This window comes from Cytobacillus sp. Hm23 (assembly GCF_051842895.1).
In the GTDB taxonomy this organism is placed as follows: Bacteria; Bacillota; Bacilli; order Bacillales; family SM2101; genus Nanhaiella.
The window spans coordinates 57,672-173,014 of record NZ_JBPXRQ010000001.1 but is presented as its reverse complement, the minus strand read 5'-3'; the positions used below and the strand labels follow the sequence as shown (position 1 = coordinate 173,014).

Annotated in this window: 102 protein-coding genes (2 of these 102 cut by a window edge); 42 read left to right on the top strand and 60 right to left on the bottom strand. The window is 32.4% G+C overall.

All coding sequences use genetic code 11. From position 1 onward, the window contains the following. Both ACSVDA_RS00790 and ACSVDA_RS00785 read left to right on the top strand, forming a co-directional pair. On the top strand, window positions 1-293 hold the end of the coding sequence (locus ACSVDA_RS00790; RefSeq protein ID WP_485880022.1) for an ABC transporter ATP-binding protein. It extends 676 nt beyond the left edge of the window; the window shows 293 of its 969 coding nt (coding positions 677-969); its start codon lies beyond the left edge, outside the window; the stop codon is at window positions 291-293. Between the two features lie 409 nt (window positions 294-702). Further along, on the top strand, window positions 703-915 hold the full coding sequence (locus ACSVDA_RS00785; protein WP_485880020.1) for a hypothetical protein: 213 nt from the start codon (window positions 703-705) through the stop codon (window positions 913-915). 317 nt (window positions 916-1,232) lie between these two features. Here ACSVDA_RS00785 and ACSVDA_RS00780 read toward each other — a convergent pair whose 3' ends face one another. Further along, window positions 1,233-2,609 carry an MATE family efflux transporter gene (locus ACSVDA_RS00780; RefSeq protein ID WP_485880018.1) on the bottom strand — a complete coding sequence of 459 codons (1,377 nt, stop codon included), beginning with the start codon at window positions 2,607-2,609 and terminating at the stop codon, window positions 1,233-1,235. Between the two features lie 15 nt (window positions 2,610-2,624). Then, entirely contained in the window at window positions 2,625-2,894 is a 270-nt protein-coding gene (locus ACSVDA_RS00775) for a metal-sensing transcriptional repressor (RefSeq protein WP_485880016.1), read from the bottom strand. Between the two features lie 261 nt (window positions 2,895-3,155). On the opposite strand from ACSVDA_RS00775, the gene ACSVDA_RS00770 reads away from it, so the two are divergent. Genes ACSVDA_RS00770 through ACSVDA_RS00760 form a run of 3 tightly spaced genes read left to right on the top strand, consistent with a single transcriptional unit; the run spans window position 3,156 to window position 5,090 of the window. Continuing rightward, complete coding sequence (locus tag ACSVDA_RS00770; RefSeq protein ID WP_485880014.1) at window positions 3,156-3,521, top strand: GntR family transcriptional regulator; 366 nt, start codon at window positions 3,156-3,158, stop codon at window positions 3,519-3,521. Then, window positions 3,521-4,396: an ATP-binding cassette domain-containing protein gene (locus ACSVDA_RS00765; protein WP_485880012.1), complete on the top strand. Its 876-nt coding sequence runs from the start codon at window positions 3,521-3,523 to the stop codon at window positions 4,394-4,396. The genes ACSVDA_RS00770 and ACSVDA_RS00765 overlap by 1 nt, the downstream gene beginning before the upstream one ends. After that, window positions 4,389-5,090, top strand: coding sequence for a hypothetical protein (locus tag ACSVDA_RS00760; protein ID WP_485880011.1), 702 nt, complete (start codon window positions 4,389-4,391; stop codon window positions 5,088-5,090). The genes ACSVDA_RS00765 and ACSVDA_RS00760 overlap by 8 nt, the downstream gene beginning before the upstream one ends. Window positions 5,091-5,703: 613 nt before the next feature. On the opposite strand, the gene ACSVDA_RS00755 is transcribed toward ACSVDA_RS00760, so the two are convergent. The 3 genes from ACSVDA_RS00755 to ACSVDA_RS00745 are packed head-to-tail and all read right to left on the bottom strand — an operon-like array spanning window position 5,704 to window position 7,657. Next, window positions 5,704-6,402: a hypothetical protein gene (locus ACSVDA_RS00755; RefSeq protein ID WP_485880009.1), complete on the bottom strand. Its 699-nt coding sequence runs from the start codon at window positions 6,400-6,402 to the stop codon at window positions 5,704-5,706. Further along, window positions 6,399-7,274 (bottom strand): ATP-binding cassette domain-containing protein, encoded by an 876-nt coding sequence (locus ACSVDA_RS00750; protein ID WP_485880007.1) that lies wholly within the window; start codon window positions 7,272-7,274, stop codon window positions 6,399-6,401. Before ACSVDA_RS00750 ends, ACSVDA_RS00755 begins: the two co-directional genes overlap by 4 nt. Then, window positions 7,271-7,657, bottom strand: coding sequence for a GntR family transcriptional regulator (locus ACSVDA_RS00745; protein WP_485880005.1), 387 nt, complete (start codon window positions 7,655-7,657; stop codon window positions 7,271-7,273). The genes ACSVDA_RS00750 and ACSVDA_RS00745 overlap by 4 nt, the downstream gene beginning before the upstream one ends. A 526-nt stretch (window positions 7,658-8,183) precedes the next feature. Between ACSVDA_RS00745 and ACSVDA_RS00740 the strand changes: the two genes are divergently transcribed. Continuing rightward, complete coding sequence (locus tag ACSVDA_RS00740) at window positions 8,184-9,191, top strand: phosphotransferase enzyme family protein (RefSeq protein WP_485880003.1); 1,008 nt, start codon at window positions 8,184-8,186, stop codon at window positions 9,189-9,191. A 436-nt stretch (window positions 9,192-9,627) separates the two neighbouring features. Here the strand turns inward: ACSVDA_RS00740 and ACSVDA_RS00735 are convergent, their stop codons facing one another. After that, window positions 9,628-10,815: an alanyl-tRNA editing protein gene (locus ACSVDA_RS00735; RefSeq protein ID WP_485880001.1), complete on the bottom strand. Its 1,188-nt coding sequence runs from the start codon at window positions 10,813-10,815 to the stop codon at window positions 9,628-9,630. A gap of 104 nt (window positions 10,816-10,919) precedes the next feature. Here ACSVDA_RS00735 and ACSVDA_RS00730 point away from each other — a divergent pair, with 104 nt between their 5' ends. Then, complete coding sequence (locus tag ACSVDA_RS00730) at window positions 10,920-13,487, top strand: AAA domain-containing protein (protein ID WP_485880000.1); 2,568 nt, start codon at window positions 10,920-10,922, stop codon at window positions 13,485-13,487. Window positions 13,488-13,789: 302 nt separating this feature from the next. After that, complete coding sequence (locus tag ACSVDA_RS00725) at window positions 13,790-14,875, top strand: AI-2E family transporter (protein ID WP_320209944.1); 1,086 nt, start codon at window positions 13,790-13,792, stop codon at window positions 14,873-14,875. A gap of 121 nt (window positions 14,876-14,996) precedes the next feature. On the opposite strand, the gene ACSVDA_RS00720 is transcribed toward ACSVDA_RS00725, so the two are convergent. Both ACSVDA_RS00720 and ACSVDA_RS00715 read right to left on the bottom strand, forming a co-directional pair. Beyond that, window positions 14,997-15,602, bottom strand: coding sequence for a biotin transporter BioY (locus ACSVDA_RS00720; protein WP_485879998.1), 606 nt, complete (start codon window positions 15,600-15,602; stop codon window positions 14,997-14,999). Window positions 15,603-15,935: 333 nt separating this feature from the next. Further along, the gene (locus ACSVDA_RS00715) at window positions 15,936-17,303 is read right to left on the bottom strand and encodes an MATE family efflux transporter (RefSeq protein ID WP_485879996.1); all 1,368 of its coding nucleotides are present in this window, start codon (window positions 17,301-17,303) and stop codon (window positions 15,936-15,938) included. A gap of 125 nt (window positions 17,304-17,428) precedes the next feature. Here ACSVDA_RS00715 and ACSVDA_RS00710 point away from each other — a divergent pair, with 125 nt between their 5' ends. The 9 genes from ACSVDA_RS00710 to cydS all read left to right on the top strand — a co-directional run bounded on the left by ACSVDA_RS00710 (window position 17,429) and on the right by cydS (window position 25,565). Continuing rightward, window positions 17,429-18,304 carry an AraC family transcriptional regulator gene (locus tag ACSVDA_RS00710; protein ID WP_485879994.1) on the top strand — a complete coding sequence of 292 codons (876 nt, stop codon included), beginning with the start codon at window positions 17,429-17,431 and terminating at the stop codon, window positions 18,302-18,304. A gap of 143 nt (window positions 18,305-18,447) precedes the next feature. After that, on the top strand, window positions 18,448-18,972 hold the full coding sequence (locus ACSVDA_RS00705; protein WP_485879992.1) for a P-loop nucleotide/nucleoside kinase family protein: 525 nt from the start codon (window positions 18,448-18,450) through the stop codon (window positions 18,970-18,972). A 123-nt stretch (window positions 18,973-19,095) separates the two neighbouring features. Continuing rightward, window positions 19,096-20,235: a sensor histidine kinase gene (locus tag ACSVDA_RS00700; RefSeq protein WP_485879990.1), complete on the top strand. Its 1,140-nt coding sequence runs from the start codon at window positions 19,096-19,098 to the stop codon at window positions 20,233-20,235. After that, on the top strand, window positions 20,232-20,831 hold the full coding sequence (locus ACSVDA_RS00695) for a response regulator (RefSeq protein WP_485879988.1): 600 nt from the start codon (window positions 20,232-20,234) through the stop codon (window positions 20,829-20,831). Before ACSVDA_RS00700 ends, ACSVDA_RS00695 begins: the two co-directional genes overlap by 4 nt. Window positions 20,832-21,239: 408 nt before the next feature. Further along, entirely contained in the window at window positions 21,240-22,232 is a 993-nt protein-coding gene (locus ACSVDA_RS00690; protein ID WP_485879986.1) for an arsenic resistance protein, read from the top strand. Between the two features lie 25 nt (window positions 22,233-22,257). After that, window positions 22,258-22,698: an OsmC family protein gene (locus ACSVDA_RS00685; protein WP_485879984.1), complete on the top strand. Its 441-nt coding sequence runs from the start codon at window positions 22,258-22,260 to the stop codon at window positions 22,696-22,698. Between the two features lie 384 nt (window positions 22,699-23,082). Beyond that, window positions 23,083-24,429 carry a cytochrome ubiquinol oxidase subunit I gene (locus ACSVDA_RS00680; protein ID WP_485879982.1) on the top strand — a complete coding sequence of 449 codons (1,347 nt, stop codon included), beginning with the start codon at window positions 23,083-23,085 and terminating at the stop codon, window positions 24,427-24,429. Beyond that, window positions 24,426-25,451, top strand: coding sequence for a cytochrome d ubiquinol oxidase subunit II (locus ACSVDA_RS00675; protein WP_485879979.1), 1,026 nt, complete (start codon window positions 24,426-24,428; stop codon window positions 25,449-25,451). Before ACSVDA_RS00680 ends, ACSVDA_RS00675 begins: the two co-directional genes overlap by 4 nt. A gap of 12 nt (window positions 25,452-25,463) precedes the next feature. Next, on the top strand, window positions 25,464-25,565 hold the full coding sequence (cydS, locus tag ACSVDA_RS00670) for a cytochrome bd oxidase small subunit CydS family protein (protein ID WP_485879977.1): 102 nt from the start codon (window positions 25,464-25,466) through the stop codon (window positions 25,563-25,565). 77 nt (window positions 25,566-25,642) lie between these two features. Here the strand turns inward: cydS and ACSVDA_RS00665 are convergent, their stop codons facing one another. Then, entirely contained in the window at window positions 25,643-25,966 is a 324-nt protein-coding gene (locus tag ACSVDA_RS00665; RefSeq protein WP_485879975.1) for a hypothetical protein, read from the bottom strand. Window positions 25,967-26,437: 471 nt separating this feature from the next. Here ACSVDA_RS00665 and ACSVDA_RS00660 point away from each other — a divergent pair, with 471 nt between their 5' ends. The 8 genes from ACSVDA_RS00660 (at window position 26,438) to ACSVDA_RS00625 (ending at window position 33,676) form a co-directional block, all read left to right on the top strand. Beyond that, window positions 26,438-26,527 (top strand): putative holin-like toxin, encoded by a 90-nt coding sequence (locus tag ACSVDA_RS00660; protein WP_352223147.1) that lies wholly within the window; start codon window positions 26,438-26,440, stop codon window positions 26,525-26,527. 658 nt (window positions 26,528-27,185) lie between these two features. After that, window positions 27,186-28,133 (top strand): helix-turn-helix transcriptional regulator, encoded by a 948-nt coding sequence (locus ACSVDA_RS00655; protein WP_485879972.1) that lies wholly within the window; start codon window positions 27,186-27,188, stop codon window positions 28,131-28,133. An 80-nt stretch (window positions 28,134-28,213) separates the two neighbouring features. Continuing rightward, window positions 28,214-29,053 carry a DUF2785 domain-containing protein gene (locus ACSVDA_RS00650; protein WP_485879970.1) on the top strand — a complete coding sequence of 280 codons (840 nt, stop codon included), beginning with the start codon at window positions 28,214-28,216 and terminating at the stop codon, window positions 29,051-29,053. A gap of 281 nt (window positions 29,054-29,334) precedes the next feature. Continuing rightward, on the top strand, window positions 29,335-30,120 hold the full coding sequence (locus ACSVDA_RS00645; protein WP_485879968.1) for a serine hydrolase: 786 nt from the start codon (window positions 29,335-29,337) through the stop codon (window positions 30,118-30,120). Window positions 30,121-30,597: 477 nt separating this feature from the next. Continuing rightward, window positions 30,598-30,915 carry a metalloregulator ArsR/SmtB family transcription factor gene (locus tag ACSVDA_RS00640; protein ID WP_485880249.1) on the top strand — a complete coding sequence of 106 codons (318 nt, stop codon included), beginning with the start codon at window positions 30,598-30,600 and terminating at the stop codon, window positions 30,913-30,915. Next, window positions 30,908-31,630, top strand: a complete 723-nt coding sequence (locus ACSVDA_RS00635) for an SRPBCC family protein (protein ID WP_485879966.1) — start codon at window positions 30,908-30,910, stop codon at window positions 31,628-31,630. Before ACSVDA_RS00640 ends, ACSVDA_RS00635 begins: the two co-directional genes overlap by 8 nt. A gap of 522 nt (window positions 31,631-32,152) precedes the next feature. Then, window positions 32,153-32,854, top strand: a complete 702-nt coding sequence (locus tag ACSVDA_RS00630) for a class I SAM-dependent methyltransferase (RefSeq protein ID WP_485879964.1) — start codon at window positions 32,153-32,155, stop codon at window positions 32,852-32,854. A gap of 525 nt (window positions 32,855-33,379) precedes the next feature. Continuing rightward, window positions 33,380-33,676 carry a putative quinol monooxygenase gene (locus tag ACSVDA_RS00625; protein ID WP_485879962.1) on the top strand — a complete coding sequence of 99 codons (297 nt, stop codon included), beginning with the start codon at window positions 33,380-33,382 and terminating at the stop codon, window positions 33,674-33,676. 305 nt (window positions 33,677-33,981) lie between these two features. On the opposite strand, the gene ACSVDA_RS00620 is transcribed toward ACSVDA_RS00625, so the two are convergent. The 11 genes from ACSVDA_RS00620 to ACSVDA_RS00570 all read right to left on the bottom strand — a co-directional run bounded on the left by ACSVDA_RS00620 (window position 33,982) and on the right by ACSVDA_RS00570 (window position 48,789). Beyond that, window positions 33,982-35,109 carry an ABC transporter permease gene (locus tag ACSVDA_RS00620; RefSeq protein WP_485879960.1) on the bottom strand — a complete coding sequence of 376 codons (1,128 nt, stop codon included), beginning with the start codon at window positions 35,107-35,109 and terminating at the stop codon, window positions 33,982-33,984. Next, window positions 35,106-35,987, bottom strand: a complete 882-nt coding sequence (locus ACSVDA_RS00615) for an ABC transporter ATP-binding protein (protein ID WP_485880248.1) — start codon at window positions 35,985-35,987, stop codon at window positions 35,106-35,108. Before ACSVDA_RS00615 ends, ACSVDA_RS00620 begins: the two co-directional genes overlap by 4 nt. Before the next feature lie 1,644 nt (window positions 35,988-37,631). After that, window positions 37,632-38,945 (bottom strand): LLM class flavin-dependent oxidoreductase, encoded by a 1,314-nt coding sequence (locus tag ACSVDA_RS00610; RefSeq protein WP_485879958.1) that lies wholly within the window; start codon window positions 38,943-38,945, stop codon window positions 37,632-37,634. Window positions 38,946-39,032: 87 nt separating this feature from the next. After that, window positions 39,033-40,433, bottom strand: a complete 1,401-nt coding sequence (locus ACSVDA_RS00605; RefSeq protein WP_485879956.1) for an MATE family efflux transporter — start codon at window positions 40,431-40,433, stop codon at window positions 39,033-39,035. Window positions 40,434-40,445: 12 nt separating this feature from the next. Beyond that, complete coding sequence (locus ACSVDA_RS00600) at window positions 40,446-41,528, bottom strand: hypothetical protein (protein WP_485879954.1); 1,083 nt, start codon at window positions 41,526-41,528, stop codon at window positions 40,446-40,448. A 14-nt stretch (window positions 41,529-41,542) separates the two neighbouring features. Further along, window positions 41,543-43,159 (bottom strand): YcaO-like family protein, encoded by a 1,617-nt coding sequence (locus tag ACSVDA_RS00595; RefSeq protein WP_485879952.1) that lies wholly within the window; start codon window positions 43,157-43,159, stop codon window positions 41,543-41,545. Then, a complete protein-coding gene (locus ACSVDA_RS00590; RefSeq protein WP_485879950.1) occupies window positions 43,113-44,228 on the bottom strand; it encodes a hypothetical protein in 1,116 nt (371 codons plus the stop codon). The genes ACSVDA_RS00595 and ACSVDA_RS00590 overlap by 47 nt, the downstream gene beginning before the upstream one ends. Beyond that, the gene (locus ACSVDA_RS00585; protein ID WP_485879948.1) at window positions 44,229-45,218 is read right to left on the bottom strand and encodes a hypothetical protein; all 990 of its coding nucleotides are present in this window, start codon (window positions 45,216-45,218) and stop codon (window positions 44,229-44,231) included. It lies immediately after the preceding gene. After that, window positions 45,205-48,168 (bottom strand): lantibiotic dehydratase, encoded by a 2,964-nt coding sequence (locus ACSVDA_RS00580; RefSeq protein ID WP_485879946.1) that lies wholly within the window; start codon window positions 48,166-48,168, stop codon window positions 45,205-45,207. The genes ACSVDA_RS00585 and ACSVDA_RS00580 overlap by 14 nt, the downstream gene beginning before the upstream one ends. A 151-nt stretch (window positions 48,169-48,319) precedes the next feature. Beyond that, complete coding sequence (locus ACSVDA_RS00575) at window positions 48,320-48,463, bottom strand: thiopeptide-type bacteriocin (RefSeq protein ID WP_485879944.1); 144 nt, start codon at window positions 48,461-48,463, stop codon at window positions 48,320-48,322. 182 nt (window positions 48,464-48,645) lie between these two features. Then, the gene (locus tag ACSVDA_RS00570; RefSeq protein WP_485879942.1) at window positions 48,646-48,789 is read right to left on the bottom strand and encodes a thiopeptide-type bacteriocin; all 144 of its coding nucleotides are present in this window, start codon (window positions 48,787-48,789) and stop codon (window positions 48,646-48,648) included. Between the two features lie 336 nt (window positions 48,790-49,125). Here ACSVDA_RS00570 and ACSVDA_RS00565 point away from each other — a divergent pair, with 336 nt between their 5' ends. Next, window positions 49,126-50,385: a helix-turn-helix domain-containing protein gene (locus tag ACSVDA_RS00565; RefSeq protein WP_485879940.1), complete on the top strand. Its 1,260-nt coding sequence runs from the start codon at window positions 49,126-49,128 to the stop codon at window positions 50,383-50,385. A 138-nt stretch (window positions 50,386-50,523) separates the two neighbouring features. Then, window positions 50,524-50,682: a hypothetical protein gene (locus ACSVDA_RS00560; RefSeq protein WP_485879938.1), complete on the top strand. Its 159-nt coding sequence runs from the start codon at window positions 50,524-50,526 to the stop codon at window positions 50,680-50,682. A gap of 454 nt (window positions 50,683-51,136) precedes the next feature. On the opposite strand, the gene ACSVDA_RS00555 is transcribed toward ACSVDA_RS00560, so the two are convergent. Continuing rightward, entirely contained in the window at window positions 51,137-51,793 is a 657-nt protein-coding gene (locus tag ACSVDA_RS00555; RefSeq protein ID WP_485879936.1) for a hypothetical protein, read from the bottom strand. Window positions 51,794-52,375: 582 nt separating this feature from the next. Between ACSVDA_RS00555 and ACSVDA_RS00550 the strand changes: the two genes are divergently transcribed. The 3 genes from ACSVDA_RS00550 (at window position 52,376) to ACSVDA_RS00540 (ending at window position 57,345) form a co-directional block, all read left to right on the top strand. After that, on the top strand, window positions 52,376-52,711 hold the full coding sequence (locus tag ACSVDA_RS00550; protein ID WP_485879934.1) for a hypothetical protein: 336 nt from the start codon (window positions 52,376-52,378) through the stop codon (window positions 52,709-52,711). Window positions 52,712-53,025: 314 nt separating this feature from the next. Further along, entirely contained in the window at window positions 53,026-54,882 is a 1,857-nt protein-coding gene (locus ACSVDA_RS00545; protein ID WP_485879932.1) for an ABC transporter permease subunit, read from the top strand. A gap of 600 nt (window positions 54,883-55,482) precedes the next feature. Then, the gene (locus ACSVDA_RS00540) at window positions 55,483-57,345 is read left to right on the top strand and encodes an ABC transporter permease subunit (RefSeq protein ID WP_485879930.1); all 1,863 of its coding nucleotides are present in this window, start codon (window positions 55,483-55,485) and stop codon (window positions 57,343-57,345) included. Between the two features lie 155 nt (window positions 57,346-57,500). Here the strand turns inward: ACSVDA_RS00540 and ACSVDA_RS00535 are convergent, their stop codons facing one another. Then, the gene (locus ACSVDA_RS00535; RefSeq protein WP_485879928.1) at window positions 57,501-57,950 is read right to left on the bottom strand and encodes a hypothetical protein; all 450 of its coding nucleotides are present in this window, start codon (window positions 57,948-57,950) and stop codon (window positions 57,501-57,503) included. Between the two features lie 457 nt (window positions 57,951-58,407). On the opposite strand from ACSVDA_RS00535, the gene ACSVDA_RS00530 reads away from it, so the two are divergent. The 3 genes from ACSVDA_RS00530 (at window position 58,408) to ACSVDA_RS00520 (ending at window position 61,292) form a co-directional block, all read left to right on the top strand. Continuing rightward, a complete protein-coding gene (locus ACSVDA_RS00530) occupies window positions 58,408-58,950 on the top strand; it encodes a YncE family protein (protein WP_485879926.1) in 543 nt (180 codons plus the stop codon). Window positions 58,951-59,622: 672 nt separating this feature from the next. Further along, entirely contained in the window at window positions 59,623-60,585 is a 963-nt protein-coding gene (locus ACSVDA_RS00525) for a helix-turn-helix transcriptional regulator (RefSeq protein ID WP_485879924.1), read from the top strand. Window positions 60,586-60,659: 74 nt separating this feature from the next. Further along, complete coding sequence (locus ACSVDA_RS00520; protein WP_485879922.1) at window positions 60,660-61,292, top strand: type 1 glutamine amidotransferase family protein; 633 nt, start codon at window positions 60,660-60,662, stop codon at window positions 61,290-61,292. 585 nt (window positions 61,293-61,877) lie between these two features. On the opposite strand, the gene ACSVDA_RS00515 is transcribed toward ACSVDA_RS00520, so the two are convergent. After that, window positions 61,878-62,462 (bottom strand): hypothetical protein, encoded by a 585-nt coding sequence (locus ACSVDA_RS00515; RefSeq protein WP_485879920.1) that lies wholly within the window; start codon window positions 62,460-62,462, stop codon window positions 61,878-61,880. A gap of 241 nt (window positions 62,463-62,703) precedes the next feature. Here ACSVDA_RS00515 and ACSVDA_RS00510 point away from each other — a divergent pair, with 241 nt between their 5' ends. Then, window positions 62,704-63,039: a hypothetical protein gene (locus ACSVDA_RS00510; protein ID WP_485879918.1), complete on the top strand. Its 336-nt coding sequence runs from the start codon at window positions 62,704-62,706 to the stop codon at window positions 63,037-63,039. A 208-nt stretch (window positions 63,040-63,247) separates the two neighbouring features. Then, window positions 63,248-63,634, top strand: coding sequence for a DUF350 domain-containing protein (locus tag ACSVDA_RS00505; protein WP_485879916.1), 387 nt, complete (start codon window positions 63,248-63,250; stop codon window positions 63,632-63,634). Between the two features lie 159 nt (window positions 63,635-63,793). Here ACSVDA_RS00505 and ACSVDA_RS00500 read toward each other — a convergent pair whose 3' ends face one another. The 3 genes from ACSVDA_RS00500 to ACSVDA_RS00490 all read right to left on the bottom strand — a co-directional run bounded on the left by ACSVDA_RS00500 (window position 63,794) and on the right by ACSVDA_RS00490 (window position 65,563). Continuing rightward, window positions 63,794-64,429, bottom strand: coding sequence for a hypothetical protein (locus ACSVDA_RS00500; RefSeq protein ID WP_485879914.1), 636 nt, complete (start codon window positions 64,427-64,429; stop codon window positions 63,794-63,796). A 64-nt stretch (window positions 64,430-64,493) separates the two neighbouring features. Then, window positions 64,494-65,009 (bottom strand): GNAT family N-acetyltransferase, encoded by a 516-nt coding sequence (locus ACSVDA_RS00495; protein ID WP_485879912.1) that lies wholly within the window; start codon window positions 65,007-65,009, stop codon window positions 64,494-64,496. A 59-nt stretch (window positions 65,010-65,068) separates the two neighbouring features. Then, a complete protein-coding gene (locus tag ACSVDA_RS00490) occupies window positions 65,069-65,563 on the bottom strand; it encodes a hypothetical protein (protein ID WP_485879910.1) in 495 nt (164 codons plus the stop codon). Window positions 65,564-66,168: 605 nt separating this feature from the next. On the opposite strand from ACSVDA_RS00490, the gene ACSVDA_RS00485 reads away from it, so the two are divergent. Beyond that, window positions 66,169-66,609, top strand: a complete 441-nt coding sequence (locus ACSVDA_RS00485; RefSeq protein ID WP_485879908.1) for a DUF6892 domain-containing protein — start codon at window positions 66,169-66,171, stop codon at window positions 66,607-66,609. A 634-nt stretch (window positions 66,610-67,243) separates the two neighbouring features. Then, entirely contained in the window at window positions 67,244-68,212 is a 969-nt protein-coding gene (locus ACSVDA_RS00480; protein ID WP_485879906.1) for an alpha/beta hydrolase, read from the top strand. A 514-nt stretch (window positions 68,213-68,726) separates the two neighbouring features. On the opposite strand, the gene ACSVDA_RS00475 is transcribed toward ACSVDA_RS00480, so the two are convergent. The 11 genes from ACSVDA_RS00475 to ACSVDA_RS00425 all read right to left on the bottom strand — a co-directional run bounded on the left by ACSVDA_RS00475 (window position 68,727) and on the right by ACSVDA_RS00425 (window position 80,207). Further along, window positions 68,727-69,230: a DUF4275 family protein gene (locus ACSVDA_RS00475; RefSeq protein WP_485879904.1), complete on the bottom strand. Its 504-nt coding sequence runs from the start codon at window positions 69,228-69,230 to the stop codon at window positions 68,727-68,729. A gap of 198 nt (window positions 69,231-69,428) precedes the next feature. Next, a complete protein-coding gene (locus tag ACSVDA_RS00470) occupies window positions 69,429-70,121 on the bottom strand; it encodes a DNA alkylation repair protein (protein ID WP_485879902.1) in 693 nt (230 codons plus the stop codon). A gap of 533 nt (window positions 70,122-70,654) precedes the next feature. Then, window positions 70,655-71,539, bottom strand: a complete 885-nt coding sequence (gene sigJ, locus ACSVDA_RS00465; RefSeq protein WP_485879900.1) for an RNA polymerase sigma factor SigJ — start codon at window positions 71,537-71,539, stop codon at window positions 70,655-70,657. A 12-nt stretch (window positions 71,540-71,551) separates the two neighbouring features. Then, the gene (locus ACSVDA_RS00460) at window positions 71,552-72,742 is read right to left on the bottom strand and encodes an NAD(P)/FAD-dependent oxidoreductase (RefSeq protein WP_485879898.1); all 1,191 of its coding nucleotides are present in this window, start codon (window positions 72,740-72,742) and stop codon (window positions 71,552-71,554) included. 106 nt (window positions 72,743-72,848) lie between these two features. After that, a complete protein-coding gene (locus ACSVDA_RS00455) occupies window positions 72,849-74,210 on the bottom strand; it encodes a sensor histidine kinase (RefSeq protein WP_485879896.1) in 1,362 nt (453 codons plus the stop codon). Continuing rightward, window positions 74,207-74,884: a response regulator transcription factor gene (locus tag ACSVDA_RS00450; protein ID WP_485879894.1), complete on the bottom strand. Its 678-nt coding sequence runs from the start codon at window positions 74,882-74,884 to the stop codon at window positions 74,207-74,209. Before ACSVDA_RS00450 ends, ACSVDA_RS00455 begins: the two co-directional genes overlap by 4 nt. Before the next feature lie 64 nt (window positions 74,885-74,948). Next, window positions 74,949-75,938, bottom strand: a complete 990-nt coding sequence (galE, locus tag ACSVDA_RS00445) for a UDP-glucose 4-epimerase GalE (RefSeq protein WP_485879892.1) — start codon at window positions 75,936-75,938, stop codon at window positions 74,949-74,951. After that, window positions 75,935-76,828, bottom strand: coding sequence for a UTP--glucose-1-phosphate uridylyltransferase GalU (gene galU / locus ACSVDA_RS00440; protein ID WP_485879890.1), 894 nt, complete (start codon window positions 76,826-76,828; stop codon window positions 75,935-75,937). The genes galE and galU overlap by 4 nt, the downstream gene beginning before the upstream one ends. Next, a complete protein-coding gene (locus ACSVDA_RS00435) occupies window positions 76,825-77,229 on the bottom strand; it encodes a GtrA family protein (protein ID WP_485879888.1) in 405 nt (134 codons plus the stop codon). Before ACSVDA_RS00435 ends, galU begins: the two co-directional genes overlap by 4 nt. Next, window positions 77,222-78,199 carry a glycosyltransferase family 2 protein gene (locus ACSVDA_RS00430; RefSeq protein WP_485879886.1) on the bottom strand — a complete coding sequence of 326 codons (978 nt, stop codon included), beginning with the start codon at window positions 78,197-78,199 and terminating at the stop codon, window positions 77,222-77,224. The genes ACSVDA_RS00435 and ACSVDA_RS00430 overlap by 8 nt, the downstream gene beginning before the upstream one ends. A 4-nt stretch (window positions 78,200-78,203) precedes the next feature. Continuing rightward, a complete protein-coding gene (locus ACSVDA_RS00425) occupies window positions 78,204-80,207 on the bottom strand; it encodes a glycosyltransferase family 39 protein (RefSeq protein ID WP_485879884.1) in 2,004 nt (667 codons plus the stop codon). 542 nt (window positions 80,208-80,749) lie between these two features. Here ACSVDA_RS00425 and ACSVDA_RS00420 point away from each other — a divergent pair. Further along, entirely contained in the window at window positions 80,750-81,121 is a 372-nt protein-coding gene (locus tag ACSVDA_RS00420) for a PadR family transcriptional regulator (protein ID WP_485879883.1), read from the top strand. 211 nt (window positions 81,122-81,332) lie between these two features. Here the strand turns inward: ACSVDA_RS00420 and ACSVDA_RS00415 are convergent, their stop codons facing one another. Both ACSVDA_RS00415 and ACSVDA_RS00410 read right to left on the bottom strand, forming a co-directional pair. Next, window positions 81,333-81,797: a hypothetical protein gene (locus ACSVDA_RS00415; protein ID WP_485879881.1), complete on the bottom strand. Its 465-nt coding sequence runs from the start codon at window positions 81,795-81,797 to the stop codon at window positions 81,333-81,335. Between the two features lie 559 nt (window positions 81,798-82,356). Next, window positions 82,357-83,490, bottom strand: a complete 1,134-nt coding sequence (locus ACSVDA_RS00410; protein WP_485879879.1) for a histidine kinase N-terminal domain-containing protein — start codon at window positions 83,488-83,490, stop codon at window positions 82,357-82,359. A gap of 535 nt (window positions 83,491-84,025) precedes the next feature. Here ACSVDA_RS00410 and ACSVDA_RS00405 point away from each other — a divergent pair. Together ACSVDA_RS00405 and ACSVDA_RS00400 are read left to right on the top strand one after the other, a co-directional pair. Further along, complete coding sequence (locus ACSVDA_RS00405) at window positions 84,026-84,322, top strand: alpha-helical endospore appendage domain-containing protein (protein ID WP_485879877.1); 297 nt, start codon at window positions 84,026-84,028, stop codon at window positions 84,320-84,322. Between the two features lie 198 nt (window positions 84,323-84,520). Further along, window positions 84,521-84,811, top strand: a complete 291-nt coding sequence (locus tag ACSVDA_RS00400; RefSeq protein ID WP_485879875.1) for an alpha-helical endospore appendage domain-containing protein — start codon at window positions 84,521-84,523, stop codon at window positions 84,809-84,811. A gap of 129 nt (window positions 84,812-84,940) precedes the next feature. Here ACSVDA_RS00400 and trxA read toward each other — a convergent pair whose 3' ends face one another. The 4 genes from trxA to ACSVDA_RS00380 form a co-directional block, all read right to left on the bottom strand. Further along, window positions 84,941-85,255, bottom strand: a complete 315-nt coding sequence (trxA, locus tag ACSVDA_RS00395) for a thioredoxin (protein WP_485879873.1) — start codon at window positions 85,253-85,255, stop codon at window positions 84,941-84,943. A gap of 230 nt (window positions 85,256-85,485) precedes the next feature. Then, a complete protein-coding gene (locus ACSVDA_RS00390; RefSeq protein WP_485879871.1) occupies window positions 85,486-85,863 on the bottom strand; it encodes a MerR family transcriptional regulator in 378 nt (125 codons plus the stop codon). 335 nt (window positions 85,864-86,198) lie between these two features. After that, entirely contained in the window at window positions 86,199-87,554 is a 1,356-nt protein-coding gene (locus ACSVDA_RS00385) for a TrkH family potassium uptake protein (RefSeq protein ID WP_485879868.1), read from the bottom strand. Window positions 87,555-87,783: 229 nt separating this feature from the next. After that, window positions 87,784-87,939: a hypothetical protein gene (locus tag ACSVDA_RS00380; protein ID WP_485879867.1), complete on the bottom strand. Its 156-nt coding sequence runs from the start codon at window positions 87,937-87,939 to the stop codon at window positions 87,784-87,786. 186 nt (window positions 87,940-88,125) lie between these two features. On the opposite strand from ACSVDA_RS00380, the gene ACSVDA_RS00375 reads away from it, so the two are divergent. Continuing rightward, window positions 88,126-89,283, top strand: coding sequence for an amidohydrolase (locus tag ACSVDA_RS00375; protein ID WP_485879865.1), 1,158 nt, complete (start codon window positions 88,126-88,128; stop codon window positions 89,281-89,283). A 363-nt stretch (window positions 89,284-89,646) separates the two neighbouring features. Here ACSVDA_RS00375 and ACSVDA_RS00370 read toward each other — a convergent pair whose 3' ends face one another. From ACSVDA_RS00370 to ACSVDA_RS00340, 7 genes are all read right to left on the bottom strand, one after another. After that, window positions 89,647-90,627 (bottom strand): sodium:calcium antiporter, encoded by a 981-nt coding sequence (locus ACSVDA_RS00370; RefSeq protein ID WP_485879862.1) that lies wholly within the window; start codon window positions 90,625-90,627, stop codon window positions 89,647-89,649. Window positions 90,628-90,745: 118 nt separating this feature from the next. Further along, the gene (locus tag ACSVDA_RS00365) at window positions 90,746-91,501 is read right to left on the bottom strand and encodes an exodeoxyribonuclease III (RefSeq protein ID WP_485879860.1); all 756 of its coding nucleotides are present in this window, start codon (window positions 91,499-91,501) and stop codon (window positions 90,746-90,748) included. 145 nt (window positions 91,502-91,646) lie between these two features. Further along, window positions 91,647-93,041: a DEAD/DEAH box helicase gene (locus ACSVDA_RS00360; RefSeq protein ID WP_485879858.1), complete on the bottom strand. Its 1,395-nt coding sequence runs from the start codon at window positions 93,039-93,041 to the stop codon at window positions 91,647-91,649. Window positions 93,042-93,185: 144 nt separating this feature from the next. Then, window positions 93,186-93,467: a DUF6509 family protein gene (locus tag ACSVDA_RS00355; RefSeq protein WP_485879856.1), complete on the bottom strand. Its 282-nt coding sequence runs from the start codon at window positions 93,465-93,467 to the stop codon at window positions 93,186-93,188. A gap of 282 nt (window positions 93,468-93,749) precedes the next feature. Continuing rightward, window positions 93,750-94,520: a divergent polysaccharide deacetylase family protein gene (locus ACSVDA_RS00350; RefSeq protein WP_485879854.1), complete on the bottom strand. Its 771-nt coding sequence runs from the start codon at window positions 94,518-94,520 to the stop codon at window positions 93,750-93,752. Window positions 94,521-94,733: 213 nt separating this feature from the next. After that, the gene (locus tag ACSVDA_RS00345; RefSeq protein ID WP_485879852.1) at window positions 94,734-95,603 is read right to left on the bottom strand and encodes a cation diffusion facilitator family transporter; all 870 of its coding nucleotides are present in this window, start codon (window positions 95,601-95,603) and stop codon (window positions 94,734-94,736) included. Between the two features lie 124 nt (window positions 95,604-95,727). After that, entirely contained in the window at window positions 95,728-97,107 is a 1,380-nt protein-coding gene (locus tag ACSVDA_RS00340) for an MFS transporter (RefSeq protein ID WP_485879850.1), read from the bottom strand. A gap of 1,000 nt (window positions 97,108-98,107) precedes the next feature. Between ACSVDA_RS00340 and ACSVDA_RS00335 the strand changes: the two genes are divergently transcribed. After that, window positions 98,108-98,434 carry a GNAT family N-acetyltransferase gene (locus tag ACSVDA_RS00335; protein WP_485879848.1) on the top strand — a complete coding sequence of 109 codons (327 nt, stop codon included), beginning with the start codon at window positions 98,108-98,110 and terminating at the stop codon, window positions 98,432-98,434. Window positions 98,435-98,552: 118 nt separating this feature from the next. Here ACSVDA_RS00335 and ACSVDA_RS00330 read toward each other — a convergent pair whose 3' ends face one another. The 10 genes from ACSVDA_RS00330 to ACSVDA_RS00285 all read right to left on the bottom strand — a co-directional run. After that, window positions 98,553-102,107, bottom strand: coding sequence for a PKD domain-containing protein (locus tag ACSVDA_RS00330; RefSeq protein ID WP_485879846.1), 3,555 nt, complete (start codon window positions 102,105-102,107; stop codon window positions 98,553-98,555). Between the two features lie 824 nt (window positions 102,108-102,931). Beyond that, the gene (locus ACSVDA_RS00325; protein ID WP_485879844.1) at window positions 102,932-104,023 is read right to left on the bottom strand and encodes a hypothetical protein; all 1,092 of its coding nucleotides are present in this window, start codon (window positions 104,021-104,023) and stop codon (window positions 102,932-102,934) included. 189 nt (window positions 104,024-104,212) lie between these two features. Continuing rightward, the gene (locus tag ACSVDA_RS00320) at window positions 104,213-107,467 is read right to left on the bottom strand and encodes a collagenase (RefSeq protein ID WP_485879842.1); all 3,255 of its coding nucleotides are present in this window, start codon (window positions 107,465-107,467) and stop codon (window positions 104,213-104,215) included. A 779-nt stretch (window positions 107,468-108,246) separates the two neighbouring features. Further along, window positions 108,247-110,490, bottom strand: coding sequence for an immune inhibitor A domain-containing protein (locus ACSVDA_RS00315; RefSeq protein WP_485879840.1), 2,244 nt, complete (start codon window positions 110,488-110,490; stop codon window positions 108,247-108,249). Between the two features lie 1,037 nt (window positions 110,491-111,527). Next, complete coding sequence (locus ACSVDA_RS00310) at window positions 111,528-111,932, bottom strand: MaoC/PaaZ C-terminal domain-containing protein (protein ID WP_485879839.1); 405 nt, start codon at window positions 111,930-111,932, stop codon at window positions 111,528-111,530. Continuing rightward, window positions 111,929-112,378 (bottom strand): MaoC family dehydratase N-terminal domain-containing protein, encoded by a 450-nt coding sequence (locus ACSVDA_RS00305; RefSeq protein ID WP_485879838.1) that lies wholly within the window; start codon window positions 112,376-112,378, stop codon window positions 111,929-111,931. The genes ACSVDA_RS00310 and ACSVDA_RS00305 overlap by 4 nt, the downstream gene beginning before the upstream one ends. A 24-nt stretch (window positions 112,379-112,402) precedes the next feature. Continuing rightward, window positions 112,403-113,167, bottom strand: a complete 765-nt coding sequence (gene fabG, locus ACSVDA_RS00300; RefSeq protein ID WP_485879837.1) for a 3-oxoacyl-ACP reductase FabG — start codon at window positions 113,165-113,167, stop codon at window positions 112,403-112,405. Between the two features lie 29 nt (window positions 113,168-113,196). Then, on the bottom strand, window positions 113,197-114,372 hold the full coding sequence (locus ACSVDA_RS00295; protein ID WP_485879836.1) for an acyl-CoA dehydrogenase family protein: 1,176 nt from the start codon (window positions 114,370-114,372) through the stop codon (window positions 113,197-113,199). A 516-nt stretch (window positions 114,373-114,888) separates the two neighbouring features. Beyond that, window positions 114,889-115,170 (bottom strand): hypothetical protein, encoded by a 282-nt coding sequence (locus ACSVDA_RS00290; protein WP_485879834.1) that lies wholly within the window; start codon window positions 115,168-115,170, stop codon window positions 114,889-114,891. Window positions 115,171-115,282: 112 nt separating this feature from the next. After that, on the bottom strand, window positions 115,283-115,343 hold the final stretch of the coding sequence (locus ACSVDA_RS00285) for an FbpB family small basic protein (protein WP_485879832.1). 65 nt of this gene lie beyond the right edge of the window; the window shows 61 of its 126 coding nt (coding positions 66-126); its start codon lies beyond the right edge, outside the window; it ends in the stop codon at window positions 115,283-115,285.

Genomic DNA, 115,343 nt, shown 5'->3' with positions numbered 1-115,343 from the left:
TCATGTACCTCGGTAAGCTAGTTGAAGTAGCAGAAAGTGTAGAATTGTATGAGGACCCACTTCATCCGTATACACAGGCTCTACTTTCAGCTATACCTATCCCAGATCCAGATATTGAACAAAGTAGGGAACGTATCGTCTTGAAGGGAGACGTGCCAAGTCCAATGAATCCTCCTAGTGGTTGTCATTTTCGCACAAGATGTCCTTATGTCAAAAAAGAATGCGAAGAAAAAAAGCCTGAGCTTGTTGAGGTCAAGAAAGGTCATTTTGTTGCTTGTCATATATATGAATAGCTTGCCAAAATAACTGTATTTCGAACAACTAAATCTTTAATACCTATATTTTAAAGAGAACTCTTGTTGACATTTAATAGTTATGTTATTTAATGTAGCAAAACGAGATTTTATACAAATTAAATACAACTATACGCAAGCTCTATATGTGTTTAATAACAACAACCTATGCAGATATATCATAACTCATTGTAAGAAAGGAAAGATTTTTGTGTATTCTTACAAACATACAAAATACATCTTAAGTATTGTTATATTACTGTTATGTATTGTGTTAAGTTTCTTATTTGGCAATGATAAAGATTTTATATTTACTCTAACAAACTACACATTTATATTTGGATTACTTATGTTAACACTTTGCACGATTTTTTATTTATTGGAGCGTTGGTTCACTCCTGTTTTTTTGATGAGTTCGGGTAAAGATTTTCGATCGAAAGAAAAACATGCTAACAGCTTAGTAGATTACAAGGTTGATCCTGATACGATAAAAGAGCAAGAACAGCAACAAATGCAAAAAAATATTCTTAAAAAAGAAATAGTCAACATTCAGTTAACAATCGCAGTTACCTTGCTTACTGTAGCGGTTGTGCTAAACCTTATTTACTATATGATTCAATAAGGGATAGGTTATAATGTGGTTGGACTTTCAATGATTTTTCCATATTCTAAATTATTAGTTTCATCCTTGTTAATTTATAAAAACTTACACACGTAGATATATAAATGAGCATAATAAAAGGGAGTCTTATAGATTAAATTCGAAATCTTATAACTCCCTTTTAATTTATGTCTGAATGAAGTACTTTTTCCCCATTTATTGTAGTTATCATACTAAGCACAAAACATGTATACTCCAACATTTCGTGGCATCTTTTCTTCTATATAGCGATGACTTTTGAGTGAAAAACGTATATATAATCTAGTATATTAACAAAGTTATGCTTCCAACTTCGTTATATTATTTATCCAATTATTATTTTTATATCGTTTCCACAAAAAGATTGCTCTAAATAAGTTATCTAAACCAATTGCAATCCATATCCCCGCAATTCCAAAACCCAAGTATAATCCTAGTAGATAAACACCTAGTGTTCTAATTAACCAGATCCCGATTGCAGTTGTATACATCGGAAATTTAGTATTTTCGCCGCCTTGATAAATGCCTGTTAAGATGAGAACAAATGCAAGAACCGGCTGAATAAATGCATCTATTTTCAATGCAAGAGTGATTTGTTGAATAACACTAATATCTGTTGTGAAAAATGATGCTGCCCATTCTCCAAAGAAGAAGAGTAGTAGACCAAAAATAGTCATAGCAATCGTGCCAATTAGAATCGAATAATTCCCATACCTTTGCGCTCCTGCAAAATCCTTTTCTCCAAGCTTTTGACTGACTAATGTGGTTGCTGCTGTTGCAAATCCATACCCAATCATATAAGAAAATATTTCAATATTTCCTGCAATTTGGTGGGCTGCAAATGTGTTTGTTCCTAGAGCAACAATCATCCCAAAGTAAAGCACTTGACCGACTCTCATAACAAGTCTTTCTCCAGCAGCTGGGGCACCTAAAGTAATTAATTGTAGCTGGGACTTTTTATTAATCTTCCAATCTTTTTTCTTAAATGCAAGAATGTTCGATTTTGCTAAGTAGATTGTTAAGCCAATTACGCCAATAAACCTAGAAATGACAGTAGCAAAGGCAGCACCCGCAAGTCCGAAAGAAGGGATGAAGAAAAAACCAAAAATGAGAATATAATCTAATAATATATTTAATAGGTTGATCGTAACACTTATTTTCATTGGTGTTTTAGTATCACCAGTTCCTCGCATAATGCTACTAAGAACAAACATTAGTGATATTAAAATAGAAGGGATGGCTACAATTTGAAAATATGTAACTGCAGCGCTTAACACATCTTGTTCTACACCCATTAAGAGTAATAGAAATTCAGCAAAAAATATCGAAATAACACCAAAGAAGATACCAAATAATGCCGCCAAAATAATGGCCTGTTGCCCAATTTGACTCGCTTTTTCCTTGTTATTTGCTCCTATATTTTTTGCTACGTAAACATTTGTCGCAACCCCTAACGACATAAATACTGCAAAATAAATAGCCAAAATAGCGTTCGTTACACCAACAGCAGACACTTCAATTAAACCAAGCTTTGAAACAAATAACGTATCTACAAATCCAAGTATTGTTTGAAAAAAATTCTCAATAACTGCTGGTAATGCTAGAGCTAAAATCGTGATGATCAAATGTTTAGTTGTTTCAGGTGAATTCTTTTGTTGTTCAATTTGATGCTCCATTTAATATACCTTCCTCTAACGTATAAATTTGTCAATGGCATCGTTTAATTTATCCAATACTTCATCATCACCTTCTTTTACAGCCTCGACTACACAGCCCTCAAGGTGGTCCTTTAGTATCAATTTCCCACAATTGTCAAGTGCTGAACGAATAGCAGCTATTTGAATAAGTAGATCACCGCAATCTCTATCTGATGCAGCCATATCTTTCACAGAACGAACATGTCCTTCAATCCTGGCTAACCGATTCACTATACTTTTGCGATGTTTATGATGGTCTGACATATATTATCACCTCACTGAACACTATATCCCCTAGGGGGGGTTATTTGCAAGCCCAAAAATTCGATTATAATCAAATATCTTAGTAGCACAAGATACTTATTGTTTGCTATAAGTTTACTAATTGAAGTGCCCATCATAGAGAAAGGGTGCATAGTCCACAAAACAGGTAAAATAATTTTTTATATAGAAAGTATTGACATTTTATTCAAAAACATTTAAGTTAGTTACATAAATAGCTAACCAATGAAGGAAGGAACCATTATGGATCAAAAATTAAACAGTGAAAAACCCATTTTTTCTCAAATCGCTGAAAATATTGAATCAAGTATCTTAGATGGGTCTATTAAGGAAGGAGAAAAAGTGCCTTCTACAAATGAGTTTGGCAAATATTATCAAATTAACCCTGCTACAGCATCAAAAGGGATTAATCAGCTTGTGGATCAGAAGATATTATTTAAAAAAAGGGGAATAGGTATGTTTGTCGCAGATGGTGCTAAAGAAATGATTTTCGAAAAGCGGAAAAAAGATTTTTACAATGATTACATCATTCCATTAAAAGCTGAAGCAAATAAGCTTGGTTTATCTAAGGAAGAACTTTCTATTTTGATTAACAAGGAGGAAGAATGATGAAAATATATACACAAAACCTTAGTCAGAAGTATGGTTCCAAAACAGCATTACACAACCTTAACATAACGCTTGAGGAGGATAAGATTTATGGGCTATTAGGTAGAAATGGGGCAGGGAAGACGACATTTATGCAAATACTTGCAGGTCATATATTACAAAGCAAAGGTAAAATATTTATAAATAACGAACAACCTTTCAATAATCGAAATGTGTTAAAAAATGTTTGCTTAATTAATGAAAGCAACAATTTTAAAAGAAAATTAAAGGTTAAACATGTACTACTTGTAGCATCTAAATTTTATCCAACTTGGTCAAAGCAAACAGCCGATCATTTATTACATGTGTTCAATTTAGACCCGAATATGAGTGCTAGATCATTGTCTAAAGGGATGGAATCTGCATTAGGTATCATCATAGGACTTTCAAGCGGAGCAAAAATTACTATTTTTGATGAACCGTATATCGGTTTAGATGCATCAGCACGATATAAGTTTTATGATCTTATACTAGACGAGTATAAGAGGAATCCTCGAACGTTTATTTTATCAACCCATCTAATTGATGAGGCGAGTAATTTATTTGAAGAAATTTTGTTAATCCAGGATGGGGAATTGCTACTACACAAAACGGCAGATGAATTACAAGAAATGAGTCTTCAAATAAGTGGGAATACACAAGCAGTTAATGAGTATTGCCATGAAAAAAATGTTATTTTTGAGAATGAGATGATTGGAAGAAAAACAGCTATGTTATTTGGTGAAAAATTAAACATACAAGAGGCAAAATTAAAAGGCTTAGATGTAGGGCGGTGCAATATTCAGGAATTAATGGTTCACTTGACAGAAAAAGAAGGGGGACGCTTATATGCATAATGATATTCGAGCAACCTTAAATTATTTCATTTATGATTTTCGCTTCACGATAAGTATCTTTTGGGTTGTGTTGTGTTCAAGTTTAGTAGTACTTTCTATAGCTTCATTATCTCTTGACTCAATTGTGAGAATAAATACTAGTTTAGCGGTATACATTTATGCTGCTATTGCTGGATTTTCAATTACTAAAGAAATTTTTCCTAATTGTATAAAAATGGGAGCGACACGGAATAACTATATTATAGCAGCTAGTTTTTTCGCTATTCTTTTTGCCATTTTTATGTCTGCAATGAATTTACTCGTATCTTTTATTTTTCAATTAATAACTACTGCGCCGGAACTATCAAATTTAGCGATATTTTACACTTTAGATGCTACAACATTATCATTTACATGGTTCAATCACTTTTTCATTGACTTTGTCATTTGTCTTTTCATCATATCAGTGGGTTTCTTCTCTAGTGCTATATTCTACAGATTCGGTCTAATTGGTGGATTCGTCAACCTAGCTTTGCTAGGTATATTCATTTTAATACCTAACGTCCGTGATTTATTTATAGATTTTGTTATGAGTATAGAGGAGCGCACGATAGAATTAAATTTTGGCGCAGTCACGATAGTTGTAATCACATTTATTTTCCTAACATGGTTAGTATTAAGAAGAGCTTCTTTAGTACAAAGTGTATCAAGATAGATAGTTATGGAACGGAAGGATATTTTACTATAGATATACTCTTAGACTTTGTTCCTATTGATATCAAACTAGAACAATAATATGTATTATTATACGTTTTTCGTTGTATTACTTAAGGTTAGCTGATACGAATTATGTTAACTTGTATACTTTCTTAAGAAGAAAAACAACAATTCATACGAAAACAGCAATAATTTAAGTGATAAATGAATTTTCATACCACTTCAACAAGGTTGCATAATGGGAACACCTTGAGGGAATAAGAATTTGTTTTAAAGCACTAATAATAAAACGATACGATCTATTTTAAAATGATCGTATCGTTGGTAGTTATGAAGGGGTATTTTTCAGGATCTAATTAACCGTCGTAATATGGAAATTGGTTTAAGGACTTCCTAATATAAGTAATAGTTCAATCGTACATTCTAGCTTTAGGATCACACTTTTTGATTGAGAATATGTCTATAGCTGAGTAAATAGTAGGCAATGTCAGTCTAATACACTATAAATGCGGCTAATCTGCATATATATCTACATAATATTGTCGTGCTAATTACAATATGAGAAAAAGAGTTAAAACATATCATACAAATTCTATGAGAAGTTTGGTCAATTAAGCGTTTCTTGCTTTCATTACAAGTGGCGCATGTTTCATCATTGGGAAAGTGCATATTAACAAACAAAATCCTATAAAACCTACAATTGTAAATGTATAAATAACATTTAATTCAAAAACCCACTCCAATAAAGAAGTAATGTTAATAATATTTATTAATATTGTAATAAGAAGGTTAAATGCGAAAAAAATGATTAAGAAATTTCGGGATCCCAGTCTTTTCCAACTGACGGTAAGAAAGGCACTTAGTCCAAGTAATAAAAAACCAACCATCAAATCAATCCACACATATACTAGTATATGATAATTCATTGAATAGAACATGCCTGGATGAAAGAAGGATAACTTGTGAACACCAAATTGATTCAATGTGTTCATAAAAAAATAGATAACATTTAAAACGGTAATAAAGCAAATAACCATAATGGAAGCGATAAAGTAGTATGACTTTAAAAACTGTTTTCGAGTACTGCCTAGGCCTATTAAAACTGGGAAGGAATAAACAATTCCAATAGCTGCTATTGTACAAATTGCTCCATATATCGGCCCGAAAAGGGTAGCAGTAAAACTGACTTCAAAAATAACCCCAATTGCTATAAAAATAACAGCTAGCCCTAATGTTATTGCTGAAAATAACAATAACCACCAACGCATATCTTCGTATAACAGCCTGTATGTTCCTTTTACAGCATTCATACATTAACCACCTTCTTAGTCGTAGTCATGTTAATTAAATAGCCTTGTAAAGTAGCTTTTTCAATCAACAGATTTTGTTCAGAAGCCATTCTTTTCCATTCGTTAGAGTATGGAGCATCAATCATAATTTTAGTTGTAGAGCCTATTTTTGAAGATTCTATGATTTTTGCATGCTTCATCACTTTATGAATATCTTCTTCAGCACCTGATAGGAGAATGCCACGCTCACGCATTTCTTCCATTTGATGATAGAACAATACTTTTCCTTCATGTACGACAACTAGCGATTCACATAAAGGCTGGATTTCTTCAATATGATGAGTGGAGAGTAAAATCAATCGAGGTTTGTCTTCATAGCTTTTTAATAATACATCATAAAATTGCTTGCGCTTTACAGCATCTAAACCATTCGTTGGCTCATCTAGAATTGTCACTGTAGCGTTGCTTGCCAAGCCCAGTAAGATTTGTGCCGCGGTTTTCATTCCTTTGGAGAATTTAGTAATTTTCTTTTTTACTGGTAATTCGAATAGATCACACAAAGATTCTGCTAGCTCCTGATCCCAATTTGGATGAAAATATTGCCCGTATTTTAATACATCCTGTACTGTCCAATTCTTACCGAAGGGATGATTTTCTTGAATATAACATATATGTTGTTGTGCAGATAAATTGTTGTATGGATTTTGATCCATAATGGTAATTTCCCCATTATCTGGTCGGTCATGTCCTGCTAACAAACTCATAAGTGTTGTTTTTCCAGCTCCATTTTTCCCCCATATACCGCAAATAATCGGTGCATCCTCCTTAAATGAAAAATGATTCAACACAGGTGTCTGATGGTATCCGTAACTGACATTTTGTACATTAATCATGTTCCACTCTCCTCATTTTTTTTCTGTTGTCCTCTTATTAAGTCAATTATCATTTCTTCATCAATGTGAATGCGGCGTGCTTCTTCCAGTAAAGGCATGATGTATTCTTCATAAAAATGTTGCTTTCTTTCTATAAGCAATTTTTCTCTCGCTCCTTTTGCAACAAACATTCCAACACCTCGTTGCTTGTAAATGATTCCTTTATCAACAAGGGACTGCAAACCCTTTCGTGCGGTTGCGGGATTAATATTGTAGAACCGTGAAAGCTCATTTGTTGATGGAACTTGCTCTTCAACTTTTAACCTGCCGTCAACGATGTCATCCATTATCATCACAGCAATTTGTTGGAAAATAGGCTGAGATTCATCAAGAGTTGATTTCATTTATGCCACCTCACTTTAAGTAAAAATACAGCTTAGTTGTATAGTTGGTCACTCATGTAACCAACTATACAGGAAGTTTTTCTTTCTGTAAAGATGATTCTAATTAATAGGTGAATACACAAATACTCTGGATGCCACATTTTTTATGCGTTAAGCTGGTACTAAACCTACAAACTCTAACTAGTAATTTTAACTAAGTAGTAATAACTAAATCGTGCAAAGGAAATGAACTTTTTAGTAATGGGTCTGCTGAAAAATGAAGTAGTGCAATTTTGTAAGAATTCCGTTAGCTGAACTATATTTCCTCTCACTAGATACTGTAAAAAAAATCGTTTATACAAAAAATAAATAAAGAAGATTAAAACTGATCATCCCACTCAATTGATGATCAGTTTTTTATGGCAAGTTTGATTACAAATGATTCTTGCTATTTCTAAATACTTATACATCAATTAGAGTTGACATTAGGAAACAAACTAAATAGATTATTTCAATCTTTATTTATAGTAGAAGGGAAGTTATATTTATGGAACAAGAACAAAGTGGTGTAATAACAAAAGATAAAGCATTATATAAGGTAGCAGAACTTGCGACAGAGAAATATGATCTGCAATTTGAGGAGTTAGTTTTTCTTAGTGAAGAGACTAACATCTTATATAAACTTAAAGATCATTTAGGTTATACATATGTCATGAAAATCTTTCAAGAGGAATCTAGTTCTTTAGAGGATAATCTTACTGAAATATTCTTTATGGACATTGTAAATGAAGCTAATCACATCTCTGCTCCGAGAATGATCTCAGGGAAAGATGGGGAAAAATTACAAGTTATTAAATCAAAATATACTTCTACACCTAAACGTGTTGCTTTATATAGTTGGTTGGAAGGTGATGATTTAGAGGGGAATGAAAGTGAGAAGCGCTTTATACAATTAGGTGAGTTAACTGCTCGTCTGCATAAAACAACTTATGGGATACAGATTCCTTCAAAAATTACTCCAAAAACATGGGATAAAGTATTTTATTATCATGGAGAAGAAGCAATCTATAAACATGAAAAATTCCAGAAGTTTTTGTCAAAAGAATACCATCAAATAATGGATGGGATCATTCCTTTTTTAAATGAGCAATTATCGACTTACTATAAAAATAATAGTGAAAACCTTCAATTAATACATGGTGATCTAAACCCATCGAATATTAAAGTTAACGGGGAACAAATGCATTTGATAGATTTTGAGGATTCAATGTTTGGGTTGCCAATACACGACATATCCATTATGTTGTATTACTACAAGTATGAGGAGACACAAAATTTTGATGAAGTAAAACGTTTTTATATACAAGGTTATAGAAAGGTCCGTAATTTACCTAATATAACTGACTACGAGCTTGAGCTATTTATGACCGCTAGAAGAGTGAACTTCTTGAATTATATATTGGAAGTTAGTAATGATCCTGTAGATTTTATTGAAACTAGTTTACCTAGAGTTAAAGAATTTGTCGAAAAGTATAACATTAACTTAAAGAAGTGAGCTCGTTAAAGTTTGGCTCTTTTCGTAAACTTTGTTGCTATTTTTATTAGAGCTTAATAATTGCCTGATCACTAAATGTATACGTGTTTATACCTTAGAGCGTTTAGCAACAATCAATGCGAAGAAAGCCTAAAGTATTTACATCGGCGAAGTATAAAACCTAATATGCTTCATTTGTCTAATGTAAGCTAAGGAGGTGGTGAACTATAAGCATATGAATGACTGTTTGCAAAAGCTGGTTCTTAATTCAACTAAAATAGATTGTAAGTACAAATATCATGTAGCTTATTTTAACATCGTTGAAAATAATGGTACGTTAAAACACTTTCAATGAGAGGTAGCCAAAAATAATTACCCCACTTGCTAATACCCCCAAATCATATGATTTGGGGGTATATATGGTACTGACTTTAACTTTTTGTTCGGAGTACGATATCTATTCACTAACCTTAATATTCTTAGTATACTCTTTTGCAAAAGTCAAAAATTTTGTAGCATCACTTGTTGATGTAAATGATACTTGTGCTTGTTTGTCGTTTCCTCCGCCTTTACCTTCATACTCTTTCGCATGCTCTTTTACCATTGCCCCGATATGTATATCGAATCCACCGCCTTGTGCTATTAATAGCCGATTTTCGATAGTTGATAATAATAACACGATAGCCTGCTGACTTGCTAAAATTTGTTTTGACATAAGTTGTAAGTCTCTACTACTATAATCATTTGATATATAGTGTATAACATGGTCATTTGCTTCGCGAATTAATTCCTCTGCCACATATGAAAATAATTGACTTTTTACCTCGCTTATATCTTTTTGTAATTGTTTTCTCTCTAGGTCCATTTTGTCTAGATTATTTACGAAATTATCCCTACTCGTACTTAGCTTTAAACCGATATTTGTTATGACTGAGTGTGCTGATCCATAATCAGCTAAAGCTCTAAAGCCACATACAAAATATAGTCGTGTTTTGCCCCGATGTTTTTCGGTTATAAGTACCTTTAGCATACCTATTTGTCCTGTAGATCCCACATGTGTACCGCAACAAGCTGACACATCAATGCCAGTAATTTCAACGATCCTAATATTTTCTGATACTTTCGGAAGTTTAAGTAATGGTAATGAAGGTAATTCATCACTACACACATAATAAGTTTTTATTTTCCTATTTTCAAATATATATTTGTTCACCTGTTGTTCTACTTGGAACAATTGATCATCAGATATGCTAGGTGTATCTAAGTCAATGGATACAGTATCTGATCCAAGGTGAAAGCTTAAAGTCTCCATCTCAAACAATTCAATACATACAGCTGATAATAAATGTTGTCCAGTATGATGTTGTGTATGATCTATACGTCGTTGTTTGTCAATTTGACAATCCGCCTCACCAATGTTTAATGGCGCTGTCACTTGATGAACGATACTTGTACCATCTTCTTGCACATCAATAACTTCTACACCATTAATTGTTCCATGATCTGCTGGTTGTCCTCCACCTTCTGGATAAAATGCAGTTTCTTCAAGAATAACGAAGTATTTACCATCCTTTTCATATTTATGTGTAATGACAGTTTGCCAAGTAGTCATAGTTGGTTCTGAATAATAGAGGTTCGTTTTCATTATTTTACACCTTTCCCACGTTGGATTTAATTGATATAATTATGATTTTCGTATATTATACTATTTTTTGCAATTATTAAAGGGTAATTAGAAGGGAAACTGAGATGAAATTAACTATTCATGAGATTTTTGAGCAATGGCAAAAGGCACTTCAAGCAGAAATATCTACGTTGAAAGACAAAGGTGGCTCTAGTGTTCATATTCGACATGGAAAGATGATTTCTTCTCATCAAGATGAATATATTTATGTTTTTTATACAAGTTCAGATGTTTATTTGGTAGAAGGTGCAGGAATAAGAATTAAGTATAATGAAGTAGATTATCATGGAGAGATTATATCTGTTGAAGGTAACCAACTTATACTCACACTAGCGACATATATAGGGAAAACAGTCAGCGATTTAGAATTGAGTACGGAACCTTGGCGTTTAATTGAAGCTTTATTAACAAGACTTGATGAAACTACAAACGATCAACAAAAACTTAGGCAAGTGTCAAAGTTGTTAAGAGGTAATGCGGCTGTTAATCATCATCAACAACATGCTGAAACTCCTTTGAAAGAGGTTGTTAATCGAAGTTTATATAACGATACAACTTATGTTTGGGGACCACCTGGTACAGGAAAAACATTCACGCTTTCCAGACTTATCGTGCAAAATTATGTAAAAGGACAAAAAATCCTCGTCTTAACACATAGCAATGCTGCACTTGATGTAGTAATGCTTGCTGTTACGAATTTCTTGTCTGAACATGGACGTTGGAAAACAGGTGATATTATTAGATACGGTTTGAGTCGAGACGAACAGGTAATTGCCCACGATAGTCTACTGTCTTCAACAATTGCTGAACAGATCCATCATCAAATACGTGACCGAAAAATGGTTATTACTGAACAAAAGGATTATGTTAAAGAGAAAATAGAAACTAAGCAACACGTTCCGATACAATCAGTTACATCATTACAGACTGAACTAGAAGGGTATCGTTCTGATTTATCTGAGGCAGAGAAAGAAGTTATTCAGCGAGCACGAGTAATAGGGGTAACTCTAACAAAAGCGGCAGTAGATAAGCAAATTTTTGATAGAAAATATGATCTTATCGTGATTGATGAAGCAAGTATGGCATATGTCCCACAAATAGCCTTTGCAGCTACTCTTGGTAAGAGAATTGTTGTTTGTGGTGATTTTCAACAGTTACCACCTATTGCTCTTTCAGACAATTTATATGTAAACAGATGGCTTAAAGAAGATATATTCCGGAAGACAAACATTGTGACGACTTTGGAAAAACGAGGAAAACACCCGAATTTGTATATGCTAACCAAACAGAGAAGGATGCATCCTGATATTTCCGCATTTTCTAATGTAGAAATGTATCAATCCTATGTAAGTGATCACAAAACAGTTAAAAAGAGAGCAATCATTGCTAGAAAAAAGCCTTATCCAGGTGATGCAATGATTTTCATTGATAGCTCCTATTTTCAAGCTATCGCGATGAAGGATGAAATCTATGAATCAAGGTTTAACATAATCTCAGCCTGTCTTGCACTGCACAATATATTTGTTGCCTATCGAAATGGGCATAAATCTATAGGGTACGTGACGCCATATCGTGCCCAAGCTCGAATCATATCCACTTGGCTAAATGAAAGAATGCCATTATCAAAATTAGCAGAAGGTACGACAATTACAGCTGCAACTATTCACAAATTTCAAGGATCTGAACGAGATTTCATCATATTTGATATTGTGGACAGTAATGGCCAACTTACTGCTGGACAATTGTTAACTAATAAACAATCATCACGACTAGTAAATGTAGCTGTCACAAGAGCAAAAGGCAAGTTATTAACTATTGCTGATCAACCTTTTATTAAGAGCAAGGTAGGTAAAGATAAAGCGATTAGTAAACTGTTAAATCATATGCAAAATCACAAACAGAGCTACGACAGCATTGTAGCATCATTAACAGATGACCGAGGTAGTAAACAATTAACTTGGTATCGGAATAATGAAGCGAACGATATATTATTAAAAGATATATTAAACGCAAACAAAAGAATTATAATCTCTGCACCACAATTACACAACTATCATAATCAACTTTGGCCATTGTTAAAAGGTTTATCTAATAAAATGGTCATCACAATAATTACTGAAGAACCTGAACAAATTCCACTACAAAGCTACCATTTAGTACAAAAAAGGGTTTTACAGCCATTTGTCATTATAGATGAAAGAATCATATGGGCGATCGCTCATACAGATACACAGGTTGCAGCAAAAATGAATGCACCACAAACAGTTCGGCTGCTATTAAAATACTTAAATATCCCATTGGCAAAACGTAATCAAATGCAAGTTAGAGAAACAATACTTCTACATCATCCAACGATTTCACTGAAGAAGTATATTGCAACTTGGCACTACTGTTACGTATGTAATCACCAGCAGAGCAGCTTTATAAATGACGAAGGAAAAATTTCACTTGAGTGTAAGCATTGCTATAGTAAACGGATATTGTCTGACAAAATATTAGCTAAATATTTACAATATATTGATGCAAGATGTAAGCAATGTCATTCAAAATTAAATGAGGAAATGAAAAATGGACAGACAGCCATCTATTGCTCAACATGTAAAGTCTATTACGATACAAAACAATTGTGGTAAACAGTAATGGTAGCTTTGAGCAAATTTGTGACACATGGATTATTATTTTACAGGCATATTGGTTTTACTTACAATCTTATTCACGATTCATTTCACGAATTTTAGGCAATTATGTTAAAATATATGTCATAGAATTTTATATTCCATAAGCGGTTACCACAGTTAAATCTGTTGAACTAAAAATTTCATAATATACATGAGACTAACAATAATGTAATTGTGACAGTTTATGATTAGTTATAATGGTAAAGCTTATTAATAGGAATATGAAATAAGTGATTCTATGGAATGAGAGTGAAAAAATGAGTTTAAGTGAAAAGCGTTGGTTTAGAACAATGGTAGGAATCATCTTGATTCTATTAATTGCATTTCTCCTTGAGAAAACGTTATTTGTGTTTACCCCAGTTTTCGTACTAATTAAAACAATTTTTTTACCATTTGTTATATCTGGGGTGTTATTTTATTTATGTAGGCCACTTATTAAGTGGTTAGAAAAAAGAAGAATTCCAAATTGGTTAGCGATTATAATCGTTTATTTGGTAATCATTTTATTCTTTTATATCTTCTACAAATTAGTAACTCCTGTTATTAATGATCAGCTAGAGCGACTAATGAATAACTTACCATCAATGATAAATGTTATGTTTGAGGGGATCGAGTATGTACAAAAAAACATGGATTTATTCCCTGATTTTCAAGAAGCTGCTTTATCCTTCAGCGGAGACTTCGAACAAAAACTAACTGAAAATATCGGAAATATATCTAGTGGGATCATTAGCTTTGTTGGTGGATTCGTTAATACGATCTTTTATCTGTTCCTCGTTCCTTTTATATTGTTATATATGTTAAAGGATGGGGATCGTTTTCAACCTAGCGTCGCTAAATTCTTTCCTGAAAATAAGCGTGGTAATATTCTTGCAGTGTTGAAAGATATGGATAAAACAATTTCTTCCTATGTACAAGGTCAAGTAATGGTCAGTGTCTCTGTTGGGTTGATGCTATTTATAGGCTATCTCATTATTGGTCTTGATTATTCGATTATCTTAGCTATTTTCGGTATGTTTACGAACGTGATACCGTTTCTAGGACCTTATCTAGCTGTTATTCCTGCATTTCTTGTTGCGCTTTTCCAGGAGCCTATAATGGCAATTTATGTTGCTATAATTATGCTCATTGCACAACAAGTCGAGGGTAATGTGATATCGCCACAAGTAATGGGAAAGACATTGAATATACACCCGTTAACTATTATCATTTTAATACTAACTGCCGGGAATTTAGTCGGGATACTAGGTATTATTTTTGCCATCCCTACTTATGCTGTTGCAAAAGTTGTTATCTCCCATGCTGTTAAGCTTTATAAAATCAGTATACAGGAATCACGTTAATAGTCATTTGAACGACATCACTGTACATTACATATAAATATCGTGAAAATGGGGAAACCCTTGATCTAAAGGTTGTGTTCATTCCTTCGATTAAGGGTTTCAATTTGCAAAATTTCAAAGATTACATTGCTTTATTATAAGTAGATGCCGATTTAGTATTATTAACTATATGATAAATTCTTGGTGCAATCATAGCTGCAATAATCGTAAATACAAAATCCTTTATCGCAAAAAAGATCATAGTTTTCCATGCAGCTGAGTATCCTATTTCCGAACCAGTCCAAGTGTTTATAGAAAGATACATATAATTAGTACCAATCATATAAACGAGGAAAATACCAACAAATGATGCAATCATAAATGTTGACAAAGTTGGCTGTTCTTTGCGCTCGACAATTTTACCAGCAAAATAAGCTACAAAAATATATGAAATAATAAATCCACCTGTAGGTAACATGATAATTGGTAATCCACTTTTAAATTCGGCAAAGACAGGTAAACCAGCGATACCAACAAGAGCATAAACTACCATTGATAAAGAGCCAACTCTACTTCCTAACAGCAACCCTGCTAAAATAGCAAAAAATGGTTGCATTGAGAGCGGTACATTCCCAACTTTTAAGAAAGGTAGCCAAGAAATAATATTAGCCCCAATTGCCATTAATGCAACAAACATAGCTCCATATGTTACGTCAACCACCCTGAACTTCCTTGAATTCTTTCCCATGATGTATTCTCCCTTCTCCATTAAATCTATACAAAACAATTGTTAACTTATAAATCTATAGCGTTAACATATTGAAGTGTACTTGTAAAAAGGTCGTTTTGTCAATGACCTATACTCATCCCAATGTTTGAAATTTGGTGCTATTGTGCTGAAGCACAATATAAAGGTGTAACATTACGCTAAAGTCATCGTTTTTTTGAAGAATAGGTGCCTCGAAATCTAGTTGTATACGCGTTTATTTTTTAGGATGAGAAAATACGAAAACTGCCTAAGAAAAAAGCGCCTTAGACTATAAACTAAAGCGCTTGTAGAGGATAAAAATATCAAATTAATTTATGATGTTGACTGAGCATTAGCTTCACTTACAAAGCTTTTTTGAACCCATACTTTAGAACGCCAGCGAATTAACATAAGTATACCACGGAACCATTCATCAACGATAAATGCGATCCAAATACCAACTAAGCCCATATCCATTTGTATTCCTAACATATATGCCAAAGGTACGCTTATGCCCCACATAGATAAAATACCCATATATACAGGAAATTTTACATCTCCAGCTGCTCTTAACGAATTAATGACAACTAAGTTAAATGCACGTCCAGGTTCAAGTATAATTGTTAACAACAGTAACTGACTACCTAATGATATAATACCTTCATTATCTGTAAATAACTGCAACAAGTTTTTTCCTGAGAAGAAAAAGATTAAAGCGGCAGACAAGGAAATAGCGACCGCTAATCTTAAACTCTTCAAGCATCGGTGATACGCTTTGTTGAGTTCATTAGCCCCTACATGATGTCCTATCATTATTTGAGTTCCTTGACCTATTGCGAGTGCGAATAAAAAGATGAACATCATTAAGTTTTGGGTGTATACCTTAGTTGTTATCGCATCAGTACCAATCATAGCTATAAAGTAAGTAATTAGCATTTGAGAGGTGTTATATGATAAATGTTCACCTGCAGTTGGGATACCAATTTTAAGTAATTGACGAATCGGCTGTTTTGGGAACTTAAAGAAAATACCAAAAGGTAATGAACCATTTGTTCGCTTTAATAAAACATAAATAATGATAAGTAGACCAATAAATCTACTTAATATTGTTGAGATAGCAACTCCCTTAACACCTAATACAGGTACACCGAACGCACCAAAAATAAAAAGATAATTCCCAATTACATTTATAAGATTTACTCCCATTGTGATATACATCGTGTCTTTTGTAAAACCGTGGCTGCGTAATATAGCTCCTATCGTCATTAGTAGCCCTTCAAGAAACATAAAACCACCAACGATTTGTAAATAACTTAATGCTTCACCCATTAGTTCAACTGGTAGCCCCATTAATAATAAAATGTCTTTCTTAAATATAAATAGGATGGCACTTAATGAGATACTAAAAAATAAGTTTACAGAAATCGCTACAACAGCAGTTTCGTTTGCACGCTTCAGATCTTTTGATCCGAGTTGTTGGGCAATAATAATGGCAGTACCTGTTGCGATAAAGTTAAACATGACAATGACGATTGATATTATTTGATTAGATACACCAACTGCGGCTACTGACAGATCTGAATATTGACTAAGCATCAGCGTATCAGCGCTTCCCATTAACATTCGGAGTAACAGTTCAATAAAAATCGGCCATGTAAGTGCAAATAATGTTAAATTTTGTTGTATGTTTGATTTTTTCACGACTTAATGCAGACTCCTTTTGATAGCTTTTGAAAAACTATACCTAGTGTATCTATTTTCTGTATAATAATGAATAGACTGAGCCGATTTGTTTTGGAGTATTACGACTTTTAAGGAGAGCTTAAATGAGTATAATAACAATACCTGCCCCACCTTTTCCTACATATATTAAAGGTGGGAGGGCTATATTTCATAAAGGACAAAGGCATTTTAAAAGAACATTTATCGTTTTTGATTTAATCTACGTTTGCAAAGGTGTTGTGTATATAACTGAAGATGACATTCCATACGAGATAAAAGAAGGGCAGTATATTATTTTAGTTCCAGGAATTGAACATTATGGACATCGAGGGTGTACAGAGAAAAGTGAATACATATGGATGCATTTTCAAACAGAGCAAACTTATCAGTTAGAGAAGAGCCGATCCTTAAACTGGTCTCATATCATTCAGAGACAACCTACTTTTGTCACACCAGCTCATTTTCATCTACAGATTCCAAGGCTTGGGGCTGTCAGAAGACAGGGTTATATGGAAAATGTAATGGAAAAAGTCATTTCATTAAACGAATTGCAAAATCCCGAAGTTCATATACAACAACAGCTCTATTTTCAAGATTTTATTTTTCATCTTCAAAAAGAAGCCCTTAGTATTCCTGATGCTTCTGAGAAATTAGCAGAGCAAGTAGTTATCTATTTAAAAGAGCGTTATAAGGAGAATTTTTTGTTAGAGGATGTAGCACGTGACCTTCATTTTCATGCCGATTACATAACAAGGTGTATGCAGCGCTCACTTGGGATGACTCCTCTACAATTTCTTACCCAATATAGATTGTTTCAAGCGAAAAAATTGCTAACGACGACAGATAAAAGGGTTATGGACATTGGTAAGGAAGTTGGAATTCAGGATTACACGTACTTTTCAAAGCTCTTTAAGCAGCATGAAGGAATGAGTCCTGTCATGTATCGTAAAGAAGTGAGCCGCTCAAATGATATGAACTAGCGTCTATATTAGCGATAACAAGCATCATCGCTACTGGTCATTTGATCTAGAGCGACAGGAAATGATTGCAACTTGTCTTTCACAAACATATGTTACTGATAAATAAGAATATAAGATATTAGTTTTAAAGGAGGTGGAACATCTTGTTTTTTCTTCAAATGTCCGGATTTCCAGGCTCAGGGAAATCTTCTCTTGCAAAGGTAATAGCAAAACGAACAGGTGCTATTGTAGTAGATCATGACATTGTGAAGACTGCATTAATAGAGTCTCTTGAATCTGCAATAGATCCAAAAGTTGCAGGCAAGATTTCATACAATATTGATTGGTCATTAGTAGAATATTATTTATCTCAACAAAATAGTGTGATACTTGATAGCCCATGTTTATATACTGAAATGATTGAAAAAGGACAGCGCCTATGTACAAAGTATGGTACAAACTACAAATACGTAGAGTGTTATCTCAATGATTTAACAGAAATAAATCGCAGATTAAAGCAACGAAAACGCATGCAAAGTCAAATAAGAGAAGCTACTGAAGAAAATTTCAGATTAACTATTAATAGTAGCAAAAAGCCGTCTGACTCTTACGGTTTAATTGTGGATTCATCCAAACCATTACATAGCTATGTAAATGAAGTCATAGAATATATAAATAGTAAAGACTAAAGTTATACTTGAAGAAGTTATTTAATAATTCATTAAGGAATTGAAAGTGAAAATAGTAAAAATGAATGGAAAATCATGATAAAATAAACAAATAAGACCAACTTATTGAAGAGGTTTATAATAATGATAAAAAAGTTATGGATATTTCAAAAAAGTGAGGGCATTTCACCATACATATGGAGCGTATTTAGTATTTTACCGTTCTATTTTGTTTTTCAATCTTCTTCAAAGCTTGAAGTTGTAATAGGAATTATATTAACTGTGTTATTTCTTGTTTCATATAGATTTGCATTCATCTCAAAAGGATGGATCATGTATTTATTAACGTTATTATTATTAGCAGTATCTGTAACAATGACCATCTTATTTCAATTTATTTATTTTGCATTTTATATCGCTTATTTTAATGGTCATATAAGAAGTCGCATTACCTTTATGACGTTTTATATTATACATTTAATCATAACAACTGGTTTAATTAATTTTAGTGTCATTCTTCAAGAACAGCTATTTCTAAAACAAATTCCTTTTATTATCATTGTGTGGATTAGCGTTATCCTTCTACCATTCAATATTTATAATCGCAAAAAACAAGGTAGACTTGAAGAACAGCTAGAAGATGCGAATAAAAGGATTTCTGAACTCGTTAAACAAGAGGAACGACAACGAATTGCCCGTGACTTACACGACACGTTAGGTCAAAAACTTTCTTTAATTGGCTTAAAAAGTGATTTAGCGAGAAAGCTAATTGCTAAAGACCCTGAAAAAGCTAAAAGCGAATTGAAGGATGTTCAGCAAACTGCACGCACAGCTTTAAATGAAGTAAGAAATATGGTATCACAAATGCGTGGTATAAGGTTGAAAGAGGAATTTGTGCGAGTAAAAGAAATATTAAAAGCTGCTCAACTTGAATTTATTATAGATGAGAATGTCAAATTGAACAATGTTTCATTGTTTCTAGAAAATATACTAAGTATGTGTGTCAAAGAAGCTGTAACAAATGTTGTGAAACATAGTAACGCTACTTTATGTGAGATATCTATAGAACAATCATGGAATGAAATTTCTATTACCGTTCGTGATAACGGTATTGGTATCGTCATGGATCACGATTTAGGGAAAGGTAGTGGGCTTTTAGGTATGAAAGAAAGACTTGAGTTTGTAAATGGTAGACTAGATATCGTTTCAAATGAAGGAACCGCTATCATCATGAAAGTCCCCAATAACATCGTTAAGCAGGGAAATGAGGAGGAACTGAAATGATTCGAATAGTTATTGCAGAAGACCAACGAATGATGTTGGGTGCATTAGGGTCACTTCTCAATTTAGAAGAGGATATGGAAGTGGTAGGTAAAGCTAACAATGGGGCTGAAGCAATTTCACTTGTTCAAAGACACAAGCCAGATGTGTGTATAATGGATATTGAAATGCCGGAAAAAAGTGGACTAGAAGCCGCCGAGGAACTTAAAGAAATGGAATGTAAAGTTATCATTTTAACGACCTTTGCACGAAGTGGTTATTTCCAAAGAGCATTAAAGGCAGGTGTTAAAGGGTATCTATTAAAGGACAGCCCAAGCGAGGAGTTGGCAAACTCAATTAGAAGTATCATGGCTGGAAAGCGAATTTATGCACCTGAACTGATGGACGACATGTATAATGAAGGTCATCCTCTGACTCATCGTGAAAAAGAAGTGTTAGAACTCGTTGCTGATGGTAGAGATACGAAAGAAATTGCAGATGAGCTTCAAATAAAAACGAGTACGGTAAGAAATTACATTTCAACGATACTTGATAAGCTTGAAGTTAAAAATCGAATTGAAGCCATCACTCACTTTAAAGAAAAAGGATGGTTTAAGTAAATAATTGTTTAAGCAAAACCAGCTAATTTTAAGATATTAGCTGGTTTTATTTGTGTAAATATGAAATTATCACATGTATTAGGCATTATGCTATTTGCTTCTTCTTAATTGCTTTAAAGCAGACCAATTAATATAAAGCTTACAAAAGAAATGCAAGGATACGTTACAAATGGATCTAATTACGACAAAACGTTAAGGGAATTAGAAATTGAATAATTTTTACATGGTGGGAAAGGGGATGTATTTCTCATAATATTTGTCGGTTATACTTAGTTATTCTACATATTTAAACTATATTTATTTTCAATAGTAGTATGATTTTCTCTAATAAATTGACAAATTCAAATATACCCCTTATAGTATTTCGTATACCTTGTAGGGTATATTAATGATTGGAGGTGAGTTGTAATGAGAATGATATATACTTTTCCACAAAGGTTTCTACATTTAAGTATTCCATTAACTTTGGTACTAGGTTTTATCATAGGAATTTCTATTAATACGAGCTTTTTAAAACCAACAATATTATATGCAACAATTTTGATGATTTATACATCGTTGGTTGGTTTAAAGTTGAAAGAATTATCCTCATTTAAAGGGTCGAAAATTTTATTGTATTCTATGATTATCAACTTTATTTTGATTCCAGCAATTGCACTATTAATAGGGAAAACGTTATTAAATGAATATCCTAATATGTTTGCTGGTTTAGTGTTATTAGCACTATTACCGACGAGTGGTATGACTATTTCATGGACATCCATGCAAAAAGGGAACGTTCATGCTGCGATAAAATTAACAGTCTTCAGCTTAATATTAGGATCGTTGTTAACGCCGTTATATTTACTAATAATGGTTGGCGAATTTATTAATATTAATATGTTTGATATTTTCAGCACCATAATATTGGTTGTTTTTTTACCTATGATATTGGGACATATTACGTTCAAAGTAATATTAAAAAAATATACTATGGATCAATTTCAGCAGAAAATTAAACCTAATATAACACCATTAAGTATATGGTCAATGCTGTATGTGGTATTTGTAAGTATCAGTATGAAGGCCGAAATGATTGTTACCAAGCCACAGCTAATCATAATTGCACTTATCGTTTTAGTGTTATTTTATCTAGTAAACTATTTTATTAGCACAATAATTGCAAAGAGGCTTTTAAATCGTTCAGATGGGATTGCTTTAGTGAACGGGGTAGCGCTAAGAAACCTTTCAATTGCAGTAGGTTTAGCAGCGACATCTTTCGGTGCTGATGCAGCACTAATCGTTACGATAGCTTTTATTGTTCAGCAACAAGGTCATGTTTATTATGTTAAATATGCAAAGAAGTATTGGTTTAATCAACAACAGCAAAACACACTAACACAAAGAACAACAATTGGATAGTACATCTAGAGAGGAAGATTATAAAATGTCAAACAAATTAAACATTATTGTAAACTCACGTTCAGAGGGTCTGACAATTAAGAACAAAGCTGGTAAGCACGAATTTATCATAGATGAAGGTAAACAAATGGGTGGGAGAGATTTAGGGCCAAACCCACTTCAAGCAGTGTTAGGTGCACTAGCAGCTTGCGAAAATGTTACAGCACGTGTAGTAGCACGAGAAATGAACTTTGATTTTAAAGACATGGAACTGAAAATCAGTGGGAAATTTGATCCACGAGGATTTATGGGTAGTCCACATATCCGTCCATATTTTGAAGCTGTTAAGGTAGATGTGAGAATCATGACAACTGAACCCGAAGGAAGGATAAATGAGCTTCAACATAAAGTAGAATCTCGGTGTCCTGTATACACGATGCTCAAGGCTGCACAAGTAGAAATGATTGACTCGTGGCAAAAAGCATAGATTTTTTAACAATTTGTATACAATGATATAACATTGCTAATAAAAGGATTTACTTCGCCAAACTATATTTTTCATTAAGAAGATTTTCAAGAATTGATAATGGAAAAGAGTCGTGAGGTTTATCCTTTTTTATATTTTCTCCACCAAAAACTAGATCCTATCCAGTTCTTAATAAAGGATCATACTTCATAATTACAACACAAAAATGACGCTTAACTGTCACCGTTAAAGATGTTTAATTTGTGATATTCTGAACTTGAAGGGGCGGTGTTATGTATAAAAAACAGGAGAAAGCATTGGTTTTAATAACATTTCTAGTAGCACTTATCTTAGGTTTATCCTTTTTAGGACGCGTTTTTTCAGGGTAAGGAGGGAGGCTTTTCCATGGTAAATGAAGAGGCAGTCTTTTTTAGTCGTATATTGACGGAGTTAACACTATCCGTACATATTATTTTTGCAACAATAGGTGTTGGTGTTCCACTTATGATTATGATCGCACAGTGGGTAGGAATAAAGAAACAAGATGAACACTACATTCTTTTAGCAAGAAGGTGGACACGTGGCTTTGTTATTACAGTTGCAGTTGGTGTAGTTACAGGGACTGCAATTGGCTTACAACTATCACTTTTATGGCCAAACTTTATGGAGCTTGCAGGTAATGTCATTGCGTTACCATTATTTTTAGAAACATTCGCCTTTTTCTTTGAAGCGATATTTCTGGGAATCTATTTATACACATGGGATCGTTTTGAAAATCAGCGAAAGCATTTGTTATTGTTATTACCTGTTGCAATTGGGGCTTCCTTTTCCGCTATTTTTATTACGATTGTAAATGCATTTATGAATGCTCCACAAGGGTTTGATATTGTAGAAGGAGAACTTGTCAACATTCAACCTTTTTTAGCAATGTTTAACCCAGCAATGCCTACGAAGGTTGCACATGTGTTGACAACAGCCTACATGACATCAGCATTTGCCTTAGCATCTATTGCTGCCTTTCGGATGCTTAAAGGATCAAATCATGAATATCATAAAAAGTCGTTGTTTTTAACTATGAAACTTGGTCTAGTGTTTTCACTTGCTTCGGCTATAATTGGTGACTTCTCAGGAAAGTATCTAGCAGAATATCAACCTGAAAAGCTAGCTGCAGCTGAATGGCATTTTGACACAAAAAGTGAAGCTCCACTCGTTTTATACGGAGTTTTAAATGATGAGGAAGTGAAGTATAGCTTAAACATACCTTTTGCACTTAGTATATTAGCTTTTGGTTTCCCAAGTGCTGAAGTAATTGGGCTAGATCAAATTCCCGAAGATGAAATACCACCACTGTATATTCATTATTTATTCGATTTAATGATTACCATAGGGATTTTATTAACAATTTTATCAAGCGTTTACTTAATAGCCATTTGGAAGAAATGGAATTTTATTTTGACGAAATGGTTCCGGTGGATGGTGGTACTTGGTGGACCTTTAGCAATGATTGCTATAGAAGTAGGTTGGTGGTTTACAGAAGTCGGCCGACAGCCGTGGATACTATATCAACTTATGAGAACAAATGATGCTGCAACTACAACTGAACATGTTGATAAAATGCTATATGCATTTTCAGGATTATATGTAGTTTTAACAATAAGTAGTATCATCGTTCTTTCACAAATGTTCAAAAAAAATACAGTTGAACAAGAATTGTCAGATCGAGCACTAGAGAAAGCAGGTGGCTCAGTATGACTCTTCAAGTAATTGGTATTTCAGTGTTATGGCTCTTTCTCTTTGGCTATGTAATTGTTGCTTCTATTGATTTTGGTGCTGGATTTTTTAATGCGTATAGCACAATTACACGTAAGCAGCATATTTTAACGAAGCTCATCCAACGTTATTTGTCACCAGTTTGGGAAGTTACAAACGTTTTTCTCGTTTTTTTCTTCGTAGGTATAATTGGGTTTTTTCCAAAAACCGCATTTTATTATGGTACAACATTACTAATTCCAGCTAGCTTAGCGATTATACTTATAGCCATAAGAGGATCTTATTATGCTTTTGCAACTTATGGTAAGGCCCAAAAAAATACGTATACGATGTTGTACGGTCTTACAGGTCTGTTTATACCTGCATCATTGTCTATTGTTTTAACCATTTCAGAAGGAGGCTTTGTGACAATGAAGTCATCCGCTCCAATACTTAATTATGTGGATTTGTTCACAAGCCCCTTAACGTGGAGTATTGTCATTCTTAGTTTGTCCGCTGTTCTATATATATCTGCTGTATTTTTAACATGGTATGCTTATTATGCACAAGATCACAAAGCAACAGAATTATTAAGAAAATATGCTCTCGTTTCGGCATTTCCAACCATTGTTACAGCCTCAGGGATTATTATCGAATTACGTTCACATAACTCAGTTCACTATGAGCGTTTACTAGATTTATGGTGGATGTTTGGTTTGTCATTCTTCTTATTTATAGGTACTGTGTTTTTACTATGGAAACGAAAAGCATTTGGAATAGCATTTGGATTGTTAGTAGGTCAATTTTTTCTAGCTTTCTTTGGGTATGGCGCATCACATTATCCGTATTTAATGTATCCATATCTTACAATGTACGATAGCTTTACAAATGATACAATGGCAATTGCGTTAATTATTGCGTTTATTGCTGGACTAGGATTACTCATTCCTTCTCTCTACCTTTTGTTGAAGATTTTTCTATTTGATAAGGAGTACGTTCAAGGTAAAGGTAACAATCATGCGTAAGGAGGATGAGGAATGAATACCTTTATTATTTTCTATGCACCTATATTAATCGTTATAGGATCATTAATTTTCGCGTTTTGGCTGGCACCTAAAGATGATGTGATTAAAAAATAATCTAGTTTATTTAAATGATAAGAGCCCATCTATTAATGATTAGATTGGCTCTTTAACATTCAATACTTTAAGTGGAACTATGCTGGTTTACTTGAAAAGATTTTTTTAGATGTGAAAGTTATGGGTCCAATTATTGACCCTATCGAGTTAATATCAATATTTTCTACGGTTAATATATACTTCACCTTACCTAAAGTTGGTTTCAAATCAACGTGTGTAAAGCTATCAATGCTAAAATCGTTTACTTCATTTTCCAATTCCGTTTTCGCACTAAAAATTAGATTGGCTGAGCTTACTGAATTCCAATATATTTTATAAATTGATTCAGATACATTTGCTAATGCTTCTGTGCCAACAGTTGCCTCTAATAAAACATAATCGTGTAGCATGATGTTATCCAATGATAGTTCCGCTAACGTCAAGAAATTTGGTGATAATGGTATATCTTCAGTAATGTATTTGGCTGTAATACAAATTGATTCATATCAACAAGGGTTTGCCCAACAACTTGATTACACCCACATAATGTTTTACACACATCCTCAACTCCTAAACTAAGTGGTAAGTTATTATATTGATGTCTTTATTTTATGTATAGAGATGTATCCTAAAGAGGGTTTAAATAGGGTTATATATAAAACTGAAACATTTTGTTGTGGGTGATCTTAGACGGTTCTTTGCACATTTTTTTTGTGCTTGTACATCACTCTATACGTATTTTTACATGATCACATATAATATGGTAGGGGTTGGATTAATTGGAGGTTGTACTAAATTAGGGGATTATTAGGTAATCGTGATATAATAGGCATACAATAGCGATTTTCTAAAGGGTGGTCGGCTTCATTCCCATTGAAAGGGGGGTGAAGCATATGACGGTATTTGAAGCGTTGATGTTCGCTGTAGCGTTTGCTGCTCTCGTCATTTCAATGCTGTCTTTTAACAAAAACGACAAAAAATAGACCACCCTTAATGCTTTAGTGGAGCAGTGGGTGGTCTACTTTGACTATAAGCCGATCCTCTAGGAATCGTCTATTGTTCAATACCGTGAGTGGTGACGACACTCGCGGTCTTTTTTATTGTATGCAAGAACAGCTTGTCTATGATTAGAATATCACAATTGTTTAAAAATGTACAATAGACCATGTATCACATATAAGCTTATCGCATAACATCTACATATAATAAGGCTTTTTTCGTATAGGTTCGTGGTACCACTTTTTCATAAAATCATATCAGAGTTCGTATTGATGGTAGTAATTTAGAAAAAAAGCAGCAAATAAACTCCGAAAAGAGTCTTTAAAACCGATGTAGGAAGGTGTGAGGATCATGAATGCGTTAATCAAGTTATTAGCTTTTATTTGGGAAACATAATAAGTCTCTCTAACCATTACGAAGGTTCTGGTTTAAAACCGGAACCTATATATTTTAATTGTATAGTCAGTTCTTATTTTATAACTACATATATGAAACTCTGATATAATCAGATTACAATAACGATATTTGAAGGAGATGAAGTATAATCAAATCCTTTGCTTTGTTACTCCTTGAATATCTTTTGCTATAACAACTTTAGTAAAATATTTTAACAAAAAACTCGTAAACTATAGGAGATTATACATGAAAAAGATGGAGCGGTTGGTCGGAATTATTTATGCATTAAAAGAACACGAACAGCTCACAGCTAACCAAATTTCAGATATATTTGAAGTAAGTGAAAGAACGATCTATAGGGATATTGAGGCACTAAGTCAATTAAACATACCTATCATATCCTTAGAAGGATTTGGTGGAGGTTATCAAATAGATGATAATTATTTCATACCAAGTGTTGCTTTTAACGAAAAAGAAATCTTATATTTATTAATGAGCTTGCGGTTAGGAGAAATCATTAAAGTTCCGAATATGCAAGAAGACTACGTATCATTAAAGTATAAGCTACTTAACATTCTAGATAATAATAAGAAGGAAAAATATCTTACTTTATTAGATAAAATAACTTTTTTTATTAATGATATTTTCCCAGGTTCTTATAAGAATGATGTAACGCAAATTATTATTGATAGCTTTCTCGAATACAAAAATATTGTAATACAATACTACTCACCTAAAACAAATGAACTGATTGAAAGGGAAGTAACTCCATATCAACTATTCTTTGATAGCGGTGGTTGGTATATTAATAGTTTTTGTCACCTAAGAAAGCAGGATAGATGCTTTAGATTAGACAGAATAAAGCAAATAAGAATTTCAGAAAATACATATTCTTCAACGTCGCTAGATGAATTAATGCAAAACAAGAAGCAAGGGCAAGACGATAAAATAAATGTTACGTTATCAATGGATAAGAACTTATATGAAACAGTTAAGCATGATTATATGTTTCTAGATTCTGTAGTAAAAGAATGTGGAGATTTAGTTAAGTTACAGCTTTGGTCGAATGTTGATGATGTTATAAGATTATCTATAACGAATATAGATGAAGTGAAAATAATTGAACCACCTATTCTAATAACTCACCTAACTGAAAAGTGTCAACAAATCATGAAAAAATATAAACAACACTGACAAGTATATGTCAGTGTTGTTTTGTTATGATGAATGGGTGTTTGATTTATAGTTACAAAATAATAAGGAGCTGCATTTACATGAATGAAGTTAAACAACTTAAACCTTTACTACAAAAAATTAAGTCCAATAACTGGAATGTACCAACAGATGTAAATTTAGACGAATTAACAACTGCAATGATGAAACATCTGGGATCAACAGATTCAGAATTAAGAGATGAACTAATTTTTTCTCTTTTTCAAGAGTTGATAAGAGGAAAAAACTTATCAGATCATCAATTAAAAGCTTTATTGCAGCTGTCATTGTCTGATCAACATTTGTTTTATAACGTAGGGGCGAAAGAAGATGATACAGTTTTTAATAGGGCATTTGCTATTTTAATAGTCAGTTCAGTTGTTATGTATCATAATCAAAATGGAGAAAATTTGCTGACAGAAGAAGAAATTCTTCACATACATAAAAATGTTTTATGCTATGCAAAACTTGAAAATGATGTGCGAGGATTTGTGGAAAATAAGGGATGGGCTCATTCTACTGCACATTTAGCAGATGCACTTAATGAACTAGCAGTTTGTAAAGTTATGCAAAAAATTCAGCTAGTTGATATTCTAGAAGCTGTGAAAGAAAAAGTATGTATTAAAAACTATACATATATTAACGAAGAGGATGAGCGTTTAATTACTGCAGTATCAAGTATTATAGAGAGGAATATATTGAGTGATGAAGATATTACAACTTGGATAAAGCAATTTGATAATATTGAACAAGTAAAAGACTCTCAGCAACAGCATTGTCTGTTAGTTAATCGTAAAAACTTTTTACGTAGTTTATATTTCAGGTTCAAGCAAAATGAGGTTTGTCAACCGTTTACCGCACCAATTGAAACTGTTTTAAACAATATTTGTTTTGTTTATTAACTACATTTTTTCTCACTTGGAAAAAATAAAGCACCAAATCGTAGTCGTGTCGTCTTTTCTTCGATAAAAAAGGCTTTTTTGGTAAACTATGTTGCTATGATTACAAATAAACGGATAGTATGAAGAGTTTTATGAAGGGTCATGAATATTAAAAATAGAAAAGATGACACGACCACTAGGTATAGATGTACTTATATCTAAGTACGAAAACAACAATCAATGCGAAAACAACCATGCGAAAAGATTGATAAGAAGTTCTATCTTTTAAGGAGGATTTATTTATGATTAATGTGAAAGCTATTCTTGAAGAATATAAAGGGGAATATGGGGCTGTTGTTTATTGTACTAAAACGAATGCTCTTATTTGTTCTTATCATGCTGATTTTATTATACCTTTAGCTTCAGTAGGTAAAGTTTTAGTTGGGTATGCTGTTGCAAAGTTGATCGAAGAGGGGCTTTTATCGTGGAATTCAATGATTAATGATGTAAGCTTTGACCCTAAAGAAGACAGCCATATTATTTACCCCCACCTTCAAAAAAGAACTACTTTAACGTTAAGTACTATGGTTGAAGTCATGATTGCTTGTCACGATAACGTCTTAGCAAACCATATCGTTACATACATCGGTGGTTGGGAGAAAGTAAACGCGAAATTAAAGGATGAGAACTTCAATAGTTTCAATCTTACTAAAAATCCACAAGATGCTCAAAACTGCGGGTCAATAAATGACTTACTTTCTATTTTAATAAAGATTTACGATGGTTATCTAACACAACCAGAATTATTTACACCACTTATCACAGGTATGGTTAGGCAGCAGGAGGCTCATCGTCAAATACCTAAACAATGCCTTGCCCATATGACTGGTGGTTTACATGACTTAATCTTGGATATAGGCATCTTAGGTCATTTCTCAAAAGAGCCTTATTTATACGTAATTGCAGGTAATAACGTTCCAAACCGCTTGAAAAGTAGCGAGTCTGACGATAAAGTAGCAAACGTTTTGTTAGATGTGTACAGAGATTGGAAAAAGAACCTGGTCCAACATAACGCCATTATTAAGTGACCCATGTTGTTACAGGATAGTTATCTAACAATTATTTTTGGATTGTTTATCAACATCTACTAATTATGTGAAGTGAGTCTTCACCTGATCTATCTTAGCATAAGGTTGCATAACGAGTTCATTGATCGCATCAGTATTCTGAAGGTATCCACAAAGCTAATCTACTAACTTTCCTGAATCATTATTCAGATCACTGTTCTATTTAAACTTATTTTGTAAACTATTTCATTAATAGGAGTTAATGGGATTATATGATTCTTATGAATGATTCCTTTCCTCAATAATTTTCTTACCTTATTCTTTTGTTATATGAAATTTCAATCTGTTTATTATAGAAGTTATGGTTATACAATCAGTTTACAACATGTTTTAATATTAATTTTTCAAAGTGTATTTTCTGAATTTTTAATAATAACGCTTGTAAATGAAGAAAATTATGGTAATATTAACATATAACCAAAAGGTTATATGTTGGAGGTGAGGATAACAGATTTTTATCGTGCAATTGCAGACCCCATTAGGAGAACCATTTTATCGATGCTATCACATAATGAAAAAACCCAATCTGAGATAGTAAATAGGTTCAATATTTCTCAACCAGCTATAAAAAAACACTTAAAGATTTTAAAAGAAGAGGAGTTGATTTATGAAAGACGAGAGGGAAGATACTGTTTGTACGGTTTGAAAATGGAGATATTTCAAAAACAATATGGGATGTTGAAACAAGAGCTAGAGGCAGTATTAGATCATAAGCTTGCGAGCTTAAAAAATTATTTAGAGGAGGATGATGATTAAAGTGACAACATATCATTCTGTGAAAAGAGAGATATTTATTAATGCTAAACCAGAAAAAGTATGGAAGGCTTTAACAATTGGTGAGGAACGCAATAAGTGGGAAACAAAAAGTTGTAAAATCGAGCTGAAAGTCGGTGGAAAATTTACTGCAGATTACGGATGGGGTGTAGCTCATAGTGCTACAATAGTTGAAATTGTAGAAGACAAGCGACTCATTATGGAAGATGAAAATAATGGCAAAACAATTTGGACAGTAACCCCTCAAAATAACGGCAGCTTAGTTACGCTAGAGTTCAATGGATTATGGACTGGAGACTTAGGAATGATGGAAATGGAAAATAGCTCTTTCGGTCAATACCAATTCATGAGAAATATGAAAAGTGTTATTGAAAACAAAGAGGATATTCGCCATTTGTTTTGGAACAGCTGGATAGGTATGCAGCACAAAACAATAGAACATGATGGCTTTAAAGCGAGAGAAATCGTTAAGATTTTCCCAAACACTCCAGCTGATGGAGTACTTCGAATCGGAGATGTCATTACTTCAGTAAATGAACAAACCGTAATAACATATGATGATCTAGAAAGAGTGATTACTGAAACGGCTCCACAGCAAGAAATAAAGTTAACTTTAAAACGAGATGATAAAACAAAGGATGTGTATTTGTTAACAGTACCATATGGAAGCACAAAGTCACCTACGCCAACAAAGTAAGTATTTATGGTCACTAACTTCCCTAAAGTAAATTTCATCCTATAAACATAATTTTTTTGTGGTAATTAAAGATTGAAGCTTAAAAGCTAAACTTTATTCATTAAAGATTGTAACAATGATGCTTTTTTTCCACTAAAAGACGGAGAAATTTCGTAGCAACTATCTTCTTTGTACCCACTATAATCATATAAAACCTAATCTAGTCCAGCTTACTTAGTGCTACTTACTACAAAGTAAACGAAAAACTTCATAAATATTAATTAAAACCGAGGAGCTGTGCTTTTAATAAAGTGTAAACCCTCGGTTATTTTAGTCAATTGGTACAGATTGAACGCGGGAAGAAATTCATCTATTATATAATGATTAAGAGTGAACTGATGCGACAATGAGGATGTAATACTAATAAAGAGATTTAATGAATTTTAAAAAGCTTTACCGTAGTTAAAAATATCAACAATAACGAGCATGATAGACCATAATGTGTTAGTATAAATCTAATTCTTGTTATATGAGGTGAGTTAGTTGAGCATAGTTGAGCAAAGTACAAAATTGGATTTAGAAAGAATTATATTTATCGGGAGAACATTCAAAGAATACATGGATATGTTCTCATTCTCTGAAGATGATTTAAGTAGTAAAAAAATACTAGATTGTCCTGCTGGCGCATGCTCTTTTGCAGCAATAGGGGAAAAGGTAGGTTTGAATATTACTGCTTGTGATATTGTCTATGACCATTCAGTTGAATTCCTAAAAGGGAAAGGTTCGAGAGACATAGCACACACAATGAAGCATATGGAACAAGCTAAAGGTAATTATATTTGGAATTATTTCGGTAATATAGAAGGTTTAAGAAAGCATCGGGAAAATGCTTTAAATGAATGTATAAACCACATGAAACAATCAAGTGATCGATACATTTCAGCTATATTACCAACATTACCATTTGCAGATGAACAGTTCGATATAACGTTATCTGCACATTTTCTGTTTATGTATGCAGATAGATTAGATTACGATTTTCATATAGCGACTATAAATGAACTATTGCGAGTAACAAAAGATGAAGTTCGAATCTTTCCGTTAGTAGATTTAGAAGGTAACAGGTTTGGACAGTTAGATAGGATTATCAACTATCTTACAGCGCAAGGTTATAAGGTTGATGAACTCAGCAGTAAGTATGAATTCCAAAAAAATGCTAATTCAATGCTGAAAATAATAAAATAGGAACAAGGGGTAGCGTTCAACGTTACCCTTTTGCTATGTAAATATATATAGAAGATACCCGTTAAATTGTTAATCAAGTAAAAACCTCATTTATTATAAACTATTTTTTAGTTATAATGTTTATATATTCCATATTAAAATATGTTGTTAGTAGATATAGCTTGGAACTGTCTTTCTGTCTCATTCGCGAGAAGCAATAAAGGATTTTGTCTCAGATGTGCAAAAAGCAGTCTTGAATAGCATGGCCATAATCATTGTGAATTTGATCAGGTTCGTTGTAGCAATTAAATCAGCACATACACAACAGGATAAAGAGCAATCCCCCTTGCGGAATGTATAAAAAGATAAGAAGTGTATAAATTAATGATTGTTGTTTAACTACACTGATAATTAAATTATGTAAGTTTGTCATCCATTAATTTGAACTGATTACATACAGGAAGTTATGTTCCTATCATTCAAAACAAATAATAATAAACATTGCACTATGAAGAAGAAAAGCAATTAATGAAAGGACGATAATTTATGATTATTATTCATGCTGTGACACATGTAAACCATGCGAAGGAAGAAGCATTTCTTAAAGATATTCGTTCATTAATTACTGCCTCTAGGGCTGAAGGTGGAAATATTTCCTATGACCTAATGAAAGATACTGAAAAGGAAAGTGTGTATACAATGGTAGAAGCTTGGAAAGATTTAGATGCTGTTAACAGTCACAACGCAAGTGAACACTTTACATATTTTACGAACAAGGCAACAGAATATCTCATTGCACCACTGGATGTGAAGATTTACGATGCTAAACAATTAGAAATGTAACACATAGTTGTACATCATTGAATCAGCGACATCTTCCCTTTAGGGAAGGTGTCTTATTTTATTCATAGTTAAACGAAAAAAAGATTCATATCGTGATGAATGATGGATTAATTACATTGGAATTCTGTAAATATTATACTTATTCAAAGGAGAGATCGTGAGGTTCAGTCAAATTCTTTATAAGATAAAAAAATTTAGATGGAAAAAGAGCTATGGTGTTTATATCAAAATAAACAAAACCAGCTAATATGGGCAATAGTAGCTGGTTTTGAAATAAAGAATGAAGCTCCTCATTATCAAACTTGTTATGCTATTTGCTTCCTCTTAATCGTTCTATATATAGCAATCAATAAAATGATGCTAAGTAGAAAAATCACAGGGTAATGTACAAATGGGTCTAAGACTGGAATGCCAAACAAATTAATTGTATGGAACGAATTAACAAAATCAGGTGCAGTTATGAAGTTCGCAAAACTATACTTCATCACATAATCCCATAACGGAATGCTAAATGAAATTGTTGGTAAGATAAAGATCGATGCACTAATAATGAATGACATTAATGTATTTTTTGAAAGTGCAGATACTACTAAAACTAATGTCATAAAAGCAATAGCAACTAGAATATGAATGCCGGTTTGAATGAGGAAAAACTCCAACATAGTCAAATTATATGGTGTATGCTGTGAGATCATTTGGACAGGAGCATCCCATCCGCCATTCCCATAAACATACATGTTCATTAAAACATCAAATGTTAACCAAGACAAAATCACAAACAATACGTAAATGATGGAAGCGAGAATTTTTGCTGTGATACTCTTACGACGACCATGTGTACTGCTATATATTAACTGATCCATCCCCGTATTCGTTTCATTCACAAATATTGTAGCTAAACCGATTAAGATCATTATACTTGTAAAAAAGCGAGAATAATATGCGAAGCCAATTGTTTCTTGTGGACCTTTACTATAGATGAATGTTTCAAAATTCAAATCTTCTAACATATTTTTTTCTAACAAAGCTTCCTTGTATGAAAAATCACTCGCGCTTAATTTACTCATATTATTTTGAAGTTCAGATAATCTATTAGGAATTACTAAACTATTCATCGTTTCATTATCAAATAGAGACATTATTACAAAATGTTCGGCAACTTCTTTTTCTGATAATGTACCTTCAATACTTTTCGGTATAAGCAATTCTTGTATATTTGACGCATTATCTAATTTCTTCTCAGTAATAGCTCCTTCCCAATTTTCCGCCGCTAACTGTAAATCACTCTTTAACTCCAAAGCCTTATATGGGGAGGTTGATATATGTGCACTTAAACTAATCATACTAAAGAGGATAAACATGAGTCCCATAGTAATGTAAATGCCTTTTTGACGAAATAATTTATATAGCTCAAACTTTACTAGCTGCTTCATATGGCTACCTCCTGATCAAAGTAATATAAATAGAGATCTTCTAGGTTAGGAGTTGCTTTAATAGCTCTTTCGTCAGGTTTCATTTCAGAAATGACTCTAAGTCCAATTTCATTTTGCTGACGAATAATATTTCCTACCTTATATTTTGCTTGAAATGCTTGTACCTCATGCTCTTGTACATTTATTGTCCATACATAGTCTTTAATTTGTTCTAGTAACTCTTCTGGCTTTTCTTTATGAATGAGTTGACCTGCTTTTAAGACAAGTATTTCTTTTGCGATGAATTCAATATCAGAAACGATATGTGTTGACAATAAAACAATTCGATCCTTTGAAATGGAAGATAGTAGATTTCGGAATCTAATGCGTTCCTCAGGATCTAGACCCGCTGTAGGTTCATCCACAATTAATACTTTCGGGTCATTTAATAGTGCTTGGGCAATGCCAACTCTTTGCTTCATTCCACCTGAAAATTTACCAACTTTTCTATTACGGTGCTCTGTTAAATTGACGACCTCTAATAGCTCAGCAACTTTTCTTACTGCTACCTTTTTCTCAATACCTTTAAGAGCAGCAATGTACATTAAATACTTCTCAGCTGAAAAGTTCTTATATAATCCGATGTATTGAGGCAAATAACCGAGTACGTCACGATATTCTTCTCCTAACACTTCAATATCCTTCCCATTTAATAAAATACGACCCGAAGTCGGCTTTATTAGTGTAACGAGTATGCGCATCAATGTTGTTTTACCAGCACCGTTTGCTCCTAAAAACCCATAAACTCCCTCAGTTAACTCAAATGAAACATTATTTACTGCTAATTTATCTCCAAACTGTTTTGTTACTTTATCAATTGTTAAATTCAAGAAAAACACCTCTTTTAGTTTTTTTTGTTTTACAAACAAAATGGTTGTTAATAAAATGCTTATGACTCTAAAGAGAATAGGTCTAAATTCAATACATAGTTACTAATGATATTGCTGGATCTTTTTGACGATCTATTATTCTATCTATCTATGATATTGTTCATCACAGCTAATTAAACGAAAAGGGATTTGAAATAGTTTTAAAGAAATAACATGTAATTTTTTCCACTCGTATATAATGAGCTTTGGTTACAAAAGTTAACACGTAGATTACGAAACAGGATCATACACAATGAAATAATGTAGTTGAATTTTTCATATTTAAAGCAACAGAATTTACGAATTTATAAAAAACACTGGAATCAATATTTGTTCAAGATACCAAAGACATATGTAAAGTAAGACAGAAGGGGGGGATTATAGAAATTTATATATTCCAAAAGAGGAAAATAAGTAAAAATCTAACATTCGAAATTCGTTACTATTTAAAACAAACTACGAATTTAGTTATTAGTCATTCATTTAAGTAACTACGATTAATTGGAACAGTGATGGAGAGGAAAAAATAATTAAAATCTTAAAATACAGGAAATAAATTTCCCAGAAAGAATATGAAAATATATAAATAACGAATATGAAAGTATTTCATAAATTTTATACTGATTGGGTTCAGCTTTAGAAGAAATGATGTGGCGAGTAACGCTAATTATTTCGTAGAACAATTACGAAACAATGTCTGAATACATACAGAATAACTGGATAGAACTAAATAACTAAACAAACTAGGATTATAGTTCTAAATTTGAAGGATTTTTATTTTATTAATCGTAAACAATAATTTCATTTTTCGTCTCAATATCATAAGTTTACTTAGTTTATGAGACTAATTAAACCTTTTTATAATTGCTTCCTATAATATATATTATGTAAACTAGAAAAAAATTATATGCATACTCAATGTCATATATGATCTCATTATATTCATAAGTTCCTCCCCACAAACTATACGACAATCTTCTAATTCAACTATATGGCTCTTTATCCTTTAGTTATTCACTATATATGGATTCAAATCGTCAATAATTTATTATAACATCCAATTTTCTCAGTAAATTTTGCAATAGTCAAAACCGTTATTTTTCAAAACTAATCTAAACTTCCTTCTTATCCGATCCCTGTACAATTATTTATTACCTCACTTGTGAAACGTATTCAATTGTACAGGGTTTTTATTTAAGTTATTTTATTCCATTAAAAATGATACTTTTCATTTTCTTGAAAAGCATCATTTTCTTAAAGAACATTGAATTTTCTCTTTGGTGTTTTTAAATATGAAAAGCATTTTGTGTTTTCGCGATACGTATCGATATATCTTCAGAAGATCCACCTGAAATTGTAACATCCTTAAATATTAATATCTACTTCCGCCTTTTCAATAGGCTCTGACTGTACCCATCTACTTTTTTTCTACAATCAACTGATATATGGTCACAGTAAGGTGGGTTCTTTATAGCTTCAACAAACTCCTAAATAGTAGATAGTTAATTCAGCATTTAGTTCATAGAAACCTTCTATTATCCTAATAATACTGAAGTCATTTTCTGTCGATTAAATCTAAATGTAATTTTTATCTCACAAATTTGACATCTTCTTTCAATTAAAAATAGGCTTCATGAGTCCCAAGTTTTCTCTTAAACTATTCCCTTCATACTCTTCTCTATACAAGTTTTTAAATTGCAAGATGGGAACAACATCAAAAATGAATCTCTCTAGATCTTCTTTTATATTTAATGGCATTAAATTAAATCCATCACACACACCTGCTTTGTACCACTCTTCCATTTTATTTGCCAGCTGTTCAGGGGTTCCAATAAACAAATCATGTGGTGTAATTGATGCTATATGTTGTGACAATTGCTTCAAAGAAAAATTTCTTTGCTCAGTAAATTTCTTGTAGATGGTATATTTTTTCTTCTCCTCTTCATCCACAGGACCTTCTAACTCTGGTAGTGGTCTATTTAAATCCATTGTAGAAAAATTGATATTTGGCAATATCCTCGCTAAGAGTTTAAGGCCTACATTTGGATCTATGAGTGATTGTAATTCATCATATTTTTGACGAGCTATTTTCTCTGTTTCACCTAAAATAAATCGTATACCGGACGTAATAAGCATCTCATCTCTAGTTCTACCAAAGGAAATTGCCTGTTCTTTTAAATTTTCATAATAAGATTTTGCCTGTTCTATCCCTTTGTTATAGTTGACAAATACAACTTCTGCATGTTTTGCAGCGAGTCTTTGTCCTGGTATTGAAGTTCCAGCTTGGATTAGTACCGGATACCCTTGAGGAGATCTAGATAAATTCAAAGGGCCTGCAACCGAAAAAAACTCACCCTGATGATCTAATTTGTGAATTTTTTGATAGTTAACAAAAATACCTTGTTCCTTATCTTGGATCCATGCAACATCTTCCCAAGAATCCCACAAACCTTTAACGATATCTACAAACTCTTCTGCTCTTTTATATCTGACTCCATGTCCCATATGGTCTTGAAAGCTAAAGTTTTTCGCTGTTCCCTGGTCTGCGGTAGTTACAATGTTCCATGCAGCCCTTCCTCGACTTATATGGTCTAAAGAGCCAAAGCGCCGTGCAATATTATACGGTTCGTTATAGGTTGTTGAAGCTGTAGCAGCAAGACCTATATTCTTTGTTTGAGCAGCCAATGATGATAGTAAAACTGTAGGTTCTAATGCATGTAATACATTTGTGTGGGAATATTCATCAATATATAGTCCATCCGCAAAGAAAACAAAATCTAGCTTCCCTTTCTCTGCTATTCTAGCTACTTCTAAATAATGCTCAAAACTAAAAGGATTTTCAGCTGAAGAGAGTCTCCATGATGTTAAATGATGCCCCGCCCCTAAAATAAACAATCCTAATTTCATTCCCTTACTTGTACCTGACATCAAATCCCCCTCACAGCAAATTGCGCCTTTTTGTGAAATTTTATAGGTTTAATAACTAAAACACTAATGCTCTGCTTTAATTCACTATTATGAATTACTCTCAACAGAAAATTTTTCCTCATTGCTTACTGTATGTTTTACTAAAGAAGCTTTACTCCATTTCCCAAATAAATAGTATCCCAATGACGTAATAAACGTTAGTACTTGAATAAGTGATAAAGTAAAAATCACACCATTTGATTGATTTTCAAACAACTTCGGTACAAAGCTTAGACAGACTAGCACGGTAACATACATATTTAATACAGTTAAAATAATTCCACCCTTCGCGTCGCCGGAAGCTGCAACAACAAAAATAAATATAATCGCAATAGTATTTAACACCCATGGAATTGAATAGTATGCGAAAAATTTTGAAAACAAAGGGGTTAAATGTTCGTTTGTTGATAAAAGTAAAGCTAAATGTTCCCGACTCATCAATATAATGATTGCAACAAAAGATCCGTATACTAACAATATTTGTACCATCTTTTTTACTAAATCCTTTACTGCATCTATTTGACCAGCACCTATGTATTGTGAAACCATCGGAATGATACTTGCTGCAAAATTTTGTGAAAAAATACCAAAGAAAACAAATATGTACGTCGCAACCGCATATACATTGAACGCATCTTCAGGGTAGTAAGATAAAATAAGGATATAAAAAAACATAGATGCATTGTAAGTTAAACCATTAAAAATTTGTGAACCAATGTATTTATAGTTTTTCCTTAATAATTGAAAGTCTACTTTTAATGAAAGATCACTTTTAGAAAGACCAATTTTTAAATAATCCTTTAAAAATAATTGCCAAATCATATAAATAGAACAAATTAGATTAGCAATAACTGTGCCTATAGCTGCACCGATAATAAGATTCATTTCTAACTTTTTGAAGGCAAACATAAATAATGGAGTTATTAATAAGTTACTAACTAAAGTAATAGTCAAACCTTTATAAACTAATGTGAGTTTTTGAAAATACCTTGGCAATAATAAAAGTAGATTATTGAGTGAGATGACAATATATCCCAATAAGAATATACTCAAATAATCTTTGACAAATTGAGAGGTTTCAGTCGCTACGCCAAAAATGAAAATAAACAGAGGTAATAACAATAAACCTACAAATGTTATGACTAAACCAGCATTAATTGAAAACGAAAAGCTTCCTTTAATTCCTCTTTTCACCTCATCTAGGTCTTCAGCACCTAGATGTTGACTAATATATACTAATAGTGCAGATATTACCCCAGTTAGACACGCTTCTATTAGTAATATAATAGATGAAGATACACGTAATGCAGATATTGCTTCTGGTTCACCTATAAAAAAATATATCCAAAAAAAATCAATGCCAATTAATAATAGATCCGCAACTCCAATGAGAGTCATAGGGAGTGAAAACGCAATAATCTTTTTCCAATTTAGATTGGTCGATTCCATGTATATCGCTCCTTAAATTACTATCCCTGAAATTAAACAATAATATGGTGTATATATAGACATATCTATTTGAGCCAATTTTTCAAGCGCTTCCATATCATAACTTTTTATCGGCCTACTATATTGATATTTACTAGCTTGGTTAACTGCTATTAATTGGTTTAAATATCCTAATGTTAATAAATAATTTATCGCATTTGGTAATTTGAATGCATCATTTTTAATTAAAAAGATGACAAAGGAAGTCGCACCAAAAAAGTTAATATAGGGGTATATTTCATTTAGCTCTACATAATTAATCTTTGGTCCATCGCTTGATAGCGATGAGAACTGCCCGTTTCCTTGATTGTAATAATATACTACTTCAATTTGTTCTTTCAGTTGATTCATTGAAAAGAAATGCTCTAAATTAGATAGAGCATCATCTATATCTGCTTTCATTGAAAATGGATTCTCCAGTAAATATGGATTAACTGTTGTAATTGGAAATAGAAAAGGGCCGCTATTCCGCTCTTTACAAGCGTTGTTAAATTGTTCAATTTTTTCAACATCTATATTTAGTTCATTGCTCTCCAAAAACTGCAATTGAATTCTATTATCGATCTGATTTAATTTATATTTTCGATTAAATAACTTCGCGATTGTCAATATGTTATACAACAAATGCCCAGCTTCTAAAATTAATAGTGTCTTTTTTATATTTTTATAGTTGTTAGGGTATTTATCGATAAATTCTATAATGATATCTCCTTTATTTGCTTTAAATTGAGGATTATGAAAACATTCATACTTCTCTTCACAATCATCCTTCATAACAAATTGTCCATTCCCAATTGAAATAAACAGCTGTAGAGGGTATATGCTTCTAGGAGAAGGATAGCCTTTGTGTAATTTATAGGTTGTATTCATTTCTACTCTTACGAAATCATTCATACGTAGCATTGCTTTTAAGAATTGATCGATTTCTTCTTCACTCCATTGTTTATTACGATGATACTCATCTGTTCTAGAAATAATATTTTGCTCTATCCTTTTATCCTCTAATCCACAGTAATGAGCCATCTCACTAAGATAGTCCTTAGCCGTATAATTCACTATATCCCTCCTAGTTAGGCCAACGGATGTATGTTACTATTTTCCATTCGCTTATTAGTTTTTTCTTGATTCACTAATCTAACTAGATTAGTTGTAAAATCTAATGGAGTAGCCCCTATAATTATTGCTTTCGTACAATAAAGCGATAGTGATTCCAAAAAATGATTAGTCTGGTTGACGATTAATACATCCTTATATGCGCCTTTCGTTTGGTCAATCACATATTGGAGCTCTTTTTCAATATTCACACTTTGAAAATTACTCTCAGACACTTTACTATAATCAAAAATTTTACATCCTTTTATCTTTGCTTCGATAAGCGGTTTAGACCGATAAGATAAAAAATAATAAATGTGATCAAGTACGTCATTAATTTTATTTGTATGTTCTATTCTATTAATATTATTTATTATTTTCTGTTTTGAGCTGTTTACGAGCTTATAGTAGGAGTTATATACCTCGTAAAACGCTGAATCTATAGCATATTTTATATTCAAATGACACCCTAAACCAGTTATCGAATAAATCGTATTTTTTGTATTGTTACTTCGCAAAAGGCACCATATGACAGGAAGATTAGTTTTATTACGTAAGTAATAAAATTCAAGATCATAACCTAATTCATCAAAGAATATTTTTCTTCCTTTGATATTAGTATCGTCTTTATCAAAGTGAATTAATTGAATGGATTCGTTTTCATTAAACCAAGCATTCATAAAAGTATCTCTTTCTATTATTTCGAGAATTGAAAATAAAGAAGCTTCCGCTATGCTATTCCCTACTGAACATCCATTAGAGCTTTCATATATGTAGCGGTTTTTTATATCTGTAAGTAAATATTGACACACCTGTTCTGGAACAAAATATTCATTATTAGAAATTAACGATTTAGCTTTTACCCAATTGATTTTAAGATCGTCATTATATAATTGCAGGGTTGTATTATTTTCATCTATATTACGGTCATAGACTCCTAAAAGTCTTGGATTAATGGCTCTTTCTTTCATGTTATGGTAACTATTTTCTACTGTATTTGGAAGTTTCTCAGCAGCCGCACTTCTTTCCAAGTACTCTGCAATGGCTTTAAAAGTAGCGCTTTTCTTATTGAAATCGTAACCAAATCCTTGAATAGAATAGTTTTTCGAGTTTGCTACAGAGACAAAACCGTTATGATCATCTATTACACATCCACCATTATAAAAAACGAGCAAATGTTTTAAATCCTTTACTGTTATTGGGCATTCTAATCTTTTCTCATGTATTGATGATTTTAAGTTATCGCTAACATTGTTATTTTTATAATGAAACGTAACAGCAGTATGAGTTAAACTAATACCAACTAACTTGTGCATATTTTGTAAGAAAAAATAGATATGTTTAGTAGCTTCAATGGTTGATTGCAGGTTTTTGGTTAAAACTGAACCTTGTAATGATGAATCCTTATTCCTTGAATACAAATTTTCCAACATTATCTCGACTACATGATCTCCCTCTAATATAACTAATGAAGTTCCTCTAAAATTTGCGTAAGTTATATTATCTTTTGTGTGCATTTTGAACTCGTCATCTAACTCTGTAACGATATTAATAAATGCTTTCTTGTAGTTTCGTACTGAGAATTTTGTTACCATTTACTGTCAACTCTTTTCCTGAAAATTGATTATTCATAAGTAACGTTAAAAATAAAGAGTTTTCATTACATACTTTATTTTTTGTATATGAAACTGACAAGCTATCACTTTTAATAACTTTTATACCTTGATCGTAAGATATGGCTACAGTTTTGGAAAAATAAATATTTAAGAACTTATGGAAAAATGAATCTTTATTAATTTCATACTCTCTATCATTACCTATTATCTGAAGCCATGAATGGTCTTCTTCATCTTGCATTAATAAAATGATAAGGTTTCTAATCGTATCTTCCTTATCGAAACCTAAAGCTGTTATTTGAACTTTACTTGTGTAACAATAAAGAACACAGTAAACAAGAGGGAAGAAAGTTTCGTAGTCGAAATTGATCTCAAAATTTGATAATATTCTATCCACAAGAATACTATTAGAGAAGTTATTTTCATTTATTGGACTAGTTATAAGAAAAGTTTGTTCATTTGTATACATCGTTAAATCAATTTTAAGTATCGCATTATCTAAATCAACTGTTTTATTTTGAAACTGCTCTAAAAATACATAAGCTGCATACTTGTTGATTATAGTGTTATTTGTAGTTATGTTTGCAACTCTGTTTAATTGATCAGTTGTAATATACATATTTTCTTTACTAAGATATACATGTACATCTTTTGTATGGCCTTCTTCTCGATGAAAGCGTAAACTATGTCCAAACTCCATTTCCTCTATATAAGATCTATCACTTATTTGCTCCTGGATAATTTTTAAAAACTCTAAAGGACCGAAAATTCTTAATATCCCCTTTACAGAAATCGTTTCATCTACATACTTTTCAACCGATATAATATTATGTTTGCGTAATAAATAGAATAGCTTGTATTCAAATGACGTTTTATCTTTTAAAAGCGGTGTAATGTTTTCATCATTTTTCAATTGTTTTAATAACTGATATGTAAGCTCCTTTTGCTTTTTTGAAATATTTAATTTTAAGTTTTTATCTTTTGTTGTCAGAATAAAGTCTGATTGTGTATCAACAATGTGCAACGTTGGTTCTATGTATATTATCATTTAACTAACCTCCATCGACTTACTATCATATCTAAAAGAACTTATAAGGAAATTCATATAAAATTTATCAATTGGTTTAATATTTAGGAGAACTAGTTTTTCATATAGCACATTTAATATCCATTTATTTGTGCATAATACGTTATCATGCAGAACTGCTTTCTTTAAGGTTGGATTTTCAAAAATCTTTGTATGTCTATTTGAATTGTTGTTTATTCCTGCTTGAAACTGATCTAATGAATGTGGAGAGTAAAAGTTGATCATTCCATCCTCAACATATGATGAAATTTGTCGATAAATTTTAAATAAACCATTTACTAAAGGTGTGTTCTCTTTCATATCATTACTTGTCAAATAAGTAATGTCTTCCATAACCCTCTTTTTGAAAATTGCTTGGATGTGTTCTCTATCACCTTTGTTGAGAGTGTTTAAGAATCCTATATAATGTGATAGGTGCGAAGTAAAACCATTTGAATATAATAAATCACTTTCACTAATCACTTTATCTGGTAAACTTTTTATGAATGGCATAATATCTTTCACAATTGTTAATACATCATTAACGTTCCAATAATTATCTATATATATTGAATCAAAGACTTGGTGAATAGTTATATACAAATGTAATTGTTCGTAATTTTGAAAATTGTAATAACCAAAGATTTGTTTTAAATAAATCTTATTTTGTATAATCTCATCAAGCGCATCAGAGTCATTTGTAACCTTAGCAACCATTAAATATTTCCTTTTGAAGCTTTCTACATCGTATGTTGACGTGGGTTTATTCTGAATGATTGTTGACAACTCATAATAATATTGATGGACTTTTTCATTATTAAAAAACCCTACCAATTTCAAGTTGTATCCATTTTTCCAGCTTTTAAGCAATGTAGACTTTTTTTCTGTTAATATAATTTGTTTTAATTTTTCATAAACTTGATGGTCACTGTCATCCTCATTAACATAACATGTAATCTCATAAAAGTTCATAATACCCTCCCTTCATATCTAGGACGTATTTCAAATTGTAAAGAGTATAGCTAGCCAATTCATATGCTTTATTTTCAATCTCACGGTTTATGCCTATAAAACGATTCATAGACATGTGAACAATGCTTTTTAAAATATAAAATTGTCTTTCTTCATTGAATGTTTGTTTTACTTGATTACAGTATTTTCTTGCTAGTTTTCTTTTTTTATATAATAATTCATCTTGACGATCATATGAAAAGAGCATCTTAGTTGCAATATTGATATAATGCTGCCTATCAGTATTAAAGCCTTTTAACACTTCTTTGTTCTTTTTATTACGTAATTCATTCAAAAACAGTAAAGCTTCATGATACGTTTTAAACAAATCCATCACTGTGTATAGACAAATCATAACTCCTTGTTCTAATTTACTATGTTGTTTGAAATGCGTAGAATGGGAATATAGAAATTTTGTATCATAACAAAATAACTCATGAGCTATGTTACAAAGTTCTTGACCACCATATCTCGAATACTCAGGGAAAAAGTTCTCCTTCGAATATTTCTTTATCTTTTTGTTGTTAAATAATGATTGTAAAAACGTAGTGAATCTATATTGGCTTTCTTTGTGATGATGTTGAAATCTTAAACGAATATGTTTACTAGTATCACTATAGCTAACGACAAAGTATTTGCGGATACCTTCCTTCTCAAGCCATTCAATACATTTACGTATTAACTTTATCCGATCCTCTTTTCTGTAATAAATGTGGTAATAAGCCCAACTAAAATCTACTACACCATTTAACCCAATATCATTTTCAACAGGGGTTATTAAATAATCATTAACGTTGTTTTTTGGCGGTACAGTAATAATGAAATCCACATTTTTACTAGAAGTGTTTTCTTCATTCAATTCAGGTGCTTCAATTAGAGTAACTAGTCCTTGTGATTGAGGGCTTTTCATTTCTCTCAAGATTAGATCCATGCCTAATTGTGTAAATACATGGATTGGTAATGTCATATCACCTTTTAACATGTTAACAATTGGATCAATCTGATATTTTTCGAAGTATTTTGTTAAATATTCTCTTTTACTTATTCCAGAATTTTTTATTTCCTTATACATTGCATCTTTTCTTATATTCCAACGTTTAAGGGAAAGAATAAATTGATTATTATACTCAATTCTAGGGATATAATTGAGTTTATTTGCAATCCCCAAATGAAAATCACAAGGCGTATTTGAAATATATTTCCCAAATTGATGCAAAAAAAGAAGTGCAACATCTTCGTTAAAATTACTATAAAATAACATATGTGAGAATACCGGTAAAATCTTTTTCCCAATAGATTTGCTTTTAATATATAAACCACCTTGATCAAGCCCAACAACAAGATCAGTTAATGGGATATGAACAGCTTCTTTTGTCGAAGTATGCGTGTTTATAGATATTCTAAAATTATTATGCTGATATGTGATGCCTAAATCACTATAGTTATTAGGAACTACATTAACTTCTGCACTAATATAGTCATCAGTATTATAAAAAAGTGGTTTTCTGTGTCTATTTTTATATAAATTAAATCTTCCACTAAATGATTTCGATGTATTGCCAAACGAGTTTTCACTCAAAACAACTTTTTCATATCCACTTTCTTTGATTACATTTACTTTAACATCATAACCATCTTGGATATGATTACTTCCCTTATATTGAATTAAATCATTTATATACAAAATATCATCGTCTGTGAATGTAATTTTATCTTCTCCACTTATTAATGCATTTTGTATAACATTCAGAAGAAATTCATTATATTTATCTTCAATTTCATGTGTTCCTAGCAATAATGATTGAATGAAATCTGGTGAACCAATACCCGTATCTTCATCGATTAAATCTAATAAACCAATTTCATTATAGAGTCCATACTCATCTAAAAATTCAATTACATATCGATCCCACACTTTCTGAATCGTAGTAAACGCATTAAATGAGGATAAAAAGTTTGTATGTAAAATAAACTCCTCAATCACACTTTTTTCTACATATTGATCTGGGTTAAATGAAATTAAGTCAACGATTATATATCTCTCACTCTTACATATTTTTTTCATTTTACGAGTTAATTCACGATATATTTCTATTCCATCCCCTATTTCTTTACCCTTATATATATCTAAAAGATTTTGCAAACCTTTGATTTCTGTATACAGCTCTGTATCTATCAAATCTTGTTCACAAAGTAAATTGTTTAAACCATATTTATTTTCTCGATTGTCAATACTTGATTCTGGCCGCAAATGACTTACAAGCATATTTATCTTCAATAGATGTTTAATAGCATCTAGTATTCTTTCTTCCTTTGAATAGTCACCATCACTTAGTAATGAAATGATTTCAGAAATCGTTTTGGGTGCTTCAAGCGATGACATTAAAAAATCGATAAAATTGCTTTTTTTTAGATTTAATCTCGTTCGATTGTTATTTATCGCGCTGTCTAGATAAAACGCATCGCTAATTTCCCTAAGGGAACTATTCTTATATAACATCAAGTGAGATGATGCAGTTTGTGCCTGCTCGATTTCTTTTGATAGGCTGTTCAACCATTCCATTGACACTCTTACATCCTTATAAGTAACAGACGGTTCCTGGTTATTAGATAAAAAATCCTTTTCTCCTATGCTGGCAAATAATCCATAGGGCATTGGCCTTGATGACATTCGCAGCATATACTTCACTACAGATATGACTACATCTTTCTCAAGCTTTTTTCCATTTTTTACTTCGATTAATTGTTCATATAGATTATTGCTTGCTACAAGTATCCTTTCCATAAAACCGTCATCTGTATTAATGATTGACAAAATATAACCTTCAAGATTATTCGTTTGAAAAACCTTATGTATATACTCTCGGTTTAAAACAGGAGTTCTTACAATGTAATTATTATGAATCGTCATATTAAACACTCTTTCATTAATTAATAATTATTAGAGAATGAACAATAGTGTGTGTATCTATACATTATCAATTTGATATTTCGGATAATTATAAATAATATTCAATCAAAAATTAATGCTCAGCTAACAGTATTAACTGAGCATTTGTTAATTATTTTGTTTGTACTACAGAACACGAGTTATGACCATTGGAAGCTCCCATGGCTTCTAACACCGTAGATGAAGATACTTCATAAACTTCAAGTTCTACATTGAAATCTTCATCTTGAAGATTTAATTTTTTTTCTTCTAGCATACTATCCCTCCTTCACATAACAAATAGATAGTTTTTAACATCCTATTTGTTCAAATTATTTTACGGAACTAAAATTAATAATTGATAAATATCCATAATAATCCAGTTTGTGAACAGTGGGATTTATTTCGGTTTCCCAACACAACTGATGAACATACAGTATTAACTGAGCATTTTTTTAACTATTTTGTCACTACTACAGAACACGAGTTATGACCATTGGAAGCTCCCATCGCTTCTAACACCGTAGATGAAGATACTTCATAAACTTCAAGTTCTACATTAAAATCTTCATTTTGAAGATTTAATTTTTTTTCTTCTGTCATACTATCCCTCCTTCATTTAGACATTAGATAGATCTGAAAATTCTATCTATTCTGATTATAACATGTGAATAAGTTAGTAATATTGGGAAAGTTACGATAGTATACGTCTACTAAATGAGCATATTTCTCTTCAGTTTCCCAACAATACTTATAAATTATTTGTGCTAGACAACTTCAATACTGAGGGTTGAGTAGAAAGACTAATTTACCTCCCCCTAAATCTAGATGAATAAAATAATTTAATAGGTAAATATTTAAAATATTTATAATTTATAGTAAAATAGAGAAAAAAATTAATCTTGAAATTTTTTTCTTTTCTTAGGGAGGTTAAAATATTTGCAGATAGGTTCAGCTATTAAAATTCATCGTATTAAAAAAAATATGACTCAAGAGGAATTAGCTTATGGGATTATATCAGTCTCCTATCTATCAAAAATAGAAAATTTACAAACTACTGCAAGTGAAAATGTAATTAAACTTCTATGTGGAAAATTAGGAATTTCAACTACTATTCGTAAAAATAATAAACACTACGAGCTTTGTTATGACTGGTTTTCACAATTACAAACACCTTCAGTAAACAACTATGATTTAAATATCGATGATATTTTACATGTACTTAATGATACTGAAGATGGTGAATTAAGCCTTCTTATAGAAATCCACTTTATTCAATACTATTTACACAAAGGGGATTTAAAGGCTGCTCTTCATAAGATTGAACAAATAAAAGGTATGACTACGGCTTTATCTAACATACATCATTACTATTGGAACAAGTTTAGCGGTAATTATCATTGGACAATGAAAAGCTACAATGAAGCACTTACGTATTACATAATCGCATACGGTAATGTTCATAAGCTAGATTCAAATACCTTTGAAATAGCAGACATCAATTATCTATTAGGAATTACTTATAGTAAGCTTTTAAATACATCAGCTACGATTGAACATATTCAAAAAGCAATAGTTTTATTTAAAGATAATTACGAGCTATATCGCTGTACTCAATGTCATATATCATTAGGTGTAGCATATAGAAAATCACATCAATATGAGAAGGCAGAGACACATTATAAAACAGCTCTTAACCTAGCTAACAAGCTAAATAACAAAGAACTTAATCAATTAATTCACCTGAATCTAGTATTTTTTTATAGTCGTCAAAATAATTTCGCAGAAGCAGAAGAACATGGTAAATTAAGCTTGGAACTTGGCTCTGAAGTGACAGAACAAGATTTATATATGTCTGTTCATTTTATTGAAAACTATTTTGAAAGGGGTGATATGAACAATGCTGAACGGTGGATAAATACAGGGGAAAAATTACTTTCAACCATTGACAATGAAAAGGTCATGAAATATAAAATTATGTTAAAAATATACCAACATAAAATGAAAAGTGAAGAAGCAGCTATCGATTTGTTAATGCATGATTTACTTCCTTATTTACAAAAAGAGAGTTTATATGCTGATTTAGCGAAATATTCCACTCAGCTAAGTGAGTACTATGAGAGTAAAAAACAATATAAGAAAGCACTAAAATTTCAAAAGGTATCATCAAATTGCCTAAAAAAATTAGTTTACAACTAGATTTCAAATTATGGTTAACTTCTTATATTTAATTTACATAAGAATACCTATAATTCCTCATTGAAAAGCCGAAAAACTCCCAAGATAAACATATATATATTATTTTAATAAAATTCAAAAACGAGAGGATTTGTTAATATGAAGAAAATCGTATTATTGATTGCAATGCTTAGTATCATATCAATATCTTCCAATACATTAAGCATTGATCATACTTATGAATATAAACATAATAATAGCGAAAGAGGCCTGTCGCTAAATGAGTGGGAGCCAGGTCCTTTTTCTCCAAAAGTATAAATTCGTCCTAGCACTTCTCTGTACCTAGTTTACAATAATACCGTATGCTTGCGGTTGTCACAATATAAATAGCTATCAGAAAAAACGGATATTGACAATCCGTTTTTTCTATTTTAGTCAGGTATGTGAAAACCTCTCATACTTCTGGGGCTGAAACGACTTCTAGAACACAAATATAAAACAACGATTAAAACATAATTCTCTTGATGTTAAGTAATCAATGCCCCGCTGTTTAAATTGAAGCTTTCATTTATTAGTAAGTAATGTTTTTAATCAAATAAGACTCCATATCATCAAGATCTCTTACCACAGTGATTATCAGCTAAAGCTATAAATAAGCCATTGCTAATTAATAGTTAATGATAAAAAAAATTATGTGGTTCTTTGTATATGCGGCTAATTACCGATTGCTATCATCAGGGAATAACAAAAAAATACTATAGCGTCTAAAACTTCAAGAAATTCTTTCATTTATTTCTTTCAACCATTTTATCTTCCCTTCTAAAGGAGTAGGACTTGCATGATAATAAAAAGGTCTATTCGTATGTTCTATCCCAACAATTTTCTCTAGAGGTAGTGAGGCATACGCTTTCTCTGCTAGATTTTTCACTATTGGATTAGTGCCCCACGCCAATATGATAGGTCCCTTACTTCTCGTCAATACATCTTTTAGCTCTTCTTTACGCTCACTTGAAAAAATGCTGTGGGATTCAAAGCCTTTACTAGTCGCTTCGTTTACCATTTGTTTAAACTTAGTTAAATTACCTGCCCTAATATCTGAAAGATTAATTATAAGAACGTTATTCCATTGTTTTAATAGCATGCAACGCATAATTTGATATTGGGTATTGTCAGTTTTAGCGGGAGTGAAGTTTTTAGGAATATCTCCCTTTTTGTAATGAGGGATTTGATATGTTGAGTACTTGGGTGAGCATAAACCTGGGTTTACTAGGACAAACACTGCGTCATACTTGGAATGACATTTGTTTTTCTTGTGGTAGATTTCCGCATAATTTCTACATTCAAACACTTGATTTTCTATTTCTATATTATAAAAGCTACCTTTTACACTATACAAGCTCTTTAAATGTTCTGCTTTTACAAATTCCATATACATACTCCCCTCCAAAATTATTGTTGTTAGAGTTGTTTATATAGAAGTTTATTCCTTAGTAGTATTTGCTATACCTCCTCTTTATCACTCTTACTTAGTTATCATTCTCATTTCTTTATTCTTGTAGTTGACAAACTAGACTATAGTAATCCTATGGCCTTTTAATATTGTAACCTCATAGGTTTAATCATTTTAGGTGCACAGTATTTTGTCGTGTTAAAAATTGAGTATGTTAGCCTGTTATTGCATTCACCAATTACCAAATTCTAATAGACGGTTCAACCGTTCAACGATAACTAACAATATAAAACCATTTTTTATAGAACTAAATTTATAACAATAGCAACAATGTTTCCGAAAAGAGTCTTTGGTTCATTTCTAGGTTTAATAAGTCTTAAATATAAACTATCTATTCTATATTTCGTGCTAAGGGATGAAAACTAACATCATCACTCTTTGCCTTCTTGGATGATTTGAACAAAAAATAAATGACATGAACGTTTTAATACGAAGTTCATGTATTTATCCCATAGTTGTTGGAGATGATAGAAACATCCAATATGTTTAGGGGTGTTTCTCATGCATAATCTATTTGATAAAATATGTGAGGTAAAATTAATTAAAAAGAGAACTGGAGAAAGACACGACGAACTAGAAATACAATATGCTAACATTTCTGAACCTGAATACTGTAGATATTATTTAATATTAATTGAAGATAAAAAAAACGATGAGGCTAATGATAGATTTTTCGTTAATAATATTTGTGTATATAACTTCAAAACTAAATGCTATGAAAGTATTCAAGGGTTATATGCCCATTCATTAATGGAGCAAATTATGTACATCATATTATTCAAGTTAAAATATACAGAACAACCTATGCTCTCTAAAATATTAAAAAGAATAATTTGAATTACCATCCTTGACAAAAGAACTAATAAATTTGCTACATATATGAGAAATATAAATGGCTTTAAAATTAAAAACTACTTATCTCGTAACCAATATTGGGTGTAAATAGATTGATAATGCAGCTAAAATATAGGAATCCCTTTCTTCATTAATAACAATTTCCTCTGCTATAAAATTTGAATTAACCCATTAACCACTGCTTAAATCTTCGTTATATAATAATTCGCTAATTTTCACTAAATTATTCTCGAAAATCCATTTTTTTGATATAATACAAAACATTATATTACAATATTCTACATAGGAGGGAAATTTTGAAACAATTGTCGCGCAATTCGCTTTATATTGTCATTATATTCTTATTTATGTGTCTAATTATATTAATTCTTAGACAGTATTATTTATCACTAGAAGGAAGTGGCATTCATTTAAACTACCCTATTGGATGGGACGCATATAAAGAAAGTGTAAAGGGTTTTATATCCAGCGTAAAAGAAAACAAAGGTTTAGGACTATCTTATACAGGGCTTGAAGTAATGGATGAAGTGAAAAGGTATATGGGAAGAAGTCTTAAACTCATTATTCCTGCATTTTTATTTGGGTTTATCGGTGGATCATTAATTGGTTTAATTATTTATTACTTTAGAAATAAAAAGTTATTCAACTACATAAAATCATTTTTGGATGTACTATTTACGATACCCGATTTCTTTCTACTTCTTTGTTTGCAGCTTATAATAATAAAGTTTCCAGTATATGGACTTCCGCGGGTTGATCTATATGGACATGAAGAAGTTAGTAATATTCTCATCCCTACGATCATTTTATCCATTTATCCAGCAATCTACATGGTGAGAGTGATGTTTAACAATCTTATGCTTGAGGATAGTAAACTCTATATGGTTTATTTATCAGCAAAAGGATTGTCAAATTTCAGGAAAATTTTCATTCATGGATTATGGAATTCTTGGAATAGTATATTAAGTGCTGCTCCAAAAATGATGATTTATATTTTAACAAGCTTACCAATTATTGAGCTTTTTACAGACTATAAAGGGGCAGGATATAGATTTCTAATTGCTGCAGATGCTTGGACTAAGGCTTATGAAATTAATACACAGATTGGTTTACTTTTAGCTTTTATGCTGACTATCTTCTTGACTATCATCATAACGAAAACACTACAATTTTTCTTAACCCCGATATTTAATGATGGAAATCAAGTCAGTTCAACTACAGTTCCAAATACAACTAGGGTATTAAGAAGAACCAATTCTTTTATGATAAAAAAAATGAAAGTGAATTGGCAATTAACTATCGGATCATTAACGATTTGTTCATTGCTTCTGTTTAGTATTTTAGCTAGTATTCTACCATTATATGATATTACACGAGTTAAGCATATATGGATCGATGATAAGTTATATATGCCGCCAGTACCTCCAATGGATGAATACCCATTTGGAACGGATGAATATGGAAGAAGCATAATAAATCTTATCATAGTTGGCGCAAAAAATACGCTGACATTGATCGTTGGCATTGTGTTACTAAGATACGTTTTAGCGTTTATCATTAGTTTTATTATTAGGAATACAAATAATGCATTTCGAAGGATCATATCATTTTGGAATGGTTTACTAAGCTATGTTCCAACAATAATTTTTGTTTTACTTATTGCAACGATTCCACGCCTTGTTTTGAGTGAATGGAGAACGTTTTGGATGATTATACTCATTGCAATTGTCGAACTAGGGGCTGTTGTACATCTTATATCTAATGAACTAGACAAGCTCTCGAATTCTGAGTACGTCAAATCAGGTGTTGCTGTAGGGAATTCGGCTCTAAAAAATTACCGTTATTATTATTTGCCTCATCTATATCCAAAAATAATGGTTAATTTTACATCTGATCTCGCAAAAACGACTACCTTACTAGCGCAGCTAACTATTATTAGCGTTTTTATAGCTCATGAGAAAGTTCAACTTTTTACTGGAGAATGGGTGTGGGTAAGCACTTCACAATCATGGATGGCATTATTGCAAAATAGTGCTGTAGATGTTAGGATTCACCCTTGGATTCCATTTTGGACGTGTTTAGCTATCACGTTGCTCATTCTTAATTTTATGGCTATTGAAAAAGGGCTACAAAAGTTTTTTGGCAAAAAGTAAGTAATTGTAGACATCATAAAGAAAAATTTAATTTAAGCCTCTCTACGCCTATAAATTGAAGAAACATGTGTAGAGAGGAATTCTATCATTATCTTGCTCGTGGGTCTATGAATATATTTAATGAATTCCTTTTTAGAGTCGATAAATATCCAGTTATTCTAATTAATGGTATTTTAAATCCGATGGCATACATCTATCAATAGAGCAAATCATGAACATCGTATTATTCAAGTTAAAATATACAGAACATCCTACGCCTTCTAGAAGATTAAAATGAGTAAATGAACTATAAAAATTTCAAAAAGCTACTATATGTGTGAGATAGCTGCCTTTAAAATTAAGAACTTAACCTTTTGTAACTTATACAGATCATTAATTGAATTTAAGAAACCCCTACTTAATGGAAGTTAATTCTAGAAAAGTATGCTTTGCTATATTACTAGAGACTCCCTCTGCTACGCTGTTTACTGTAAACTCTGTTATATAACTTCTTATAAAAATTTACAAAATTTTTCTAAATTATTCTCAAAAATCCATTTTTTTGGTATAATACATACATTATATTGCAATATTCTACAAATTCTACAGAGGAGGTAAATTTTGAAGCAGTTAGCGCAAAGTACAGTTTATATTGTCTTAATATTCTTAATTATGAGTCTTATCATTTTAATACCGAGGGAATCGTATAATGCGGATTTGAATGATGGAAATGGGGTTCAATTACATTACATTACTGGATTTGAAGCATATAAAAATCAAATAACTAATTTTATTACGAGTATTAAAGAAAACAAAGGTTTTGGACTATCTTATACGGGGGCCGAAGTAAGCGAAGAAATAAAGAGATATATGGGAAGAAGTATTAAACTGATTGCTCCTGCATTCTTAATGGGATTTGTCGGTGGATCATTAATTGGCTTAATTATATACTATTTTAGAAATAAGAGATTTTTTAAATACATAAAATCCTTTTTAGATTTATTGTTTACAATACCGGATTTCTTTTTACTTCTATGTTTACAACTCGTATTAATTAAGTTTCCTGTATATGGACTTCCAAGAATTGATCTTTATGGTCATGAACAAGCTAGTAATATACTCATCCCCACCATTATTTTATCCATATATCCAGCAATCTACATGGTGAGAGTGATGTATAATAATCTGACGCTTGAGGATAGTAAACTGTATATGGTCTATTTATCAGCAAAAGGTATGTCAAAGTTTCGGAAGATTTTCATTCACGGATTATGGAATTCATGGAACAGTATATTGAGCGCTGCTCCAAAAATGATGATTTACATTTTAACAAGCTTACCAGTTATTGAGCTTTTCACAGATTATAAGGGAGCCGCGTACCGATTTATCGTAGCGACAAGATATTGGGAATATCAAACACAAATTGCTTTTCTTATCACCTTTATGTTGATCATTTTCTTTACAATACTCATCACGAGGTTATTACAGACTTTCTTAACCCCGACATTTAACGTCGATGATCAGCTTAGCTTTGCTACTGTTAACAATTCAAATAATCTTTTTAGAAAAAGCATAACTTTTTTGAAAGCAAAGATAAAAGAAAATTGGCAATTAACGATCGGATTATTATCGATAAGTTTATTACTTATGATAAGCATTATAACTAGTATTCTACCGATATTTGACATGACCCGTGTTCAGCATTTATACATCAATGAAAAGTTATTCATGCCACCTGTTGCTCCTATGGATGAGTATCCACTTGGAACTGACGAATTTGGTAGAGATCTAATTGAATTATTCATTGTTGGAGCAAAGAACACACTGACTTTAATCGTTGGCATTGTTTTGTTAAGATACGTTTTAGCCATAATCATTAGCTTTGCTGTTAGAAATTCAAACAGTATATTTAGAAGAATCATCACATTTTGGAATGATTTATTGAGCTATGTCCCAACTATAATTTTTGTTTTAATCATTTCGGCAATTCCACAGCTCGTACTTAGTGAATGGAGACCGTTTTGGATGATTTTACTCATAGCACTTGTTGAGTTAGGTGCTGTTGTACATCTAATGTCAAATGAGTTAGACAAGCTTTCGAGTTCTGAGTACGTCAAATCAGGTGTAGCTGTAGGGAATTCGGCACTAAAGAATTATCGTTTCTATTATTTACCTCATCTGTACCCTAAAATTATCGTTAATTTTACGTCTGATCTCGCTAAGACGACAACTTTACTTGCTCAACTAGCGATCATTCAAGTTTTTATTGCTCAAGAAAAAATACTAAGGCCATTTGGTCAATGGGATTGGATTAGCACATCAAAATCATGGATGGCATTGTTACAAAATAGTGCTGTAGATATAAGAGTTCACCCTTGGATTCCCTTTTGGACGTGTTTAATCATTACATTACTTATCATTAATTTTATGGTTATTGAAAGAGGATTACAAAAGTATTTACGTAAAAAGAAAGTAACTATGTAAATCATAAAAAATAATGTATCTTAAGCCTCTCTGCACTTATAAGTCGAAAAAACTTGTGTAGAGAGGCTTTCTTTCATTACCTTTGCTCGTGTGTCTATATATATTTGTGGAATGGCCTAATCTAGTATGTTTTCATGCGGGATAACACTATACACCTATTCATATTCATGGAAATTTGTATCCTTTGGCATAATGTTACGAATTGTTATAGTCTCATCTTTGTTTAAAGCAGAGACAACAAATTCTGTTCCCCAATGTTCTGAATTATAGGTTCTGTTTCCATCTTTGTAAAAAAATAAAGAAAACCATTTTATCTTTCCTTTGTTATCTAGGTGATTTGTTGTTAGTAGGCTAACTAATTTTGGAGATAAGACTGTTTTAATAACGGTCATATCATTCAAGACATCTATAGTATAATCCTCATTTATTCGCATTAATTCGTCGATAATTTTTTGTTCCTCATTCCAACAATGGATTTCAATTGAATTTGAGTGTTTTAAAAAGTGCTTAATTAATGGAATCCAATAATCATAATTTACAGGTACTCCTATCCATGAATCTTCTTTTACATAAGTTGATACTGAAAAATACATTTTATTACTCATATCCCCCACCCTTCTAACCTTACGATAATTTTTTAATATGTATGAAATGCTTTGTATATTATCTAACTACTATAAGTTATTGATCTTCTATTTCCTAATACAAATATTATTACATGTAAAAAGAAATCTTTGTAGTAAACCTATATATACCACTATAGTGATCATTAGGATGATTTGTCTCTTTAGCATTGTGTAATTTGTTTGGTAAACGTACGGTATAATATTTTTGTTATGTAGCTTATCCTCGTCATTATATAGTTAGCTCATTCTACTTGATTAAATAGGTGTATCCGATCCATGTGTAATATAAATTTGAGATTGGAGAAGGAATGACTAGTCTATAAAATATCGGCTTAAAATTGAATAGAGATTTTAACATGCCATATAAATTAGTAGATCACTGTAAAAAATATTTCATATCCTTTTAATAACGACTAAATGAAGAGGTGCTTTTATTTTGGCTACATTTGTTATTGATGCAAAATCCCATTCAGTAATAGCTACAATACCTGAAGGGAATTTCCCGCCTGCTACCTTTACAGCAACCCCCTTCTCAGGAAAAATTGCCTATGTTATTAACAGTAACAGTATGAATGATCCTGTTATTTCAGTTATTGATGTAAAAACTCATTCAGTAATTGCAACTATACCTGTCGGAGATAACACTATAGCTGTCGCTATTACACCAGATGGAAAAACCTCTTATGTTGCCAATGCAATCGGAAATTCTATCACTGTCATTGATATCAAAACACATAATGTGGTTGCAACAATTTCTACCGAGCCAACTTTACCATTTGATATTGCTTTTTCTCCCGACGGAAAACTTGCTTATATAGCTGGAGGCGTGGGGACGACAAATGGCACCATTACTGCTATTGATGTGAAAACTCATTCAGTAATAGCGATACTTGATTTATCTGGAACATCACCACTTTTTGTTACTTTTACACCGGATGGTAAACTAGCATACGTATTTGCTGTTCAGAGTAGTCAATAACTATGTCAAATCGCATGTTAAGTTAATTCGTTATTAAAAACAGATCGAATAAAGCTTTTATTCTAGCAAGTCTCGACAAATGCTCTTTAGTTAAATTGATCATTTATTAAAGAATGATTAAGTTGACTTAGCACATAAATACAAGCACCACAGTTTAAAGTGCATAACATATCGTATAACCATTAATCATCACTCCACCCCCTCCTAACTTTCTTTTGAAAATGACCTAGGAGGGGATACATATTGGTTAACATTGATTTTCTTATAATATGGTCCGTTGAAAAAAAGTGACTGTTTCATATTCTTTGTTATCGTTAAGATGTCTTGTCTAAAAAAAACTAAGTTGACTAATAATAGCCTGTGTTTGTATTAAGTGAACTTTTTGGTGCGATGATATAGTACATAAATTCCATGGTACTGACATGTGAATTATTCTTACACACATGGCAATTATATTGAGGCGCAACATAGCTGTTGAAATAACCGAAGGTAGCATAATAGTTTCCTAAAGATGTTGAAAATAAAAAATTGACCATGTGTAAAAAAGCTTATTAATTAGAAGAATTTTGATAACATATTGAACATACTACATATTATTGAGGAATGAGTAGAATAACAAGCTAATGTTTAGTAAAATTTACTAAACGAGAATAATTTTAGAGGTGGCTTCAGATGCCTAAAATTGATAATTTACTAGCAATATTATGGATGCTAAGCACTGGTAAAAAAATAACTGCAAACGAAATCTCAGAAAAATTAGAGATCAATATAAGGACTGTGTATCGATATATTGATACACTTTCTACAAGTGGTGTACCTATAATTTCTGACTCCGGCCATAACGGTGGATATACTTTAATGACTCATTTTATCAAAGCTCCTCTTTTTTTTGATAATGAGGAACAAACATCCTTATATCACGCTGCTGTTTTTGCAAAAGAAGCGGGATACTACGGAGGAGAAGCACTATCTAGGGCAATTTCAAAACTAAGTAAATATTCCAATCAAGAACAAGAAAGAAAAATAAGCCAACGCAAAGCTAGTCTTGAAGTTATAAATCAAAAAAGCTCCTTCTCTGCGGCCCCTCTCCTAAAAGAACTAGAGCAGGCAGTTGCCGATAGATACGCTGTTAATATACAATACCATAAAAGTAGCGACGAGCAATCGAAGTTTAGGTTAATTGAACCATACACAATTATTTATTGGAAAACTAACTGGTATGTGATTGGATTTTGTCATCTTAGAAATGATATACGTAGTTTTAAAGTTGAGCGTATTGATACCATCATACAAACCGAATATCATTTTAACAAGCCAATAGATTTTTCAGCACGTGAATTTTTTTTAAAAAATATTCTTCCGACTATGGATGATAAGGATGAGATTATTTCTCTAGTTATTAACGGAAATAAAAACACCTTGAATGTATTATGCCAACATTGGTTTTTAGAAAATTATTTACATGAACGGACTCCTAATCAAGCGGTATTCCTACTTGAGAAAGAAATACTAAATACATATGTACCTCACATGATTTTGCCTTATGGTAAATCGATTCAAGTGCAAGAGCCAATAAGTCTAAAAGAAAGGCTGATCGAAATTCTTTCGGATTTAATAAAATTTTATGAAAAATAATAACTTCCCTGACGTTATCTGTCAGGGAAGTTATTTTATAATTGCTATAATAATTTTGATTGGAGTGTTATTAGATGCAAACGAACAGAGTTCTTCTTTACGTATTTGATACGATGTCAGATTGGGAGTATGGATATTTAATTGCTGAATTAAACTCTGGAAGATATTTTAAAAAAGGTTTAGCTCCTTTAAAAATAATTACAGTTGGAACTAATAAAGAAACGATTACTACAATGGGCGGATTGAACATACAACCAGATATTTCGCTTAATGAGTGTAATTTAAAGAGTAAAGATCTTTTAATATTACCTGGAGGAAATACATGGGGAGAAAGTATTCATCAACCTATCTTAGCAAGAGTTGGAGATGCTTTAAAATGTGGTACAATTGTTGCTGCAATCTGTGGTGCAACTGTAGGGTTAGCGAATGCTGGCTACCTAAACTCTAGAAAACATACTAGCAATAACTTAGATTATATGAAAATGAGCTGTCCTAATTATAAAGGAGATCAGTTTTATGAATTAGGACCTGTAGTATGTGATGAGAATTTAGTAACTGCATCAGGGATATCTCCTCTGGAATTTGCTATGGAAGTACTGAAAACATTAGATGTATTCGCACGAGACACATTACATTCATGGTATAACCTAAATAAGTTTCATGAATCTAAATACTTCTTCCAGTTAATGGATTCATTAAATAACTAAGTCTAATTGTTAATATTGTTAAAAATGAATAAGTGCGAATCATAATGTAGCTATAAAATAATTTGAATTACTGATTGCCAACAAGTTTTTTTATGATTTAGAATAAGGATTATCAAGTGATCGTATTTTTAAAGAATGGATTTCTTTAAACGATGCTACCACTTTAAGTAAATAAGATTAGGATATTTTCTAGGTTATAGCGTTGTAATAAATTTAGTAGAACAACTAGGAGTAGAACAAGTATTAACCCTTTGGGAGAAAAAGGATTTTAAAGAAATGGTTAAGGAGCAGCTTCAAAAATTAATTTCCTGACGTTCATTACCTAAATTCCACTTTTTAATAAATTTGTTAATCTATCTTCATCAGTGTAAATGACTAATAACTATTAAGGAGTTCTTACTAAAAAAGGAATAAGCATGCTTTTAAATAAATATAAAAATTAGGTGATTATACAGCATGTCTTATTCTTTTTTTTATATTCATTGATTAATCCAAATGGTTCCCTTAAAACGTTTATTTTAATATACGGTTGCGATTTAGCTTTTCTCACCTAATTGTCTTACAATTATATGGTTTGTGGAAAGGTTATTCATATGGCATAAAGTCTAGAGCATTTTCAACATTGCCATTTTTTATGTTTTCGGTTAATTTAAATAAACTATAGTATATATCATTGATTTCTTTATCATTTATTTTATCTTTTGAAAGACCTTTACCTAAAATCCATGTTGGATAGTTTTCTGCATCTGTCATTAAATATCCTTGTGTATGTCCCATATAATCACGGGAGAATGCTTCGTCATAAGTACCTCTATAATCATCTTCTAAATACACCCAGAGAGGTTTGTATAGTCCTACAAAGAAAACTGGTGTATGAAAGTTGTTCGTGAAGACATCTTTATTTGTAGATAACGATGCTTCTTGAAAAACATCTTCTGTTAATACGAAAGCATCATACTGTATGTTATCGTCAGCAATTTGTTCTAAGTTAGCCTGATGAAATAATACATTGTGGGATTGAATGTCTGGTAGTGTTCCAATTACACCAATATTTAATAAGACACCGCCGTAAATCTGAAACTGTGTATTTTTTTCATTTGTATAAGTTAAAATGAATGCCACTATAACTGTAATCGTTATTAAAACTATAGCAAATACTATTTTTTTCATAAACCTTCCTCAATTCTAAAATAATAAATATTGTCCAACTTTTTCTCATATGCAAGACGAATTTCTTGAAAAAAAGTTGCAAAATTAAAGATGGTATTTATTTGTAATTCTTAGTTTAAAATTAAACATTTTAGAATATACTTCAACGGTTCTAATCAAAAAGAAGATAATCCTTTTTTTGTATATTGGTTTATAATATTTGGTAGTATGAGTAAATATTAAGTGAAAAGGAGGCTAATTGATGAAAGCTAACAAGACAAAGAAAATGATTTCAGGCGTAAGTGCTGCTGTTGTATCACTTTCATTAACTGGGTGCGGGGAATCAACCTTACCTGAAGTTCCAGATAGTGAAGATTGTTTAGATTGGGAATTTGACAATGAGTTGGGAGTATGGGAATGTGATGATGATGATTCCGATTTTTATGGACACTATTTTTTATTTGGCAAAAGTTATATTAATAAAAGTAAACTGATTAAGAGCTCAGCCTATAACTCGTACAAATCAACCTCAACGTACAAAAATGCTACTACAAAGTCCGGTTTTGGTTCTGGAGCAAAAGGAGGATTTGGGGGTTGATTTAAAGAATATCTGTCGAACCGTACGAGGACAACAAGTGATGTTTTTTTAACCCTTTTGTACTAAGCAATGGATAGATTTACAATACAAATATTTAAATTTAATAATAATCTAAAATAGTGTTTGCTTAGGAATAGACATAGGAAAATGAATCTTATTTCTTACCCGTTGGTAGGAAATGAGAAATACATTTAAGGAGAAATAACAAATGGTAAATTTTTTACTTTATTTAGGAACTAATATTATTATGCTTGTTATAGGATTATTTTTAATGGAGCTGACAACAAAAAACAAAGAGTTTCGATTAATTGCAGGTGGGAATAAAGCAGCTGCTTATGTTCTTGGTGGTAGATTAGTAGGTTTAGGGATAGTTCTATATTCTACATCTGCAAATTCTCTTAACCTTATTGATTTAATGATTTGGGGCTCCATAGGAATTGTCGCACAAATTGTAGTCTTTTTCTTAGCAGAATTACTTACTCCTCAATTTAAAATTACTAAAGCAATTGATGAAGATAATCAAGCTGTAGGTCTTTTCCTACTACTTTTATCAATAGCAGTTGGTTTAATTATCGCTGGATGCTTAACATATTAAACAAAAAGGATTGCCTAGACTGAAGTGGCAATCCTTTATCAATTCATTCGCTTATTCTTATTTAATCTAAAGATCTTATGTCCTTAACAGTAAACTCGTACTTAACTACTTTCTCAAATGAGTATATAACGCTCCTATATCTGTAAGTATAATTAGCTATTATTTTATGATTCTTTGTATATTTCCTTTTTCATCGTAATATACTCGGTAATTGTCCACGTTCCCATTTTCGTTATTAAGGTAATGAATAGAGTATTTTTCTACTTTGCCATCTTCAGACCAAGTAATAAATAATTGAGCCTCAATAACATCACTATTTAAACCTTCAACGTCTATAGCATCAAAGAATTCATCATTAAGTGATTTATAATCTTCATCTTTTCCTAAATCATACCTCCATAATTGTTCACTATTCTTTGCTCCTATCCCTTTCTGATAGTCATTTCCCAAAAGATGTTCAACTTCATCACTCGATTGGCCTAGTTTTAATTTTTCTTTAATTATCTGAACTGGTAATGATTTATTCTCGTTTGTTTGATCTTCATTTTCCATAGTTTCTTCAACTGACACATTATCTTCGCTTGATTGTTCATCTTGATCTTTGCTTTCTTCTCCCATGGCATTTTCATTGTGCGTTTGTTCGTCTTTATCAATTTGTGTATCATTCTTCTTATTTTCAGATGTTTGTAGATCATTATTACTTGTTTTTTCCTTAGTCGTTTCTGCTGAACTACAAGCAGTTAAAGTACCAAAACCTAATGTTAGTAAAATGAATAATATTTTCACAGATTTCATGAATGTCTCTCCTTTGGTGTCTAATCTAATGATGGAAAAATTTACTTAAGTGTCTCCTACATGGTTATTTTAGTCCCAATAATTTATAGTAAAAAACAGTTCCTTGTAGTTTACCATCTGATGACTGTGCATAGGATGGTATAGTCCCAGACTCTACATAACCCAAGGATTTGTATAAAATATTTGATGGATCACCTAATCTAGTATCTAATATTATTAAGCTTCTACCTTCTTTCGTTGCTCTAGACTCGATAGTTTTCATTAGTGTTGACGCAATACCACATCTTCGACTACTTGGGTCAACCATTAACTTTGAAACCTCAGCTCTGTGTGTACCATTTTGATGCATAGCTAAATGCAACTGAACGGCTCCTCTAATTTCATTATTAATCTTTGCAATATACAAAATCACTCCAGGCGTAAGCACTTTGCTCCAATACTCTATTGCTGCATCTGTGCTTATAGGTGCTAAAAACCCTACAGAAGCACCCTTATTAACAACTTCCTTTAACAATTTAGCAAGTTCTATTTTGTTGTCGTCAATTGATGTAATTTCAATTACTTCCAATGAATTATTCATAGTAATATTCTCCTTATATGTAAATTTAATAATCACCTGATTCAGCTAATAGCTATACATTACTTCATCACGTACTCAACATCATTGGATATAGCATTGTTATATTCGTCATAAGTGCTATAAATAATCCAATATTTAACCTCTTCCGTGTAGCCATCTGTCAATTCAATAGAAGATTTAACTAATTTAGCAGTTTTGCCAAACATTTTCACATCTTTAATATTAGGATTGCTTTCTCTTATTAACGTTACACATAAAGAATTTTTTTGGCAATGTGTTGACGAGCCCTCATACAAAAAATCTTTATACCCAGTAACCCATTTTATACTATCATAATCCATTTTTAAAACTGCTACTTCTATAGGCCTTAAATACTTTTCACTTTGATAAATGACAAAAACATGATTAGCTTTAACATCATAATCAATGATGGTTCCAACATTAATTTGATTTTGAAGTAATAAATTTTGAATTTGTTCTTCAAGTGATAATCTATCATCAACGTTCTCTAATTTAGAACAAGCTGATAACAGCATTATAGTACTAACAATCATATAAATATATTTCAGTGTAATCACCCCTTTTCTTTAAACATGTAACCATAAGAAAATTATATTAGGCACAGTATTCACTATAAGTATCTCGTTTTTAGCACAACAACAATTGTTTAAATCCAAGAAATACTAATATCCTACCAATATTGCTAACTGCTTCCTAAATAACTCATTTATACATGCTAGACGAATGAATTCATGTAGAAGTTGCAAAAAAATTATGGTAAATTTAGGACAACAATACATGAAGTAAATCAAAACAAACGGGGGTGGCAACACTTGAATTGTATAGATAGAATGAACTAAAAGGTACTTAAAGTAGCACAGAAAGCTCCTACTGACATATAGAAATTATGTTTTAGTAAACGGACGGAGGCTTATTAAATAAGTGATATTTATAATATGTTGAAGAGGATATATATTGAATTTTCGGCCTATACCTTATTGAACGACATTCACATAGAGGCTACAATAATTAAATTGAATAATTCATTTTAGCTAATCACCCTCCCCTCTTTTTTATTGTTCACACTTCACAAAAGAGAGGATTATCGATCGTGTATTGCGAAAAAAACTGAAGGTGAGTTTTTATCATTAATAAATTTGTGGTGGAAGGAGATGTAATTTTGAATAAATATAAAGACAAGGCAGGCTTGTTTAGTGATTTTAATTTTAAATTAGTGGTGATAAATAGCTTGATTGAATCAGAGGAATTTACAAGATTTGAAGATGATTTACAAAAGTTAGAAGAAAGATTTGTCGATAATTACGAATGGTATGAAGATAATCCTCCAATACCAGAACTGATGCAATATTTTAGTGAATTAGTTCTTGAAGAAAGTGATTTGAATTCAATCACGGAGCTAGTATTTGATGGAGGTAATGAAATTTACGCATCATATCTAAAGCCAGATTGGGACGGAGATGATGATATTTTTGATGTGAAAAGTATAGAGGGTTATCAAAAGCTAGTAAATTTAAAAACAGTATATGCAATTGGCATGGTTGATGAAGATGTATTAGCACCAATGATAAATGATGAGTAATCAATGATTGTGTTGAATCAAGGGGGCTGAAAGCAGCCCTTTTCATTTTTAAGCTAATATAGCCTATCCAAGGTGAATGCTACATAATTCTACTCCTCCCCATCTTTCTTTTTCTTCGAGTTTGTAGAGAATAGATCACTTAAGAAGTGAAAAATATCTGACACCCAATCCCAAATACTCATAATTAATCACCTTTTCCTAATTTAATTCATAACCGATACATATTAAAAAACAATATTACTTGTGTTTCATTGTTAGCATCTATATTACAAAGGAGGTGGCCTAGTAAATTAGAAAATGTGGGTTTCCGTTCTAAGGAATCCCACACTTTAAATCAATACGTAGAATTTTATCAAGTAAAAACGAGTTTCAATTAAATCTCGTTCGACTACTCGGTTCAGTTTGTAAAGCACTAAATGGGCAGCATGCACTTTCAGATTAGAAAATCAACACTAAAGTGTCTATGGTTTTATAAAGAATGTATGTAGAATAACTTTAAAGAAATGATTAAGGTCCGTATGAAGTAGTTTATCAGTAGTTATAAACATTTTATGGAATATATTGAGAAAGTAATTAAATACACAAAATACGTATCATCTGAACTAAAATGTACAATTAACTATGGGGGTGTATTATGAAAAGAGTTAAACGAAGTGAACATTTAATTGATCCAGAAATACGAGATATTTTAGATGTTATGGGCAGTATGAGTTTAACACCAGAAAATTACTTAGAAGTTAGAGAACAACTCAAAGCGTTTTTCACTTCTAGTGTGACTGAACGATATGATGTTGAAATAGAAGAAATAAGGATTGATAATTTATTTGATGATTCTAAAGTGAGATTAGTTATTACAAAGCCGAAAAATAGAGCTGAGCAACTTAATCCATTAATTTATTCTGTACATGGCGGTGGTATGATTATCGGTAGTCCAGAAATGAATAATGAAAAGCATGCATTTCTAGCACATCACTATAATTTTATCGGTGTCTCTGTAGACTATCGTTTAGCCCCTGAATTTTCTCAACCTGCTCAATTACATGATTGTTATTCAGGAATTAAATGGTGTATCGACCACGCTAAAGAATTAAATGTTGATATTAATAGAATTGCTGTTGCTGGCGAAAGTGCTGGAGCTGGATTAGCTGCAGGATTAGCTTTATTTACTCGTGATTGTCAGGAGTTTAATTTTCATCACTTACAATTATCTGTACCAATGCTAGATGATCGTACGGCTATTGGAGAAGCGCATCCATTTAATGGTGAATATTTTTTCGATAATGCTATCAATTATTTTGGGTGGAAGTCTGTTCTTAAACAAGATCCTGGAACTGAAGGCATTTCAGAATATTATTCGCCTGCTATGGCTAAATCTTTTAAGGGCTTACCAAGCACATATTTATGTGTAGGCTCTATTGATTTATTTGCAGATGAGACATTGGATTTTGCAAAACGTTTAATGTATGACGGTGTACTTACAGAATTGCATGTTTATCCAGGGTATCATCATTTAGGGTTAACTGTTCCAGATGCGTTTCATAGTAAGAAAGATGCAGATAATAGTTTAAATGCTTTACTAAGAGCCTTAAATATCCTTAAGTGAGTTATCGATTTTTTATCAGAAAATGATAATCGGTGAAAATCCCCTCCTTTTCATGAACGGCACAAGGAGGTTACATATATTTTCTCAAAGTGTATGTTGTTCTTCCCTTTTGAAATTATAAGTTAAAACCTGTCTTTAGTATAAATAAATGTTAAAATACTTTTTAACAGCACCATATTGTAGAATACCATTTCCAATTTGGTCATTAGTCGATTACACTTATAGACTCATTAATCAATATGTTTCCTGTCTAAAACTGGTTAATCCCCTAATAAAATTAATCTTCTAGTTTGATAAAGCTCTCATTCTTTTATCTTCTGAACATCCACCTATTAACCACAATTTATCTTGTGTTTACTATTCTGAAGAACTAGAACTAATAAACAATATAGCCTTTCAGTTAAGAAAGACGCGCTTCTTAGAAAAAGTCACCTTATTGCTGAAGATTACTATCGTTCATTCTAGCCGTTAATTAACTTACTAAATTCCTAAGTTATATAATTTTTATCTATGCTTATAATTCAAAAAAGTAAGGACCCAATCCTGCTTCTTGTTCATGGGTTTGTACATAAGTCCATGTATAATCTTCGTTAACTATATACATATCCTTTTCACCTTTAAAATCCTCTGTCGTAATATTTTCAGCACTTTCAAGTGAATATGAGTATGTATTTTGATAAAAAACGTAAACTTTATTTTTCTTTACTTTATTGAAAGCTTCAATGGCTTTTTCTTTTTCTTTACAAGGTAGTACTTTACAGCTGAAAATATGCCATAGATATTGGTGTAAAAAGATTTCATCTTTTTTACTTTGACTAATGGAATTCGTAAAAGTATCTTCCCATCGTTTCCTTACTTCAGCATTACCAATATAGGTAAGGCCGACCCCTTTTTGATCCATCTTATCTTTAAACTCGTATCTTGATTTGATTTCCTTTGCATAAAATGTCAATTCAAAAACCGCATCATCAGTTAATTCCTGAATAATTGCATTCAACTGTTCTCTATTCGAATTCATGATTTCACCTACAATGAAAAATTTTAACTCCAACATGTAGTTTACAACAATTATGCTTGTTTGTAAGCTATAAATAAAATCCCCTATGAAATATGACGCATATCTATTCGAAAAGCGCCAGATTCTTGAATGAATTTTTTCTCTTGAACACTAGTAAACACTTATATCTCATATTGCATATCTTAAAATTTTGTTGTATTAGTTTTTCTGCATCAAGTATTTCCTCGTATAATTATCATATTTCTCAATCGCATATCTAAATGAAACTCTAGGCATAATCATTTTGTTATTTTTCACATAAAGATAGACTTCGTCTGGTTTAACAGTGGAATATATTTTAAGCATCCATCCATAACCTTTTAAAACTAAGTCATGTTCATCATTCATCAGACGATCTACAATTGTAAACGGTTCTAGTTCATCAAACCTCATCTTCTTAATTGGATAAATTATAATAACAGCTGCTGCACGCCTTACCCAAAAATCAGGATGTTCTGTCCATTGAACAACCTTAGGAAATAAGCTATTATATTGACTTAATAGCTCTCCAAAAGCGTGAGTACAGAAATCATCACAATCTCCCCACCCTGTTACATATGTTTTTAGCCATCTTTCAAAAACAAGGAAAGTATCTTTACTATATTGTGTTTTAATTCTGAAAGCCCAATCATACGCAATAACCCCATACTCCCATTTACGATTCTCTAACAGTTTTTCACAAAGTAGAAGTATATTTGCAATTGATTTATTATCAATTAGTTTAAATACAGTTGAGGAAATCGACCTTATTTGATAGGTCTTAACATTCGAGTTTTTCGTAATACCATCTATTCGTTTATGAACTTCTAATAATACACTATTATTGTTATTGGCTACTTGGTTCTTAATCATTTTTTCTCACCCATTTTTATCAAGCTAATTGTTCAAATATTGACTGTATCTTAGAGTTAATACCATTAAAATTGATCCTCGTATGTGTTAATTTGAAGACTTCCTCATTTAGTATCCATAATTTAGGCATTACACTTAATATTATTATACGAAACCATTTGTAGAAAGGTATAGTTACAAAAATGTGTCGGTTACTTGTAATGGAAAGATTGATCGCAAAATTCATGACTACATATTTTTTTGGGGTAATATGTATATCATTAAAGGAACTAAGCATGTATATTTTTTCAAGCTGTCTCTTTATTAAGTACATCCAAATTTTCATAATATGTTAAACAAGTCCAAATGAGTCTTGCAGTCATTATGTGCCACAACAAAAATATACAACTATTGATTATTTCTAATAATCTTTTAATTAATTGGTTTGCTATTATTCCTTCATATGACCTTCTAAAAAGAATGACTGTAAATTATATAAACTAAATAAGCCGATAACCCCAAAGCTTTATTGAGATATCGGCTGGAATATACTATTAAATGCTCACATCATTTTGAATATGGCTAACTTTATCAGGGTTAACAATATAGTAAATGGCTTTTATCTTACCTTCATAGACTTTGAAGCCGACCACAGCAGTGAATCCTGTTGGGTCCAAAATGGTCACGCCTGCTTGCCCGTTTACTGTATTCAATTGAAATTTGTAGTTTTCCTCCAAAAGTCTATTAGCAAGTGTCTCAAATAATGCGCTTACTTTTTCTTTACCTACGACTGGACGTAATGCAGCTGCTTTTTTACCACCACCATCTGCATAGTAAGTGATATCGTTTTGCAAATATTTTACGAGGTTTGTTACTTTTCCAGTTTGGAAGGCGGAGATAAATGTTACGACTGTTTGTTCATGCTCTTCAGCAGGGGTAGGAAGAAGTTCTTTATTAAGATCAGGAAGTTCTTTTTTCAGTCTACTCAATATTTTTCGGCAGTTGCTCTCTGACTTTTGAACGATATCAGCTACGGTTTTATAATCGTATTCTAGAATTTCTCGCAGTATAAAAATTGCTCTTTCTATTGGATTTAATGATTCGAACAAAAAGAGAAGAGCAATAGAAATTTCTTCTTCTACCATTACATGATTTAATGGATCTTCATTTTGAACAATTGGCTCTGGCAACCAAGTTCCGGTGTATAATTCTCTCTTTTTCCTTGATGATTTAAGTAAATCCAAGGAACGATTTGTCACTAACTTACAAAGAAAAGCTTTCATGTTTTGATAGTTCTTTAACTCATAGTTTGTTAACTTAGAAAACACATCTTGGACAACATCATCTGCATCACTAACACTCCCAGTCATTTTGTAAGCAAGAGAAAAAAGAAGTGGCCTATAATCTATATAAAGTTGCTGAATTAATGAATTTTCCAATATCCTTCACCGTCACTTTAGTAAACTTGCAAGATTCCATGTATAATTACGGAATCTCAACCCTAATTGGCCTGTTAACGTAAAATTCATACCCCATTTTTGAATCCAAACAAATCCTTCATTTGGTCCTAAACTAACACAAAATAGCTTAACAGGGTAGCTAGTATGAACGATATGATTTGGTTGTTTACTCATTTTATTCTTAATAATTTTAGCCAACCTCTGTGCCTGTGGAATAGCCTCCTTACATGTCATTCCATCGTATTCATTTGTAATAGGGTCAATTATTCGAGCACAGTCTCCAATTGAATAAATGTTTTGGTGCCCTTCTACTTCATAACAATCGTTAACAATTAGTTGATTTCTATCAGATAGTGGTAATTGGAATTGTTTGATGGTTGGATTAACTTCCACACCGTTTGTAATGACACATAAGCCTATTTCATATTTTCTTCCATCTGTACAGACAAGATATCCATTCTTGAATTCCTTTACTCTTGTGTTAGATAAAAACTTGACACCAAATTTGTTCATCTTTTTTTCTAATCTGAAACTAATATGTTCTGGTGCTTCGTGTAGAAGACGTGGTTTCGGATCGAATAAAAGCACTTCTACTCCACTCGGATCAATACCATGCACTAACGCTTGTTCTTTTAGCCACACAGCAAGCTCACATGCAGTTTCAATTCCTGTTATTCCAGCACCAACTAATGCGATATTTAAATTGCTTTGACTTTTATGATCAGAATTGAGTTTTTTTGTGTTATTTATTAAGTCTATTAACTTATCTTTAATATCATGTGCGCTACTTTCATCTTTAAGTGTCATACCCCCAAAAAAGTGCTCATTATCCTTAACTCTGCTACCTAGCGTAATGACTAAATAATCGTAATGAAGCTCAACTACTTCGTGGTCTTCCTTTTCAATTTCAACAATATTACCAGCCTTATTAATACGTGTGACTTCCCCTTGTAACACCTCAATACCCTTTGAAATATACCGTTGAAAGGGAACTTTTAGTTGTAAGTCGTCTGTATCTTCGGTAATTGCTTTTACTAATAGTACCTTTCGAAAATGATACGAGTTTTTATCAACTAATATAACCCTCACTGCTGTTCCTAACTGATCTTTTAATTCTTTCTTCAAACTATCTACTAAGTTTAATCCAGCGTAACCTCCGCCTAATATCACAATTGTTTTCATTATGTTCGCCTCCTTGCCCTTATAACGAGTAAGGAGGTAAGTTTGTGACATAAGTAAGGGAAATTCATATAAAAACCTAGTCTGATTAGCCGTATTAAAAACTTTTTTATATCTCGTTTGCTTGATTAATTGGTAATGTAACGACAAATGTACTTCCATTATTGAGTTCGCTCATAACCATAGTTTGTCCACCGTGCATTTCAACTATTTTTTTTACGATAGCAAGTCCTAAACCACTTCCTCTTGAAGATCTAGAATGATCAGCCTTATAGAACCGTTCAAATAGATATTTCAGATCCTCTTCTGGTATTCCAGGTCCTGTATCAGTGATGGAGCAGGTTACTGTTGATTCATCAGTAGTTAGGTCAATGTCTATGTTCCCTAATTGAGGAGTGAACTTGATTGCATTAGTAAGGAGATTCACCCAAACTTGTTCTAACAAATCTTCATCACCTTTAAGATAAGTTTCTGGTAATTGGATATTTAATAGTAGTTCTGTTGCTTCCCATTGAGGAGCTAAAGATGTGATCACACGACGAATTTGCTCATCTACACGATAACGAACTACTGTAAAAGGATGATGTTCTGAATCGAGTGACGCCAATTTTAATAAGTTTCCTCCTAGTTGAGACAACCTGGTACTTTCTTGTTCAATAATAGTTAAATACTCCATTTTCGCCTGTTGATCAATTTCATTACTTTTTAATGCTTTAGCAAACCCATGTATAGACGTGAGTGGTGATTGAATTTCATGAGAAACTCCTGCAACAAAATCTTGGCGCATTTGTTCTATTTTACTTAACTCTTTAGTCATTTTATTAAAATGGCTTGTCAATGAACCAATTTCATCTTTAGAGGTAACTGGAATTTGTACTTTATAATTTCCATTGCCGACCTCTTCTGTTGCTTTAATTAATTTTTTAATAGGTTGCACAAGTACTTTTGATATATATAAGAAGAACAAGCTCCCTATTATTAGCACGAATGCAAGCTGAGTTAGTTGAATTTTCCGAGAAGATCTCATTTGTTTTTCAGGATTGGATAACACAAATAACGCATATTGCTTGCCATTCTCCTCAAATGGCACACCGATAATTGAATTAAAAGGTGGATTTACCCCTTTTACATAATTAGTATGCTCTTCACCATTTAACACTTTAACTATGTCCTCTTCATGAATGGCAGCTTGTAATGTACGTTCTCCAATTTCTTGTTTTTGAAGAAGCTCATCATATATGATAAATGTATATCCCGTAAAGGACATATTAGTGAAAAATGAGACAGCTTGTTGTGCATTCTCATTACCATATAATTGTATGAATTCATATGCAACGCTCTTCATGTTAGTAGCTAAATTATTTTGAATATCCCTTTTATTGAATGCCGTTACGAAGTAGAACGCTATAATCATACTTAACAAGATTGTAATGATGAAAGAACTTATCAATTTTGCATATATTGTTTTCATTCACTTAGACTCACTAATTTATACCCTAGTCCACGGATTGTTTTAATTTCAAAACTTGTGGCTTTCTTTGAAAAACGCTCTCTCAATCTTTTTATATGCACATCCACAGTCCTCTCATCTCCTTCATAGTCATAGCCCCACAATTGATGAATAAGTTGTTCTCTTGTGAATATTTTTCCAGCTATACTACCTAAAGTAAAGAGTAACTCGAACTCCTTAGGAGGTAAGGTCATCTGTTCATTTTCAAAAGATATTTGTAATCGTTTTCTATCCAACCTTGTATGACCAATATACAATATATCACTTGCTTCTATTTGATATCGCTTTAGTAACGCTTTTACGCGTGCGACCATTTCTAGTGGATCAAAGGGTTTGACTAAATAATCATCTGTTCCCTTTTTAAAGCCTTTTAACTTATCTTGTGATTCTCCTCTAGCTGTAACCATGAGAACAGGTATATCAAAAAATTGTTTAATCTCTTCTGTCAATTCCCAGCCATCCTTATATGGCATCATAATGTCGACGATAGCTAGATTAATTTTATATTCTTCTAGTTTTCTCCAAGCATCTCTACCATTAGATGCTTGAATCACCTTAAACCCAGCTTGTTCTAGGTAAAGAGTAATTAATTGACAAATGTGATCATCATCGTCTGCAACTAAAATTTGCAGCATTTTATTCCCCTCCTACCTTTACAATGCCTATACTGAATATTATTATATTTGTTTAATTAAGCTTTTACTCATAACCGTTAGGATGGGTAAAGTGCCAATTCCAAGCACTGTCAATAATCGTTGTAAGATCACTAAATGCTGGCTTCCACTTTAATTGTTTTTGTAATGCAGTACTATCAGCTACTAATATAGGTGGATCTCCTTCCCTTCTTGGCTCAAATTCGACGGGAATACTTCTATTAGTAACTTCTCTTGCTACGTCGATTACATTTGCAACAGAATATCCTTTACCCGTACCTACATTGTATATATTTGAAACTATTTTACCCTCGAACAAAGCTTTTAACGCTTTGATATGTGCATTTGCTAAGTCAATGACATGGATATAGTCACGGATACACGTACCATCAAATGTTGGATAATCATTTCCGAACACAGAAATAAATTCTCTCTTTCCTAATGCAGTTTGTAGTATTAATGGAATAAGGTGACTTTCCGGGTGATGATCTTCACCGATTTCTCCATCTAAAGAAGCTCCTGCTGCATTAAAATACCGTAGAACGATCCATTGTATTTTATACTTTTTTCCTAGCCAATATAAAAATCGCTCAGTAAAGTACTTGGACTCACCATATGGATTAATCGGTTTTATTGTAGACATTTCATTTATCGGTTCATCTTCTGTTATTCCGTAAACAGCAGCTGTTGAGGAGAAAACAATTCGTTTTACACCATATTGTATAGCTTTTTCAAAAAAAGAACACGTTTTAAAAGTATTTTCACGAAAATATTCTTCAGGTTTAATTAATGATTCTGATACTAAGCTTTTAGCAGCAAAATGTATGATTGAATCAACTTGATGCGTATAAATAATATCATGTAATAATTCATCATCAGTGATGTCACCTATATAGAAATAGGGACTTTTAACAGCTTTTTTATGACCAGTAGAAAGATTATCTAATACAATGACTTTAATGTTCTGCCGCAGCAACTCTTGAACAGTATGGCTGCCAATATATCCTGCTCCTCCAGTTACTAATACTGCTTTCATTTGACCAGCTCCTTTTTTTGAGATTCGTTTTTTAGAAGTTGGTCAAAATAGGCTAGAAGTTTTGATCTTAATTCGGGTCTTTGAAGTCCAATTTCTGCTATAGCTTTTGTATATCCCAACTGATCTCCTATATCATAACGGTTCCCTTGCAACTCAATAGCCATTAAGCCCTCTTTTTTGCAAACGTGTCGTAATCCATCTGTCAGCTGTATTTCATTACCTGCTCCTCTTTCAATTGTTTCTAAAATAGGAAAAATTGAAGGATTTAAAATATACCTTCCTAAAATAGCTAAATTACTAGGAGCTTGCTTTAAATCAGGTTTTTCAATTAGATCATGAATATGATAAATCTCGTCTTTTTTATTACTTGGATTAATAATTCCGTACTTACTCACATCTGATAGTGGCACCTGTTGCACGCCTACGATTGGAACGCCGGTTCTTTCATATGCGTTCATCATTTGCTTGATCGCTGGAGGTTTAGAAATCATAATATCATCACCAAGTAAGACTGCAAATGGGTCATCCCCAATAAATTGCTTTGCACAAAGCACCGCATGCCCTAAGCCCAACGGTTCTTTTTGACGAATATAATAAATATTTGCCATTGATGATATAGACTGTACTTCCTTCAATTGAGCTATTTTCCCCTTTTCTTCTAATGCACGCTCTAGTTCTGTAGATTTATCAAAGTGGTCTTCAATCGATTTCTTGTTTTTTCCTGTAACAAAAATAATACTTTCAATACCTGCTTGAACAGCTTCCTCTACGATATATTGTACTGCAGGCTTGCCAACAACTGGGAGCATTTCTTTAGGTTGAGCTTTTGTTGCTGGTAAAAATCGTGTCCCAAGCCCTGCTACTGGAATGACTGCTTTTTTTATCTTCATACACTTTCGCCTCTTTCTTCAGAATTTTTAAAAACCCAAATTCGATTTCCCATAAAGTTAATAAAGACACCAAACCCTGTCGCAAGCAATTTGCTTAATAATAATGGCAAGTTTAATTCGCTGTATAATAATGCAAGTAGGATTGAAGTAATTACTAAAGTCATAAAGTTGACTAAGATAAATTTAACAACCTCGGTTATTTCAATTCTTCCTTGCTGCTGAAATGTCCATGACCTATTAAGAAAATAGCTATTAAGCAAACCACCTCCATAGGAGATGATTTGCGCTATTAAATAATTCATACCAATAGCGGTCAATAGTGAAAATATAACAAAATCGATGCCTGTGTTAATCCCACCAACAATACTAAATTTAAGAAAACGATTTCCTTTGTTATTCATGCACAACACTACTTGTGACTTTTCTTTCGTGCCGTTCTACACCATAGCTGTCACTAACAATATATAGAGGACGATTCTTTGTTTCATCGTAAATACGACCAATATATTCGCCAATCACTCCTAACAAGATGAGAATAATGCCGCTGAAGAACAGTTGAATGATGATAAGGGAAGCCCAACCTTCTACTGTACTATTTGTAAATAGTTTTTGATAGATAACAAATACCATATATAGAAAGGCTGTGATGGATAAAAATCCACCTGTATAGCCTGCTAGCTTTAAAGGTTTATAGGAAAAGGTTGTAATGCCATCTAACGATAATTTAAGCATTTTTTTTAATGGATATTTTGTCTCGCCAGCCAACCGTTCATTTCGTACATATTCTACAGCTGTTTGTCGAAACCCAACCCAACTTATTAGACCTCGTACAAAACGGTTTTTTTCTTGAATCCCTTTCATCTCATTACATACTTTACGATCTATTAAACGAAAATCACCTGTATCAACAGGAATATCAATATCTGTTGAAGCCCTTAATACACGATAAAATAAGGTAGCTGTTAGTTTTTTAAAGAGCGTTTCTCCCTCGCGTTTGATCCGTTTTGCATATACCACATCGAATCCTTGCTTCCATTTTTCTATCATTTGAAGAATTAATTCAGGTGGGTCCTGTAGATCAGCATCAATCACCACAATGGCATCACCATTTGCATAATCCATCCCTGCTGTAATTGCAATTTGATGACCAAAATTTCTAGCAAAATTAATTAACTTTACTGATTGATCATCGTCACAGAATTTTTTTATTATTGAAGCCGTGTTATCTTGACTACCATCATTGACAAACAATAATTCATAAACCTCGGCTGTACTTTCCATAACTGTTTTTAAACGACGGTACGTCTCATGAATAACAGATTCTTCATTATAGACAGGGATAATAATAGAATATCGAACATGCTCATTCATCCGCTTAATCCACCTCCGTAATTTCGAATAATGTCATCGTTCCTGTCATTTGGGAATCATTAGAACTAGACTGCCATAGATCGTTAGTAATTTCCGTGCCATGTTCTTTAATCCAATCTTCTACATCTGAACCTCTACCCATGAGTTCAGATGTCAAAATGAAGTATTTAATCTTTCCTTCCTTTACCATGTCACTAAGTTGTTCAACCGATAAAATAGAATCGGTTCCACTAAATCCTCCCATAGCCATTACTGCCTCACCTGTTTCGATAATGTATGGAGCTGCAGTAGTTGCTTTGGCAGTAGCAAACAAATACTCTTCGCCCGTATTATTTTCTGTTAAATACTCGATCGTTTTTAGGTCAGCATCTCCAATCATCATTTGCATCATACCTTGTGTATTTTTTATATCAGGTCCAGCCGCCGGAAGCATAGCCATTCCACCGTATATCATCGGTGTCGCTGACCAATAGAAAGGTGCAATTAACAAGACTAGAAGACTAGCTATTGAAGTAAGATAAGAGAACTTATTATTTTTTTTCATCATAAACAATGCTAATGACAAACCTATACCTAATAGACCAACAACTAAAGGTAATGCTAATCCAATTACTATTGCATTTGTCATTAAAATATATAACTCAAATAGTGTTGTTACTAAAATAGCGGTTGGTAAGAGCCATTTTTGCCACCCATTATGATTAAGATATGATTTTACTAATTCCACCCAACCTATACCTGTAAGTGCAGCTATTGGAGGAGCAAGCATGACGAGATAGTATGAATGGAAAAAGGATGCTACACTGAAAAAGCCTGCTATAGGTATAAACCATAATAACCAAAATAATATTTGACTATTTTCTCGTGTTATTTTTCTTAAGGTTCTCATCTTCATAAGTAACCCGATGCTTGCTATCAATATTAATGGAATGAACCAACTAATCTGATCTGATAGGGCTGTACTAAATAATCTTAGGAATCCAGGTTCACCAGTATCGTCCATTTGGCGAGCGCCACCTATCATTGGATTATTACCACTTTGTATACCTTCTCCACTTTCCATTTGTTCTTGCATTTCTTTCATTCTTTCTTCCATCTCTGGAGTCATCTGCCCATTTGGTGGTCCCCCGCCAGGCATATCACCCCTACTTCTATTTGGTGACATTTGTTGAGAGGTACCATTTCCTTCTTCATTAAATACAGGCTCAGAACCGCCTTTCTGTAAACCAATTAATCGAGAAATTCCGTTATAACCGAAAGCTAATTCTAAGACGGAATTTGTTTGACTGCTCCCAACATAAGGCCTATTCTCTTCTGGAGTTAATTCAACTATGACCGCCCATGATAATGAAACGACCAATAAAACAACAGTTGCACCAGATAGTATTTTCGCCTTTCTCTTCCAATCAATTTTTGTAGCTAACAAATAAAATAAGTAAAAAGCAGGTAATACCATGAAAGCTTGAAGCATTTTCATATTGAACCCTATGCCGATAACAGCAAATGAACCAATGAGCCATAGAACCTTTTCATTCTTAACAGCTTTAAATAATAACCATGTAGCTAAAAGCAATGTAAATACTAAAAGACTATCAATATTATTCGTACGACTCACAGCTGCTGCGATAGGCGTACATGCCATGACTAAACTAGCAATTCTAGCTGCTGTGGTACCAAAAGATGGTTTTATGAGAAAATACATCAATATTACCGAGCCTATTCCAGCTAATGCTTGTGGTAATATGACACTCCAACCATGATATCCAAAAATAAATGCACTAATGGTCTGAATCCAAAATGCAACTGGTGGTTTATCCACTGTTACATAGCCTGCAGCATCAAATGATGCGAAAAAGAAATTTTCAAAGCTTTGCATCATACTACTTACAGCTGCAGTGTAATATGGGTTAGCATAATCATCTGTCCATATGTTATAAATGTTCAGTACAGCAGCTAACAGAATAATAAGTATGAGTATATAATCTGTTTTCTTTACATGCTTAAGCATCTAGTTAATCACTCCTTTAAATTATCTGCTTACAATTTATCATCTGAATATGAACTGATTATGAACGAGTGTAACGATTTGGTAGAATTTACGTCTTACTTAAATTGTTAAGGATGTATATTCTTCTGTATTTTTATAGGTTTCTTGCTATTAAGCACTTGCAAATTTATAAGTTTGCAACTACTTATGTAAACATAAATTTGTGTGCACTTCATTCAAGATTGAACGTTCTTCATCTGTAATAGTTGAAAATATAATTTACTGAATTATGCTCTTTTAACGACTGAGAACAAGTATGAAAAATACTTAGCCATTTTTTGTTAGTCGTCTTATTTTTTTAAAAACACTTTTAACATTGGTTTGGTATTTTAAACCTGGATTAATAGGTACGTTGTTAAGAAGTGCTATACAGCATTTACCGACTGATAAAAACTTGACACTCTAGGATGAAAATGATTTTTCTTGGTTATTTTCTTTTTAAATATTATTCTGAGATGCTACTAAGTAGTAATATGGTATAATTTTATAAAAGGAGGGATTATATGGATAAGTCTAGTGAACCTAAACGATTTGCCTTAAATATGAGTGCAGCTCAATTTGTGAAATTTTATATTTTGTATTTGTTGACAACGAGACTAACGATGTATAGTGAACAATTTAAAAAAGAATTTCGCACTCTCGGTGGCCAATGGTGCCCTGCCCCATCAACGCTTCTAAATACGCTTGCTCAAATGACTGAAGATGGCCTATTAACTAGAGAAGTTCATATTAAAGGTAAGAGACAGAGGATTTATTTGTATCAATTAACGAATGCTGGAAAAGAAGAATTTGATGTTTTGAAGAAAAAATACTATAGTATTTTTGAAGAACAACGGAAGGTCTTAGATAGAGTCATGACGCAAGTGTATAAATGATAGATAATTTCACTAGAATAGAAGTTCAGTGAAAAGGTTAACAACTTCAAAAATTAAATTTCATCCTTACTAAGCAATCGGGAGGTGCCGAGCATCACCTGGTTGCTGCTTATTTGAACTACTGAAGATGGTGGAAAATTGTTTTTATCGGTCAAAACGGAATATAGAATGTTCATTCGATAAACAAGATGAGGATATTAACATAATTTACTTATGGGTTCGTATGAAGTTCCTCATATGATCCATCGTAAGGATTAAATATGAAGGAAATAGTTTCACCATCTTTCGTACAAGTGATAACGTAAAACCTGGTCCCTTTATCCTTGTCCTCTATTGATTTCCGGTTATTGTGAACAATAGTCACGAATTCTTTATCCGCAATATCCTTTTGTGCCTGAGAATATGAGTATTCTGGCTTTGTCATAAAAAAACTAATAGGCAGGAATATTAATATGAACATACTAAGAACTATTCTCTTAACGAAATGGCTAGTAATTGTCGTTTGATCTAAATTTGAAATTTCTTTAAATGTTATCATTCCTGCCAAAGTTAATAAAACTACATACGCTGAATGTGGTATTAATGAAACATATTTTTCAGCTTGAGTCTTAAAAAATATGAATTCTATTATACAAAACCCAATAACAAATAAAATAAAAGCCAGTTTTTTTCGCAACATACTCTCTCCTCTTATTAATGCTAAAACAGATAGCGCCAAACCATCTATTCTAAATTTATAGATCATAATAATATACGTTTTAGCTGGTAAAACTTATCTTATTAAAGAAACACCCTGTCAATTGGGTAAGGTTTGATGTTTCCCACCCTCATTTTCTTGCTACACCACCGTAAATCCCACCTTATTTATGACTCCTTTCCTAACTTGTTCCGCTATCTCCAGTTAATGTAACAGATACTGAACTAGCACATTATTTTTGCGCTATTTCCCTAGACTTGATTTTAATAGTTCATTATCATATTTTCTTTTACAAATTGTCTATTTAGTTATTCTGAGTTGCTACTAAATAGGAATAGAGAATTAAAACACTATGTAAAAAACAACCTTTGATTAAGGTTGTTTTACATTAATAACTACAATAGGCATTTAAAAAGGTTAGTTATTATCAATACTTCTCTTGCTAAACCTTGTTGTTAGCCAGTTCACCTATGAGGAAATTTCATCCACACTTTACTTTTTTCCATAACAAAAGTTCTTATTAGGATACAATTATTTGTTATGAAATGGCGTATTTCTCACTTTTGACAAACAAAGGAAGCTTTATAGAAAATGTAGTTAACTTTTCATTTGAAACACAACTAATTTCTCCCTCATGTTTGTTAATTATTTTCTTGCAAATATACAAACCAATTCCAGTACCTAATTCTTTAGTCGTAAAAAACGGTTCAAAAATAACTGCAATGATCTCTTTAGGAATGACAGGTCCATTGTTTGAAATTGTAATTTCAGCTTTGCCATCAGATGTATTACAATCAATATTCATTATTTTTGTGTGTCTAACATATTGCAATGCGTCTATAGAGTTTAATAGGATGTTTAAAAAGACTTGCCTAAGCTCCTCTTGATTTGCAAAAACACTAATATCGGAATGAATATTTTTAGTAACTTTAACATCTCCATCTACAATGCTTGGATAAATGAAATTTAGTAGGTCATCAAACAATTTTTTTAAGGAAACTTCGAATTTGTCACCGTTTATTAATTCTTTTTTTGATACGTGAAGAAATTGAGTGACACGTGAGTTTAATTGATGTAACTCATGTTCGATAATATCAATATATTTTATCGTTGGATATTCATTATTAATTAACTTTGTAAAACCAATAACCGTTGTTAACGGATTTCTAAATTCATGCACAAAGCTTGAAGACATTTGCCCTAAAATGGTTAAGCGCTCTTTATGTGTTTGATCAATAAATAGAGTTTTCTCCTCTAATTGTTCCTCCTTAATTTCTGTATACTTTTTTACTGTGTAATACGAGAATTGATCAAAAATGGTATTGATTTCTTCTAAAATCTGTATGAGTTGATCGTAAGGAAATCCTGAGCTTATAATCCAGTTATTAATTTCTTTGCGGCCTTCATTAACATTAAATACTAAATCTCCAATATTAATATTCGCTTCCACTCTTTCTGAAGCTACCTTGTACGCTAATTCTCGCACATCTCCCTCACTTAATGCGTTCTCCAACCTTAGCTTAACTAACTGAAACATTTTTTTACCGTTATTAATAACTTCTTCCTTATGTATATCATTATCTGAAATAAGTACACGTTGTCTCCAAGACTGTATAAAGGTTGAAACATTTTCATCTAAAAATTGTACAATTTCCTTACGAATTGCATTCATCCAATAGCCTCACTTTCTACTTATTTACCTCGTGAATAACTTGTATTGTGATCGTATCTATGTATTATTTTAGCAGAAGATTGAACTATAGTAAGAAAGGTTTTTTCTATCTTGGTTAATCTCCCATTGTTCATTAAATTAATCATTTGTTCACATCAATTATACTTCTCTGTACTAGAAAATAAACACGTATAAGCCTAACGTTCGTGGCATCTTTTCTCATTTATAATAAAGTCAATTGCATAAATTTAATTGTTGCACCCTAAATTAGTATGAATAGCTACAAAGTTGTCGAAAAGAGCTTTAAATTTCAAACAATACTTCCATGCTAGTCTTTCGCACAAGCGAATAGTAACCTTATCCATAAAATACTCTAAAGAACATGTTTAGTACTTCATAGACACAGAATCTACGAATCATAAAAATATAACTTTTATTCACTCCAACATCCCTGACTAGCACTAAATTAGCATATTATGTTTTTATCCTCTAGTACTAAATAAAATTCCTCATAAATGAAAGGGGGATTGTAAAAATGGATATACCGGTTATTCCTGAATTAGGAAATATAGATAAGGATCAAGTTTTATGGTTTTTATTACAAGCTATCACAGAAAACGAAATAGCTTTAGCACGACTTATGGAAGCGGAAGCTAAGAAAGTAATGATGGTATTTACTGCTTTTAAGAATCAAACAATTGACATAACTGAGTTGCTTGCTATTACTGAAAGTGTTCAGCGTACACTTACTTGTGTAAATCAACAACAAATCCTCTTAAACAATAAGTTGTATGATATAAGACAATTGATTACTAAATTAAATATTAATTAATATATTCGGGAAGTTTATCGATTTCCCTCTATTGGAGTTGTTTTTACATTTATATAACATTGCTTCTAGTATGCCTCTAGTACTAAAATACAATTTGATTTTCCTTTAAAACAAAATAGACATTTAAACAAGCAATATCTATCAACCAACATACTAATGTAGTGTAAGACAAAAGAACAAAGAAGGAGGGATTTAATAATGGGAATGCCTGTTGCACCTACTTTACCAGATTATGACAAAGAGAATGTTCTATTATTTTTATTAGTTACAGTTGGTTTTGAGGAACTAGCACTAGCACACATAATGAATGCTGAAGGCGAAAAGATTCAAGCTGCTGTGGCGGCATTTGAGTCTCAAAGACTAGTAACTATTCGTGATTTATTAGATGTCAATAATAATGTAGCTGAAACTTTAAAACGTGTTTTGCAAAAAGAAATCCTACTAGACTTTAAGATAGATGAAGTTAAGGAATTATTAAAACATCATTAACTATCAACTTGCAATAACAAAACACACTCCTCTTTGAGTAGGAGTGTGTTTTCTAACCAAGTGTTGTATGAAAGCTCACATATCAATAATGCAACTTATTATACTATTTAGCTTTCACCTAAAACTAAATTACAAATGCTTTGTAATAAAACTAACTAATTGTTCCTTTGGCTTATATCCAACTGCTTTATTGATCACTTCACCATTATTTAGAAGTAATAATGTAGGCATGCTCATAATGCCATATTTTAATACAGTTAATTCATTTGCATCAACATCTAGCTTAACTATATTTAATTTATGGCTAAATTCTTGATCTAAATCTTCAAGAATTGGTGAGATCATTTTGCAAGGTGGGCACCACTGTGCCCAAAAATCTACTAATACTAACCCGTCATTAGTTTCATTTGCAAATGATTTATCAGTAACATGTAAGATTGCCATTCATATAACCTCCCATACTTTTATTAATGCTGTTTGCGCATTAATAGTTAATTTTCGAAAAATGAGCTAAACTTGATGATAACTAACGCTTGGGGTATCTTTTCTTCTCTAAAAATTATACTAGTTACGCTTAAAATTTTTGAGAAAGTTTACGCGAGCAATTTTTCCTTGAACTATATTCCCTCATGTTACAACCATTAAAAAGTTTATTTTGTTGTATATTGCATACTTTAACAGCCACCGTCCTTCCCTTTTACTTCGTGACCTGTAGTAAAGTATAATATTCTTTCTTCAAGATTCGATTTGATCATTTCAAGTTGTTTAATTTGGTTATTTATCTCTTGAAGCTTATCTTTATATATCGGTAATACATCTCTACAAAACTCTTCTTTGTTTTTTAGTACGCATGTTAAAAAGCTAGAAATTTGCTTAGTTGCCAATCCCAAATTTATATATAATTGGATTGTATTAACCTGTTCTATAGCAGATTGATTATATTCCCTATACCCATTTGCTAAACGTATTGGACTAATAAGACCTTGTTTTTCATAATGTCGAATTGATCGTTCACTAACACCAGTTATGTTAGATAGTTCACCTATTTTCATAAATGTGAACACCTCCACCCTGTCGCATATCCAACTATTCGGTGTATAAATACTGCTTGCTGACAGAAAAATCATAGCTATAATTCAGCTTATAAATACTAACCTCCCTCACATGAAGATTGTGCTACTTAAAGTACATTAAGTATAAACCCTGACATTAATGTTAAGGTCAAGAGAAAAAGTTAAAAAGGTTGTAAGTCGAACTAGGAACGTTGATCACTATATTTCATTAGATCTTTTTTATAAAAATGCAAAGGTTACAAAAAAAGCCTTTTTCAAATACAGGAACACCATTTTATTCTCACAAGCATAATACACACAAAGCCTTTTGTTTGTTAATCAGTTAAGACATACTCTTTAGGATGGTGATACTGTTCTTGTTCTTGCTCACCAGATACTGAGTAAATAAAAGTTAAAATTCCTATCCTTCCAATAAACATAAGGACAATGATAACTATTTTCCCAGCATTACTCAAACTAGGTGTAATCCCTAAAGATAATCCTGTCGTTCCAAACGCTGAACAAACCTCAAATATGATCGATTTTAATGAAAATGGTTCAATTACGCTCAATATCACAACGGAACTTGAACAAACGAGGAAAGCAATCATTACAATCGCAAATGACTTTGCGATATCATCCTTTTCTAATTCTCTCTTGAATATTCTTACTGATCCTTGCCCTCTAATTTGTGCATACATTGCTAAAATCACAATAGCAAATGTCGTAGTACGTATCCCTCCTCCAACACTACTAGGTGATGCACCTATAATCATAAGCATCGCCAATGTAAGCTGAGTAGCAGTTGATAAATTATTTAAATCCATTGTTGCTAGGCCACCATTCCTTGCTGACACAGAATGGAACAATGAAGAAAACAGTGTTTGATGCCATGGCTTATGTGCAAAATAATGATTAAATTCGAAGAGGTAAATCAATAATCCTCCAAGTACAATTAAAATGAAAAAAGTAAGTGTTGTGAGCTTAACATATAGTGAAAAACGAAATCTTTTGTTCCATTTCATAAATGATAAACTGTCTCTCAATTCTATCAAGACTGGAAAGCCAATAGCTCCAACAATTAATAAAATGATATATATTAATTGAACAAAATAGTCGTTTGCATATGGTACTAAAGAACTCCCTGTTATATCGAATCCCGCATTTGTCGTTGCGCTAATTGAAGCAAAGAAGCCTTGTAAATATGCGGTTTGCCAATTAGGAAAATACTTTAAGAAATATGTGCCTAAAACAAGCATACCTAAAGTCTCAATCGTGATAATGATCAATAAGATTTGTTTTATATAAATAACAAGCCCTTTATATGTAATGCGATTTTGATCATAAGTAATGAGCTTTCGGTTTTGATATGAAATTTTCTTTCTAAACAACATCCACATAAAAGTCATTAAGGTCATTAAACCAATGCCACCAAATTGTAAAATAAATGCCAAGATAAAAATTCCTGGAACACTAAAAGTGTCAACTGTCGACACAACCGTTAGCCCTGTTACGCTTATTGCACTGATAGCAGTAAATAAAGCATCTATAAATGTCCATTCCACACCATCTTTAACAGCGATAGGAAGCATGAGTAAAATTGTTGATACGATTGCAGCAATAGTATAATAAAGAACAATCAATTGAATCGGTGTAAAAGACCATAATTTCCTTTTAGCTAACATTCTCATTATTTTTTCTCCAATGCCTATTTAATTAAATATTGTTATAAAAAGCTTGTTTGTGAGTTGATTGTTACTATCAAATAATCGTTTCGTTGCATCTTTACTAAGAGGAAATCATGAACTTAGATAATATTTTTGAAATTGAAGCAACAAAATTTCAAAAGAGCATTTACATTGATAAAAGATTATGAGTATCAACTAATTGATGCCCAAAGATAAACCAAGAAATTGCCAATTAATGATAATTCGCCTTTAGTTTGATTACTTTTAACCCTTCAATCATAAAGCTAAGAATATCTAGTCCATTCAACGAATTAGTCATTATACTAACACCATCAGAGCTTAACGTAAACCTCATGCTAAAATTGCTTTCATTTCCGTTATTTTTCATAATAAGCTTAATTAGCAGAACATTCTCACTCACCTATAGTAAAATGACAGAAAAAGTTAATAGATTCGGCTGATTGCAATCTATTTACAATATTTCAAATATCCATTATGATCAATAAGATATAGATAGAAAAATATGATTAATAGAACAATTAAGTTATTTTATTGATATTTTAGGAGGATTTTGATGTTAGCAATTACAAATGTGACTGGGTATGTTGGTGATGGAAAAAAATTAAGTGATGGCACAATCATTGTTTCTGACGGAAAATTTGTAAAAATCGGTAATGATATTGCTATTCCTGACGGATGTGAGGTTGTAAATGCTACAGGCCAAGTTATTACACCAGGTCTAATAGATGTACATACACATTTAGGTATACATGAAGAGGGAATTGGTAAAGAAGGACAAGATTACAATGAAGTAAGCGCTGCTTCAACTCCTCAAGTTCGAGCAATAGATGGGATTAATCCCATTGAAAAGGGCTTCAATGATGCACGTCTCGCTGGAGTTACAACTGTCCAAATCATGCCTGGAAGTGCCAATGTAATCGGTGGTGAAATGGTTATTGTAAAAACAGCTGGCCATATCGTTGACGAAATGGTAGTCAAAAGTCCTTCAGGATTAAAGGCTGCTCTAGGTGAAAATCCAAAGCGCTTTCATGGTGGTAAAGGTGTTTTACCTATAACAAGAATGGGGACAGCTGCACTGTTAAGAGAAAAATTAATTGAGGCGCAAAATTATATTGAAAATAGGAAAAATGGCGAGGTAGATCGTAAACTTGAGCTAGAAAATATTGCAAAAGTACTCAATAAAGAAATTCCATTACGTGTTCATGCACATCGTGCTGATGACATTGTAACTGCGTTACGTTTAAAAACTGAATTTGGCTTCGACCTTACGATTGAGCACTGTACAGAAGGTCACAAAATTGCTCCCTTCATTGCTAAGTACAATGTTCGTGTAGCTGTCGGACCTACAATGTCTTCTCGGTCAAAGATAGAACTTGCTGATAAAGGTTGGCACACACTTCAAGCGTTAGCTAATGAAGATGTACCATTTTCTATTACTACTGATCATCCTGTTGTCGGCATAGATCACTTGATGACTAGTGCTATTTTAGCTGTGAAATATGGCTTAACAGAAGAGGTTGCTTTACAAGCTATTACATTAAATGCTGCAAAACACTTAGGATTGGAAGAAAAGGTTGGATCTATTGAAGTTGGGAAAGACGCAGATTTCGTACTTTGGAGCGGAGACCCATTTGACTTAAGAAATAAAGTTGAACAAACATTTATTGACGGCAAACTTGTTTATGCAGAAGAGCGTAGAATGAACGTTTAATTGATATTGATGCGTAATCATAAATGATGTATTTAACAAAATTATACGCTGTTTTTCACACTATGATAATAAACACACCTATACGACTTACGTTCGTGGCATTTTATTTCGATACTTAAGATTCTTTTTTTGTATTAAAATCACCATAGTTTACGAAAAGAGCTTGACAATGACAACAAGCCTTCATCTGTTTAATTTTGAAGGCTTGTTTTTTTACAGTTGTTTATTAGCTTAATTGTCTTGGTTAAGTTTAACCTTCTTTTTAAGTTTCTTCTAGGTGTATGTATCTAACGGAAAAAGAGGTATTGTCAAAAACCTATATTCTTTTATTAATGTTAAAACAATAGCTACAAAGTGAGCCTATTACAATTTACTAAAAATAACATAACTAGTGATAAAATAGCATATAACGACGAATAAACTTGGCAATACGTATGTAACTTTATTTATAGAACGTTCTCTTAATATTGCATAATATGTGATGATTGAAAGGATGAGCGTTCCTAATACGGTATATATATGGCTCGGACTAGAATAGAACAACAGACTACCGCTTCTAAACATAACATCAGTAAACACTAAAATGAGTATGTTAAAGATGTTACTACCTAGTATTGAACCAATCGCAAGGCCATAGTTTGCAAGCCGCACCGCAACGACAATAGACACTGCTTCTGGTAAACTTGTGCTTGCTGCTACTAAAAATGACCCTATAAAGGAAGCCTCAATGCCAGTTAGTGTAGCTATTTGGTCTGCTGTAATAGTTAACAGGGTACCAAAAAGCAGAATAAGAAAAGCAGTCAATACGAAAGTTCGAACAGATTTTTTTAAAGATTCATGTGCATATTTAGTTGATTCTCCTTGAACTTCCACTTCTACCTGTGGTTTTTTAACCTTTGACAATAGTACGATGCCCAATATATAAATACTAATTAACACAATCGTATCTATTCCAATAGAAAAGAAATGATTTGGGACTCTTATGTAAAGTGATATAAAAATAATACTTGAAAGAATCATTACAAGCACATTTGTATAACCATTTTCTTTGCTAGAGTAATTAAAAATCTGTTTATTTCGAAACCAGAGATCAACGAGAGCTAATATTAACAAATTAAATAAATTGCTACCTAGTACATTTCCAGTTGCAATATCTGGATTTTCAATAAAAATAGAAGTCACACTCGTTGTGATTTCAGGTAACGATGTTGCTCCACCAAGCATTAACCCTAATACTGCTCCATTTAAAGTTGATTTTTCTCCAATAATATCAGCATGTTTTGACAACTGGACAGCTAGAAAGATAGTAAAACATGCAGCAATGAAAAAGAGAAAATATACCATAAGTTCGTCCACCTTCAATATAATTTACTTGTAAACAGTATTTCCAAAATGATCTAATACATTACTTAGTTAATTTATAATAAAAAATGACTTCATACAACTATTTTCAACTAAACTGTTACATATCCATTTCTAGTAAAACAGGGCAATGGTCACTTCCGAGTATTTGTGAATGAATCTCTGAATCTAGTATATTAGTTTTAATTCTATTAGATACGATAAAATAATCTATTCTCCATCCAATGTTTCTTTCTCTTACTTTGTTCATATATGACCACCAAGAATAAGCTCCTTCTTTATTAGGGTAAAGGAATCTATAAGAATCAACAAAGCCAGCATCAAGCAAATATGTCATCTTTTCACGTTCTTCATCTGTGAATCCAGAGTTGCCTCTATTTGACTTTGGGTTCTTCAAATCAATTTCTTTATGAGCTACATTAAGGTCTCCACATAAAATTACAGGTTTAATGTCATCTAATTCCAAAAGATAAGTTCTCATATTTTCTTCCCATTGCAAACGATAATCAAGTCTTGCTAAATCTCTTTTAGCATTAGGTGTATAAACATTAACTAAATAAAATTTTTCAAACTCTAAAGTAATAATTCTACCTTCAGGCTCACTTTCATTATCTCCCACCCCATATGAGACAGATAGTGGCTTTGTTTTTGTAAATATCGCTGTACCAGAATAACCTTTTTTCAAAGCGTAGTTCCAATATTGAAAATATCCTGCTAATTCTAAGTCAATTTGACCGTGCTGTAATTTTGACTCTTGAATGCAAAAAATATCTGCATCAATCTCATTAAAATAATCTAAAAATCCTTTCTTCACACATGCTCTTATTCCGTTAACATTCCAAGAAACCAATTTCATATACTATTCCTCACCACTGTTGAACTTATTTTGTTTGGGTTTTCACCTTTATGGAAAGCACTATCTTTTCAATGTAGTAGCGTCTCACCACAGTAGTTTAACCTACGCTCATGATCTCTTTTGAAGTAGCTTTGCTTAACATAACTTATTTCCTTCTCCCTTTTTGAGTAGTTCTGTTTTTGGTATTCTTCCGATGTAATTTTTTATTCGAATTAGTTTTAGAGCTATTCCTACTACCTTTATATGTGGATCTAGACTCATCGTTATGAGTTTTATGTGATTGTCTCGACTTTGAACTTTGCTTATTAGACTTAGTTGTTGATCTAGACTTGGATCCGTCCTTACTATCTTGACGAGATGATTGATTCTTATTAGTTCTCTTTGAATGATTATTTTTTTTCTTACCCTTGTCGTCGTTCTTTGTTATTTTACCTACGTTTTGTTTTTCTATCTTGATGTTTAGATCTTTTTCAATCATATCAAGGACAGGTCGATCATTAGAAGAATAAAAGGTAATAGCCTCTCCTGACATACCTGCTCTACCAGTTCTCCCAATTCTGTGAACATAGCTTTCGGCATCTTGTGGTATATCATAGTTAAAAACATGAGTAACTCCTTCAACATCAAGCCCTCTTGCTGCCACATCTGTTGCAATAAGCAATTGAAGCTGTACATCTCTAAAACGCTTCATCACTTGTTCTCTTTTTGCTTGTGATAAATCTCCATGTAGTTCATCACATAAATATCCTTTTGATTTCAATATGGCGTACAACTTACTAACCCTTCTCTTGGTTCTACAAAATATAACTGCTAAATATGGACGCCTAGTATCAATTAAATGGAAGAGTGTAGCTTGTTTAGCACGATCAATTGTGTGTATTGCTATTTGTTTAACATTATCTGCTGGCCCTTGAATTTTTTCAACTTGAATATATGTAGGGTCATGCATATATTTTGATGCTAATTTTTTTATTTCTGTAGGTATTGTAGCAGAAAACAATAATGTTTGACGTTTATCAGGAGTCTCTTTAATTATTTCTTCTACTTCTGTTAAAAATCCTATATTCAGCATCTGGTCGGCCTCATCAAGTACGAGAATATCAATTGTAGATAAATCAATCGTCTTTCTTTTAATATGATCTAAAAGGCGACCAGGAGTTCCGACGACGATTTGAGTGTTTTGTTTTAATTTTTTAAGCTGTTTATCTACCTCTTGTCCACCATAAACAGCTAAAGCATGAACACCTTCTACATCCGCAATAAATTTATCTAATTCAGCTGTTATTTGTAAGGCTAACTCTCGTGTTGGAGTTACAATAAGTGCTTGAATGTGTCCTTTGCTCGAATCAATCTTTTCTAAAATCGGTAACATGAAGGCAATTGTTTTACCAGTCCCAGTTTGTGCTTGAGCGATGACATCTTTATTTTCGAGTATGATTGGAATTGCTCTCTCCTGAATCGGTGTAGGTTGAAAAATCCCTTCATTTTTTAATGTATTGATTAATATATTTGAAAGGTTTAATGACAAAAAATTTTGCATTTGCTATACCTGCTTTCTTATACGTGTTACGTTTTGTAATTAGTTCTATGCGGTCTACCCTAGGTACGAACGATATGAATATCATCCTAAAACGATGAAAGGACAGTACCCCTAGTGAGATATCGCCCTTCTTAAACCCTATATTTATTCAAAGTTTTGTTTACAATAGTTAAATACTTGGATTTCTTCCTCTGCGTCTAAAGCCCAATCATAATATTTATTTGTATTTTTTTCAAAGATTTGATATTGCGCAACTTTATAATCATCTTCATGAACTGCAAAGATGACTTTTATGTATAAACCTTCAGGACTAAATAAGTCATCATCTTCTGGTACTTCAATATGTAAAAGAAATTCGTATCTATCTCCAACTAAGATCCCTGTAGGGTCTTTTAGCTTTTCAACTGAATGACTAATAATATTCATTAATTCCTCTCCCTTTATAATACCCTTGATCCAACTATTATTAATCAATTGACCGAAAAATTTTGTTGAGCTGTAGCTAAACAATAGATAAAAATAGTTAAATCCTATCATTCATTTTACCATAAATCATATTCCAACGTTCTTACCTTGTGTTTCGTTGTATATGTTTTTTTAAACCCTTTATAATAATCTTACAAACAGAATGGTTAAACAAGTTAATTTTATTCCTAGTGTTAAAAATAATAGACGCCAAGTAAAAACTACACGCTATGTGAAATTACCTTATTCAAATTCAAAATACTTATCATCAATCAGGTCAGATACTGGAACTATTTCAATGTTTCGTTCCTTAAATTGCTTCATTGATTGTGAAATTCCAGTATAACAAACTTTACCTGTCTCACCAACATGTCCTATTGCGATTCCTACCCCGTGCTCTTCTGCAACTTCTGCTAATTTTAACATTTGGTTCGTCACATGAGACACAGAGGAAATATCATCTAGAAATATATCTCTTTCTAGTAGTGGAACACCTAGCTCCTCTGCAATTTCGGGAAACTTTGAGTTCGGGCTTGTAACACTATCAACAATATACATGTTTTTTTGTTTAACTACTTCAACAATTGCTCTGACAATATCTTCATTTTCAACGACGAGAGAACCCATATGATTGTTTAAACCTTTTGCATAAGGTACACTTTCTATTGCTTCAGTTACTCTCTTTTTCACTTCAGATGGAGGTAGATCAATTGTTATGGGCTTTGGACCTAACCAAGATTTTTTTCCTTTTTTTGGTTGCATAGGCAAATGTACCATGATTTCAAAACCTTGTTGATGTGCCAACATCGCGTGCTCTATGGAGTTGTCAGCAAATGGCATAACAGCAACAGTGATTGGAATATCACCTTTCAAAAATTCCATCACTCCACCATCTCCCCCGCCAAAATCATCAATAATAATGGCTGACTTAATCTTCTCAGCTTCTCCATTTACATTATGTGTTGTTAACAAGGAAGTAACAATTATCAATGCACAAATAACAGTATGTTTCAAAACCATCCCACCTAATTATGTTAGTCATTTTATTATTCGTTGTTCCCCATTTGCTATACATGGACATAAATGACCTTAACACATTAAAATGAATGAATATTTGCTATTGACAGAGCTACTTATATAACGGGAAAATTGCCGAAAGACGGTGTTAATAGATATTGTAACTGAAGGCTTTTTGAATCCGTAAATTGCTTTTTTCCGTTTAAACCGTTAATTAGGCTCGACATGAACATGGATATCATATACCTCATGTTCCTTTCTTAAGACATTTTCAACCATCGTTGATATATCATGTGCTTCACGTATATTTAGATTAGAGTTAACAAGAATAACAATGTCTACTACAGCGTTATTCCCATACCTCCTTCCTCTAATCTCTTTTACCCCTTTTACGCCATATAAACTAAGAACTGTTTCTTTGTAACAGCTTATTAGCTCTTCATCAAAACCGTCTGTTAAATGTAGCGATGCATCTTGAAAAATCCCCCAAGCTGTTCTGCAAATAAGAATTGCAACTATAATTGCAGTGAGAGGATCTAGCCACGGCAAATTAAGCTGAGAACCGACTATACCCACAGCTGTACCTATGCTTACCCATGCATCGGATAAATTATCTTTAGCAGCAGCGAGCACTGCTTGACTCTTAATTTTCTTCCCTAAATTTCTATTGTATATGTATACAAAATACATGACTACCGCACTAAAGATTCCAGTCCATGCAGAAATCATGTCAGGGGATTGATGTTTGCCGCTTACAACAGAGATAACAGCGTCATATAAAACTTGGATACCTACAAACATCATAATAAACGAAGCCACTAATGAAGCTACTGTTTCTGCTTTCCAATGGCCGTATGGATGATTTTTATCAGGTGGTTTTTGAGACAATTTTAAACCTATTAAAACTGCAACAGAAGCAATGATATCCGTTGCATTATTTAGTCCGTCTGCGATTAACGCTTGAGAATTTGCAGTGTTTCCTATAAATAACTTCAATGCTGATAAGCAGATATAGGCAATGATACTTATCACTGCTCCACGTTCACCAATTTTTAATTCTTGATATTTTTGTTGCTCCATAATTTACCCCTCCACTTATCTTACGTAACATCATAACAACTATACATCGTGTGGGTCTAGAGCAACCTTTTTTCCTTAAACTTTACAATTAATAGGTGTCAAAAAAAGTTTCGCTTAGTAAAAATTAAGCTCCTTGTTCATTTTGAATTTTATGTCGTACGTACAGCCCAAACATGACAATTGCCAAAAGAAGCAACACCGATAAAAAGATAAATATATTCCTATAACTTATCTCTGCTACTAATCCTTTTTGTTGTTGCATCGTCAATAATATCCCTGTTAATGTTACACCAAAAGCGCCTCCAATGAATTGTGTCAATTGTGCCATTCCCATACCAGATCCTATTTCAGAACTAGGTAAAATCCTCGTTAATTCATTAGAAACACTTGAAGTAAGTGCAGAAAAACCAACACTCATGAACATATATGTGACAAGGATGAAGTATGGAGATATACTAGCTAGCATTGCAAATAAAACAGTCGCAATCATAAGAAACGTTTGTCCGAAAATGATTAAAGGTATATTGCCGAATTTATCTATTAATCTTCCAATAAACTGTGCAGCTACTGCAGATAAAATCGCACCAGGAAAAATAATCATCCCAATTGCAGCAGGTTCCATATTATACACATTTGCTAAAATAAGTGGTAATAAGAATAAGGAGGCAAAGTGTATTATAAATGCAGAAAAAGCAATGAATAATAGCTTTAAATACTGTTTATTTTTAAGTAGTGCCGGTTGAATAAATGGAAGTTCAATTTTTCCTATATGTCTCCACATAATAAAAATTAACATAATTGTAGTTATTAAAATGACATACGAAAAAGTTGAAAGAAACAACAACAATCCAGTTACACATAAAGCAGTAAGAATTCCACCAATCGTATCAAACTTTACCTTCTTCACTTCCTCATGAGGTAATAGCTTCAAAAAAATTGGAATAAACAGTAATACGAGACCTGTTACAGCAAAAAGATAATTCCAGCCCAAATATTGCGTAATTGCTCCACCAATTACAGGACCTAACCCAAAACCTAGTGAAGCAGCCGATGAAATAAGTGCCATCGCCTTCCCTCTTCTAGAAAGTGGAATGTAACGACTTGCAAGTACCATAGCAAGTCCTGGAACCGCCCCCGCTCCAGCAGCTTGAAATATTCGTGCAACAAGCAATACTAAAAAGCTTTGAGAAAGAAACCCTAACACGGATGCAACACCTAAGATTGTCAAGCCTATAAGTAACAGCCTTGAAATTGGAATATAGTCAGATAGTCGACTAAATGTTAACGTTGCAATAGCAAAAGACACTGAATATGCAGAAACAATCCATGACGCTGACGAAGAAGATAAAGATAAATCTTGTAGCACACTCGGCAATGCTACATTAAACATCGTTGTATTCATAACAACAAGCCATACAGTAAAACTCCATATAAGGACAATTTTGTTTTCTTGAATCTGTTCATTGTGCGCCTGTTTGCTAGCAGGAACAGAAATTGAAGTCATTTAAACCCACCTTCATTTATTAAATTACTAATAGAAACCAAAAAAATCATTTTCCATCAAGGTTCTTTTCGTAAAATTTGTTGAAATTGAGATAATTTATAACAGCAGTATATACATTTATCCAATTGACTTTATTTTAAAAAGAGAAAAGATTCTACGAACACTTCATATATACATATTTTATTTATTAGTACGAAAATCAAGAAATGCGAAAACAGCCTTCATCAATCAATATTAAATGTATTAATATTACTATTCGCATGAACGACTTACTATTTCGAATAGATGAAATTTACGTACACTTATTAATCATAAAGCGAAAAGAGGGATTTTGAAAAGAATAATGCTTATAGCTTCCATAGTGGGACTGCTTCATTCATTGAACGAAAGATCAGCTTCTGACTTATCAGGTGGTGACTCTATTCCAACTAATTGAAAGATCTACCTATAAAAGCGGGGTGATTAAATCATTAATTAGGGTAGTTTTAAGTTATGCTTGTATTTTTTAGCCTTTTTTGTGAAATATTGTGAATTTGAAATGATAAGGAAAGTTGTTGTCGTATTGACTGTCGTTCTACGTACTAATATATAAGCACTGATACACCTAGCGTTCGTGGCATGTTTTCTTTTGTACAACGATGACTAATACCTTTAAATCACTATTTATAGTACTAATTTGATAACAATAGCAACAATGTTTACGAAAAAAGCCGTAATGAAAAAGATTTGTGAAATTTATATGTTAATATATAAAGAAAGTTTTTTCTCAACTAAAGGACTAAATAGAGAGTATTTCAGGGCAACATTGAGAAATGGTAAAAGCCGTTATCTTTAAGGGGGAAGAAAAAAATATGGATATATCTATTCGAAAAGCAGAGATGAACGACTACGAGTTATTGTTGCCTTTATTTAAGCAAGTTCACAACCTCCAGTACGTGCAAGACCAGATTTATACATAGACAATCCGAATCCAGTCGAGCAAGAATTCTTTGAACGTCAATTGAATAATGGTAAACAACATATTTTTGTGGCTACCGTTGGCAAGGATATAGTCGGTGTTATAGTGACGAAGGAAGAAGAAACAGCCGAAAATTCTTTTGTTAGAGCGAGAAAAGTATTATATATAAACAGTTTTTCAGTTGCTGAAACGCATAGGAAGAAAGGCATCGGGAAAAAGCTAACTAAACATGTTTTTGTTTTCGGTAAGAGTCTCACAGTTGATAGTATCGAATTGGGAGTGTCCGAGAAAAATACATCTGCCATTGAGTTTTATAGGTCTATCGGAATGACTACAAAGAGTAGAAAAATGGAACTTAAATTTAACTAACCTCTTTTCACCACAGAGTATGAAAAAGACCAAATCATCGAGTAGATTTGGTCTTTTTCCACTTTATTAAACGAAAATACGTTTTCCTTTGTCGGTTTGGAAAGTTAAGGTGACAGATCTACTTTGTGATTTGAATCGAATAATCTACTATTTCTTCCCCAGACCATGTATAAGCTATAATGTAGTAAGTACCCATTGGGAGGTAAAAAACATTATTACGAATTGGCTCTGCTACAACTTCACCATTCTCATCCTCAACTACAACATTATAATTTCCACCTGCTTGATTAAGGTCAATTGTCACTTCTCCATCATTCACCATATCAAAATAGTACCAATCAGTGTGATCTCCTGCTTCATAATCAAGAGAACCAACAATACTTTCTTCAATTAAGTTCGCATTTGATTTTCGATTGTTAGGCTCAGTTTCGGTTATTTGTACGTCATCATTAACATTGATACTAACTATTGTCACACTTGTTTCTCCAAAATCATCGGTAACAGTTAATTGCACATCAAACGAACCTACTTCTTCATAAACATGTGTTGGATTTGCAATTGAACTCGTATGACCGTCACCAAAATCCCACTCGTAAGAAGTTATCCATCCATCTTCATCATATGAATCAGTACTATTGAACGCAACTGTTTCATTTACAACTACACTACTTGGTGCGTTTATGATAGCTACCGGAGAAATATTTGTACTAGCATTGTCGTAAGAAACTGACATAGTATAATTAGCAGATTCTCCAGACCATGTATAAGCGATTACATAATATCTTCCTGTGGATAGCGTCATTGTATTATTTCTTAACGGCTCGCCTATGCGATTACCATTTTCATCTTCTACTATTACATTAATATCTCCACCTGCTATTGTTACATCTACAACGATATTGCCTGCTCCATCCACATCAAAGTAAAACCAGTCTGTATGATCTCCCGTTGCATAATCTAAAGAGCCACTAATTTCACCTTCAACTTGTATGTTATTTGCTGCAGATTTTCGGTTGTTTGGTTCCGATTCAGTGCCTTCTTCACCAGATCCTTCCACAACTACCGTCTCAGTGATATAACCAGTAGCTCCTTCATTATCTGTTACCGATAATGTTACGACAAATGAGCCGACTTCTTCATAAATATGAAGCGGGTTTTCCTCTGAGCTTATGTTTCCATCTCCAAAATCCCATTCATATTTCACGATAGAGCCGTCTTCATCATATGAACCATCACCTTTGAATAAAGTCGATTCATTAACTACAACACTAGCAGGTGCATTAATCACTGCAATTGGTACACTGTTATTCGTTTCGCCTGCATAAATTCCATGAAAGACTACGTCAAACTCGAATTGTCCATTTGAATTGACTCGATGATTTACAAAATAAGCAGTAACAGTTTTATAACCACTCCAAACGCCACTATTATCTAGTTCATTTAACACTGTATTCGTAACATCATCCATCTCAGCAATATCAACGGCTTCACCACGAGATGAGCTTTCACTAATGTATGTTCCTTCGAGTGTAAAAGTTTCAAAGAATGCTGATGATTTTGTTGTCACATCAGCATGATCTAAATTCATCAAACTAGTAATATCATTCTGAATTTGACTTATAGACCTTTCTGGATGCTCGTATAAATACTCATCACCTACTAAAACAGTGCGGTACTCTCCATTCGTGTAATTTTCCCACATCTCATTCATATGCTGCTGGTATGCTGTCTCGACTATATGATCTTGAGAAAGATCATCTACATATTGCTTATAAAGAGTTGAAGCTCTTTCAAAATCTTCGTTAGCTACAATTTCATTTAAGTCATTTAAAATATATAAATAGTCTCCACCGTTACCGTTGACCATAAAATCATAGAAGCTGTAAGCATAATCATAATAATCAAAACCATATAAATCATAAGTCGCATTTAACACTTGTTCAACTGTAAACCGAGAGGATGGGTCTCCTATTTCCTCAACCATCACATTTCTACCGTCAACACCAGTTCTAGTAGAACCAGCGAAAAATTCGGCACCGCCTTCGCCGAACCAAGGTAAATTGTTATTGTCATCGTACAAAGGAGTGTCAGCATAAAATCCTGGTATTAGAAATCTACTCATTAAGTAATGTGTGTATTCATGTCGAAACAACTCTTCTAATTCAAACCTACTATCTCCTGCTGCAACACTCCTATCCCATGTGTAGAATAATCCTGCACTTTCTATATATCTACCACCATTTTCAACACTATAATCATAATTTAATAAGCCATTCATAAGTTGGTATTCAAATTTACTGTTATACACAATTGATAATAAGTTGTCATCAGGATTCCCTGGTCCGTCAGCTGGATAATCGGTTCCAGAAAACCTATGAAACTGTGACTTTACTTCTCTTGCTGCCCAATACATTCTTTTTATTTTGTCCTCCGGTACGTCATCTCCTGCCCAAATTGTAAACTCACCATCTTCGAACACATATTCATTACCGAAATATCGATCAACAAATGAATCATAAGGTGCCACTCTTGCTACAGTTGTTCCATTTGCATCTACGCCGTTATATTGCCAGTAAATATGATAAAGTGCTAAATATTCCCTTGCACCCCATCTATTGTATACTGTATCAAGAGCTTCTGTAATAGCTTCATAGCCATAATACTCATTAGAATGATATCCACCTACGTTAAAATGAAGGATCAGCCACATTGTGTTGTCTAATGCCCATACTAAGCGGTAATCTTCTTCCATCTCATAAATAAAACGAGTTATTTGTTCTATTAAATAATCTAACCCAGCGTTAAACTCCCAACCTGTTGTTCCGAAGTTATATTTTGTTTGCCAATCAAGTGAATAAATAAATTCTATATAAGCATCAATCGCTTCATCATATTCAGCATACAATGTCAAATTAGTAGTAAACTCCCGAACAACATCACCAAATTTATAGTACATATCACTATCTGTAACCGCATGATTTAAAAACCAGCTTAATTGAGTGATCAAGTAGTTGCCTTCAGGCGCGTCACTAAAGCCAACATTACGATTGTCTAACACTGCATTGATCGCTGGATTTACTTTCTCTCGGTACTCCAAGTCATCGTAAAAGCGTAATTCACTATGTTCATCTGATTTATAAAAAGGTCTGTTCGCCATCTCTATAAGATTGATTAAACCTACATCATCTGTTTCGCTCCACTGAGGAGCTTGTTGTACGATTGCGTCTAATAATGCTTGATGACGGCTTTCATCAACATAAAAGTTAACAGCATCTGAGCTAAACGTCCAAAAATCCTCTATATCGTCAACGCTATTAAGATCATATATTAGGTAGTCTATTAAACTGTCATATGACAAATTATTTAAATAAGCGAAATTTGTAACTGTGCTAGTTGCTGTTATTACATTGTTTTCACTGTTATTAGCTTTTTTTGATCGAACCGTATTATGAACATCATATCGTTCATTCACGCTACTCACGTCTGAAATTGTCAAATCACTATATCCAGGTGCATGTTGTAACGGCTTTTTTATTTCCTCTCTTCCTTTGACAATAGTAGCATAATCATTGTTAATTGAGTTGGCTTGAGTAAGAGAGCCTGTCGATAAGATAACAGATAATACGAGGATAATGCTTGTAATTTTGTACATGACTTTTCGTTTTGTTGACAACATAATTCCTCCTCTTTTTATAGATATTATATTTTCGTAATTTTCTGTCTTTTATATCTTGAAATATTGACTTAATAAGCTTAAACATACCGTAATCAATTCCTACAAATTTTCCTGGAATTAATCTAATAAATTACGTCGTAGCCCCTCCCTTCAAGGAAAAAATATAAAACCGAACACACCTCTTTCTTAATATTTAGACAACAATACCGCTGATTGTTAGCCATGTTAATATAAATTGCAATTGATATACCAAAACTAAAGTAACAACTAATATTTACTACATTTGAACTACATAAAAAAAAGGAAATAAAATGTCATTATTTCCAATGAGACTTATGTATGATATTTAAATACGTATATGAAAGATGTTAAATATGCTGTGTATATTTTTATACATTGTTATGTATAAAAATATATACATGCCTGACATTTAAAAGAATATAAACATCAGCCAACTTTCATCTTTAAAGAATCTTGAATGAAAAAATATTAATTAGCATGCTTAGAATATGAATGACACAATAAAAAAGAGTAACTAGTACTCCTTAAATGTTTAATACTATAAATATTGACTTCAAATCATTTTCTCAAAAGATATTTTTAAGTGGCTCTTTTCGTAAACTATGTTGTTTTTTTACTTGCACTTGAGAAAACGGATGTCAATTATTTAACTTTTATAGCCTAAATATAAATGCCTCGAACGGTAGTTATATTCACGTATAATTCTTTCTATGGAAACCCCAACAACAATAGATGCGAAACTATTCTTTATAACATATACAATGTCCTTTACTTCAAACTAATTTATGTTTTGTGTTGAATTATCGGATCATATAATTAAAAACTTGTCCCTTAGGCAAAATAATTTTTCTAGATTTGATGAGCTCTTCCGTTACAAAAGAATATAAGAAGTGGTAGTACCAAAGAAAAAATTCTGCATATGTTGTTTCCTCTGCATATAGAGATTGAGAAAAATAGTTAAAAAGGTCATTATGATAGGATAATAATATGTAAATTAAGTCGTCTCGAATGACACCTGCAATATCATATAACGCTCCATATTCGTTCTCACATAAAATTGGTAGCATTAGTTTTTCATTATTTAACAAATGTAATTTTTCTAACCCCATCTGAATTTGCTTTGGAAGTGTTGCTTCTCCATCGTAGTGCTCTACAATCCTATCTAATATCAACTCTTTACTTTGTGCTATATTAATAGAGGAATAATTAAAATGATTTTCTACTTGTTCCGTTGACAAAGTTATAAACTGATCTTTGTTATACCGTGAATTGCCATACATACAGTAAGTATATTTCCCCATTTGTCTAAAATCATTACCATAAATACCAAATGGTTCTAAAGATGAATTTGGATTCTTTGCTAATAATGCATAATAATAATGTTTGTTATTTCTATTTAGTTTCTCCGATTTTAAATATAGTTTTTCAACATTTTGTATTTGAAAATTATCGAGAAGAACATCACTTAACATAAACAGGGAAAGTTCTTCAAAGGTAAACTTTTGAAATGCTGGAATGTTAAAGGTTTCTTTTTTAGTTTCGTACATTTTTCCACGTATCAATTTAACAATGTCCTGACCGATTTTCCTACTTAACTGATATAACTCTCTTCCGTCATCTTCTGAAACGATAGGGAAAGTTGGTAGAAAATAGTTATTCACATACTTAACTAGCCCTTCTAGACGTAATTTATCAATTTTTCGCATGAAGTCAACTTCTGATATTGATAGCAAAGTCACGATCTCCTCCATCGAAACTCTCGCATGTAATAACACACAAAGTTCATTCAGTTGATCTTTGGATATATCAATGTCTGGATAATTATTCCCAGTAGAAATTAATCTACTTTCATAATCATTTTGACGCAAATTTAACAGCATTGCTTTATCCATTTTTCTTCCTCCTTAAACTTCATTTTAAATCAAGTAGGCATTAAAAAGATTAATATACAACGCCAAACAATTTCATTAACTTCATAACATAGGAGAATACACGTTATTAAGTATACCATTATTTGGTTCTTATCTCGTTAAAAAAAATACTAGTAGGCAAGGTTTTCTTACCTACTAGTATTCTTTGTATCATTTCACCAGTTCAAGTTCATAATCAACAGCATTACCTTCCCATGTATAAACGATGACATAATATCTTCCGGGAGATACATTAAATGTGGGGTTAACTATAGGTTCTGCTAGTCGATTTCCCTTTTCATCTTCCACTAAGATATTATAGTCCGTACCGCTAATTTTCGTTTCATGAATTGTTACTACACCTTCAGTATTAACGTCGAAGTAATACCAATCGGTGTGATCATTGCTTCCATAGTCTAAAGCACCAGTCATGACTGATACGATAAGGTTTGCTTCTGATTGTCTATCATTTGGTTCTGATTCAGTAGCTACCCCTCCATTACCTGGTTCAGTTTGTTCAGCATTTAACGCTAGTGTATAATCAACCCATTCACCAGCCCAAGTATAGACTACAATATAATATCGCCCAGTTGCAGCATGAAAGGTCGGATCTGCTAATGGTTCTGCTATACGATTGCCACTTTCATCTTCTACTAACACATTAAAGTCTGTACCGTCTAGTATCGATACATCAATTGTAAGATCTCCTGCAGCATCTACATCAAAAAAGTACCAATCTGTATGGTCTGATGAAGTTGTATAATCAAGGGAGCCTGACAATAGATCACCAAAGGTAAGCAAATTTGCCTCTGTTTGCCTATTATTTGGTTCTGATTCTATCGTTGCACCTCCGGCATTATTTACATTTACAGTCATACTTATGCTATCTGTTGCACCTTCATTATCCCGAACAGTTAATTGTACAGTAAAAATACCAGCTTCAGTGTACAAATGAGTAGGATTTTCTCTTGCACTCGTATTACCATCTCCAAAATCCCACTCAAAACTAACGATAGAGCCGTCTGAATCATAAGAGTCCGTGCTGTAGAATTGAACCGTTTCACCAACAATTAACTGACTATTACCACTTATTATTGCAATTGGATTGCTGTTAGTAGAATTACCAGTATATTTTCCATGAAAAACTACATCATACTCGTATTGTCCACTTGCATTAACTCGATGATTGACAAAATAGGCTGTTAACGTTTCATAGCCGCTCCATTGACCAGTTCTAGATAAGTCATTAATGACTTGATTAACAATGTCATTCATATTTTGAAAGTCTTCCATTTCTCCATATGAAGTTCCTCCAACATATTCTCCTGAAAGAGTATACGTATTAAAGAAATCAGCAGTGTATATGTTTTGTGTTACATTGTTTAAGTTTATTTCAGCTGAAATGTCACTGTTTATTTCAGCAAGTGATTTCTCCGGGTGATTTCTTACATAATCATCTGAAACTAACGGTACACCCCATTGATTTTTATTATCGTATAAATATGCTAAATGGTTTTGATATTCATTTTCTAAATTAGCATCCCTTGATAACTGATCCATATAACGATCAAAACCTACTTCGTCTTCATTTGCCACAAGTTCATTTATGCGATAAAAGATATCAATACGCTTATTTATGATGAAATCATAGAAAGCATATGAATAGTCATAAAAATCCCAGCCTAAGCTGTATGATGCATGTAAAACAGTATCTAGTGTATAACGATCCGCTGGATTAGCTGAAATACCTTCAACTTTTGTTGCTCTAGGTTCAACTCCAGTTCTCGTTGCTCCAGCAAAAAATTCCCCACCACCTTCTTCAAACCATGCTAAACGATCTCCATCATATAAAGGAGTATTTCCCCATAACCCTGGAACAACATATCTACTTTGCAAATAGTGAAAATACTCGTGACGGAACAATTCCTCTAATTCATAAATACTATCTGTCGGGACTTCTCTATCCCAAGTAAAAAAAGTCCCCCAGCTTTCAATATAAATTCCACCATTATCTGTGCCAACACCATTAATAAATCTATTTAATTTATATTCTTCTTTATTATTGTAAATAATTGTTGTGAGTGTATCATCAGGATTTCCTTCCTCTACAGGTGAATCTACGCCATAATATCTATGAAATTGAGCTTTCTCTTCCTTTGCTGCCCAATATATTCTTTGAACCTCTTCGGTTGTTACTTGATTTCCTGCTTTAATAATGATTTCTCCATTATCAAAAATATAATGTTGGCCATAATAATAATCTTCGTAAGCTGTTTTAATTTGTTCATAATTAATAGGACCACCTAGATCATCTATTTTCTTCGCAACAGCTAAATACAAACCACTATAATAAGGAAACGTAGCTATCGCATCAGTAAATACATTTAAAGTAAAGTCAGGATTACTATGGAATCTTCCTTCTTCACCAATTACCCAAATCCCATTATCAATAAGCCACTCTGAATCCGTTCCAACAAATTGACTAAACTCCAAAATCTTAGCTACTTCATTTAAAAAAGAGTCTACCCTACCGTACCAAGGGGCTTCTTGAACCGAAGTATATGATCCACTATAGTAATTAAAATAAAGGTTATATTCAAAGCCATTTAGCAGAGCATAAATCGCATCGGTTTTTGATAAATCATTAATATAAGAATTTACTCTAAAATTAAATTCTTCAATAACAGGTAAGACAGCATTAAAAATATTTATATCTGGCGTCCCATGATTCATTAAAAAACCGATTTGCGTCAGTATTTCTTCCTGTGTTGTTGTGCCAAGCTCAAAATGACGATTAGTTACAACGGAGGAAATCGCCTCATTCATTTCATATCGAAATGATAAATCTTGTAAGTAAGATAATTCAGGAGTAGGGTTATCAAAGCCGATATAAAATCCTCTATTAAGAACTTCGATTAAAGTTGGTAGTCCGACATTATCATTAGCTGTATAAAGAGAACCTCTTTCCACAATAGCGTCTCTTAAAGCTAACAATCTAGTTCTATTGCTATAAAACTCTACTGCGTCAACGCTATAGTTCCAAAAGTCAGAAATATTTTCTGTTGTGATTGTCACAAGCAAATCTACTAAACTTTCATTTGAGTATGTTAAAAGATCTTTGAATGTATAAACATCTTCTACAGCAGCAGATTTTATTGCGTATGATCTCTCATTAGAAGGTGGTGCAGTAGGATAAATTGTAAGTTGCTCACCTCGTTCAACATGTATCGTTTCTTCATAATTTTTATTATTTGAATCTAACCGTGGGATAGATGATCGGGCTATCTCGTTAACATTAATATTACCCTCCTCTCGCTTTATTACGTTGCTACCTTGTGCATAACTGACCCCACCGACAGGAGATAGTATGCTCGTTGCTAAGATAACACTACATAAATTACACATTAATTTCTTCTTAATGCCCATTAAATGTTAATTCCTCCTTGTTAAAATGGTATGATGCCAATACTCAGCTGCTTATAAACAGCTACATAAAACATTAAATTGTATGAGATTTTCAAGAAAAAAATTTTTTTGAAGTGATTAAATTATTTCGTATTACAAACGTTAATTATTGATTATTTTTAATTTTCTGATATTTTAAATTGTAAATTTATATTTGTTTAATGTTTTACAATTTAATAATAACAGAAATAATTTTTAACTTATATCATCCTGTGAACAAGTTTTAATTGCTTTACATACAAAATAATGCTAAATACTCAGGATTTCAATAAATTAAATAAACATATTGATACACGTTTCTTAACAAGGCTGATTTAGCATTTTTTTTAATATTTTCTTCTATTAAAAGATAGCTGTGAGTAAAAAGACATTTTCATTTTCTCATATTAAACAAAGTTAACAAAAATAGCCTTTGACAAACAAGATGTTTTGAAAGGCTATTTTCGCATAAACACGAAATATAACTATAGTTTGTGGCTTCATCTCTATAAATTTTATAATGTACATTAATGACTCAATTGTAAGTAAAGAAAGCTTCAAGTTTTCGACAAGAGCGATCGAATTCTAAAGACAGCTTCTATTTACTATTTATAGTACAATTTGTCGTTTGTAGAAGATGATATGTTTTTTAAGATAACCATACAAGATTTTAACATCTATAGGTGTAGAAATTATTCCAGAGACGAAGAAATTTCTTTTTAGATCAAATGCCAAAAAAGCATTATCATAAAGTTATTTATTTAATCTCGTGTTAAGAGAATTTTACCTACACTTCTGTCATCACTTTCTCCTATAACACGAATTTGCAAGCCATATGTCGGAATGTTACGCCCTGCATCAGCTACTTTACTGTTTAGGTAAGATTGACTGTCATCAAATAGTGTATTTTGTTGAGTAAAGTTATCTCTAATGCTTGCACCATAATAATCATCGTAGTCTAAATAGACTTTTTCTGATTGTACTAAACCAAATGCAGCATCGTGAATTTGTGTATCAGTATATGTGATGTACCCATCTGTCCAAGTGACCATTTGTTGATCAGCATCAACAACACCTAAATAACCATCTCCGGGATGATCACCAACAGCATTATTATCTTGGGTATGATCAACGTACCATATCACCAACCCCGGCTTATAGGATAAGTATACGGGTTTACTTGTGATTGGACGAATATGACTCAATGCCTTGTCTACCCCTTGATGGTTTCTCCATTCTAATAAATAGTAGTGCTCACCACTATATGTCCCAGTTGCTTTCGTAAATCCATCTAAAATAGCTGATGTCTCACCTTCTGCATCATCAAAGAAGATTTCTTCACCATCAGTAACAACGCTGATATCATCAACCCAAAATCCTGTTTCAACTGTATTTGTATCTGTGAAATAATGAAATTTTAATTGGATTTTTGTGCCTACAAATGCTGATAAATCAAAAACACCATCTATCCATCCATCACTTTTTCCTGTAATTCCATGTCCGGGATTATTATTATCTTCCTGTGCCTCAGTAGTTGTTATATTACCTTCTATGGATACCCACTCATTAGTTCCATCCTCTTTTACTTGAACCGAAGCAAAGTCCCATCCTTCTTCAATTTGATAAGAAGTTTTAAATGTAAGTAAAGCGTCAGTGGATGTATTGGTGAAGTCTAAATTATAAACCAACTCGTTAGCTAAATAGTTACCTCTACCGCTGTAATACGCGTAACTCCCACTATAAGGTTCTTCTATTGTAATTTCTTTATTAGGTAGCTCTATTTTAACTACATCACTATTCGTTCCTTTAGTACTTGCTTGATCAAGCAATATTTCTAGACCGTTACTATCAATATCTTCAACAGAAATTGTATTACCTGTTAACCAATTCCCTCCAAAAGTAGCCTGTAATATTTCCTTTGCATAAGGACTAAACCCAGGTGGTTCTGTTTGTGGGATTTCACCAGCCCAACTACCAGAAGCCATTAGAGACCAGAAAGAGATAGGTTCTCCTAATCCAGAATTTTCATATTCATCAAGTAAACCCAAAGCGTGAGCAAACTCATGTGCAAAAATAGCTGCTCCTCCTGTCGCTCCTTGTATTGTATAAGAATACCCCTTTAGATCTGTGCCATCGAGATTAATAGGTTCATCAATATGCCAATAATGCGGCCAAATTGTTTCATCACTAGTAATATTATCTGACATAAAAACACCATCTTCAGCAACAGTTGATTGCACAACCATTACATAATCAATTATCCCATCAGGCTCAAAGATATTTCCATCATTGTCGAAATCATATTGATCCATCTGATCATATCTAGATAAGTCAATATTGTTTGCTGCTACATCTTCACCAAATTCTTTAAGGACATCTTCAACTAATTCGTACCTGCGCTCATATTCATAATTTTCATCTCCATAATAAGTTGAAGGTTTATCAACGGTATACCAGCCAAATACCTCTCCATCAATCGTGTGACTTCCTCCAGATTGTTCCTCGTAAAATTGTTTCACAGATATCAACTTGTCACCATTTGGCCCTTCATAACCATTCTCTCCAAACACGAGCCCTTCAAAGTGTTCTTTATTATAGTCCTCATAATATAATTCAGTATCATTAGGCTGAATGTCATTAACAGGATGATCAGGATACTCTGCTAAAAGTACAACGACATTACTAACAGTTTGATCCCCATTCCATGCCTCCGGATTCACTATTTGTACATCCTCAGCCAACCCCAACTTATTACCATTACCTTTTCTAATCGCATTACTTGTCCCATTTATGCCACTTTTGTCGTAAGCAGACTGGATAACTTTTAATCGTTTCGATTCTTCTTTATCTAGCCCAATCATTTCTCCACTAAAAATATAAGGATTATTTTGAAATTGATTTTGACCTCGGGTTTTTAACTCTGTAGCACCATTGGCAATAGAAACGGACATTAAACTAATTCCTAATGATATACTAGCGATTGTAGATATTATTGTTTTTTTCAATATGATTCTCCCTTCTATTTTTAATCGTTTTACCCAAGGAAATAATATGTTTTTTTTCTATTTTTTTCAATAGTGTAAATTCACTGATTATTAGGAGCCGTATTAAACTATTTTTATAGGACTATTTCACTGTATATATAAAAGGAAAGAACAAAGAAGCCTTTCATTCTACTTGTTTCTAGAAAGGTGCACTTCCAACCAGATGAACGAATATTATGATTACGTATCGATGTAATAGATTATCAAATTAATAAAATTTAATAACCGTGACAAAAGGCAATTCTTTATTTACTTCTTCATTATTTTTAGTTCTTTTCGTAAACTTTGTAGCTATGGCCCAAAAACTAGACAACAAATATGTCACTTTACACAACAGTCGTAGTTTTATTGAAAACTAACAGAGCGGTAGTGAAAATCTTTAACTGAATAATTCTGCTGAGAAAATGTGTGGTTACAATGTTACATCTTTGATTTCTCTCTATTAGTTTGTCTGAAAGGTTTAATTATGGGAATTATAATATGAAACATATGCATTGTGGGGAAAAGGACAAATTAACCTATAACTTACAATAATTGATGTATACTAAGGTTAATAGTTCAGGGGGAAATTGTTAAAAGAATTCACAGAGGATATGATCTAATAAGAATTTAATAACGTACATACTATGAAAGAAACATAGTTTAGATAACAAAATCACCCCAACAACCCAATTAAATAACAAAATAAGTATTAAAATCGGCCTTTAATTGGATTGTGAGGAATATCATTATCTTTATTGTTAATTTTTATGTCACCATCGAAAATAGACAACTGATAAATTAACAATTGTAACATTTATTTTGAAGAGCATTTCATAAATAATAGCTTTTTTCCATTGATTATTGCTGTTCGTTCTTAAATATAAACACGTAAATATCAATCATTCGTGGCATCTTTTCTACTTTTAAAATAATTGAGTTGTCACAAACTTACCATACTGCCCATTTTAGTAAAAAAGCTTCAAAGTTTAGGAGAAGAACCCAAATAATAAAAACTATTATTCATAGGAAATAAAATGTACATTGCCCCTTATTACCTGTTGATTTTGCTGATTAATGGCACTTACAGCAAAATTCATTTCATTATTACAGATTTGTGTCAATGTAGCTTTCAATGTAATAATGTCGTTTAGGAAGACCATACTTTTAAAGCGAATTGAATAGTCTTGAATAAAACCTTCCTGCAAAAAAGGGCTAAACAACTTAGATAAATTCCCCATCGTCCACATCCCATGAGCAATTATCCCAGGTAAACCTGCTTTTTGAGCTTCTTCATCGATCGTATGAATCGGATTGTAGTCACCAGATGCACCAGCATATTTAATTAAATCTAAACGAGAAACAGGTGATAATTCGACATTACTCAGTGCATCGCCCACCTTAAGTCTAGCTAATTCTATCACCTGTTCATCTCCTTTCGTAAGGCAGAATTCATAATAATCGTCGACTTACCTGTAAATATTATGTTACCGCTTACATCTTCTCCGTAGCTTTTCAGCACTAAGAAGCCCAACTCTCCACTATTGCTCGTTTTATCATAATAATCCTCTACTTCCTGATAACAAAATATCTCTTCATTAACAAGTAGTGGCCTTTCATAATGATATATTTCTTCTCCGTGGATCAGCCCTTTCTTAGGTAGTTGCAAACCTTCAATTACACCATAATTTAATACTCTTGGAAACGTTACTGGTGCAATATTAGTTTTGTATCGAGATTGTTTCCCTACTTCCTCATCTATAAAAATAGGGTGAGGATCACCAATTGCCTCAGCAAATTTTTTGACAGCTCCTCTTTCAATGGTGTTTCTTTGTTTTTTAGAACGCCTGCCTTTTAATTTTCTAAACAAACTATAACACCCCACAATGACTCGTTAATTTTTTGGACCTCCAGCGACGTAGATGACTTGCCCATTAACAAATGATGATTTTTCATCTGCAAAAAATGTTACAGTATTTGCAATATCACTCGGCTTACCAGTCCTTCCAACAGGGATCGTTGCTATACTTGCCTGAATTAAATCTTCAAATGATATACCAATTCTTCTAGCAGTTTCTTTGGTCATTTCCGTTTCTATGAATCCTGGTGCAACTGCATTTGCAGTAACTCCATATTTACCCAATTCAATAGCTAGTGTTTTCGTAAATCCTTGTAAACCAGCCTTGGCAGCTGCATAATTTACTTGTCCACGATTACCAAGCGCAGAAGTTGAAGATATATTTATTATTCGTCCATAGTTATTTTTCACCATATGTTTTTGAGCAGCACGAGTGGCATTAAATGATCCTTTTAAATGAACATCCATAACGGTCTGCCAATCATCATCAGTCATTTTAAATAATAAATTGTCACGAATAACACCCGCATTGTTTACGAGTATATCTATCGATCCAAATTTGTTATATACTTCATCAATCGTTGCATTTACGACAACAGGATCAACAACATTAACGACTTTTGAAAAAACTTCAAATCCTTTTTCCTGAAATTGCTGAGAAGCTTCATGTAATGCTTCTTCATCTATATCAAAAATAGCTACTTTTGCACCTTCCTCAGCAAATTGTTCAGCAATTTTTTTTCCTATTCCTCTGCTTCCCCCTGTGACAATTGCTACTTTATTATGAAACCTTCCTGACATGAGTTATATCTCCTTCCAAAAAAATCTTCTTAACCGAATTGTCCTACTTTTACATGACCTTTTAATAGATTTCTAGAAATGATTAAGCGCTGTATTTCATCTGTTCCATCAAATATCCTCCAGAGCCGTGCCTCTCGATACCATCTTTCTATTGGAAGCTCCTTCGTATATCCCATTCCCCCATGAATTTGTAGCACACGATCTACTACTCTATTACCCATATTTGCTCCGTATAGTTTTGCTATAGATGCTGCATGACGATTGTCTTCACCTTCGTCAAGTGTAAATGCTGCATTTAACACAAGCCAGCGTGCAGCTTCAATTTCAACAGCACAATCGGCAATTTGCCATTGTATAGCTTGTCTTGTAGCTATCGGTTTCCCAAATGTCTCCCTCTCTTTAGCGTAATTAATTGCCATCTGAAGTAGTCTTTCAGATGCACCTACTGCACGTGCCCCTACTATCCATCTTGCAAATCCTATCCACTCCAAGCCTAACTTATAGCCTCCATTAATCTCTCCAAGTATATTCTCTTCTGGAACACGTACATTTTCAAAAACTAAACTTGCAGGTCCACCTTCTCCCATCGTTAAAATTTCTTCCGATCTCCAGCCCATGTCTCTGTCAACAATAAAACAAGTTACCCCATCTCTACCTGTTGCTTGATGCATTTCTTTGTCAGTAATAGCGATAACCATAACAAAATCAGCATCATTACCACCTGTAATAAACGTCTTTTCTCCATTTAAAACCCATTCATTTCCTTCTTTAACCGCTGTCATTTTTATGTTTCTCGTATCTGAACCTGCACTTGGTTCTGTTATGGCAAAACACGATTTTTTCTCACCATCAATGGTAGGAATTAAATACTTTTTCTTTTGTTCCTCATTTGCGTAATATAGAATAATATCTGCAGAACCACCAAACATAAAAGGTACAAAAGTTTTCGAAACTTCCATAAGAACAATTGCTAACATCATCTGCCCTAGGTCTGCTCCTCCATATTCTTTCGGCGTACTAATACCCCAAAAACCAGCTTCTTTCGCCTTTAATTGAAGCTCTTTCAATTTACTTGCAGGAAGACCTGGTTTCCCTTCACGTTCATTTCTGAGAACGTCGTTTTCAAGAGGAATTAGTTCTTTTTCAACAAATTTTCTAATTGTTTTTTGAACCATTTTCTGCTCATCGGTTAATCTTAAATTCATAAAATCAACTCCATATTTTATTTTTTGAATTTTCGGAATTAATAAGCTATAGTACCCCATTTAAGTAGCGTAATATACTATCTTTTTTCACATGGAAACAATTTTATATTATATATTTTTGCAAGAAAAGTAGAGAGCGTTAATGTACAGTTTGGTAACACCTTTAACTTTAAGTAAGAGGCACCCTCCTTTCACTTATTAACAGGCTCTTTTCGTCATATTTGTTGTTATAGTATTTAAATAGGCACAGCAACACTTAAATAACTTTAACAAAAAGAAAAGATGCACGAATTGTAGTTTTTTGTTTCCCATCCCTTGCGAAGGAACAATTCATGCGTAAGTAGCCTATTTAAAAGTACTATAATTATGGATTCTATATTTTTGAGTTTAGTCCTTTAAAAATGTTGTTAATATTTTGACGTATCCTACCTTTTAATTATATTTTTTCTATAAAAAAACATTACCCTAATCGTTAATAATTTCACATTAAGGTAATGTCTACGCTACTGAGTATGGTTAAATTGTAGTAAAAGTAATTTTATAAGTTTTTCTTTCCATTTTTACTGTAACAATTAAGTCTTCTAAAAATTGTTTAATGTTAGAGTACACCAAGTAATCATCAGCTGTTGTAACACTAAAGAAAGATTGTTTTACAGTAGTATGGCCCATAGGTTCAATTGTTGTCTCAGCTAATACTTTACGGCAAGCATTCAACTTACCAGTGCCACCACATGTTTCGCAAAATTGTATCGTACCTTTACAACCACACGGAACAACTTTTATCCTTTCAATCGCCATATTGATTCTCTCCTATCACAATTTAGTTACTAGCTCTATCATCATTTTTATTAACCGAGCATGTTAATTATCTTACTTCCGACGCTAGTCATTTTGTTGCATTTACAAATGTTTACTTGGTCCCAACATGCTTCTTATCAATTCGTTTTTCAATTTTGGCAATAGCATCTTTG

Bases quoted from the DNA above. Each gene is read 5' to 3' on its own strand.
- ACSVDA_RS00785 (WP_485880020.1), top strand. From the start codon at position 703: ATGAGTTCGGGTAAAGATTTTCGATCGAAAGAAAAACATGCTAACAGC.
- ACSVDA_RS00780 (WP_485880018.1), bottom strand. From the start codon at position 2,609: ATGGAGCATCAAATTGAACAACAAAAGAATTCACCTGAAACAACTAAA.
- ACSVDA_RS00775 (WP_485880016.1), bottom strand. From the start codon at position 2,894: ATGTCAGACCATCATAAACATCGCAAAAGTATAGTGAATCGGTTAGCC.
- ACSVDA_RS00770 (WP_485880014.1), top strand. From the start codon at position 3,156: ATGGATCAAAAATTAAACAGTGAAAAACCCATTTTTTCTCAAATCGCT.
- ACSVDA_RS00765 (WP_485880012.1), top strand. From the start codon at position 3,521: ATGAAAATATATACACAAAACCTTAGTCAGAAGTATGGTTCCAAAACA.
- ACSVDA_RS00760 (WP_485880011.1), top strand. From the start codon at position 4,389: ATGCATAATGATATTCGAGCAACCTTAAATTATTTCATTTATGATTTT.
- ACSVDA_RS00755 (WP_485880009.1), bottom strand. From the start codon at position 6,402: ATGAATGCTGTAAAAGGAACATACAGGCTGTTATACGAAGATATGCGT.
- ACSVDA_RS00750 (WP_485880007.1), bottom strand. From the start codon at position 7,274: ATGATTAATGTACAAAATGTCAGTTACGGATACCATCAGACACCTGTG.
- ACSVDA_RS00745 (WP_485880005.1), bottom strand. From the start codon at position 7,657: ATGAAATCAACTCTTGATGAATCTCAGCCTATTTTCCAACAAATTGCT.
- ACSVDA_RS00740 (WP_485880003.1), top strand. From the start codon at position 8,184: ATGGAACAAGAACAAAGTGGTGTAATAACAAAAGATAAAGCATTATAT.
- ACSVDA_RS00735 (WP_485880001.1), bottom strand. From the start codon at position 10,815: ATGAAAACGAACCTCTATTATTCAGAACCAACTATGACTACTTGGCAA.
- ACSVDA_RS00730 (WP_485880000.1), top strand. From the start codon at position 10,920: ATGAAATTAACTATTCATGAGATTTTTGAGCAATGGCAAAAGGCACTT.
- ACSVDA_RS00725 (WP_320209944.1), top strand. From the start codon at position 13,790: ATGAGTTTAAGTGAAAAGCGTTGGTTTAGAACAATGGTAGGAATCATC.
- ACSVDA_RS00720 (WP_485879998.1), bottom strand. From the start codon at position 15,602: ATGGGAAAGAATTCAAGGAAGTTCAGGGTGGTTGACGTAACATATGGA.
- ACSVDA_RS00710 (WP_485879994.1), top strand. From the start codon at position 17,429: ATGAGTATAATAACAATACCTGCCCCACCTTTTCCTACATATATTAAA.
- ACSVDA_RS00700 (WP_485879990.1), top strand. From the start codon at position 19,096: ATGATAAAAAAGTTATGGATATTTCAAAAAAGTGAGGGCATTTCACCA.
- ACSVDA_RS00695 (WP_485879988.1), top strand. From the start codon at position 20,232: ATGATTCGAATAGTTATTGCAGAAGACCAACGAATGATGTTGGGTGCA.
- ACSVDA_RS00690 (WP_485879986.1), top strand. From the start codon at position 21,240: ATGAGAATGATATATACTTTTCCACAAAGGTTTCTACATTTAAGTATT.
- ACSVDA_RS00685 (WP_485879984.1), top strand. From the start codon at position 22,258: ATGTCAAACAAATTAAACATTATTGTAAACTCACGTTCAGAGGGTCTG.
- ACSVDA_RS00680 (WP_485879982.1), top strand. From the start codon at position 23,083: ATGGTAAATGAAGAGGCAGTCTTTTTTAGTCGTATATTGACGGAGTTA.
- ACSVDA_RS00675 (WP_485879979.1), top strand. From the start codon at position 24,426: ATGACTCTTCAAGTAATTGGTATTTCAGTGTTATGGCTCTTTCTCTTT.
- cydS (WP_485879977.1), top strand. From the start codon at position 25,464: ATGAATACCTTTATTATTTTCTATGCACCTATATTAATCGTTATAGGA.
- ACSVDA_RS00660 (WP_352223147.1), top strand. From the start codon at position 26,438: ATGACGGTATTTGAAGCGTTGATGTTCGCTGTAGCGTTTGCTGCTCTC.
- ACSVDA_RS00655 (WP_485879972.1), top strand. From the start codon at position 27,186: ATGAAAAAGATGGAGCGGTTGGTCGGAATTATTTATGCATTAAAAGAA.
- ACSVDA_RS00650 (WP_485879970.1), top strand. From the start codon at position 28,214: ATGAATGAAGTTAAACAACTTAAACCTTTACTACAAAAAATTAAGTCC.
- ACSVDA_RS00645 (WP_485879968.1), top strand. From the start codon at position 29,335: ATGATTAATGTGAAAGCTATTCTTGAAGAATATAAAGGGGAATATGGG.
- ACSVDA_RS00635 (WP_485879966.1), top strand. From the start codon at position 30,908: ATGATTAAAGTGACAACATATCATTCTGTGAAAAGAGAGATATTTATT.
- ACSVDA_RS00625 (WP_485879962.1), top strand. From the start codon at position 33,380: ATGATTATTATTCATGCTGTGACACATGTAAACCATGCGAAGGAAGAA.
- ACSVDA_RS00620 (WP_485879960.1), bottom strand. From the start codon at position 35,109: ATGAAGCAGCTAGTAAAGTTTGAGCTATATAAATTATTTCGTCAAAAA.
- ACSVDA_RS00610 (WP_485879958.1), bottom strand. From the start codon at position 38,945: ATGTCAGGTACAAGTAAGGGAATGAAATTAGGATTGTTTATTTTAGGG.
- ACSVDA_RS00605 (WP_485879956.1), bottom strand. From the start codon at position 40,433: ATGGAATCGACCAATCTAAATTGGAAAAAGATTATTGCGTTTTCACTC.
- ACSVDA_RS00595 (WP_485879952.1), bottom strand. From the start codon at position 43,159: ATGGTAACAAAATTCTCAGTACGAAACTACAAGAAAGCATTTATTAAT.
- ACSVDA_RS00590 (WP_485879950.1), bottom strand. From the start codon at position 44,228: ATGATAATATACATAGAACCAACGTTGCACATTGTTGATACACAATCA.
- ACSVDA_RS00585 (WP_485879948.1), bottom strand. From the start codon at position 45,218: ATGAACTTTTATGAGATTACATGTTATGTTAATGAGGATGACAGTGAC.
- ACSVDA_RS00580 (WP_485879946.1), bottom strand. From the start codon at position 48,168: ATGACGATTCATAATAATTACATTGTAAGAACTCCTGTTTTAAACCGA.
- ACSVDA_RS00575 (WP_485879944.1), bottom strand. From the start codon at position 48,463: ATGCTAGAAGAAAAAAAATTAAATCTTCAAGATGAAGATTTCAATGTA.
- ACSVDA_RS00570 (WP_485879942.1), bottom strand. From the start codon at position 48,789: ATGACAGAAGAAAAAAAATTAAATCTTCAAAATGAAGATTTTAATGTA.
- ACSVDA_RS00560 (WP_485879938.1), top strand. From the start codon at position 50,524: ATGAAGAAAATCGTATTATTGATTGCAATGCTTAGTATCATATCAATA.
- ACSVDA_RS00555 (WP_485879936.1), bottom strand. From the start codon at position 51,793: ATGGAATTTGTAAAAGCAGAACATTTAAAGAGCTTGTATAGTGTAAAA.
- ACSVDA_RS00550 (WP_485879934.1), top strand. From the start codon at position 52,376: ATGCATAATCTATTTGATAAAATATGTGAGGTAAAATTAATTAAAAAG.
- ACSVDA_RS00535 (WP_485879928.1), bottom strand. From the start codon at position 57,950: ATGAGTAATAAAATGTATTTTTCAGTATCAACTTATGTAAAAGAAGAT.
- ACSVDA_RS00525 (WP_485879924.1), top strand. From the start codon at position 59,623: ATGCCTAAAATTGATAATTTACTAGCAATATTATGGATGCTAAGCACT.
- ACSVDA_RS00520 (WP_485879922.1), top strand. From the start codon at position 60,660: ATGCAAACGAACAGAGTTCTTCTTTACGTATTTGATACGATGTCAGAT.
- ACSVDA_RS00515 (WP_485879920.1), bottom strand. From the start codon at position 62,462: ATGAAAAAAATAGTATTTGCTATAGTTTTAATAACGATTACAGTTATA.
- ACSVDA_RS00510 (WP_485879918.1), top strand. From the start codon at position 62,704: ATGAAAGCTAACAAGACAAAGAAAATGATTTCAGGCGTAAGTGCTGCT.
- ACSVDA_RS00505 (WP_485879916.1), top strand. From the start codon at position 63,248: ATGGTAAATTTTTTACTTTATTTAGGAACTAATATTATTATGCTTGTT.
- ACSVDA_RS00500 (WP_485879914.1), bottom strand. From the start codon at position 64,429: ATGAAATCTGTGAAAATATTATTCATTTTACTAACATTAGGTTTTGGT.
- ACSVDA_RS00495 (WP_485879912.1), bottom strand. From the start codon at position 65,009: ATGAATAATTCATTGGAAGTAATTGAAATTACATCAATTGACGACAAC.
- ACSVDA_RS00490 (WP_485879910.1), bottom strand. From the start codon at position 65,563: ATGATTGTTAGTACTATAATGCTGTTATCAGCTTGTTCTAAATTAGAG.
- ACSVDA_RS00480 (WP_485879906.1), top strand. From the start codon at position 67,244: ATGAAAAGAGTTAAACGAAGTGAACATTTAATTGATCCAGAAATACGA.
- ACSVDA_RS00475 (WP_485879904.1), bottom strand. From the start codon at position 69,230: ATGAATTCGAATAGAGAACAGTTGAATGCAATTATTCAGGAATTAACT.
- ACSVDA_RS00470 (WP_485879902.1), bottom strand. From the start codon at position 70,121: ATGATTAAGAACCAAGTAGCCAATAACAATAATAGTGTATTATTAGAA.
- ACSVDA_RS00460 (WP_485879898.1), bottom strand. From the start codon at position 72,742: ATGAAAACAATTGTGATATTAGGCGGAGGTTACGCTGGATTAAACTTA.
- ACSVDA_RS00455 (WP_485879896.1), bottom strand. From the start codon at position 74,210: ATGAAAACAATATATGCAAAATTGATAAGTTCTTTCATCATTACAATC.
- ACSVDA_RS00450 (WP_485879894.1), bottom strand. From the start codon at position 74,884: ATGCTGCAAATTTTAGTTGCAGACGATGATGATCACATTTGTCAATTA.
- galE (WP_485879892.1), bottom strand. From the start codon at position 75,938: ATGAAAGCAGTATTAGTAACTGGAGGAGCAGGATATATTGGCAGCCAT.
- galU (WP_485879890.1), bottom strand. From the start codon at position 76,828: ATGAAGATAAAAAAAGCAGTCATTCCAGTAGCAGGGCTTGGGACACGA.
- ACSVDA_RS00435 (WP_485879888.1), bottom strand. From the start codon at position 77,229: ATGAATAACAAAGGAAATCGTTTTCTTAAATTTAGTATTGTTGGTGGG.
- ACSVDA_RS00430 (WP_485879886.1), bottom strand. From the start codon at position 78,199: ATGAATGAGCATGTTCGATATTCTATTATTATCCCTGTCTATAATGAA.
- ACSVDA_RS00425 (WP_485879884.1), bottom strand. From the start codon at position 80,207: ATGCTTAAGCATGTAAAGAAAACAGATTATATACTCATACTTATTATT.
- ACSVDA_RS00420 (WP_485879883.1), top strand. From the start codon at position 80,750: ATGGATAAGTCTAGTGAACCTAAACGATTTGCCTTAAATATGAGTGCA.
- ACSVDA_RS00410 (WP_485879879.1), bottom strand. From the start codon at position 83,490: ATGAATGCAATTCGTAAGGAAATTGTACAATTTTTAGATGAAAATGTT.
- ACSVDA_RS00405 (WP_485879877.1), top strand. From the start codon at position 84,026: ATGGATATACCGGTTATTCCTGAATTAGGAAATATAGATAAGGATCAA.
- ACSVDA_RS00400 (WP_485879875.1), top strand. From the start codon at position 84,521: ATGGGAATGCCTGTTGCACCTACTTTACCAGATTATGACAAAGAGAAT.
- trxA (WP_485879873.1), bottom strand. From the start codon at position 85,255: ATGGCAATCTTACATGTTACTGATAAATCATTTGCAAATGAAACTAAT.
- ACSVDA_RS00390 (WP_485879871.1), bottom strand. From the start codon at position 85,863: ATGAAAATAGGTGAACTATCTAACATAACTGGTGTTAGTGAACGATCA.
- ACSVDA_RS00385 (WP_485879868.1), bottom strand. From the start codon at position 87,554: ATGAGAATGTTAGCTAAAAGGAAATTATGGTCTTTTACACCGATTCAA.
- ACSVDA_RS00380 (WP_485879867.1), bottom strand. From the start codon at position 87,939: ATGAAAAATAACGGAAATGAAAGCAATTTTAGCATGAGGTTTACGTTA.
- ACSVDA_RS00375 (WP_485879865.1), top strand. From the start codon at position 88,126: ATGTTAGCAATTACAAATGTGACTGGGTATGTTGGTGATGGAAAAAAA.
- ACSVDA_RS00370 (WP_485879862.1), bottom strand. From the start codon at position 90,627: ATGGTATATTTTCTCTTTTTCATTGCTGCATGTTTTACTATCTTTCTA.
- ACSVDA_RS00365 (WP_485879860.1), bottom strand. From the start codon at position 91,501: ATGAAATTGGTTTCTTGGAATGTTAACGGAATAAGAGCATGTGTGAAG.
- ACSVDA_RS00360 (WP_485879858.1), bottom strand. From the start codon at position 93,041: ATGCAAAATTTTTTGTCATTAAACCTTTCAAATATATTAATCAATACA.
- ACSVDA_RS00355 (WP_485879856.1), bottom strand. From the start codon at position 93,467: ATGAATATTATTAGTCATTCAGTTGAAAAGCTAAAAGACCCTACAGGG.
- ACSVDA_RS00345 (WP_485879852.1), bottom strand. From the start codon at position 95,603: ATGGAGCAACAAAAATATCAAGAATTAAAAATTGGTGAACGTGGAGCA.
- ACSVDA_RS00340 (WP_485879850.1), bottom strand. From the start codon at position 97,107: ATGACTTCAATTTCTGTTCCTGCTAGCAAACAGGCGCACAATGAACAG.
- ACSVDA_RS00325 (WP_485879844.1), bottom strand. From the start codon at position 104,023: ATGGATAAAGCAATGCTGTTAAATTTGCGTCAAAATGATTATGAAAGT.
- ACSVDA_RS00320 (WP_485879842.1), bottom strand. From the start codon at position 107,467: ATGGGCATTAAGAAGAAATTAATGTGTAATTTATGTAGTGTTATCTTA.
- fabG (WP_485879837.1), bottom strand. From the start codon at position 113,167: ATGTCAGGAAGGTTTCATAATAAAGTAGCAATTGTCACAGGGGGAAGC.
- ACSVDA_RS00295 (WP_485879836.1), bottom strand. From the start codon at position 114,372: ATGAATTTAAGATTAACCGATGAGCAGAAAATGGTTCAAAAAACAATT.
- ACSVDA_RS00290 (WP_485879834.1), bottom strand. From the start codon at position 115,170: ATGGCGATTGAAAGGATAAAAGTTGTTCCGTGTGGTTGTAAAGGTACG.